The organism is Bradyrhizobium sp. BRP23 (assembly GCF_020194135.1).
GTDB classification, from domain to species: Bacteria; Pseudomonadota; Alphaproteobacteria; order Rhizobiales; family Xanthobacteraceae; genus Bradyrhizobium; species Bradyrhizobium yuanmingense.
The window spans coordinates 1-115,343 of the sequence record NZ_JADYVW010000006.1; the positions used below are offsets into that span (position 1 = coordinate 1).

Annotated in this window: 101 protein-coding genes and 3 pseudogenes (1 of these 104 running past the window's edge); 45 read left to right on the forward strand and 59 right to left on the reverse strand. The window is 61.5% G+C overall.

Annotated elements, in window-relative coordinates:
• The coding region (locus I6F24_RS17580; protein WP_225156454.1) for a hypothetical protein at positions 1-952 on the forward strand (952 nt) is incomplete at its 5' end.
• Positions 953-1,111: 159 nt separating this feature from the next.
• Here I6F24_RS17580 and I6F24_RS17585 read toward each other — a convergent pair.
• From I6F24_RS17585 to I6F24_RS17595, 3 genes are all read right to left on the reverse strand, one after another.
• Positions 1,112-1,600: a VOC family protein gene (locus I6F24_RS17585; RefSeq protein WP_225112442.1), complete on the reverse strand. Its 489-nt coding sequence runs from the start codon at positions 1,598-1,600 to the stop codon at positions 1,112-1,114.
• A 34-nt stretch (positions 1,601-1,634) separates the two neighbouring features.
• Entirely contained in the window at positions 1,635-2,063 is a 429-nt protein-coding gene (locus I6F24_RS17590) for a VOC family protein (RefSeq protein WP_225112441.1), read from the reverse strand.
• A gap of 96 nt (positions 2,064-2,159) precedes the next feature.
• A complete protein-coding gene (locus I6F24_RS17595) occupies positions 2,160-2,678 on the reverse strand; it encodes a cupin domain-containing protein (RefSeq protein ID WP_036024770.1) in 519 nt (172 codons plus the stop codon).
• Between the two features lie 128 nt (positions 2,679-2,806).
• On the opposite strand from I6F24_RS17595, the gene I6F24_RS17600 reads away from it, so the two are divergent.
• Positions 2,807-3,025 carry a CsbD family protein gene (locus tag I6F24_RS17600; RefSeq protein WP_036013900.1) on the forward strand — a complete coding sequence of 73 codons (219 nt, stop codon included), beginning with the start codon at positions 2,807-2,809 and terminating at the stop codon, positions 3,023-3,025.
• A gap of 160 nt (positions 3,026-3,185) precedes the next feature.
• Here the strand turns inward: I6F24_RS17600 and I6F24_RS17605 are convergent, their stop codons facing one another.
• The 5 genes and pseudogenes from I6F24_RS17605 to ggt all read right to left on the reverse strand — a co-directional run bounded on the left by I6F24_RS17605 (position 3,186) and on the right by ggt (position 9,386).
• Positions 3,186-3,650, reverse strand: coding sequence for an FKBP-type peptidyl-prolyl cis-trans isomerase (locus I6F24_RS17605; protein WP_036024769.1), 465 nt, complete (start codon positions 3,648-3,650; stop codon positions 3,186-3,188).
• 62 nt (positions 3,651-3,712) lie between these two features.
• Positions 3,713-5,994: pseudogene (locus I6F24_RS17610) on the reverse strand (xanthine dehydrogenase family protein molybdopterin-binding subunit).
• Between the two features lie 2 nt (positions 5,995-5,996).
• Positions 5,997-7,013, reverse strand: coding sequence for a xanthine dehydrogenase family protein subunit M (locus tag I6F24_RS17615; protein WP_225148844.1), 1,017 nt, complete (start codon positions 7,011-7,013; stop codon positions 5,997-5,999).
• 4 nt (positions 7,014-7,017) lie between these two features.
• Positions 7,018-7,632, reverse strand: a complete 615-nt coding sequence (locus I6F24_RS17620) for a (2Fe-2S)-binding protein (RefSeq protein ID WP_036013925.1) — start codon at positions 7,630-7,632, stop codon at positions 7,018-7,020.
• Between the two features lie 167 nt (positions 7,633-7,799).
• The gene (gene ggt, locus I6F24_RS17625; protein ID WP_225148845.1) at positions 7,800-9,386 is read right to left on the reverse strand and encodes a gamma-glutamyltransferase; all 1,587 of its coding nucleotides are present in this window, start codon (positions 9,384-9,386) and stop codon (positions 7,800-7,802) included.
• Positions 9,387-9,582: 196 nt separating this feature from the next.
• Here ggt and I6F24_RS17630 point away from each other — a divergent pair, with 196 nt between their 5' ends.
• The gene (locus tag I6F24_RS17630; protein ID WP_225138970.1) at positions 9,583-10,350 is read left to right on the forward strand and encodes a rhodanese-related sulfurtransferase; all 768 of its coding nucleotides are present in this window, start codon (positions 9,583-9,585) and stop codon (positions 10,348-10,350) included.
• Complete coding sequence (locus I6F24_RS17635; protein ID WP_036024763.1) at positions 10,340-10,558, forward strand: SlyX family protein; 219 nt, start codon at positions 10,340-10,342, stop codon at positions 10,556-10,558. The genes I6F24_RS17630 and I6F24_RS17635 overlap by 11 nt, the downstream gene beginning before the upstream one ends.
• A gap of 6 nt (positions 10,559-10,564) precedes the next feature.
• Here I6F24_RS17635 and I6F24_RS17640 read toward each other — a convergent pair whose 3' ends face one another.
• Together I6F24_RS17640 and I6F24_RS17645 are read right to left on the reverse strand one after the other, a co-directional pair.
• Positions 10,565-12,466, reverse strand: coding sequence for a diguanylate cyclase (locus I6F24_RS17640; protein ID WP_036013907.1), 1,902 nt, complete (start codon positions 12,464-12,466; stop codon positions 10,565-10,567).
• A gap of 174 nt (positions 12,467-12,640) precedes the next feature.
• Entirely contained in the window at positions 12,641-12,856 is a 216-nt protein-coding gene (locus tag I6F24_RS17645; RefSeq protein ID WP_036013926.1) for a hypothetical protein, read from the reverse strand.
• Between the two features lie 106 nt (positions 12,857-12,962).
• Between I6F24_RS17645 and hemE the strand changes: the two genes are divergently transcribed.
• Positions 12,963-13,997, forward strand: coding sequence for a uroporphyrinogen decarboxylase (gene hemE, locus I6F24_RS17650; protein WP_225136286.1), 1,035 nt, complete (start codon positions 12,963-12,965; stop codon positions 13,995-13,997).
• A gap of 264 nt (positions 13,998-14,261) precedes the next feature.
• On the opposite strand, the gene hemC is transcribed toward hemE, so the two are convergent.
• From hemC to I6F24_RS17665, 3 genes are read right to left on the reverse strand one after another with little or no spacing between them, the layout of a single operon-like run.
• Complete coding sequence (gene hemC / locus I6F24_RS17655; protein WP_225148846.1) at positions 14,262-15,242, reverse strand: hydroxymethylbilane synthase; 981 nt, start codon at positions 15,240-15,242, stop codon at positions 14,262-14,264.
• Positions 15,243-15,267: 25 nt separating this feature from the next.
• On the reverse strand, positions 15,268-16,893 hold the full coding sequence (locus I6F24_RS17660; protein WP_036024751.1) for a choline dehydrogenase: 1,626 nt from the start codon (positions 16,891-16,893) through the stop codon (positions 15,268-15,270).
• Between the two features lie 53 nt (positions 16,894-16,946).
• Positions 16,947-17,537, reverse strand: coding sequence for a TetR/AcrR family transcriptional regulator (locus tag I6F24_RS17665; protein WP_036024750.1), 591 nt, complete (start codon positions 17,535-17,537; stop codon positions 16,947-16,949).
• 101 nt (positions 17,538-17,638) lie between these two features.
• On the opposite strand from I6F24_RS17665, the gene I6F24_RS17670 reads away from it, so the two are divergent.
• Complete coding sequence (locus tag I6F24_RS17670) at positions 17,639-18,004, forward strand: nuclear transport factor 2 family protein (protein ID WP_036024749.1); 366 nt, start codon at positions 17,639-17,641, stop codon at positions 18,002-18,004.
• A gap of 11 nt (positions 18,005-18,015) precedes the next feature.
• Here the strand turns inward: I6F24_RS17670 and I6F24_RS17675 are convergent, their stop codons facing one another.
• Entirely contained in the window at positions 18,016-19,026 is a 1,011-nt protein-coding gene (locus tag I6F24_RS17675) for a hypothetical protein (RefSeq protein WP_225148847.1), read from the reverse strand.
• Between the two features lie 149 nt (positions 19,027-19,175).
• Here I6F24_RS17675 and I6F24_RS17680 point away from each other — a divergent pair, with 149 nt between their 5' ends.
• From I6F24_RS17680 to I6F24_RS17690, 3 genes are all read left to right on the forward strand, one after another.
• Complete coding sequence (locus I6F24_RS17680; RefSeq protein WP_036024748.1) at positions 19,176-19,790, forward strand: TetR/AcrR family transcriptional regulator; 615 nt, start codon at positions 19,176-19,178, stop codon at positions 19,788-19,790.
• A 72-nt stretch (positions 19,791-19,862) separates the two neighbouring features.
• Complete coding sequence (locus I6F24_RS17685) at positions 19,863-20,723, forward strand: EamA family transporter (RefSeq protein ID WP_036024747.1); 861 nt, start codon at positions 19,863-19,865, stop codon at positions 20,721-20,723.
• 171 nt (positions 20,724-20,894) lie between these two features.
• Positions 20,895-22,856, forward strand: coding sequence for an EAL domain-containing protein (locus I6F24_RS17690; RefSeq protein ID WP_036024745.1), 1,962 nt, complete (start codon positions 20,895-20,897; stop codon positions 22,854-22,856).
• Positions 22,857-23,021: 165 nt separating this feature from the next.
• Here I6F24_RS17690 and I6F24_RS17695 read toward each other — a convergent pair whose 3' ends face one another.
• The 4 genes from I6F24_RS17695 to pgm all read right to left on the reverse strand — a co-directional run bounded on the left by I6F24_RS17695 (position 23,022) and on the right by pgm (position 27,661).
• Entirely contained in the window at positions 23,022-24,002 is a 981-nt protein-coding gene (locus I6F24_RS17695) for a PDR/VanB family oxidoreductase (RefSeq protein WP_036024744.1), read from the reverse strand.
• A gap of 11 nt (positions 24,003-24,013) precedes the next feature.
• Positions 24,014-24,766: a GntR family transcriptional regulator gene (locus I6F24_RS17700; RefSeq protein ID WP_036013918.1), complete on the reverse strand. Its 753-nt coding sequence runs from the start codon at positions 24,764-24,766 to the stop codon at positions 24,014-24,016.
• A 3-nt stretch (positions 24,767-24,769) separates the two neighbouring features.
• Complete coding sequence (locus tag I6F24_RS17705) at positions 24,770-25,819, reverse strand: aromatic ring-hydroxylating dioxygenase subunit alpha (protein WP_036013919.1); 1,050 nt, start codon at positions 25,817-25,819, stop codon at positions 24,770-24,772.
• 195 nt (positions 25,820-26,014) lie between these two features.
• Entirely contained in the window at positions 26,015-27,661 is a 1,647-nt protein-coding gene (gene pgm / locus I6F24_RS17710; protein ID WP_036024743.1) for a phosphoglucomutase (alpha-D-glucose-1,6-bisphosphate-dependent), read from the reverse strand.
• A gap of 164 nt (positions 27,662-27,825) precedes the next feature.
• Here pgm and I6F24_RS17715 point away from each other — a divergent pair, with 164 nt between their 5' ends.
• A complete protein-coding gene (locus I6F24_RS17715) occupies positions 27,826-28,962 on the forward strand; it encodes a CocE/NonD family hydrolase (protein WP_199751047.1) in 1,137 nt (378 codons plus the stop codon).
• Positions 28,963-29,014: 52 nt separating this feature from the next.
• The gene (locus I6F24_RS17720) at positions 29,015-29,785 is read left to right on the forward strand and encodes a transglycosylase SLT domain-containing protein (protein WP_074448115.1); all 771 of its coding nucleotides are present in this window, start codon (positions 29,015-29,017) and stop codon (positions 29,783-29,785) included.
• A gap of 68 nt (positions 29,786-29,853) precedes the next feature.
• Here I6F24_RS17720 and I6F24_RS17725 read toward each other — a convergent pair whose 3' ends face one another.
• Positions 29,854-30,657 carry a response regulator transcription factor gene (locus I6F24_RS17725; RefSeq protein WP_036024738.1) on the reverse strand — a complete coding sequence of 268 codons (804 nt, stop codon included), beginning with the start codon at positions 30,655-30,657 and terminating at the stop codon, positions 29,854-29,856.
• 247 nt (positions 30,658-30,904) lie between these two features.
• On the opposite strand from I6F24_RS17725, the gene I6F24_RS17730 reads away from it, so the two are divergent.
• The gene (locus tag I6F24_RS17730; RefSeq protein WP_074448114.1) at positions 30,905-31,753 is read left to right on the forward strand and encodes an MBL fold metallo-hydrolase; all 849 of its coding nucleotides are present in this window, start codon (positions 30,905-30,907) and stop codon (positions 31,751-31,753) included.
• A 23-nt stretch (positions 31,754-31,776) separates the two neighbouring features.
• Here I6F24_RS17730 and I6F24_RS17735 read toward each other — a convergent pair whose 3' ends face one another.
• Entirely contained in the window at positions 31,777-32,664 is an 888-nt protein-coding gene (locus I6F24_RS17735) for an aldose 1-epimerase family protein (RefSeq protein WP_036024730.1), read from the reverse strand.
• Positions 32,665-32,845: 181 nt separating this feature from the next.
• On the opposite strand from I6F24_RS17735, the gene I6F24_RS17740 reads away from it, so the two are divergent.
• The 7 genes from I6F24_RS17740 to I6F24_RS17770 all read left to right on the forward strand — a co-directional run bounded on the left by I6F24_RS17740 (position 32,846) and on the right by I6F24_RS17770 (position 45,192).
• Positions 32,846-33,949, forward strand: coding sequence for a glycosyltransferase family 1 protein (locus I6F24_RS17740; RefSeq protein ID WP_050995922.1), 1,104 nt, complete (start codon positions 32,846-32,848; stop codon positions 33,947-33,949).
• Positions 33,950-34,202: 253 nt separating this feature from the next.
• Positions 34,203-35,342 (forward strand): glycosyltransferase, encoded by a 1,140-nt coding sequence (locus tag I6F24_RS17745; RefSeq protein ID WP_036024727.1) that lies wholly within the window; start codon positions 34,203-34,205, stop codon positions 35,340-35,342.
• Complete coding sequence (locus I6F24_RS17750; RefSeq protein WP_036024725.1) at positions 35,342-36,682, forward strand: hypothetical protein; 1,341 nt, start codon at positions 35,342-35,344, stop codon at positions 36,680-36,682. Before I6F24_RS17745 ends, I6F24_RS17750 begins: the two co-directional genes overlap by 1 nt.
• Before the next feature lie 30 nt (positions 36,683-36,712).
• Positions 36,713-37,981: a glycosyltransferase family 4 protein gene (locus I6F24_RS17755; protein WP_036024724.1), complete on the forward strand. Its 1,269-nt coding sequence runs from the start codon at positions 36,713-36,715 to the stop codon at positions 37,979-37,981.
• Positions 37,978-39,369 (forward strand): hypothetical protein, encoded by a 1,392-nt coding sequence (locus I6F24_RS17760; RefSeq protein ID WP_225148848.1) that lies wholly within the window; start codon positions 37,978-37,980, stop codon positions 39,367-39,369. Before I6F24_RS17755 ends, I6F24_RS17760 begins: the two co-directional genes overlap by 4 nt.
• 539 nt (positions 39,370-39,908) lie before the next feature.
• Entirely contained in the window at positions 39,909-43,817 is a 3,909-nt protein-coding gene (locus I6F24_RS17765) for an RHS repeat protein (RefSeq protein WP_225148849.1), read from the forward strand.
• A gap of 250 nt (positions 43,818-44,067) precedes the next feature.
• Positions 44,068-45,192, forward strand: a complete 1,125-nt coding sequence (locus I6F24_RS17770) for an acyltransferase (protein ID WP_051057155.1) — start codon at positions 44,068-44,070, stop codon at positions 45,190-45,192.
• Positions 45,193-45,217: 25 nt separating this feature from the next.
• Here the strand turns inward: I6F24_RS17770 and I6F24_RS17775 are convergent, their stop codons facing one another.
• Entirely contained in the window at positions 45,218-46,684 is a 1,467-nt protein-coding gene (locus tag I6F24_RS17775) for a lipopolysaccharide biosynthesis protein (RefSeq protein ID WP_225148850.1), read from the reverse strand.
• Positions 46,685-46,808: 124 nt separating this feature from the next.
• Here I6F24_RS17775 and I6F24_RS17780 point away from each other — a divergent pair, with 124 nt between their 5' ends.
• Together I6F24_RS17780 and I6F24_RS17785 are read left to right on the forward strand one after the other, a co-directional pair.
• Positions 46,809-47,642 (forward strand): polysaccharide pyruvyl transferase family protein, encoded by an 834-nt coding sequence (locus tag I6F24_RS17780; protein ID WP_050991696.1) that lies wholly within the window; start codon positions 46,809-46,811, stop codon positions 47,640-47,642.
• Position 47,643: 1 nt separating this feature from the next.
• A complete protein-coding gene (locus I6F24_RS17785) occupies positions 47,644-48,756 on the forward strand; it encodes a glycosyltransferase (protein WP_050995919.1) in 1,113 nt (370 codons plus the stop codon).
• A gap of 17 nt (positions 48,757-48,773) precedes the next feature.
• Here I6F24_RS17785 and I6F24_RS17790 read toward each other — a convergent pair whose 3' ends face one another.
• From I6F24_RS17790 to I6F24_RS17805, 4 genes are read right to left on the reverse strand one after another with little or no spacing between them, the layout of a single operon-like run.
• The gene (locus I6F24_RS17790) at positions 48,774-49,865 is read right to left on the reverse strand and encodes an acyltransferase (RefSeq protein ID WP_036013946.1); all 1,092 of its coding nucleotides are present in this window, start codon (positions 49,863-49,865) and stop codon (positions 48,774-48,776) included.
• Positions 49,862-50,968: an acyltransferase gene (locus tag I6F24_RS17795; RefSeq protein WP_225112414.1), complete on the reverse strand. Its 1,107-nt coding sequence runs from the start codon at positions 50,966-50,968 to the stop codon at positions 49,862-49,864. Before I6F24_RS17795 ends, I6F24_RS17790 begins: the two co-directional genes overlap by 4 nt.
• Before the next feature lie 9 nt (positions 50,969-50,977).
• Positions 50,978-52,315 (reverse strand): hypothetical protein, encoded by a 1,338-nt coding sequence (locus I6F24_RS17800; protein WP_036035382.1) that lies wholly within the window; start codon positions 52,313-52,315, stop codon positions 50,978-50,980.
• A 7-nt stretch (positions 52,316-52,322) separates the two neighbouring features.
• Positions 52,323-53,558 carry an acyltransferase gene (locus tag I6F24_RS17805; RefSeq protein WP_225148851.1) on the reverse strand — a complete coding sequence of 412 codons (1,236 nt, stop codon included), beginning with the start codon at positions 53,556-53,558 and terminating at the stop codon, positions 52,323-52,325.
• 547 nt (positions 53,559-54,105) lie between these two features.
• Between I6F24_RS17805 and I6F24_RS17810 the strand changes: the two genes are divergently transcribed.
• From I6F24_RS17810 to I6F24_RS17820, 3 genes are all read left to right on the forward strand, one after another.
• Positions 54,106-54,696 (forward strand): hypothetical protein, encoded by a 591-nt coding sequence (locus I6F24_RS17810; protein WP_225156457.1) that lies wholly within the window; start codon positions 54,106-54,108, stop codon positions 54,694-54,696.
• Positions 54,697-54,727: 31 nt separating this feature from the next.
• Positions 54,728-56,959 (forward strand): Wzz/FepE/Etk N-terminal domain-containing protein, encoded by a 2,232-nt coding sequence (locus I6F24_RS17815; protein ID WP_057026201.1) that lies wholly within the window; start codon positions 54,728-54,730, stop codon positions 56,957-56,959.
• A 393-nt stretch (positions 56,960-57,352) separates the two neighbouring features.
• Positions 57,353-57,640 carry a hypothetical protein gene (locus tag I6F24_RS17820; protein ID WP_036013954.1) on the forward strand — a complete coding sequence of 96 codons (288 nt, stop codon included), beginning with the start codon at positions 57,353-57,355 and terminating at the stop codon, positions 57,638-57,640.
• Positions 57,641-57,681: 41 nt separating this feature from the next.
• On the opposite strand, the gene I6F24_RS17825 is transcribed toward I6F24_RS17820, so the two are convergent.
• Positions 57,682-59,112 carry an undecaprenyl-phosphate glucose phosphotransferase gene (locus I6F24_RS17825; protein WP_036024717.1) on the reverse strand — a complete coding sequence of 477 codons (1,431 nt, stop codon included), beginning with the start codon at positions 59,110-59,112 and terminating at the stop codon, positions 57,682-57,684.
• A gap of 615 nt (positions 59,113-59,727) precedes the next feature.
• Here I6F24_RS17825 and I6F24_RS17830 point away from each other — a divergent pair.
• Positions 59,728-60,465 carry a metallophosphoesterase gene (locus I6F24_RS17830; protein WP_081492935.1) on the forward strand — a complete coding sequence of 246 codons (738 nt, stop codon included), beginning with the start codon at positions 59,728-59,730 and terminating at the stop codon, positions 60,463-60,465.
• A gap of 66 nt (positions 60,466-60,531) precedes the next feature.
• Here the strand turns inward: I6F24_RS17830 and I6F24_RS17835 are convergent, their stop codons facing one another.
• Positions 60,532-60,810, reverse strand: coding sequence for a hypothetical protein (locus tag I6F24_RS17835; protein WP_036013999.1), 279 nt, complete (start codon positions 60,808-60,810; stop codon positions 60,532-60,534).
• A gap of 636 nt (positions 60,811-61,446) precedes the next feature.
• Here I6F24_RS17835 and I6F24_RS17840 point away from each other — a divergent pair.
• The 4 genes and pseudogenes from I6F24_RS17840 to I6F24_RS17855 all read left to right on the forward strand — a co-directional run bounded on the left by I6F24_RS17840 (position 61,447) and on the right by I6F24_RS17855 (position 63,962).
• Entirely contained in the window at positions 61,447-61,710 is a 264-nt protein-coding gene (locus I6F24_RS17840; RefSeq protein ID WP_109145058.1) for a hypothetical protein, read from the forward strand.
• Between the two features lie 469 nt (positions 61,711-62,179).
• A complete protein-coding gene (locus tag I6F24_RS17845) occupies positions 62,180-62,746 on the forward strand; it encodes a transglutaminase-like cysteine peptidase (protein ID WP_225148853.1) in 567 nt (188 codons plus the stop codon).
• Between the two features lie 26 nt (positions 62,747-62,772).
• Positions 62,773-63,034: pseudogene (locus I6F24_RS17850) on the forward strand (GDP-mannose 4,6-dehydratase); the annotation flags it as partial.
• Positions 63,015-63,962 (forward strand): GDP-L-fucose synthase, encoded by a 948-nt coding sequence (locus I6F24_RS17855; RefSeq protein WP_225148854.1) that lies wholly within the window; start codon positions 63,015-63,017, stop codon positions 63,960-63,962. The pseudogene I6F24_RS17850 and the gene I6F24_RS17855, both read left to right, overlap by 20 nt.
• A 21-nt stretch (positions 63,963-63,983) precedes the next feature.
• Here the strand turns inward: I6F24_RS17855 and I6F24_RS17860 are convergent, their stop codons facing one another.
• The 6 genes from I6F24_RS17860 to I6F24_RS17885 all read right to left on the reverse strand — a co-directional run bounded on the left by I6F24_RS17860 (position 63,984) and on the right by I6F24_RS17885 (position 72,592).
• Positions 63,984-65,387 carry a mannose-1-phosphate guanylyltransferase/mannose-6-phosphate isomerase gene (locus I6F24_RS17860; protein WP_225148855.1) on the reverse strand — a complete coding sequence of 468 codons (1,404 nt, stop codon included), beginning with the start codon at positions 65,385-65,387 and terminating at the stop codon, positions 63,984-63,986.
• Between the two features lie 16 nt (positions 65,388-65,403).
• A complete protein-coding gene (locus I6F24_RS17865; protein WP_225148856.1) occupies positions 65,404-66,390 on the reverse strand; it encodes an NAD-dependent epimerase/dehydratase family protein in 987 nt (328 codons plus the stop codon).
• Between the two features lie 57 nt (positions 66,391-66,447).
• Positions 66,448-67,698, reverse strand: coding sequence for a glycosyltransferase family 4 protein (locus tag I6F24_RS17870; RefSeq protein ID WP_225148857.1), 1,251 nt, complete (start codon positions 67,696-67,698; stop codon positions 66,448-66,450).
• A 1,041-nt stretch (positions 67,699-68,739) separates the two neighbouring features.
• Complete coding sequence (locus I6F24_RS17875) at positions 68,740-70,044, reverse strand: HlyD family type I secretion periplasmic adaptor subunit (protein ID WP_225148858.1); 1,305 nt, start codon at positions 70,042-70,044, stop codon at positions 68,740-68,742.
• Positions 70,041-71,792, reverse strand: coding sequence for a type I secretion system permease/ATPase (locus I6F24_RS17880; protein WP_225148859.1), 1,752 nt, complete (start codon positions 71,790-71,792; stop codon positions 70,041-70,043). The genes I6F24_RS17875 and I6F24_RS17880 overlap by 4 nt, the downstream gene beginning before the upstream one ends.
• A gap of 185 nt (positions 71,793-71,977) precedes the next feature.
• Positions 71,978-72,592, reverse strand: a complete 615-nt coding sequence (locus I6F24_RS17885) for a hypothetical protein (RefSeq protein WP_225148860.1) — start codon at positions 72,590-72,592, stop codon at positions 71,978-71,980.
• Positions 72,593-73,290: 698 nt separating this feature from the next.
• Here I6F24_RS17885 and I6F24_RS17890 point away from each other — a divergent pair.
• Complete coding sequence (locus tag I6F24_RS17890; RefSeq protein WP_225148861.1) at positions 73,291-74,193, forward strand: class I SAM-dependent methyltransferase; 903 nt, start codon at positions 73,291-73,293, stop codon at positions 74,191-74,193.
• Positions 74,194-74,226: 33 nt separating this feature from the next.
• Here I6F24_RS17890 and I6F24_RS17895 read toward each other — a convergent pair whose 3' ends face one another.
• From I6F24_RS17895 to I6F24_RS17935, 9 genes are all read right to left on the reverse strand, one after another.
• Positions 74,227-74,937, reverse strand: a complete 711-nt coding sequence (locus tag I6F24_RS17895; RefSeq protein WP_225148862.1) for a class I SAM-dependent methyltransferase — start codon at positions 74,935-74,937, stop codon at positions 74,227-74,229.
• Positions 74,938-74,957: 20 nt separating this feature from the next.
• Complete coding sequence (locus I6F24_RS37775) at positions 74,958-75,551, reverse strand: putative colanic acid biosynthesis acetyltransferase (protein WP_346656911.1); 594 nt, start codon at positions 75,549-75,551, stop codon at positions 74,958-74,960.
• Positions 75,536-76,705: a glycosyltransferase gene (locus I6F24_RS17905; protein ID WP_225148863.1), complete on the reverse strand. Its 1,170-nt coding sequence runs from the start codon at positions 76,703-76,705 to the stop codon at positions 75,536-75,538. Before I6F24_RS17905 ends, I6F24_RS37775 begins: the two co-directional genes overlap by 16 nt.
• A gap of 101 nt (positions 76,706-76,806) precedes the next feature.
• Entirely contained in the window at positions 76,807-77,982 is a 1,176-nt protein-coding gene (locus I6F24_RS17910) for a glycosyltransferase family 4 protein (protein ID WP_225148864.1), read from the reverse strand.
• Between the two features lie 30 nt (positions 77,983-78,012).
• The gene (locus I6F24_RS17915) at positions 78,013-79,362 is read right to left on the reverse strand and encodes a hypothetical protein (RefSeq protein ID WP_225148865.1); all 1,350 of its coding nucleotides are present in this window, start codon (positions 79,360-79,362) and stop codon (positions 78,013-78,015) included.
• Positions 79,359-80,675: a hypothetical protein gene (locus I6F24_RS17920; protein WP_225148866.1), complete on the reverse strand. Its 1,317-nt coding sequence runs from the start codon at positions 80,673-80,675 to the stop codon at positions 79,359-79,361. Before I6F24_RS17920 ends, I6F24_RS17915 begins: the two co-directional genes overlap by 4 nt.
• Before the next feature lie 111 nt (positions 80,676-80,786).
• Entirely contained in the window at positions 80,787-82,361 is a 1,575-nt protein-coding gene (locus tag I6F24_RS17925) for a hypothetical protein (RefSeq protein WP_225148867.1), read from the reverse strand.
• A 106-nt stretch (positions 82,362-82,467) separates the two neighbouring features.
• Positions 82,468-83,385, reverse strand: a complete 918-nt coding sequence (locus tag I6F24_RS17930; RefSeq protein WP_225148868.1) for a glycosyltransferase family 2 protein — start codon at positions 83,383-83,385, stop codon at positions 82,468-82,470.
• A gap of 1,942 nt (positions 83,386-85,327) precedes the next feature.
• Positions 85,328-86,251, reverse strand: coding sequence for an ABC transporter substrate-binding protein (locus I6F24_RS17935; RefSeq protein WP_225148869.1), 924 nt, complete (start codon positions 86,249-86,251; stop codon positions 85,328-85,330).
• 268 nt (positions 86,252-86,519) lie between these two features.
• On the opposite strand from I6F24_RS17935, the gene I6F24_RS17940 reads away from it, so the two are divergent.
• On the forward strand, positions 86,520-88,049 hold the full coding sequence (locus tag I6F24_RS17940) for an undecaprenyl-phosphate glucose phosphotransferase (protein ID WP_225148870.1): 1,530 nt from the start codon (positions 86,520-86,522) through the stop codon (positions 88,047-88,049).
• Positions 88,050-88,056: 7 nt separating this feature from the next.
• On the opposite strand, the gene I6F24_RS17945 is transcribed toward I6F24_RS17940, so the two are convergent.
• From I6F24_RS17945 to I6F24_RS17970, 6 genes are all read right to left on the reverse strand, one after another.
• On the reverse strand, positions 88,057-88,797 hold the full coding sequence (locus I6F24_RS17945; protein WP_225148871.1) for a hypothetical protein: 741 nt from the start codon (positions 88,795-88,797) through the stop codon (positions 88,057-88,059).
• 21 nt (positions 88,798-88,818) lie between these two features.
• Entirely contained in the window at positions 88,819-91,074 is a 2,256-nt protein-coding gene (locus I6F24_RS17950) for a polysaccharide biosynthesis tyrosine autokinase (protein ID WP_225148872.1), read from the reverse strand.
• 271 nt (positions 91,075-91,345) lie between these two features.
• On the reverse strand, positions 91,346-91,960 hold the full coding sequence (locus I6F24_RS17955; RefSeq protein ID WP_225148873.1) for a hypothetical protein: 615 nt from the start codon (positions 91,958-91,960) through the stop codon (positions 91,346-91,348).
• 135 nt (positions 91,961-92,095) lie between these two features.
• The gene (locus I6F24_RS17960; RefSeq protein WP_225148874.1) at positions 92,096-93,589 is read right to left on the reverse strand and encodes an O-antigen ligase family protein; all 1,494 of its coding nucleotides are present in this window, start codon (positions 93,587-93,589) and stop codon (positions 92,096-92,098) included.
• Positions 93,590-93,617: 28 nt separating this feature from the next.
• A complete protein-coding gene (locus tag I6F24_RS17965; protein ID WP_225148875.1) occupies positions 93,618-94,361 on the reverse strand; it encodes a hypothetical protein in 744 nt (247 codons plus the stop codon).
• A 9-nt stretch (positions 94,362-94,370) separates the two neighbouring features.
• Positions 94,371-95,573 carry a polysaccharide biosynthesis/export family protein gene (locus tag I6F24_RS17970; protein ID WP_225148876.1) on the reverse strand — a complete coding sequence of 401 codons (1,203 nt, stop codon included), beginning with the start codon at positions 95,571-95,573 and terminating at the stop codon, positions 94,371-94,373.
• A gap of 275 nt (positions 95,574-95,848) precedes the next feature.
• On the opposite strand from I6F24_RS17970, the gene I6F24_RS17975 reads away from it, so the two are divergent.
• The 3 genes from I6F24_RS17975 (at position 95,849) to I6F24_RS17985 (ending at position 98,116) form a co-directional block, all read left to right on the forward strand.
• Positions 95,849-96,409: a hypothetical protein gene (locus I6F24_RS17975; RefSeq protein ID WP_225148877.1), complete on the forward strand. Its 561-nt coding sequence runs from the start codon at positions 95,849-95,851 to the stop codon at positions 96,407-96,409.
• Positions 96,410-96,484: 75 nt separating this feature from the next.
• Positions 96,485-96,760 carry a hypothetical protein gene (locus I6F24_RS17980; protein WP_036011249.1) on the forward strand — a complete coding sequence of 92 codons (276 nt, stop codon included), beginning with the start codon at positions 96,485-96,487 and terminating at the stop codon, positions 96,758-96,760.
• An 84-nt stretch (positions 96,761-96,844) separates the two neighbouring features.
• Positions 96,845-98,116, forward strand: coding sequence for a hypothetical protein (locus I6F24_RS17985; protein ID WP_225148878.1), 1,272 nt, complete (start codon positions 96,845-96,847; stop codon positions 98,114-98,116).
• A gap of 11 nt (positions 98,117-98,127) precedes the next feature.
• Here I6F24_RS17985 and I6F24_RS17990 read toward each other — a convergent pair whose 3' ends face one another.
• Positions 98,128-98,754 carry a transglutaminase-like cysteine peptidase gene (locus I6F24_RS17990; RefSeq protein WP_036011255.1) on the reverse strand — a complete coding sequence of 209 codons (627 nt, stop codon included), beginning with the start codon at positions 98,752-98,754 and terminating at the stop codon, positions 98,128-98,130.
• A 192-nt stretch (positions 98,755-98,946) separates the two neighbouring features.
• Between I6F24_RS17990 and I6F24_RS17995 the strand changes: the two genes are divergently transcribed.
• Positions 98,947-99,684: a metallophosphoesterase family protein gene (locus I6F24_RS17995; RefSeq protein ID WP_057026183.1), complete on the forward strand. Its 738-nt coding sequence runs from the start codon at positions 98,947-98,949 to the stop codon at positions 99,682-99,684.
• Between the two features lie 20 nt (positions 99,685-99,704).
• Positions 99,705-100,358, forward strand: coding sequence for a hypothetical protein (locus I6F24_RS18000; RefSeq protein WP_225148879.1), 654 nt, complete (start codon positions 99,705-99,707; stop codon positions 100,356-100,358).
• A 1-nt stretch (position 100,359) separates the two neighbouring features.
• Here I6F24_RS18000 and I6F24_RS18005 read toward each other — a convergent pair whose 3' ends face one another.
• On the reverse strand, positions 100,360-100,737 hold the full coding sequence (locus I6F24_RS18005; protein ID WP_036011263.1) for a hypothetical protein: 378 nt from the start codon (positions 100,735-100,737) through the stop codon (positions 100,360-100,362).
• A 415-nt stretch (positions 100,738-101,152) separates the two neighbouring features.
• On the opposite strand from I6F24_RS18005, the gene I6F24_RS18010 reads away from it, so the two are divergent.
• Positions 101,153-101,530: a hypothetical protein gene (locus I6F24_RS18010; protein ID WP_057026473.1), complete on the forward strand. Its 378-nt coding sequence runs from the start codon at positions 101,153-101,155 to the stop codon at positions 101,528-101,530.
• A gap of 47 nt (positions 101,531-101,577) precedes the next feature.
• On the opposite strand, the gene I6F24_RS18015 is transcribed toward I6F24_RS18010, so the two are convergent.
• Together I6F24_RS18015 and I6F24_RS18020 are read right to left on the reverse strand one after the other, a co-directional pair.
• Positions 101,578-101,820: a hypothetical protein gene (locus I6F24_RS18015; protein WP_128262894.1), complete on the reverse strand. Its 243-nt coding sequence runs from the start codon at positions 101,818-101,820 to the stop codon at positions 101,578-101,580.
• Between the two features lie 97 nt (positions 101,821-101,917).
• A complete protein-coding gene (locus I6F24_RS18020) occupies positions 101,918-102,160 on the reverse strand; it encodes a hypothetical protein (RefSeq protein ID WP_036035522.1) in 243 nt (80 codons plus the stop codon).
• Between the two features lie 182 nt (positions 102,161-102,342).
• On the opposite strand from I6F24_RS18020, the gene I6F24_RS18025 reads away from it, so the two are divergent.
• Positions 102,343-103,554, forward strand: a complete 1,212-nt coding sequence (locus I6F24_RS18025) for a hypothetical protein (protein ID WP_225148880.1) — start codon at positions 102,343-102,345, stop codon at positions 103,552-103,554.
• Between the two features lie 15 nt (positions 103,555-103,569).
• On the opposite strand, the gene I6F24_RS18030 is transcribed toward I6F24_RS18025, so the two are convergent.
• The 3 genes from I6F24_RS18030 to I6F24_RS18040 all read right to left on the reverse strand — a co-directional run bounded on the left by I6F24_RS18030 (position 103,570) and on the right by I6F24_RS18040 (position 104,760).
• Entirely contained in the window at positions 103,570-103,848 is a 279-nt protein-coding gene (locus I6F24_RS18030; protein WP_225112340.1) for a hypothetical protein, read from the reverse strand.
• A gap of 163 nt (positions 103,849-104,011) precedes the next feature.
• Complete coding sequence (locus I6F24_RS18035) at positions 104,012-104,428, reverse strand: hypothetical protein (protein ID WP_036011274.1); 417 nt, start codon at positions 104,426-104,428, stop codon at positions 104,012-104,014.
• A 41-nt stretch (positions 104,429-104,469) separates the two neighbouring features.
• The gene (locus I6F24_RS18040; RefSeq protein WP_036011277.1) at positions 104,470-104,760 is read right to left on the reverse strand and encodes a hypothetical protein; all 291 of its coding nucleotides are present in this window, start codon (positions 104,758-104,760) and stop codon (positions 104,470-104,472) included.
• Between the two features lie 1,028 nt (positions 104,761-105,788).
• On the opposite strand from I6F24_RS18040, the gene I6F24_RS18045 reads away from it, so the two are divergent.
• From I6F24_RS18045 to I6F24_RS18055, 3 genes are all read left to right on the forward strand, one after another.
• On the forward strand, positions 105,789-105,962 hold the full coding sequence (locus I6F24_RS18045; RefSeq protein ID WP_167361675.1) for a hypothetical protein: 174 nt from the start codon (positions 105,789-105,791) through the stop codon (positions 105,960-105,962).
• Between the two features lie 632 nt (positions 105,963-106,594).
• Entirely contained in the window at positions 106,595-108,133 is a 1,539-nt protein-coding gene (locus tag I6F24_RS18050) for an EAL domain-containing protein (protein WP_225142429.1), read from the forward strand.
• Positions 108,134-108,223: 90 nt separating this feature from the next.
• Positions 108,224-108,589, forward strand: a complete 366-nt coding sequence (locus I6F24_RS18055) for an antibiotic resistance protein VanZ (protein WP_036011287.1) — start codon at positions 108,224-108,226, stop codon at positions 108,587-108,589.
• 44 nt (positions 108,590-108,633) lie between these two features.
• Here the strand turns inward: I6F24_RS18055 and I6F24_RS18060 are convergent, their stop codons facing one another.
• The 3 genes from I6F24_RS18060 to I6F24_RS18070 all read right to left on the reverse strand — a co-directional run bounded on the left by I6F24_RS18060 (position 108,634) and on the right by I6F24_RS18070 (position 110,101).
• Positions 108,634-109,080, reverse strand: a complete 447-nt coding sequence (locus I6F24_RS18060; protein ID WP_036026578.1) for a CHRD domain-containing protein — start codon at positions 109,078-109,080, stop codon at positions 108,634-108,636.
• 134 nt (positions 109,081-109,214) lie between these two features.
• Positions 109,215-109,499 (reverse strand): hypothetical protein, encoded by a 285-nt coding sequence (locus tag I6F24_RS18065; RefSeq protein ID WP_036011293.1) that lies wholly within the window; start codon positions 109,497-109,499, stop codon positions 109,215-109,217.
• Positions 109,500-109,657: 158 nt separating this feature from the next.
• Positions 109,658-110,101 carry a hypothetical protein gene (locus I6F24_RS18070; RefSeq protein ID WP_036011297.1) on the reverse strand — a complete coding sequence of 148 codons (444 nt, stop codon included), beginning with the start codon at positions 110,099-110,101 and terminating at the stop codon, positions 109,658-109,660.
• Positions 110,102-110,294: 193 nt separating this feature from the next.
• On the opposite strand from I6F24_RS18070, the pseudogene I6F24_RS18075 reads away from it, so the two are divergent.
• From I6F24_RS18075 to I6F24_RS18085, 3 genes and pseudogenes are all read left to right on the forward strand, one after another.
• Positions 110,295-110,600, forward strand: a pseudogene (locus I6F24_RS18075) (hypothetical protein); the annotation flags it as partial.
• A 126-nt stretch (positions 110,601-110,726) separates the two neighbouring features.
• Positions 110,727-111,395: a hypothetical protein gene (locus tag I6F24_RS18080; RefSeq protein WP_036026585.1), complete on the forward strand. Its 669-nt coding sequence runs from the start codon at positions 110,727-110,729 to the stop codon at positions 111,393-111,395.
• Positions 111,396-111,429: 34 nt separating this feature from the next.
• A complete protein-coding gene (locus I6F24_RS18085; protein ID WP_036026587.1) occupies positions 111,430-113,580 on the forward strand; it encodes an adenylate/guanylate cyclase domain-containing protein in 2,151 nt (716 codons plus the stop codon).
• A gap of 49 nt (positions 113,581-113,629) precedes the next feature.
• Here the strand turns inward: I6F24_RS18085 and pobA are convergent, their stop codons facing one another.
• A complete protein-coding gene (gene pobA, locus I6F24_RS18090; RefSeq protein ID WP_225148881.1) occupies positions 113,630-114,802 on the reverse strand; it encodes a 4-hydroxybenzoate 3-monooxygenase in 1,173 nt (390 codons plus the stop codon).
• A 50-nt stretch (positions 114,803-114,852) separates the two neighbouring features.
• On the opposite strand from pobA, the gene I6F24_RS18095 reads away from it, so the two are divergent.
• Positions 114,853-115,343, forward strand: the 5' portion of a protein-coding gene (locus I6F24_RS18095) for a helix-turn-helix domain-containing protein (protein ID WP_109145101.1). Its footprint extends 415 nt past the window's final position; 491 of the gene's 906 nt are visible here — the first part of the coding sequence; its start codon is at positions 114,853-114,855; its stop codon lies beyond the right edge, outside the window.

Genomic DNA, 115,343 nt, shown 5'->3' on the forward strand with positions numbered 1-115,343 from the left:
GCCCAGCCCCTATCCGTCGCCTTCACCGAGCCCGGCTCCGTCGCCGTCGGGACCGACGGGCGCGGATTCCAGCGGCAATTCGATCGGCGGCCTTGCCAATCAGCGCTTCAATCAGATGGTCACCAACCGGGTGCTCGGCACGGTGCTGCTCGGCGTCAACGAGCAGATCAATTGCGGCGACTGCATCAGCGCGTTCGGCTCGGCCGGCTCGTTCTCGGCCGGCATCCACGGCCGCAAGCAGCTGACCAACAATCTGTCGCTGCTCGCCGGCATTGCCTACACGCATTACAACGAGGGCGGCTACAAGATCACGAGCGCACCGATCGGCGCTTTCGCGCTGCGCTACGACTTCACCGACTGGGGCTCGTCGCGCCCGTTCTTCGACGTCGGCGCGATCCTGACGCCATGGGAGAAGGCGCGCTACACGCGCAGCTACGACACCATCCTCGGGCCGGTGACCGTGACGAGCTCGACCAACGCGTCCAACTACGCCGTTTACGGCCGCGCCGGCTGGATGAGCCGCCTCTCGCCGCGCGACGAGGTCGCGGCCTCGATCGAGGTCTGGCAGCTCTGGCAACGCGTCTCCGGCTATCGCGACAGCGCGGTGGCGTTCAATCCGTTCGACGCCAGCATCGCTGATGGCACCGACCGCACCAGCCTCGTCAAGATCGGCGGCCAGTGGACGCATCTGTTCGGCAGCAACATCGAGACCAACATCAATGGCGGCTGGGTGCAGTCCTTCGCCAGCCACAGCGGCATCGTCGCCACAGTGACCGGCCAGGGCACGGTGGTGCCGACCATGGGTAACCAGGGCTGGTTCGAATATGGCGGCCGCCTCGGTTTCCGCGTGCAGAAGGGCTGGATCGTGGACCTCTTCGCCAACGGCACGCTGGGCCCGCAGCCGGTCGGCAACACGATCCACGGCGGCGTGGGGCTGCGGATCAATTATTAGCCGGCGAGAATCCCGCCTCACATTCCGCTGTCATGCCCCGGCTTGACCGGGGCATCCAGTACGCCGCGGCCATCGGTTTAATCACTGCCGTCTCGGAGTACTGGATCGCCCGGTCAAGCCGGGCGATGACAGTGAGTATGTGGCGAGAGCGACCTGCCCTCACGCCGCCGACTTGCCCTCGAACGCGCGCCGCAACACCTCGACATCCAGCTTGACCATCTTCATCATCGCGTGCATCGCGCGCGCGGCTGCGGCCTTGTCCGGGCTCGACAGGAACTCGAACATCACCTTTGGCACGATCTGCCAGGCCACGCCCCAGCGATCTCTCAGCCAGCCGCACTGCTCCGCCTTGCCGCCATGGGCGAGGAACGCGTTCCAGACACTGTCGACCTCTGCCTGGTCGTCGCAATGAATCATCAGCGAAATGGCGTGGGTGTATTCCATCTTCATGCCGCCATTGAGCGCGACCAGCTTCTGTCCGGCCACGGTGAACTCGACGACGAGCACGGAGCCTTCCTTGCCGGAGGGGCCGTCCGAAACGTTGCGCTGAACGTGTGTGATCGCCGAATTCGGGACCAGCGAGACGTAGAATTTTGCAGCGTCCTCGGCATCGCCGTTGAACCACATGCAGGGCACGAGCTTGGACATGGTGAATGCTCCTCTTGAGGTCTGCTGTTTCGGCTCAGGCGTTCGCCAGGTCGGGCTGCAGAGGGGCGGCTGAAAGGTCCATCCAGTTCACGCCCCACATGTGGCCGTCCGGATCCTCGAAGCTGCGGCCGTACATGAAGCCGTATTCGTCCTTCGGGCTGGGATCGGCAACGCCTCCTGCAGCCTCCGCCCTGCCAACGATGTCATCGACCTCGCTGCGGCTGTCCGCGGACAGGCAGAACAACGCTTGGTTCGAGGTCCTGGCGTCCGCGATCGGCTTCGGCGTGAACTGGCGGAATTTGTCGTGGGTCAGCAGCATGGCGAAGATGGTCTCGGAAAAGACCATGCAGCTCGCGGTCTCGTCGCTGAATTGCGGGTTCTTGACCGCGCCGACCGCCTCATAGAAGGCAGTCGCGCGCTTGAGGTCGGTCACCGGCAGGTTGACGAAGATCATCTTGGGCATCGGAAGCTCCTTGGCGGGGTTCTGGCCAAGGACGGATGGCCAGGCCGCCATCCGACATCACTTCCGACAAATTTTTCGGACCCCGACTGCGGAGCCTTACTTCTTCTCGTTGGGATCCCGGTGCACCGGGTCGATCCACAGCACGGTCTCGGGCTTCTCGACCGGTTCGATGTCGAGGTTGATGGCCACCGCCTCGCCGTCGCTGCGCACCAGCACGCATTCCAGCACCTCGTCGGGGCTGGCGTTGATCTCCTGGTGCGGCACGTAGGGCGGGACGAAAATGAAGTCGCCGGGGCCGGCTTCCGCGGTGAATTGCAGGCTCTCGCCCCAGCGCATGCGCGCCTTGCCCTTCACGACATAGATGACGCTTTCGAGATGGCCGTGGTGATGCGCGCCGGTCTTGGCATCCGGCTTGATGCTGACGGTGCCCGCCCACAATTTCTGGGCGCCGACGCGAGCGAAATTGATCGCGGCCGCACGGTCCATGCCCGCTGTCGACGGCACGTTGGTATCGAGCTGATTGCCGGGAATGACCCGCACGCCGTCATGTTTCCAGCGGTCATCATGATGATGACCATGGTCATGGTGGGAATGCGAATGGTCAGGGCCGGTCATGGGACTTGCTTTCTGTTGGTTCCGTGCGCGGCAAACTAACCCAAAGCCGCAGCCGCAAGCCATACCAAAATCGGAACCCTCATAGCCGCCCAGCGTTGTCATTCCAAGCAAATCGAAAGGAGATTTCCATGGGCAGCACGACCGACAAGATCAAGGGCACCGCCAACGAGGCGATCGGCAAGGCCAAGCAGGGCGTCGGTGAAGCCACCGGATCCGATCGGATGAAAGGCGAAGGCGTGGTGCAGGAAGTGAAGGGCAAGGGCCAGCAGGCCATGGGCGATGCCAAGGACGCCGCGAAGGATGCGATGGATCGCGCCGCCGCTGCGGCTCGCCGCGCGGCGGAGTGACGCGCGTAAGATTGAAAGTGAAAAGACCGGCCCTAAGGCCGGTCTTTTGCTTGTATCGATTTCATCCGTCATGGCCGGGCTTGACCCGGCCATCCACGTCTTGACCGCGCGGCACGAAGATCGTGGATGCCCGGGACGAGCCCGGGCGTGACGACGTCAGTTATTTCACCGCGAGCAATTCCACGTCGAACATCAGCGTCGCATTCGGCGGTATCACGCCGCCGGCACCGCGGGCGCCGTAGCCGAGCTGCGGCGGGATGATCAGCGTGCGCTTGCCGCCGACCTTCATCGAGGCAACGCCCTCGTCCCAGCCGGCGATGACGCGGCCCTTGCCGATCGGAAACTCGAACGGCTCCTTGCGATCGACGGAGCTGTCGAATTTCTTGCCCTTCTGGCCGTTCTCATAGAGCCAGCCGGTGTAGTGCATCACGCAGATCTGGCCGGGCTGCGGCGAGGCGCCGGTGCCGACGGTGGAGTCGATGATCTGCAAGCCTGAAGCTGTGGTCATGGTCTTTCCTGCGGTCTGGGCCGAGGCCGTTGTGGAAACGAAATGCGACACGTTGGCGATCACGGTGATCGCGAGTGCCGACATCAGGGCGAGGAGCGCGCGCTGGAAACGCTGCATAAAACACCTTCCGTTTGAGGCGGGAGGTGTCTAACCCAAGGCGGTCGCCGTTTCCACCCCCTTTAGAGCTCGATATCTTCGAGCCGGACCGGCAGCTTGCGGATACGCTGTCCCGTGGCATGGTAGACCGCATTGCAGATCGCAGCATTGGTGCCGACATTGCCAAGCTCGCCGAGGCCCTTTGCGCCCAACGGGTTGATGTGATCGTCCTGCTCGGACAGCATGATCACCTCGACGCCGGGCACATCGGCATTCACGGGCACGAGGTAATCGGCAAGATTGTCGTTGACGTAGCGCGCATTGCGCTCGTCGATCTCGGTGGCCTCGAGCAGCGCCGAGGACATGCCCCAGATCAGGCCACCCATGAGCTGGCTGCGCGCGGTGCGCGGATTCATGATACGGCCGCCGGCGAAGGCGCCGACGAGGCGCGGACAGCGGATCTCGTGCGTGAAGCGATTGATGCGGACCTCGACGAACTCGGCGCCGAAGGCATAGGCGATCTGGTCCTTCATTTGATGGCCGCCGATCAACCGGACCTGCCCGCTGTGCATGGCGCGGAAGGAATCCAGCGGCGCGCCCTCCGGCTTCCACTCGCCATATTCTTCGACCACGCCGACGCCGAGCGCATCGAATCCCTTCTCGATGTCGAGCGAGCGATCGCCCTTGGCCGCCTGGGTCGAAGGTGCCGGGCTGATGCCGACGGTCTCCTTGGCCTTGTCGGCAAGGCTGTCGCTCGGCATCAGCGCCTTGAACAGGCGCTGCCGAATCTGGTCGCACACCATCATCACGGCCGAGCAGGTGCTGGCGGTGGAATTGGAGCCGCCGGCAACCGGCGCGGGCGGCAGATCGCTGTCGCCCATGAAGACCGCAACCTTCTCCAGTGGGACGCCGAGCCGCTCGGCGGCAGTCTGGGCGATGACGGTGTAGGCGCCGGTCCCGATCTCATGGCCGGCGATCTCGACCCGCGTGCGGCCATCCCGCTGCAGGCGCACGCGCGCGGCGGACGGTCCTACCAGCGTCGGATAGCAGGTGGCGGCGCAGCCGTAGCCAATCAACCAGTCGCCGTCGGACATCGATTTCGGCTGTGGCGAGCGCTGCGACCAGCCGAACGCCTTCGCCGCTTCGTCGAAGCACGCCATGAGCGATCGCGACGTGTAGGGCTTGCCATCAATCGGATCCCTGGTGGCGTCGTTGATACGGCGAAGCTCCACCGGATCCATGTTCAGCTTCACGGCGAGCTCGTCCAGCGCGCTCTCCAGCGCGAACAGATACGGCACCTCCGGGGGCGAGCGCATGAAGCCCGGCGTGTTGCGATCGGCACGCACGATCGAGACCAGGCTGTCCACGTTCGGACAGGCATAGAGCCGCGTCGTGGTCTTGGTGCCGCCGACGCAATAGGCGTCGGGGCGCGAGGAGACTTCGGCCCCCTCATGCCTCAAGGCGACCAGCCTGCCGTCGCGGCTCGCACCTCGTGACGGGTCTCGGCTCGATGAGTGGTAATGGTGAAGCCCTGGTCGCGGGTCGGGACCAGCTTGATCGGACGGTTCAGGCGCCTGGCGATGGCGGCGATGATGGCGGTGCGCGGTGTCATCGAACCTCGCGAGCCGAATCCGCCGCCGACATAGGGATTGACCACGCGCACCTTGTCGGCGTCGATGCCGAGCTGCTCGGCCACGCCGTGCTTCAGGCCATGGACATACTGGCTGCCCTCGTAGATGACGAGATTGTCGCCCATCCAGGTGCAGCTGGTCGTGAACAGCTCCAGCGGATTGTGATGCTGCGTCGGCGTCTCGTAGGAGGCGGTCAGCTTGACCTCGGCCGCGTCGAACGCCTTGGCGAAATCCCCGACCTTCGGGTCTTCCTTGAACTGCGAGTTTTGTCCTTTCGCGGCGGCCGTCGTCGTCCCCGGCGAATCGAAAGTCGCGGTGGGCGCAGCAGCGCTATAGCTGACCTTGACGCGGTTGGCCGCTTCGCGCGCGGCCTCGTAACTCTCCGCCACCACCACGGCGATGATCTGGCCGTCATGGGCGATCTCGGCCGATTTCAACGGCTGGATCGTGGTGCCGGCATAGCCGCCATTGCTGTACAGTTTCGACTCCTTCAGCTTCGGGGCGTTCTCGTGCGTGACGATGTCGATCACGCCGCGGACGCGCTTGGCATCGTCGAGGTCGAAGCGGTCGATGCGGCCCTTGGCGGTGGCGCTGGTGACCAGGAACGCGTAGGCTGGATTGTCCAGCGGCATGTCCGAGGCATAGGTCGCCCGCCCCGTCACCTTTGCGGCCGCATCATAGCGCGGCACGGGCTGCCCCATATTCGTCCTTGGCCCGGGAGCTGCAGCGGTCATGGTCAGATCTCCATCGTTACGGCCTGCTGGAGCGCGCGTGCCACGATACGCTTGCCGAGCGCAATCTTGAAGCTGTTGTGCCGGCGCCCGCGGGCGTCTGCGAAAGCGGCATCGGCGACGCGCTGTGCCAGAGCTTCGTCGAACCTCTGTCCCTTTAACAGCGCCTCGGCCTCACGCGCCCGCCACGGTACGGTGGCGACGCCACCGAGCGCGACGCGCGCGTCGCGGATCGTGCCGTCTTGGACGTTGAGCGCGATCGCGGCTGACGACAGCGCGAATTCGTAGGATTGCCGGTCGCGGGCCTTCAAATACACGGAGCGTGGCCAGCGGCCGGAGATCGAGAACGCCGAGATCAGCTCGCCGGGCTGAAGCGCAGTCTCGATGTCGGGCGTGCTGCCTGGTGCCCTGTGAAGCTGCGCGAACGGCATGCTGCGCGTACCGGCCTTGCCGGTGATCTCGACCATGGCATCGAGCGCGATCAGCGCCTGCGCGAAATCGCCAGGATACGTCGCGATGCACTGATCGGAGGTCCCGAGCACCGCATGCATGCGGTTAACGCCGTCCATTGCGGCACAGCCGGAGCCTGGATTGCGCTTGTTGCAGTTCTCATAGGAGACATCGCGGAAGTAGTTGCAGCGCGTCCGCTGCATCACGTTGCCGCCGAGCGTTGCCATGTTGCGCAGCTGGGCGCTCGCGGCGAGCTTCAGCGAATCCGCGATCACGGGATAGCTGCGCTGGATCTCGGCGTGCGCGGCGACGTCGGACATCTTGGCGAGCGCGCCGAGGCGCAAGCCGTCGCCGCCTGGCGCGATCGCCGACCAGGCGGGGGCCAGCGGATTGATGTCGACGATCGCGGTGGGTCTCATCACGTCGAGCTTCATCAGATCGATCAGGGTGGTGCCGCCGGCAAGCGGCTGCGCCGCCGCCTTCGTCAGCGGATTGTTTGCAGCTGCGGCGACGCCGAGCGCCTGCACGGCCATGTCGGGGTCTGATGCCCTTTGATACGAAAACGGTCGCATGCGCCTAGCCTTTCATGATCTCGGGCGCGGCCTGCTTCACGGCAGCGACGATATTGGGATAGGCGGCACAGCGACAGATGTTGCCGCTCATGTATTCGCGGATGTCGGCCTCGCTGCCGGCATGGCCCTCCTTCACGCACGCGATCGCCGACATGATCTGACCGGGCGTGCAATAGCCGCACTGGAACGCATCGTTGTCGATGAAGGCCTGCTGCATCGGATGCAGGCGGTCGTCGGTGGCGAGGCCCTCGATGGTCGTGATCTCCTGCCCTTCGGCGGCGAGGGCCAGCGTCAGGCACGACACCACGCGGCGATCGTCGATCAGCACCGTGCAGGCGCCGCACTGGCCGTGGTCGCAGCCCTTCTTGCTGCCGGTGAGCTTGAGATGTTCGCGTAAGGCATCGAGCACCGTGGTGCGCGCATCGATGCTCAGGCGCTTGTCCTTGCCGTTGACGCGCAGCGTGACCTCGACGGGAAGCGACGGATCCTGCGCGGCCGGCGCCCGGGCATCCTCCGACGCCGCGCGCGCCGTGATCGGGATCAGCGCGCTGCCCGCCGCGCCGGTCATGAAGGCCCGCCGGTCGAATCCGGATGATCTGGAACCTGGTTTGTCGGGCATGGCAGGCCTCCGCCGCTGATCTGCAAAGCAGCGCACGCCTGCACCGCTCATCGCCCCTTAACCTGGAGCAATGGGCGCAGTTCCGGATGAGAGAAGGGCGGCGCAGCAAATGCCGCGCCGCCCTTCGTCAACTTTTCCTGATCTCGCGTGGGGAACTGCGCCGGCGATCAATAACCCAGCGCGCAGCCGTCCTTGCGCGGATCGGAGCCGCCGGTGAGCGTGCCCTTGTCCCAATCGATCCAGATCGCCTGGGCGCCGCCGAGCGGGCCGACCACGCTGGTGGTCTTGTGGCCGAGCTTCTTCAGGCCCTCGACGACGGCCGCCGGCACGCTGTCCTCGAGCTGATACTGTCCCTCGTAGTGCAGGCCGCGCGGCATGTCGATCGCCTCCTGCACGTCGCAGCCGTAGTCGAGGATGTTGGTCAGGAGATGAGTCTGGCCCGTCGGCTGGTACTGGCCGCCCATGACCGCGAACGACATCGTGGAACGGCCGCCCTTGGTGAGCAGGCCCGGCATGATCGTGTGCAGCGGGCGCTTGCCGCCTTCGATGCAATTGGGATGGCCCGGCTGGATGCGGAAGCCGCCGGCGCGATTCTGGAACAGGACACCGGTCTTGTTCGAGACAATCGCCGAGCCGAAGGAATGCGCAACCGAATTGATGAACGAGCAGACGTTGCGGTCCTTGTCCACGACCGTGATGTAGATGGTCGAGGGATTCATCGGCGGCGCGACGTTCGGCAGGTCGAGCATGCCGTCCAGGCGGATCTTGCTGATGTACTCGTCGGCAAAGCCCTTCTCGAGCATCTCGGCGACGTTGATCTTCATGTGCTCGGAAGAGGCGACATGCATCTCGCGGTTCATGTAGGCGATGCGCGCCGCTTCCGCTTCGAGATGGAAGCGCTCGACGCTCACGGGCGCGTACTTGGTCAGATCGAACCGCGACAGGATGTTGAGCATCAACAGCGCGGTGACGCCCGGGCCGTTCGGCGGGCACTGCCAGACGTCATAGCCCTTGTACATGGTGCCGATCGGCGTGGTCACTTCGGTCGTGTGCGCGGCGAAATCGTCGAGCGTGTGCAGGCCCCCGATGCCCCTGAGGGTCTCGACCATGTCCTCCGCGATCTCGCCCTTGTAGAACGCGTCGCGGCCGTCCCTGGCGATCGCGCGCAGCGTCTTGCCGAGCTCGGCCTGGCGAATGACGTCGCCGGCGACCGGCGGCTGGCCGCCCGGCAACAAATAGCGCACGGTGTTGGTACCGTTCTTCAGCTTCTCGAACTGGTTCTTCCAATCGAAGGCAATGCGGGGCGCGACGACGTAGCCCTCCTCGGCCGCCTTGATCGCGGGCTGGAGCAGCCGGTCGAAGCCGAACTTGCCGTGATCGCGCAGCACGGTCGCGAAGGCATCGATCACGCCAGGGATCGAGACGGCATGCGCCGAGGTGAGCGGCACGGAATTGATCTTGCGTTCGAGATACCAGTCGGCATTCGCCGCCTTTGGCGCGCGGCCGGAGCCGTTATAGGCGACGATCTTGCCCTCGCCCCGCGGCTGGATCAGCGCAAAGCAATCACCGCCGATGCCGGTCGATTGCGGCTCGATCACGCCGAGCAGGGCCGAGCCGGCAACCGCCGCGTCCACCGCGGTGCCGCCCTCGCGCAGCACCTCGATCGCGGCGAGCGAGGCCTGCGGATGCGAGGTCGCCACCATCGCGTTGGTGGCGTGGACCGTGGACCTGCCGGGGAAATGGAAGTTTCTCATCGAATGTCTTGCTCTCTTGGCCGTCGGCGCGGTTGGCGCGCCATCTCGAAAACCGCGTCTACATGGCACATTCCCGCCCCGCGGGGCAATGCTGGCATACCAGGAAAATGGCTGCTATCCGCTGGGCGTATGGACCTTTTGCAGGCTCTTGCGATGCGGGTTTTCCGGGCGCGAGCCGCCTGCTAAACGAGCGGCCATGACGTCCAGCAATACGCCATACAAGGTTTGCGCCTTTTATCAATTCGTCGCCCTCCCGGATTACCGCGAGCTGCGCGAGCCGCTGCGCGCCTGCTGCGCCGGCCTTGGGCTGAAGGGCAGCGTGTTGCTGGCGCAGGAGGGCATCAACGGCACGGTCGCCGGCGCACCGGAGGCGATCGACGCCTTCGCTCATGAGCTCGCACGCGGCGACATGTTCGGCGGCAGGCTCGACAATCTCGAATTGAAATTCTCCGCCGCGGAGGCGATGCCGTTCGGACGGCTGAAGGTGCGGCTGAAGAAGGAGATCGTCACCCTGGGCGATGCGGCCGCCGATCCGACGCGTCAGGTCGGCACCTATGTCGATCCGCACGAATGGAACGCGCTGATCGCAGCACCCGATACGCTCGTGCTCGACACCCGCAACGCCTTCGAGGTCGCGATGGGCACGTTCGAGGGCGCGCTCGATCCCGGCATCAAGAGCTTCGGCCAGTTCAAGGACTTTGCCGCCGAGCGGCTCGATCCGGCACGGCACCGCAGGATCGCGATGTTCTGCACCGGCGGCATCCGCTGCGAGAAGGCGAGCGCGCATCTGCTCGCGCGCGGCTTTGGCGAGGTCTATCACCTCAAGGGCGGCATCCTGAGATATCTGGAAGAGGTGCCGGAGGCGGAGAGCCGCTGGCGCGGCGAATGCTTCGTGTTCGACGAGCGCGTGGCGCTCGGCCACGGCTTGCGCGAGCGAAACAAGGACGTAACGCGTGACGAATGAGATCAAGACGCTGAGCGAGCGCATCGACACGCTGGAGACGCGCCTCGCCTATCAGGACGATACGATCGAGACGTTGAACCAGACCATCACCGCGCAGTGGAAGCAGATCGACAGGCTGACGCGGCAGATCACCGAGCTCAATGCTCGGCTGCAGGACGCCGAGGCAAATGCGCCGGGGCCTGCCAACGAGCCTCCGCCGCATTATTGAACGGTGTTACTGGCCGGACGCCTTGGGCAGCAGATCCATGACCTCGCCGGACATTACCAGGCGGTTGCGGCCTGCGGCCTTGGCGGCATAGAGCGCCCGGTCGGCAGCTTCGACCAGCGCAGCGACCCCCGCGGTTCGTTCGAACGCCGGCCGGCAGGCTGCGCCGCCAAGCGAAGCGGTGACGCATCCAGCCGCCTCATTGCTGCCATGCGCGAGGCCGGCCTCGTGAATGGCGTTGCGGATCCGTTCGCCGATCCGGGCGCAGCCGGCGGCATCGATGTTCGGCAGCAGCATGGCGAATTCCTCACCGCCGTAACGCGCCGCCAGATCGCCGGCGCGCTGCGCTTCGGCCGCGATGATCTTGGCGATCAGGCGCAGGCAGGCATCGCCCGCGGGATGGCCATATTCGTCGTTGTAGGCCTTGAAGTGGTCGACATCGATCATCAGCAAAGCAAGGCTGGAGCGGTCGCGATAGGCACGCGCCCATTCCTCCTTTAGGCGCTCGTCGAAGCGGCGGCGATTGGCAAGGCCGGTGAGGCTGTCCTCGATCGCCAGCGTCTCGAGCCTGGTTTCCAGCCTCTTGTGCTCGGTGATGTCGCGGGAGATCGCGACCACGCCATCGACCTGGCCATTGTCCTTGCGCGTCACCCGCATGGTCGATTCGAGCCAGATCTCGCCGTTCTGCCGATGCGAGTTGCGGTAGGTGAGACGCGCCTCCTCCTTCTCACCGCGCTTCATCGCGTCGACGATCGCCTGGACTTCCGGCAGGTCCTCCGGATTGATACCCGCAAGAGCCGGCGTGCCGATCAGTTGATTGGGACGCCAGCCGACGATGCGGACCGACGAGGGCGAGACATAACGCAGTCGCTCATCGAGGCCGATCCGCGTCACCATGTCGCTGGAGCCTTCGGCGAGCAGGCGGAAATGCGCCTCCGTCTCGGTCAGCGCGACAGCCATGCGCTGGCCGCGCTGCAACTGCCGCACCAGCACGCCGCCGATGACTGCGATCAGCATCACCAGCGCGAACACGTAGAGCATGCGGGAGATCGCCGCCGCGCGCCACGGCGCGAGCAGCTCGTCCTTGTCGACGGTGGCGAGCAGGAGGAGCGGGAACCGACCGCTGCGATTGAAGAAGCTGACGCGTTCGACACCGTCCAGCGACGAGGTGAAATGATGGGCGCCGCTCGGCCGTTGCAGGCTCGGCTCGCGGAACAACGGCTTGTCGGCGACGCTGCGCCCGACGAATGTCTCGTTGCTGGGATTGCGCGCGACGATCAGTCCGTCGCCATGCGCCAGTGACACGGAGCTGTTGCGGCCGATCTCGAACTGCTTGTAGAAGTGCGACAGATAGTTCGAGCTGATGGTCGCGAGCACCACGCCGCCGAAGCTGCCGTCCTGCTTGCTGAAGCGGCGTGACAGGGTGACGACCCATTCGCCGTCCAGCAGGCTCTTCACGGGACGGCCGACATGGGCCTCGCGCTTCGGCGAGAGCTGGTGATGTCGGAAGAAGGCATCGTCGCTGAAGGTCGTGCCGATCGTACCGGGTGAGGTCAGCCAGTTGCCCTGATCGTCGATGATGGCGAGGCTGTGAATGCGCGCGATCGCCTTCTTGCGCACATCCAGCAAGGTACGCAGCTTCGCGATCGTGACCGGTGCGGTGCCGTCCATCTCCAACCGGCTGACCACGCCGACGACACCGGAATCCAGGAGATCGAGGCTGTCTTCGGCATGCTGGGTCAGCGAACGGGCCACGTTCGCCATCTCCATCTCGGCGGCCTTGAGCACCGCATCGCGTGCCGTCCATTCACGCCAACCGCTGACGCCGAGGATCGTCGCGCAGGTCAGCGCCACGAAGGCCGCCGCGCGCAGCGGCAGGCGGCTCCATCCGGCTCGTTGGGTAGCGCTCATGTGGCAGGGTTCTCCGATCGTTCGGAAACCTCTGCCGCTTCTGTTATTTAATTCTGAAATCGCTACCGGACTACGCGGCGGTTTCCGCCCTTTCCAGTAGTCTTACGGACGCGGCGATCGGTGCATCGCTAACAAGATATTAGCGGGCCGATCGGAATCCGGCGCCCGCCGCCGCTAGCTGAAGATGGCCTTGACCTTGGCCCAGAGCGAAGGATGCTCGGCATCGGCGTCGGCCTTCGAGGGCGTCGGCTGCGCCACGCTCACGGGATCGGACGCTGGGAACGTGTCCCTCAGCCCGTCGTCGAGCTTGGACTGCCGATCGGCAGCGAGCGCCTCGCGCAGGTCTTCGGCGTGCTTGTCGTGCGGCGCGGGATTGAATGTCTCAGCCATGATCTCCTCCATTGGCTGGTCAACGCGGCCCGATCATCCAGGTTCCCCTGTTCCGCTGCGGGCCGCGGCGGTGTATCAGGAAGCACAACCTGCTTCAGGACCATTCGTGCCCCAGTCTTCGACGAAACCCTTCATCGACGTCCTCTCCGGCCAGCACCAAGCTGTCCCGCCCATGTGGATGATGCGCCAGGCCGGGCGCTACCTGCCGGAATATCGCGAGGTGCGCGCCAAGGCGGGCGGCTTCCTCGACCTCTGCTTCAACCCGGAGCTTGCCGCCGAGGTGACGCTGCAGCCGATCCGAAGGTTCGGTTTCGATGCGGCGATCATCTTTTCCGACATCCTGGTGATCCCCTATGCGCTCGGACGTTCGGTGCGGTTCGAGGTCGGCGAGGGCCCGCGGCTCGAGCCGCTGGACGATCCGGCCAAGGTGGCGACGCTGGCGCCGCGCGCCGATTTCGGCAAGCTCGAGCCGGTGTTCGACGCGTTGAAGATCGTGCGCGGCGCGCTCGATCCCAGGACCGCGCTGATCGGCTTCTGCGGCGCACCGTGGACGGTGGCGACCTACATGGTCGCAGGCCACGGCACGCCGGACCAGGCGCCGGCCCGGATGATGGCGTACCGGCATCCGGAAGCTTTTTCGCAGATCATCGACGTCCTGGTCGAGAACTCTATTCAGTATCTGCTGGCACAGCTCGACGCCGGGGCCGACGCGTTGCAGATCTTCGACACCTGGGCCGGCGTGCTGCCGCCGACCGAGTTCGCGCGCTGGTCGGTCGAGCCGACGCGGCGCATCGTCGAGGGCGTAAGGGCCAAGGTGCCGGACGCGAAGATCATCGGCTTCCCGCGCGGCGCGGGAGCGCAACTGCCCGGCTATGTCGAAGCGACCGGCGTCAATGCCGTCAGCATCGACTGGACCGCGGAGCCCGCCTTCATCCGCGAGCGGGTGCAGAGCAAGGTCGCGGTGCAGGGCAACCTCGATCCACTGGTGCTGATCACGGGCGGCGCCGCGCTCGATGGCGCGGTCGACAACGTGCTGGCCAATTTTGCTGCCGGGCGGCTGATCTTCAACCTCGGCCACGGCATCCAGCCGGAGACGCCGATCGCCCATGTCGAGCAGATGATCCGGCGCGTGCGGGGGTGAGGGCCGTCTATCCACGTCGTCATGGCCGGGCTTGTCCCGGCCATGCACGCCTTGCCATGCGACGCGAAGAACGTGGATGCCCGGGACAAGCCCGGGGATGACGAGCCGTTGTGATCGGGTCTTGCAAAAAGTGCAAAAAACAACCCCATGCACAGTAGGCAAGTCGTTGAAAATATTAGGCGGGCATGACTCGCCCGTGCGTTTTGACTTGTCGGGCAAAACAGGTGCAAAATGACGTCATCAGAGATCGTGATTTCGGCATGCTTACCGCGGCCGGCTGCGCTCGATGATCTCCGCCGCACCCTTCGTCAGCAGGTCCAATCCCACCGCGCGGCCGAGCTCGCGCGGACGGTTGGCCGGCCCCGTATGCGAGGCTTCGATGATGGTGTTGCCGGAGAGATCGAGCACCGAGGCGGTGAGCGACATCCGATCGCCCGTGATGGTCGAGAAGCCCGCCACCGGTGAATTGCAGTGGCCGTTGAGCACCCACAGCACCTCGCGCTCGGCGTCGGCGGAGGCGTGCGCAGCGGAGTCGTCGATCGACGACAGGATCTGCCGCGTCTGCCAATCCTGCGCGGCGCATTCGACCGCGACGATGCCCTGCCCTGCCGCCGGCAACATCTCCACTGCTGTGAATTCGTACGCGATGCGGTGGGACAGGCCGACGCGATCGAGGCCCGAGCGCGCCATGATCAGCGCATCGGCGGGCCCCACAGCGCCGCCATCCGGCAGGCGCTGTCTCTCGCCATTGTCGAGCTTGCGCACGCGCGTGTCGGCGGCGCCACGGAAGTGGATCACCTCGACATCAGGGAACAGCCGCCGCGCATAGGCTGCACGGCGCACCGCGTTGGTGCCGATCTTGAAACCCTTGCCGCGGGACTGCCGCAGCGCCTCCAGCGTCACATCCTCGCGCAGCACCAGCGCATCACCAGGCGGATCGCGCGACAGCGTGGCACCGATGACGAGACCCGGCGTGTCCTCGTTACCAGGCATGTCCTTTAACGAATGCATCGCCGCCTGGAGCTCACCCGACAGCACGGCGGCGCGGATCTGCGCCACGAAGGCGCCGCCTTTGCCGCCATGCGGCAGCAGCTTGCTGGTCTGGTCGAGATCGCCCGTGGTATCGAATTTGACGATCTCGACGTCGAGACCGGGCACCGCGGCGGTCAGGCGGCGCGCAATCTCTTCCGTCTGTGCCAGCGCCATGGCGCTCTTGCGTGTGCCGATCTTCAGTCGCGTAGCCAAGTCCAAATCCTTTCAAAGCGCGAATTTAACGCGCATCCTCCAATATCATGTCGGAGGCCTTTTCGGCGATCATGATGATCGGCGCATTGGTGTTCCCTGACACCAGATCGGGCATGACCGAGCCGTCGACGACACGCAAGGCTTCGAGTCCCCTCACCTTCAGCCGCTGATCGACCACCGCGAGCGCGTCATTGCCCATACGACAGGTCGAGGTCGGATGATAGATGGTGCTGCCGCGTTCGCGGCAGTAATCCAGGATCTCGGCATCCGAAGATACCTCCGCGCCGGGGTCGTACTCGCTGACCACGAACGGTTTCAGCGCCGGAGCGTTCAGGATCTTGCGCAAGATCTTGATGCCCTCGACGTTGGTGGTGCGATCGGTCTCGGTCGACATGTAGTTGATGCGGATTTCCGGCGGCACGGCCGGGTCGGCACTCTTGATGCGGAGGGAACCGCGACTTTCAGGACGGAGCTGGCAAACCGAAGCGGTGAAGCCGGAGAAATCGTGCAGCTTCTCGCCCATCTTGTCGGTCGAGAACGGCAGGAAATGAACCTGGATGTCGGGCGAGGCGAGGCGCGGACTGGTCTTGAAGAAGGCGCCCGCCGTGCCGGCTGCGATCGTCAGCCATCCCTTGCGAAACAGCGCATAGCGTGCGCCGGCCATGGTGCGGCGAAGCGGATGATTGATGGTGTCGTTGAGCGTGATCTTCTGCGAGCAGCGCATGACGATGCGGACCTGCATGTGATCCTGCAGATCATGCCCCACGCCGGCAGCATCGAGCACCACCTCGATGCCATGCTTGCGCAGGAGATCGCCGGGCCCGACGCCGGAGAGCTGAAGCAGCTGCGGCGAGTTGTAGGCGCCGCTCGACACGACGACTTCCCGCCGCGCGCGGGCGCGGCGCAAGGTGGCGCCTTGCCGGTATTCGACGCCTGCGGCTCGGCGCCCTTCGAACAGGATGCGCTGAGCGTGGGCGGAGGTCTCGATCTTCAGATTGCTGCGCGCCTTCGCGGGACCGAGATAGGCCACCGACGTCGAGGCGCGCCGGCCGTTGCGCGTCGTGGTCTGAAACAGACCGACGCCTTCTTGGGTCGCGCCGTTGAAATCAGGATTGTAGGGCAGACCGCTCTCGACGGCAGCGTCGATGAAGGCCTTCGACAGCGGATCGGTCACGATCATGTTGGACACCGGCAGCGGCCCGCCCGTGCCGTGATACTGGTCGGCGCCGCGCGACTGGTTCTCGGCCTTCTTGAAATAGGGCAGCACGTCGTCATAGCCCCAGCCGGTGTTGCCGAGCTGGCGCCAGCGGTCGTAGTCCTCGTGCTGGCCGCGGACATAGAGCAGGCCGTTGATCGAGCTCGATCCGCCCAGCGTCTTGCCGCGCGGCTGGAACACCTGGCGACCCTTCAGCTCCGGCTCCGGCTCGGTCTGGTACATCCAGTTGACGCTCTTCTCCTTGAACAGCTTGCCGTAGCCGAGCGGGACGTGGATCCAGATGTTGGAATCCTTCGGGCCGGCCTCGAGCAGCAGCACGCTGTACTTGCCGTTCGCCGAGAGCCTGTTGGCGAGCACGCAGCCGGCGGAGCCGGCGCCGACGATGATGTAGTCGAATTCGGGATCGGTGGGTGTGAGGGCGGAATTTGCGTTCATGCGCTACTGTTCTTCTTGTTAGAGCGGGCGTTTCGAGTTTGTGAGTAGCACACTCAGGCCTTGACGCGCAGCGCCTCGACCAGCGACTTGAACGCACGGGCATATTCCGCGCCGGCCTTGGCGATATCGGCGCGGCCGGCGCAGGCGACCGCGGCCTCCGTCACCGCGCCGAGCAGCAGCCGCGCCAGCGGCTCGACCGGCTGCCGCGCGATCAGGCCGGCCTCCATCGCGGCGGAGAGCGCACGCGGCATCTTGCCGCCAAAGTGCTGCGCGTCGATCTCGCGCCAGCGCTCCCAGCCGAGCACGGCCGGCCCGTCACGCAGAATGATCTGGCCGGTCGGCCCCTTCGCGGTCGCGGCAAAGTAATGCTGGGTGCCGGCGACCATGGCGGCGAGCACGTCCTTCTCGGCGCGTGCCGTGCGGTCGATCTCGGCAACGAGGTCGCGCGACACCTGGTCGAACACAGCCTCAAACACCGCCTCCTTGGTCTTGAAGTGATGATAGACCGCGCCTTTGGCCACCGAAGCGCCTTCGGCAATGTCGTCCATAGTGGTCGCGGCAAAGCCTTGCGTCCCGAACAGGCGCCGCGCCGCCGTCAGGATCGCCTCCGATGTCGCCGCCCGCCGCTCCGCCTGTTTGGCCATAAGCTCTCGTCTAGTCGAATTCGCGAGAGCCGGCCAGTTGACTTTTCGACTATCGGTCGGTAATTACCGACTATCAGTCGGTTTTAAATTGTGAGGTCGCCATGCCGAGCCGTGAGATCGTCGAAGCCTTTACGAAGCGACTGGAGGATGGCGACTTCGTCGGCGCGATCCTCGACTACTACACCGCTGATACCGCGACCTATGAGAACCTCGCCGCGCCGGTGGTCGGGCGCGACAAGCTCGCGGATAAGGAGCGCGGCGTGCTGGCGGCGTTCAAGGAGGTCACGGCCGTGCGCCTCGGCCCGAGCCTGATCGATGGCGACGTCGTCGCCAGCCGCTGGAAGTTCTCCTTCACCGACGCCGAGGGCGCGACGCGGACGCTGGAGGAGATCGCATGGCAGACCTGGCGAGGCAATGAGATCATCGAGGAGCGCTTCTTCTACGATCCGAAGCAACTCGGACGCTGAGCGGGATTACCCTATCGGTACAGCATGACCACGGCCAGACCGACGAGAGGCGCAAGAAACTGAACGGCCTGCCACCGAGAGCCATCGATCGACCACCGTCCGTAGAAGACGGTGCCGCCGCGTTGGGATGGCGATGCCGGTTGATCCCGAAATGTCTTCCACCGCGCCTCGGCAGGCTCGAGAAAATCTTCCGCTTTGACCGCCATGTCGGCGCTGCTCAGCACCACCTGGATCGCCTCGCCTTTCGGCTGGAACATGGCCTCGGCCCCGGGTGGCGAGAAGAAGCTGCGCTTCGGGGCGATATGCTGCTCATAGAAGTTTTGACCGACCGTGACGGCCGCAGCGTATGGACTGACATACGGCACCCCCGAGATGCCGGGAACGACCAGATGGCCCACCCCGCGCACCTCCTGCCAGGGAATGAAGAGACCCTTGAGCCATGGCCTGTGAAAGTGGATGCCCGCGGAAGACATGGAGACGACCGCCCGATCCGCGTAGAAGTGCCGGTAAGCTGAAAACGCGATCCATCCGAAACCCAGATAGAGCAACATCCAGCCGAAAACGTTCAGCGATGGGTTCACGAGATGAGTCCAATAGAGACTGGGCATGGTGCCGACATAGCTGGAGCGGCCGCTTGGCCCGCCGACCAACACGCTGATCACACCGATCACGCCGGAGACGATGATCAGGACAAGGACACCGATCAACAACTCAAGCAGCAAGGGCAGGCCGGCCCGCCCGATCAGGCTCGTCAGGGCATAGCCTGCGAATGCCAGCCCCAGCAGAGCCACATAGACGACTGCCAAAACCGCTCCATTCTGGCCACGGCTCTCGGCGTGAACCGCGATCGCAAGGCCGGCGACGCAAGCCCACAGGGCCCAGGGGACCCGGTCCATCCGCCATTTGTCCATCGTGTATTCGACCGTTGCCGACACATCGGCTGAAGGCTCGCTCATGGACAGGCCCTCGGAATTTCGAACGCATCCGGTGCCGACGCGGCGCACGGTGGCCTGCCGGTCCACGAAACGTATCACGCGATCGAGGGGGCGTCTCGATCCGCTGACGAGAAGAAAACATCAGCGCAGATTCCGGTGTTGAGGTCCGGATAGGAGGCTGATGATCCCCGGAGCTTGGGCTTGTCATTTAATGACTGATCGGTCTATATATCGGCATGAGGCAAAATACTGCAACGCCGATGCCCCGTGGCCGGCCGCGAAGTTTCGACGTGGACGCTGCCGTCGAACGCGCGATGGATGTGTTCTGGTCGCGCGGCTATCACGCCACGGCGCTGCCCGATCTCCTGCGCGCGACCAGGCTGTCGCGGGGCAGCCTCTACGCCGCTTTCGGTGACAAGCATTCGCTGTTCTTGCGGGCGCTCGATCGTTACATCGCGGATGCCTTGGCGCGGATGGATGGCGAATTCGACCCCCGAAACGATCCGGTCGACGGCCTGCGGGCCTGCCTGGCCGGCTACGTCGAGCGCACCAGCGGAAGCAACGGCCGGCGCGGATGTCTCCTGGTGGCCACGGCCATGGAATTGGCTGGCGGAGATGCCGACGTCGGTCGACGCGTTGCGGGCTTCTTCAAGGCGATGGAGGCCAAAGTGACCGATGCACTGTCCCGCGCGAAAGCGGCGGGCAGGTTGGCCGATGGTGTTGAGCCCGCAACGGCCGCCCGGGTTCTCGTCTGTTTCGTTGAAGGGCTGCGCGTGGTCGGCAAGACGGCACCGGCACGGACCACATCGCAAGCGGCCGTCGACGCTCTCATCGGTCGTTTCGTCAGGTAAGCAACCCCGTGACGCCTGCGCTGATGGTGCGCCCATATTTGGACTGATCGGTCTTTAAAAAGGACATCCGCCATGTCTGCCATCCAGATCGTCTGCGCGATCGCCGTTCCCCTGATCTGGGGTTATCAGTTCGTGGCCATCAAAGTGGGCGTTGCGGAGTTTCCACCGCTCTTCTTCCTCGCACTGCGCTTTCTGGCCATTGCGCTGCTGCTTGTTCCGTTCGTGGACAGGCCCACGCGTCAACAGCTCGGCCCTGTCGCAGCTATTTCGCTCTTCCTTGGTGGACTGAATTTCGGGCTGTTCTACGTTGGCCTTGGGCTCGGCTCGGGAAGCATGTCGGCCGTCGCATACCAACTCGCCACGCCCTTCACCGTCCTGCTCGCATGGCTGCTGCTCGCGGAGAGACCGTCACTCGCCACCTGCGCCGGAGTGATGCTTGCTTTCGTCGGCGTGACGGTGTTGGCAGCGGAGCCTGACCAGTCCGCCAACCCGCTTCCGCTGCTGCTTGTAGTCGGAGCGGCTTTCGCCTTCGCGGTGTCCAACGTCTTGACGAAGCGTTATGGCCCCTTCGATCCCTTGATGTTGATGGGGTGGTCCTCGCTGCTCACGGTACCGCAGGTCATGTTGATGTCGCTGCTCCTTGAACATGGACAAGCGGCGAGCCTTGTGACGGCGGGCGAACTTGGCTGGCTGGCGCTCGCCTACACGATCTTCGCCGGGGGAATTGTCGGGTTTGGCCTCTGGTTCTGGCTGATCGCCCGTTGCTCGATGGTGCGCGTCGCGCCCTTCGGTCTGCTACTTCCGGTGTTTGCCTTGCTTTCGAGCGTACTGTTTCTCGGCGACCGGCTTACGCCCAAGCTGATCGTCGGCGGACTGCTCGCGATCTCCGGGGTCGCCATCGCCCAGCTGAGACCGCGCCCCCGCCCCCTTTGATGTCCGGCCTGTCGGGCATTTGTATCGATTTGTTATCGATACTGCGTGAAGAGCACGCAGAAGTGGTCGCGGCCGGCGCGGCAAGCGGGGATAATTCATAGTTCGTCAAAGGTTTACGGCGAATTCTCCGGATCGAGCCGAAAAGAACGGCCCGTGCTGCTAGGCTATTGAATGCGGACTCAAACGACCAGCTATGTCGCACGGCTGTTCGCCGGCGATCTGTCGGCCTTTGGCGGTCCCGCAACGGACGAGGCCGTGGCCGGGCATATCCGCGCCGAGCAGATGTCGCTGGTGCTCGGCTATTCGGTCGGCATCATGCTGGCCAATGCCTGCAACGCCATCGTGCTCGCCATCGCGCTGTGGCAGTCGCCGGACAGGATGCCCGCCCTGATCTGGGCGGCGGCTGTCGCCGCCGCCGCGATCGGATTTGGCCTGCAATCCCACGTCGCGCGCCGCATCACCAAGCCGCAATTCGTCTCGCGTCGCGCGATGTACCGGCTGGTGCGCAACGCCTTCATCCTCGGCGCCGCCTGGGGCATCGTCCCGGTCGCCTTCTTCGCCGACGCTTCCAGCGGCGGCCAGCTCGTCATTACCTGCCTGTGCGCGGGCATGCTGGCCGGCGGCGCGCTCGCCTTCGCCACCATTCCGATCGCGGCGATCGCCTTCACGGCGCCGATCTTCCTCGGCATCGCCATCTGCCTCGGCCAGAACGGCGATCTCGCCTTTCTCCTCATCGCCTTTCTCGTCGTGGTCTACGGCAGCGTCCTTTTGCGCGGCGTGTTCGTCAATTCGTTCTCGTTCGCCCGGCGCATGATGCGGCAGATCGAGGCCGAGCGCACGGTGCGGCTCGATCCCCTGACCCACCTGCCCAACCGCGTCGCCTTCAACGAAACGCTCGATGCCGCGCTCAAGCGGCTGGCGCTATCGGGCGAGGAATTCGCGGTGCTCCTGCTCGATCTCGACCGCTTCAAGGAGGTCAACGACCAGTTCGGCCATCCCGCCGGCGACGAATTCCTGGTCCAGGTCGCCAGCCGCCTGCAACGCTGCACGCGCGCCGCCGAGCACGTCGCGCGGATCGGCGGCGACGAGTTCGCGCTGGTGATGGCCAATCTGACACGGCCCGAGGATGCGCTCGAGATCGCCGAACGCTTCGTCGCGGCCTTCAGCGAGCCGTTCCAGATCGAGGGTCGCCAGATCGTCGGCGCGACGAGCGTCGGCATCGTGCTGGCGCCACGCGACGGCAACACACCGCTCGACCTCATGAAGAATGCCGACGCCGCGCTCTACCGCGCCAAGAAGGCGGGGCCGGGCACGGTCTGCTTCTTCGAACAGGCCGACGACAAATCGTCCCGCGAGCGCAAGGCGCTGCAAGCGGACCTCGCAGGCGCGATTGCGCGCAACGAGCTGTTCCTGGTGTTCCAGCCGTTCCTCGATCTCGGCACCAACCGGATCACCGGCTTCGAGGCGCTATTGCGCTGGCAGCATCCTTCGCGCGGGCTGGTGCCGCCGAGTGAATTCATACCAATCGCCGAGGAGACCGGGCTGATCCACGAGATCGGCGAATGGGTCATCCGCCGCGCCTGCGCGACGCTGGCGGATTGGCCCGAAGACATCAGGGTTGCCGTGAATTTCTCGGCCGCGCAATTTCACAACACGGCCATCCTCCAGACCATCGTGCAGGCGCTCGCCGAGGCCAGGATCGCCCCGCATCGGCTCGAGATCGAGATCACGGAATCGATGCTGCTGGCGAAATACGGTTCGGCCGCGACGGTCCTGAACGCGCTGCTGGAGCTCGGCGTCACCCTCGCGCTCGACGATTTCGGCACCGGCTTCTCCTCGCTGACTTACCTGCGCAAGCTGCCGTTCAGCCGCATCAAGATCGACCAGTCCTTCATCCGCGATATGCTGGTGCAGCCGGACTGCGCGGCCATCGTGAAATCGGTGATCTCGCTTGCGCGCGATTTGCGGATCGGCGTCGTGGCGGAGGGGGTCGAGACCGCCGACCAGCTCGAATATCTCAGGCAGATCAGTTGCGACGAGGTGCAGGGCTATCTCATCAGCCGGCCGGTGGCCGCGGACGGGGTGATGGCGCTGCTGGAGACGAAGAAGTACCGGGCGATTTACGCGGCGTAAGCACCAGTTTGGGATGCTCACGCTTCGACAGCGTCATGGCCGGGCATAGCCGTCCGAAGGACGGCGTCGCTTCCGCTCGCCTATGTCCCGGCCATCCACGCCTAACCTCACGCGGAAGAACGTGGATGCCCGGGACAAACCCGGGCACGATGACCTTTCCCAGTGTTAAACCGCATCCGCCCGCAGCAGCGTGTCCACCGTGATGGTGCCCCGCGCGCGGGAGACGCAGGCGCAGATCTTCTGGTTGCTCTGTTTCTGATGGTCGCTGAAGAAGACGTCGCGATGGTCGATCTCGCCGTCGACATCGACCACGTCGATGGCACAGAGGCCGCATTCGCCGCGCTTGCAATCGGATATCACCTCAAAGCCGCTGGCATTGAGCACGTCGAGCATCGAGCGCTCGCGCGGGATCTCGAGCTCGACACCGGAGTCTTTCAGGCGCACCCTGAACGTTTCGGTGGGCAGCGTGCCGCTGGAGCCGAACGTCTCGTAGCGGAGATCGGGGAGCGGATGGCCGGCGCCGATCCAGGCATGGCGTGCGGCGTCGAGCATGCGCATCGGGCCGCAGAACAGCGTCAGCGTGCCTTGCGGCAATGAGGCGAACAGCGCGTCGAGATCGAGCCGGCTGCCTTCCTCGCTGGCATGAACGACGAGGCGATCGCCAAGCATCGCGGCGAGATCGTCGAGATAGGCGGCCTCGCGGCGCGAGCGTACGGCATAATGCAGCGTGACATCCGCCCCGCGCCGCGCCAGCGCCTGCGCGGCGCCGAGGATCGGGGTGATGCCGATGCCGCCGGCAATCAGGCAATAATTCTCGCGAGTCCAATCCACCGCGAGCAGCGAGGCGGGCTGGGTGATGTCGAGCCGCGCGCCCGGCTGCAAGGACCACATGTAGCGGGAGCCGCCACGGGAATCCTTCGCGCGGCGCACAGCAATTCGGAGGCCGTGCGACGAGGCCTCGCCAACCAGCGAATAGGACCGCGTCTCCGGCAGGCCGTCGATGGTGACGCTGACATTGATGTGGCTGCCGACCGGATAGGCCGCGGCCTCGAACTGATCCGGCTTGATCAGGAATTCGCGGACGTTCGGGGTGAGATCGCGGGTGGCGACGAGCGTTGCTGGGGTCCAGGTCTCGATGAAGCGCATGGTGACTGCCCTCAATCGGTTGCGGTCTTGATCAGCGCGAGCGCCGGCAAGAGGTCGAGATGGGTGCGGTTGCGCAGCGCGAGCCGCAGGTTTCGCACCGCCAGCCGGGCATGCTCGCGCATGACGGCCTCGGCGCGCGCGCCTTCGCGGTTCTCGATGGCGTCGATCACGACGCGATGGTGCTCCTGGGCGATGATCAGGATCTGCTGTGCCTCCGGCAACGCCGATTGCGCCATCACGAAGCCGCTCGGCGAGGCAAACGGCAGCGCCGAGGCGCGGTCGATCTGCCGGATCAGCGGGGGGCTGCGCGACAGCTCCGTGAGCTGGGCGTGGAAGCGCGCATTCAGCGCGACGTAGGACGAGAAAGCATCGACCGAGATCGGGACCTGCCGCAGCAGCTCGTCGATCGCAGCGAGGCACTCCTTCAGCGGCTCGAGCTCGCGCGCAGAGACGCCGCGCTCGGCGGCAAAGCGCGCCGCCAGGCCTTCCAGCGTGCCGCGCAGCTCGATGGAATCGGAGATGTCGCGCTCCGAAAACGCCTTCACCATGAAGCCGCCGGAGGGGATCGCCTCCAACAGCCCCTCCTCCTCCAGCCGCACCAGCGCCATGCGCACCGGCGTGCGCGAGGCGCCTGTGGTCTCCACCGCCTGCAGCTCGGAGATGCGCTCGCCGGGGCGCAAGGCGCCCGACAGGATCTGGTCGCGCAGCGCGAGCTGCGCCTTCACGGTCTGCGAGATGGAGCGGTCGACCTCACGCTCGGCCATGTTCTACTCCGCGGCCTGAAGGTGCTTTGGGGCGTTTTCCTTCGCCACCATCCGATCGATCAGCTTGCGCGACCACATCGCGCCGGCGTCGATGTTGAGGTTGTAGAAGATGCGATCGGGGTTTTCGTCCATCGCGCGCTGCTGCGCTTCGAGGATCAGCTCGTCCTCGCGGAAGATGCCGGAGACGCCCTCGCGGATCTCGGTGGTGAGGCGCTGCTCACTGATCCGATAATTGCGGACGAAGGACCAGAAGTAATGACAGGTCTTCTCGGTCTCCGGCGTGATGGTGTTGAGCACGAAGCCGTTGACGCCCTGCGAGCGGTCGCCTTCCGGCGCACCGGTGCCCGTCGGCGCGACGCCGACGTCGATCGCGATGGTGCACGGCGCCTCGAAGCGGATGATCTGCCAGCGGTCGACGAGGCCGGGCTTGCCGAGCTGCTTGGCCCAGAACGGCGGCGGCTCGATGCCCCGCATCCAGCGCGTCACCGTCACCGTCTTCTCGCCATGGGTGACGTCGAACGGCGCCTCGGCGACGGCATCATTGCCGATGGAGGAGCCGTGCACGAAGGTCTCGTGGGTGAGATCCATGAGATTGTCGAGCACGAGGCGGTAGTCGCAATTGACGTGGATGGTCTTGCCGTCGCCGGCCCAGGCCGGGTCGTGATTCCAGTGCATGTCGGGGACGAGCGCGGGATCGGCGAGTGCGGGATCGCCCATCCAGAGCCAGACGTAGCGGTGACGCTCGACCACGGGATAGGCGCGCACGCAGGCCGAGGGGTTGATGGTCTCCTGCGAGGGCATGAAGGTGCAGCGGCCCTGCGCGTTGTATTTCAGGCCATGATAGCCGCAGACGACGGTGTCGCCTTCGAGCCGGCCCTTGGACAGCGGCACCAGGCGATGCCAGCAGGCGTCCTCCAGCGCGGTCACCGTGCCGTCGGCCTTGCGATACATCACGACATGCTTGCCGCAGATGGTCCGCGGCAGCAGCGCAGCCTTGACGTCGGCGTCCCACGCCGCGGCGTACCAGGCGTTCATGGGGAAGGGTTTTGTCATGTCTCACTCCCACGGCTTATGAATACGTTATGTATACAATAGCTGAGGGATAGAATTGTTCAAGATGGAATAAGCTCTACCTTAATACCTTTATCGTCGTGATTGTATACATAACGGGGGAATGACCGCGTCCGGCTCCGGCTCCGCTTACCCTCCCCTGGGGAGGGTAAGACAGCGGCGACCTCTCGGAACAACTTACGCCGCGAACACCTTGGCTAGGCCCGCCTGGGCTTCCTCCTGGATCCGTTTCAGGTGCTCGGGGCTGCGGAAGCTTTCGGCGTAGATCTTGTAGACGTCCTCGGTGCCGGACGGCCGCGCGGCGAACCAGCCGAAATCGGTTTCGACCTTGATGCCGCCGAAGGGCTGGCCGTTGCCGGGCGCCTTGCTCAGCGTCGCACGAACCGGATCGCCAGCGAGGTCCTTGAGGCCGAGCTGCTCTGGCGTGAGGGACTTCAGGATGTTCTTCTGCGGCCCGGTGGCGGCAACGTCGATGCGCGCGTAATGCGGCATGCCGAATTCGGCGGTGAGATCATTGAAGATCTGGCTGGGATCGCGGCCGGTCTTGGCCATGATCTCGGCAGCGAGCAGGCCGAGGATGACGCCGTCCTTGTCGGTGGTCCACACCGCGCCGTCTCGGCGCAGGAACGAGGCCCCTGCACTCTCCTCGCCGCCGAAGCCGAAGCCGCCGGTGACGAGGCCGTCGACGAACCATTTGAAGCCGACCGGCGTCTCCACCAGCTTGCGGCCGAGCTTTTTGGCGACGCGGTCGATGATCGAGCTCGACACCACGGTCTTGCCGATCGCCGCATCCTTGCCCCAGTCCGGACGGTGCGCGAACAGGTAGGAGATCGCGGTCGCCAGGTAATGGTTCGGATTCATCAACCCGCCGGTGCGCGTGACGATGCCGTGGCGGTCGGCGTCGGTGTCGTTGGCAAAGGCGACGTCGAAGCGGTCGCGCATGCCGATCAGGCTCGCCATCGCGTAGGGCGAGGAGCAGTCCATGCGGATCTTGCCGTCCCAGTCCACCGTCATGAAACGGAAGGTCGGGTCGATCGCCTCGTTCACGACATTGGCGTTGAGGCCATAGCGCTCGATGATCGGATGCCAGTAATGCACGGCGGCGCCGCCGAGCGGATCGATGCCGATTTTGACGCCGGCGGATCTGACGAGGTCGAGATCGACGACATTGCCGAGATCGGCGACGTAAGGCGTGACGAAGTCGTAGGCGTGGACATTCGCGGCCTTGCGCGCCTTGGCATAGTCGATGCGCTTCACGTCCTCGAGCTCGCCGGCGAGATAGGCGTTGGCGCACTTCTCGACGGCAGCGGTCACGTCCGTATCGGCCGGGCCGCCATGAGGCGGATTGTATTTGTAGCCGCCGTCCTCGGGGGGATTGTGTGACGGCGTGATGACGACGCCGTCAGCAAGACCAGAGGTGCGGCCCTTGTTATAGGTGAGGATCGCATGCGAGATGACGGGCGTCGGCGTGTAGCCGCCATCCTTGTCGATCATGACCTCGACGCCGTTGGCTGCGAACACCTCGATGGCGCTGACCAACGCCGGCTCGGCCAGCGCATGGGTATCGATGCCGATGAAGAGCGGGCCGGTCAGGCCCTTCTCTTTCCGGTAATCACAAATCGCCTGCGTGGTCGCGAGGATGTGGCCTTCGTTGAAGGTGTTCTTGAACGAGGTGCCGCGATGGCCCGACGTGCCGAACGCCACGCGCTGTGCCGGATCGGACGCATCCGGCTTGCCGGCGAAATAGGCCGTCACCAGCCGCGGAATATTGGTGAGCGCGTCCGGCGAGGCCTGCTTGCCCGCCGCGGGATGAACATCAGCCACTGGAATACCCTCGTCCTGTCGTGAGTGCGGGACACCATAGCATCGGCCAAGCCCCCGCCAAGGGCACAACACGCGCGACGGGGAAGGCGTTCCTTGGAGGCGCTGCAGTCCCCATGAGCGGCCTTCGTGCTATGCTCGGCAGCACCGCCCTTTCGAATCGTCTGATGATCCCATCGCGCAAGCTGCTCGTACTGATCGCCAGCCTCATCCTGGCCGGTGCACCGGCGCGCGCCGCGGAGTTCTACACCGAGGACCTGCGCATCCCGATGGCGGAGGCCGGACCGCAGGGGCTGGAGGCCTTTCTGGTCCGACCGGTCGGGACCAAGCGCTATCCGCTGGCGCTGCTCAGCCATGGCTCGCCGCGCAAGTTCGAGGACCGCGCGACCATGTCGGCGCACAAATATTATGGCATCGCGCTGGAATACGCCCGGCGCGGCTTTGCGGCGCTGGTGGTGATGCGGCGCGGCTACGGCACCTCGCCGGGCGGGCGCGTCGACAGCGTCGGCGGTTGCGCAAAGGCCGCGTACCTGCCGGCGGCCGCCGTCGCGGTTGCCGATCTGCGCGCCGCGATCGATGCGATGGCGCACCGGGGCGACGTGACGACATCGGGCATGATCGCGGCCGGCCATTCCGCAGGCGGCCTTGCAACGGTGGCGCTGAGCGCACAGGCGCCGGCGGGCCTCGTCGCCGCAATCAATTTTGCCGGCGGCCGCGGCTCGCGCAACGACGACGATGTCTGCAATCCGGATGGGCTGGTGCAGGCCTTCGCCACCTTCGGCAAGACCTCGCACGTGCCCATGCTGTGGGTCTATGCCAGCAACGATTCCTATTTCGGTCCCGACCTCGCGCGCCGGCTCCATGACGGATTTCGCGCGGGCGGCGGCAATGCGAGGTTCGTCGCGGCGCCGGCTTACGGCGAAGACGGGCATTATCTCTATTCGGTCGCGGGCCGGCCGCAATGGACACCGTATCTCGACGCCTTCCTGCGCGAGCGCGGGCTCGGCCATGACCTCCTGAGCCTGCCCGATCCGCTGCCGCCGCCACGCCAGCTCAACGAGGCCGCGCGGGCCGAGTTCGCGCGCTATCTCGCCAGCCTGCTGCCGCACAAGGCCTTTGCGGTGTCGCCGAACGGCGGCTACGGCTGGCGCGCCGGACGGGCGACGACTGAGGAGGCCCGGCGCGACTCGCTGGCAGCCTGCATGAAATGGTCGCCCAGCTGCACGCTCTATGCGGTCGATGACCAGCTGGAGGAGCCGTCGCAGGCCAGATCCACCGACCAGAGCGCCCGCGCGCGACCGTGACGCACACACGCCTGAGGCCGGTTTGTTAACTCCGGCGCTCTATGACAAGCCCATGCTGCGGGATTGGGCACGCTTCATTCTCGGCGCGACGTGGAGGCACGTCGCGGTCGTCCTGCTCGTGTCGGCTCCGATCGGCGCACATGCGGCTGACGGCAGCAGCGAGCTCGGCGCCGGGGAAACGCCGTCGTCGCGGACCACGATCCGGAAGATCATCGAGAGGGAAACCAAGAGCACCAATCTGCCGGCCGATATCGCCGAGGCGGTCGTCTTCGTCGAAAGCGGCTACAACCCGGCGGTCATCGGCAGCGCGGGCGAAATCGGCCTGATGCAGGTGCGCCCCGAGACCGCGGCGATGCTGGGCTTCCGCGGCAGCAGCGCGGAGCTGGCCGAACCCGACGTCAACATCCATTACGGGGTGCTCTATCTCAGCCAAGCCTGGCGGCTTTCGGGCGGGGACCTCTGCCGCGCGCTGATGAAATACCGGGCGGGTCATGGCGAAGTGGAGATGAGCGCGCGGTCGCAGGTCTATTGCAACCGGGCCCGCAACCGGCTTGTCGCGATGAGCGCGATGCCGGGAGAGCGCGAAGCTGCGGCTGCTCCGGATCCGGCGTCCACGGTTGCAGCTGCCGTTGCGGTTGCGGCTGCGGCGCCCGTGAAACCGGCGAGCCGCCCGAAGATGCCGGTGCAGCCGAAGGCGGTCTATGCCCGCTATCGTCAAGGCACCGCGGCCGCCAGCCGCGCCTATTGGGCGGCCCATGAGGCCAGGGTCAGCCGGATCAAGGCGCGCATCGAAGCACGTTGGAAGCGCGTCGCATCGCGCTGACGGCGATGTTGCTATTGTCTGAGCATGATCTTGCCGGAAAACCGCTGCACGCTTTTCCGGATCTTGCGCTACAGCCGCTCGCTGAGCGCGAGCTTGTAGCCGACGCCGGTGACGGTCGCGATCACGGGCGTGCCGCTGCCGACGAGCTTGCGGCGCAGCCGCGCCACCAGCGCATCGACGGTGCGGATGTCGACTTCGGCCTGGCGGTTGCTGACCACCTCGATCAGATAGTCGCGGCTGAGCGGCCTGCCGTCGGCGCCGACGAGCGCCGCCAGCAGGTCGAATTCGGCGCGCGTCAGCGCCACCGGCTTGCCGTCGTTGCCGAGCAATTCGCGCCGGGTCAGGTCGATGATCCAGTCGCCGAACGCGATCGAATTGTGGTTGCGCGCCGCCTTGCGGTCAATCGAGCGACGCCGCAGCACGCTGCGCGCACGCGCGAGCAGATCGCGCAGGTTGATCGGCTTGGTGACGTAATGGTCGCCGGCGACCTCGAGGCCGAGGATGCGGTCGACGTCGGTGTCGCGCCGCGTCACGAAGATGATGCCCGCGTTGCTGGTGGCCTGGATCTCCTTGGCGAGCTCGAAGCCGTCCCCGTCAGGCAGTTGCACGTCGAGGAAGACGAGATCGGTGCGCGCGCGCAGCGCCTGACGGCACTCCGTGCAGGTGCCGGCGCCGACCACGTCGAAATTGTTGTCGCTGAAATAGTCGACCAGCATGGTCCGCGTCACCGGATCGTCCTCGACGACGATCAGCCGCTCGCGGCCGGGCGGACGAGCGGAAGCTACCGCCGTCCTGGCGGTCCCATGTGCCTGCGTCCCGACCTGCAGATTCAAGTCGCCGCGCAACGCGCCGTCATGTGAACGGGCATTCACAGCCTGTTCGAGCCCCCGAAATTGCCTGCCGCGATACTAGGCGCGTTGTGATGCGCAAACAATATTGGTCATGCTCTTGGCACATTAAGTATGAATTGGCCCACAATTCTCATTCCGCGCACCGTCGCGCCGGCAGTCTCCCGATTTTCGGAAAAGCAGATCGTACTTCGGGCGGCGCTCTGCGGCTTGCTCCCCTGTGAGCTTCGCATCTACTGTGCCTCCAAAAGCCTGCACTCGGAGGTGGCGCATGGAGGTCATACTGCTCGGCACCGGCGGCCCGCGCCCGGACCCGCGCCGCATGGCGACGACCACGCTGATCAGGCTTGGCGAGGAGAACATCCTGTTCGACGCCGGCCGTGGCGTCATGGTGCAGCTTCACAAGGCCGGCGTGCCGCTCGGCGCCATCAACACGGTCTTCCTCACCCATCACCATTTCGACCACATCGGCGATCTCTACGATGTGATGTTGAATTCGTGGATGCACGGGCGCAAGGACGAGCTCCGCATCTATGGGCCGCCGGACACTGAGCGGCTCGTCAACACGCTCATCACGCAGGTCTACGACAAGGACATCATCTGGCGGGACCAGGGCGAGCCGAGCTTCGGCGGCTGGAAGCCGGTCGCCGCAACGGACATCATTCCAGGCCCCGTGCTCGACACCGGTCGCTGGAAGATCAGTGCCGAACTGGTCTCGCATGGCGACGGCCTCGACATGCCGGCGGCCTTTCTGGCGCGCTGGATCTGTCTCGGCTATCGCTTCGAAGCGGAAGGCAAGGTCATTGCTATTTCCGGCGACACCGTCCGCTGCCACGGGCTCGAGCGGCTGGCCGAGGGAGCCGACCTGCTGGTGCAGTGCTGCTTCCTCGCCACGCCGGAGATCAACAACGAGCATTTGCGCCGGCTTGCGAAATACACGATCGCCTGCGGCGACACCGTCGGGAAGATCGCGGCCAGAGCCGGCGTCAAGAAGCTCGCGCTGACCCATCACCGTCCGCGTACCGACGATGCCATGCTGAACGCATTGCTTGATGACGTCAGGCGGGACTATGCAGGACCGGTCGTGCTCGGCGAGGATCTCACGCGCATCGAGGTCTGATCATCATCGATCAACTCGCCGCCTCAGGACGATCCGACCTCGATGCGGAACGACAATTGCTCTTCCGCGCCGGCTGCGATGTGCATCAGCCCCGGCTTGTCGGTAAACTCGCCTTGAAAGCCGGCGGGACTTGCGTAGCCGCGCCAGGGCTCGATGCAGAGGAACGGCGCGCCTGACGGTTTCGACCAGACGCCGAGCTCGCGAAATCCGCGCCAGGACATTTTCAGCCATGGCCCGGTCGATGCACCTCCCGCCGCGGCATAGCGGACCGAAGTGCTCTCGATGCGGTCGAAGATGATGGCGTCGTCGACGAACAGGGAGTCCGACAAGGGAAGCGAGGTGCCTTTGACCGGGCTCGGCTCCGCTGCCAGCCGCAGCAATCCACCTTCGAGACGGCGGACCGGAGACGGTTCGGCGCTCGCGAAAGTCAGGGCATGGCTCTCCTTCGCCGCGCCGAGCTGCAGCGGCCAATTGAAGGCGGGATGACCGCCGAGCGAGGCCGGCAACGTCTCCTTGCCGGTGTTGGCGATCGTGAGCGTCAGATCGAGGCCGGACTCATCGATCGCATAGGCCGCCGTCAGCCGGAACGGGAACGGATAGAGCGCGCGCGTCGTCTCATTATCATCGAGCACCAGGGTGCAGCGGCTCTCGCCGCGTTCTGCCCACACGAAGCGGCTGTCGCGGGCGAAGCCGTGCTGCGTCATCCGATACGTCCTGCCCTGATGCCGCAATTCGTCGTTGGCAAGGCGCCCGACGATCGGAAACAGCAGCGGCGCGTGACGCGGCCATTCCGGCCCCGCCTGCCAAAGGAATTCGGTGCCGCCGCCCTTCAGCGAGCAGAGCTCGGCGCCGTGCGCCTTGACGGTCGCGGTGAGCGAGCCGCAGCGGAAGGAGTGGGTGTCATCGGTCATGGCCGACCTCTACACCCCGGCCTGGCACGCAGCAAGGCGACGCCGGGCCATGCAGGCGGCGCCTCCGAGCCATGCCCGGCTGCGTCATATTTCTGTACCTAACGATTGCTCACGTGCGGCTCCTCCACCGCGAGCTCCCCGCGAACCCGGCCGGAACTCCATGAACCATCGTGGTCCCCAATTGAAATTCTTCATCAACGGCCGCTTTCTGTCGCAAAAGCTCACGGGCGTGCAGCGTTATGCCGCTGAAATGGTCAAGGCGATCGACGTGCTGCTCGCGTCGGAGCAGATTCCGGCCTCGCTGCGCAACGCAGACTGGCAATTGTTGAAGCCCGCGGATGCAAGCGAGGAACTTGATCTCGACCGGATCAAGATTCGCGCTGTCGGCCGGCTGCATGGGCACGCGTGGGATCAAATCGATCTCGCCCGCGCTGCCGCCGGGAGCCGCTTGATCAGCCTGGCCAATTCCGGACCCGTCCTCCATCGCGACCACATTGTGGTGATTCACGACGCCCAGGTCTTTCGCAGGCCCGACTTCTTCAACTGGCGCTATCTGACCGTCCATCGCACGATGGGGCGGATGCTCGCCCGGCACGCAAGCATCGCAACGGTGTCGGGATTTTCCCGCAAGGAGCTTGCGGACGTGCTGAATCTCTCGGCATCGCGCATTCCCGTCTTCCCCAACAGCGCCGAGCACTTTGCAGCCACGCAGCCCGATCCCGGCATCCTGGCCCGACTCGGCGTTCAGCCGCAGAAGTTCTTCCTCTTCGTGGGCTCGAAAACCAAGAACAAGAACCTGTCCGTCGCGATCCGCGCCATCCAGCTGCTCGACCGGGCCGACGTTCCCCTGGTCATCGTCGGCGGCGACAACAGCAAGGTCTTTCAGGATAATTCGGGCGAAGGGGCTTCCGGCCTGGTGCTGGCCGGCCGTCTGACCGACAGCGAGATTGCCGCGCTCTATGCGCACGCATCGGCCTTCGTGTTTCCCTCGCTCTACGAGGGGTTCGGCGTGCCGCCGCTCGAAGCCATGATCTTCGGCTGCCCAGTCATCGCCTCGAGGGCCGACGCCGTCGTGGAGACGTGCAGCGACGCGGCTGCGTATTTTGACGCCACGGATGCCGAGGCGCTGAAGCAGCTCATGCTCGAAAGATTGGCAATCGGCGCGATCTCGGACCAGGAACGCCGACGGCAACAGGATCGCCTTGCACTCTATTCGTGGAAGAAATCGGCGAAGACGTTGCTCGATCACCTCGCAGTGCCGGCGAACGTCGCCAGCGCTGCGTGAAACACGGCGCGGTTCGCCTATCGCGCGCAACGGTTTTTGCATAAACGGTTTGCAACTCGCGGCTCTTTGCCTGGTTCCATGAAATTTCTTCTTCGTTCTTGCGATGATCGCAAGCACGAGCGCCTTGGCGCAACATCACCACATCGCTGCCCCAATATCGCTACGTATTCGAGGAACTGTGTTTCGCACTAGCGAACACAGAACAGGGATACAGATGTCCGGCTCTCCAACGCGGCCCTACGCAAGGCAAACGATGAAAGTGCTGCACATCGCCGAAACGATCCGTGGCGGGATCGCGAGCTATCTGAACGAGTTGCATCCTCAACAACAGGCCAGCTTCGGTGCCGAGAACGTACATTATGTCGTGCCGTCGGATCATCGGGGCGACCTTGGCGCGATCGATGACAACCAGATTACAACATTCGAACGATCCGGCCGCAGCGTCGCCGGCCTATTCCAGATGCTGCGTGCCAGCATGCAAGCGCTGGATGCCTTCAGACCGGACGTGGTGCACCTGCATTCTTCCTTTGCAGGGCTCGTGCTCCGGCCCGCGCTGGCAGCCCGCTCGGGCGGACCGCGCGTCGTCTATTGTCCGCACGGCTGGGCATTTTCGCGCGAGACCGGCCGCTTCAGTCATAAGCTGACGAAGGCGGCGGAGAACCTGCTTGCGCGCACCTCGGACCGAATCATCTGCATCTCCGGCGACGAGTACAACGAAGCCGTGCGCGCGGGAATTCCTGCCGACCGCCTCACCGTGGTCCACAACGGCATCTCGAAGAGCCGCACGCCGCAGCCCATCTCCGCGGACTGGACCTCTAAGAAGGTCAAGGTGCTGTTCATCGGACGCCTGGACCGGCAGAAGGGGTTCGATCTGCTGATCGAAGCGGCACGCGCGCTCGAGGATGTGCTGGACGTCCGCATGATCGGCGCCTCCGTCGTCAACAAGTACGAAGGTCCGACCGTCCCGTCCAACGTGTCCCTGTTGGGCTGGCTCGACCGCCCGACCATCGAGACCCAGCTCGAGGCCGCCGACCTCGTCGTGATTCCGTCACGATGGGAAGCCTTCGGCCTCGTTGCGCTCGAAGCGATGCGGGCGGCCAAACCCATCCTTGCGTTCCGCAGCGGCGCTTTGCCCGAGATCGTCGTCGATGGCGTCACCGGCGTGCTCTGCGAGCCCGTCGCGGTTCAGCCGCTCGTGAATGGTTTCCGGCGCGCACTCGATCTCGATCTCAAGGTGCTGGGACAGCGCGGCTACGACCGCTTCAAGCAGCTCTATGACGTCGAAAAGACGCATGCGCAATTGCAGCAGGTCTATGTCGAGCTGCTTCAGGACGACCAGACGCCCGTCGAAGCGAAGGCGGGGCTGCAGTCGGATCTCTCCAAGAATTTCTGATGGCTGCACCGCTCCCACGCACCTTGGTTCGCGACAGTCTCCGCCTCGCGAGCCTCTTCGCATCCATTCTCCTTCCGGTGTCGGTCTGCGCACAGCAGGCGCAACCGCTCGATGCCCGATTCCTGCTCGGGGTCGGCACGCATCAGGGGCTGGGCGGCCCGGTGAGCGCGCGCGGATACGTGCCTTCGGAAAACGTCGCCCAGATCAAGCAACTCGGTCTCAATTCCTTTCGCGATGATTTTCCCTGGTCCGAGTTCGAGGTTGGGGGACGCCGGATGGGTTTCACACCCCGACTTGGCAGGCTCGAAGCGCAGGTCAAGTCCGGCGTCGCGCGCCCTCTCCTGATCCTCGCCTTCGGCCATCATCTCGTTCCGAATTCCTCGCCACCGACGACGGACGAGGCGCGGCAGCGGTTCGCCGATTATGCGGCGGCGGCGGCGCAATCGGTGGTGGCGCAGCATCCGCTGTTCGAGCTCTGGAACGAATGGAACCTGGCGGCGAAGAAAGATCCTGCGTTCTCGCCGGAAAACTATCGGGCGCTTGCCGAGGTCACGCGGCCGGTAGTCAAGCGGGTGGCGCCAAATGCGCCGTTTTTGGTCGGCGCGCTCGGCGACGATCTGGGCTGGACATGGACCGAGAAGATGCTGCGGACCGGCATTCTTCAATATGCGGACGGCGCATCGATCCATCTCTACAATTTCTGTATGGGCCCGAGCAAACGCACCTCGGCCGAAATCATCGACAGGCTGACGGCGTTTCACCGCCTGGTCGGCCAGGCGAGCGGAAACCCCGATTTTCCGATCTATGTCACCGAGACGGGGTGGACCACGGCTGCCACCAGTAAATGCGGCGTCAGCGAACAAGCCCAGTCCGACAATACGGCACAGCTCATCTTGTGGGCATCGACCGCGGCGCGCTGGCTCAAAGGAATGTGGTTCTACGAACTCAAGGACAGTGGAAAGGACGCATCGGACCTGGAGCACAATTTCGGACTCTATCGTTTCGATAACTCCCCAAAGCCGGTCGCCTGCGCGGCTCAGGGCGCCTGGGCTTTCATCCGCTCCAGCCTGAGCGCCGAGAAACGCGAGCTCGCCAGCGGCGTCGTGTCGATCAATGCAACGACGACGTCCGGCGCCAGAGTTGCGGTGTGGTCCGAGACTCCCGAGCGGCGTTACGAGGTCAGGATCAAGGGCGATCAGGACGGCGCAACCTTTGCGATGCCGTGCGACTCGGCCGCAAGACCTGCGTCCGGTGCCTGGATTCCGGTTTCGACCACGCCGGTTCTCATTGCAGCGAGCAACGGTGCCATGCCCGCTTTGGAGATAAGGCCGGCGCGGTAAGCGCGATTTTGCAAAACATGAGGTTCAGTGATGAAAGTTCTTTTGACGTCCACGCTTTATCCGACGCCTCAGGCCCCCAAGATCGTCGGCGGTGCAGAGATCTTCGCGCGGCGCTTCGCCGAAGGCCTGGTGCAGCGCGGAGACGAGGTCGAGGTGATCCGGGCCGCATCGTCCCCTGGGCAGGAGCGCGAAAGCTGCAACGGCATCAACGTCCATTCCGCGCCGGTCCAGAACATCTATCGGCCCTTCACGGAGCAGAAGAACGCCGTCTTGCGCAGCATCTGGCATGCGGTCGACGACTGGCAGATGCAGGCGCCGCTGATCGCGGAACGCATCCGGGCCTTCAAGCCGGACGTGCTGCACTCCAACAATCTGTCCGGTCTCACCACCGCGATCTGGCGCGTTGCCGCCCAGCTCGGCGTCCCGGTGCTGCATACGCTTCACGACTATTATCTGACCTGCCCGCGCTGCTCGCGCTTCGACAAGGGACGCTCATGCGAGCACACCTGCACGAGCTGCGGGATCCTGACCTTCCATCGCAAGCGGGCGACGCACTGGCTGAGCGCCGTGGTCGGCGTGAGCGAGCGCGTGCTGTCCATTCATACCGACATGGGCCTGTTCGCGGAGACGCCGATCCGCACCGTGATCCGCAACGCCTCGACCGAACCGCCGCGCGAGCCCTACCCTCGCCCGGTCTGCACCACGGAAGTGACGTTCGGGTTCATCGGCCGGCTCACTGAGGAGAAGGGCATCGACAATTTGATGCATGCCCTTGCCATGCTGCCTCGGGATCGCATCCGGATGCTGATCGCCGGTCGCGTCAGCGACGAGGAACAACGGCGCCTCAGGGCGCTCGCGCCGGATGCGCGTATCGAGTTCATGGGATTCGTGGTGCCGGACGATTTCTACAAGCAGGTCGACGTGGTGATTGCCCCCTCGATCTGGCACGACCCCGGTCCGCTCGTCGTCGCCGACGCCAAGGCGGCCGGCAGGCCGCTGCTCGGAACGCGCTTTGGCGGCATGCCCGAGGTCATCGAGCACGGCGTGACGGGCTGGCTGACCGAAGCCGATCCGCAATCCCTGGCCGACAGCATGCTCGCAGTCGCCTCCGATCCGCACAAGATCGACGAGATCAGCCGGCGCCTGATCGCGGATACCAACAAATGGGTATTTGCCGACGTGCTGTCATCCTACAAGAATCTGTACGAGCAACTGCGCGAGCAACGGATGTCGCGCGTGCGCGCAGCAACGACTGAAGCGCCGCGGGCCGTCGGCAAGGAGCGCCTCATTCCGAGATGACACGCCTCTTCGCGATGGCGGGCTACCTCTATCAGAGCGCCGCGGCGATCATCCTGATCTTCGCGATCAGTCATCTGTTGCCCGCCTCCGACTACACCAATTTCTCGCTGGCACTGGCCTCGAGCCAGTTGCTCTGCGTCCTGATGTTCGAGTGGCTGCAGCTCGCCGGATTGCGCTTCCTGGCAGCAGCCGAGGAGAACGAGGCGGCGCGGCTGAGGTGGTCGCTCTTTGCCGCGGGCCTGTCGAGCGCAGGCGCGCTCGTCGTGGTCGGCGGCTGCGCATCTCTGGCCAGCGTACTCCCGGCCGGGATCATCGCGCTGGGCCTCGGCATATCCGTGCTTCAGGGCCTGACCGACCTCTATTTGCTGTCGGTCCGCCTGTCCGACCGGCTGGGTGTCGCCTCCTCTCTCCTGGCGTTTCGCGCTACCGCCCTTCTGACCGGAGCCGCCGCGGGTGCGGCGATTTGGGGAACGGCGGAAGCGGCGCTGCTCGGCGTCAGTGCGGGCCACGCCCTGGGCCTGCTCGCGGGGCTGGTGGCCTATCGCACCCCCCTGGAGCGCGTTCCGCTGCGGACGATGCTGGCCGACTGGAAGGATTTCTCCCGCTACGGCATGCTGGCGGCGGGTGCGTCCGTCATCCATCTCTCGGTGCCGGTGCTGCTCCGCTTCATCATCATCGGCCGGCTGGGCGCGACGGGCGCCGGCGCCGGATTCTCGATTGCGCTCGACCTGCTGCAACGCCCGTTCTGGGTTCTCAATGCAGCGATCCACACCGTGAGCTATCCCGATGTCGTGAAGGATTTCGAGCACGGAACCGTCATGAAGTCGGTGCAATCGACGCGGCGGATGTTCGAGTTCATGGTCTGCACGACCCTCGTGCTGCTCGGCGGTCTCGTCGGCTTCATTCCGGATGCAGCCCGTATCCTGGTGCCGCGGGAGAGCCTTGATGGCTTCCTGACGACGGCACCTGTTGTGGCCGTCTTCTATTTCCTGCACACGCATCTCCAGGCGACCGTCGCGGTCGTTCCGCACCTGGAGAAGCTCGCAACGAGGCTCGTGATCGTTGCGGCCGGCCAGCTCGCGATCGTCGCTGCCGTCGCGCTGGCCGCGGCATGGGCCGGCCTGTCGCCGCAACAGGCGGTCGGCTGCGCTTGCCTCGCCACGCTGGCAGCGATTCTGTTTGCGCTCGGTCCGACACTGCGGTTCGAGGCATTCCCGCGCTGGTCACTGGTCGCGCAGGCGCTAGTGGCCGCCGTCCTGATCGGATCACTCGGCGCGATGCCGACCGAGCCCGCGACATGGCTTGCCGGCAAGATCGTGATCGCCGCGCTCGCAACGGCGATCGTCGGATGGCGCGGTGACTTTCTGATGCTGGCCCGTCGCGGCTAGCCCAATTCGCCGCATCCGGCACGGATCGGAACACAGCGGGCGAGCAACTGAGCCGTTGGGCCACGGCTCAAATTCAGGTCCTGGACGGAACCATTGCGCCTCCCCGATCAAACCAAGCGGTCATATCCGGGAAAGTACGGATACAACCAGTGCGATAAAATCTTTCAGATTGATCGCCCATGAAAATGGCATCTGCCGACTCCCTGTGCCATCCGATGACGCAGACGAAAGAGTCGCACCCCACCGCCGCGTTCGTATGACACGCTCTCAAGCCGAAGCGTTGGATCGAACTCGCACGGCTTGCGCATATATTTAGCAGCGTGAATCGTGGAAATCTTGAAAGCGCCATTCTCACGCCATCCTGCACGGGCATCGCATCAGCATTCTGCTGCAACACGAGTCGAGCTGTTCCTGCACAAGGAACCGCATTTCACTCGCGATTTGTAGCTTCGATTTTTATCTGAAATTCACACTCGACAGAGAAGCTTCGACGCAAATCCCTGCGAGCAATTTCGTTCGCGCTGAAACCCGAGTTTGCAATGCCTGATCAAACCATCCTGTCCGCCAGCGGCTTCATCAACTCCATCGGCGTCAACACGCACGCCGGTTTCGGATGGACCGGCTACAACAACCTCGCGCTGATGGCCGACAGCCTCGAATATATCGGCGTCACCCATCTCCGCGACGCGATGGGCACGAACCCCGCTGCGCAGCCGGTCGTCGAGGGCCTGGCCGCCGCCGGCTACAAATTCGACTTTCTGGTATCGTCTGCGCTGCCCCAGTCCGGTACGGTCGGGTTGCAGAACTACATCGCCTCGCTCCAAAAATTCGCGACGAGCTATTCGGGCAGCATCACCGCCATCGAGGGGCTCAACGAGGCCAATCACCAGCCCTTCAGCTACAATGGCAGCTCCAGCCTTTCGGCCGCGGCCCAGTTCCAGAGTGCGCTCTATCAGGCCGTCAATGCCAACGCGACGCTCGCCAGCATCCCCGTCTACAATCTGTCACTGGCCTACAACGATCCGCAAGGCTACAGCCAGCTCGGCAACATGTCGGGCTCGGTCGACTATGCCAACGCCCACGCTTATGTCAGCACCGGCCTCAATCCGAGCAGCTCCATTGCGGCGACGCTGAGCGCCGTCATGGCCGCGGCTCCGGGAAAGCCTGTCGTCATCACGGAAACCGGCTACACCACGCAAAGCAATACCCAGTATCTCGGCGCCAACGAGACGGTGCAGGCCAAATCGATCCTGAACACGCTTGTCGTCGCCTACAAGGCCGGCGTGAGTGCAACTTACCTCTACGAGCTGTTCGACCGCGACTCGTCTGCAGCCAACACCAATCCCGAAGCCAATTTTGGCCTGTTCAACTCCGACGGCACGCCCAAGCTCGCCGCGACGGCGATTCACAACCTGACGACCATTCTGGCCGACGACGGCAAGGGCGGCCTGCAGCCGACTGACCCATTGAACTACACGTTGAGCAACATGCCGGCCACCGGCAACAGCATGGTGCTCGGCAAGAGCAATGGCGCCTACGAACTCGTCGTCTGGGCCGAGCCGAAGCTCTGGAACGATGCCACCGATACCGAGCTGTCCAATGCGGCCCAGACGGTGACGGTGAACCTCGGCGCCGTCCATCATACCGTGAAGGTGTACGACACGCTGACCGGCACCACAGCGATCGCCAGCTACACCGACGTCAGCACCATCACCATTCCGGTCAGCGATCACCCGGTGATCATCGAGATCGACGCGCCCCCGACGACGCCGCCCGCCCCGGACACAAGGACCAGCGTCACCGGAACGGCTGCGGAGATCGTGCCGCAACTTTCCGATCTGAGCGACTCGACGGCGCTGCAGACAATCACCCTGACCGACTCCCACGTCCTGCAGGTCGCGTCGAAGGCGACCATGGACTACATGATCGCCCATTACGGCAACGCGCTCTCGAAGATCCAGGGCGGATATTCGTTCTCGGTGACGAACTCGGCGGCGACCTGGACCAGCACGAGGACTTACGATTCGAGCGGCAAGCTGCTCTCGAAATCCGACACCGGCCTCAATTCAAGCGGGCAGCCGACCTCGACCACCATCGTCCACAGCGACGGCTCCAAGGACGTGATCAGCTACACCGGCGGCGTGCAGACTAAATTCGTTCATGTCGGAACCGACGCAACCCGGACAACCGACACCTACAACACGGCCGGCACCCTGCTGAGCGAAGTCGTCCAGAAGCCCGACGGCCATTACTCCACCACGCTCTACACGAACGGCGTGAAGACAGCCGCCTACGTCAAGAACGCGGACGGCTCGCAGGACAACTATACCTACAACATCACGGGCAAGAGCTTCACCACCCAGGTGCAGCATCTCGACGCGTCGGGGAAGGTCACTTCGGTGATCCGCAGCCATGCCGACGGCTCGCTGGACTCGACCCAGGTCTACAATAGTGACGGCAGCAGCGTGATCACGTTGTACAGCGCCACGGGAGTGAAACAGGTCGAGACCGCCTACCATGCCGATCGCAGCAAGGATGTCTGGACGTACAACATTAAGGGCCAGAACTATACGACCCAGCACGACGTCTACGATTCGACCGGATTCCTCACGACCCTGACGCGCCTGCATGCCGACGGCAGCCTGGCCTTCGAGCTGATGCAGACCGCCGACGGCACCAAGACGACCAACTGGTACAATGCCGCCGGCAGCCTCACCAGCGAGGTGGTCCAAAAGGCCGACGGCTTCGCCTCGACAACCCTCTACAGCAACGGCGTCAAGACGAAAGTTTACATCAAGAACGCCGACGGTAGTCTGGACAATTATGCCTATGGCATCACCGGCCAGAGCTACACCACGCTGATCCAGCACATCGATCCGTCCGGCAAGGTCACGTCCGTCACCCGCAAGCACGCGGATGGCACGCTCGACTATACCCAGGTCGTCAACAACGACGGGAGCAGCGTCGTCACCATCTATGACGCGACGGGAGTACGGACGAAACAATCCGAGTACCACGCTGATGGCAGCAAGGATGTCTTCCTCTACAACATCACCGGCCAGAACTACACGACCGAACACAACGTCTACGATGCAACCGGCTTCCTCACGACGCTGATCCGGAAGCACGCGGACGGCAGCATGGCGTTCAAGCTGGTGCAGAGCAAGGACGGAACCAAGACGACGGACTGGTACGATGCAAAGGGGGTCCTCACCAGCGAGGTGATCACGAAGGCCGACGGTTACAGCTCGACAACGGTCTATACCAACGGCCTGAAAACTGCGGCCTACATCACCAATGCCGACCTGAGCCAAGACAATTACACCTACAACATCACCGGTCAGAGCTATGCCACGCAGCACCAGCATCTCGATCCGACCGGCAAAACGACGGAGGTGACCCGCTGGCACGCCGACGGCACGCTCGACTATACCCAGGTCGTCGGCAGCGACGGTGGCAGCGTCGTGACCAATTACGACGCTTCAGGCCTCGAGAAGACACAAACCGACTATCACTCCGACGGCTCGAGGGATGTCTATCTCTTCAACGTCATCGGTCAGAACTACACGAAAGAGCACGATACCTACGATACCACCGGTTTCCTTACGCACATCGTGCGGACCCACGCCGACGACAGCCTGGCATTCACCCTTGTGCAGAGCGCCGACGGCACCAAGACCTCGGGCTGGTATGACGCCAAAGGAATTATCACCAGCGAGGTGACGACCAAGAGCGACGGCTACAGTTCCACCACGGTCTACACCGGCGGTATCAAGACCGCTGCCTATATCAAGAACGCCGACGGCACGTCGGACAACTGGACCTACAACATCACAGGCCAGTCCTACACGACGCAGCACCAGCACCTCGATGCCTCGGGCAAGATCGTCGAGATCACAAGGACCCACGCCGACGGCACTCTGGACTATACCCAGGTCATCAACAATGACGGCAGCAAGCTGACCGACATCTATAACAGCGCCGGCATCAAGACCCAGGAGATCGCCAGCCACGCCGACGGCTCGAGGGACGTCTTCCTGTTCAACTTCAACGGACAGGCCGGCGTCACGCAGCACGAGAGCTACAACACCGCCAAGGCGCTCGAGTTCATCGATCAGACCAAGTCCGATGGCACCCACAACGTCACGGCCGTCGCCAGCGGCGTGACGATCCAGGGCGGGGCCGGCAATGACGTGTTCTCGGCGGCGCCGAACTCGACGACCATCGCGTACGACCACGGCCAGGACCAGATCCTCAACTTCCAGGCCGGCAGCGGGACGACGCACGACACGATCGCGATCTCGAAACTGCTGGCGGAGGACTACAGCCAGCTCCAGATCACGCAGTCCGGCACGAACGCGCTCATCACGTTCTCGGCGACCGACTCGATTCTGCTGAAGAACGTCTACGTCTCCAGCCTGACCAGCCACGACTTCGTGTTCGTCTAAGCACGGCGAAATCTGCCCAAATGGGCGCCAACGTCGCTGGGGGCCGGGACCATGTCCCGGCCCCTGATCGTTCGTTGGTCGGGCGCCTGCCTCATCGATGAGCAAAGGGCTCTCTGCCATCCGCGATTGGATGAGCCCCATGAATTCGGAGGGATCGTCGGGTTGTGCCGCATCGGCCGCCGCGCTTGCGAACTTGCGTCACAATTCGTCTCTAGAAAAGCGACGAACCGTGCAAGGAAACCGAGCCCCGATGGAAGCCAGTGAAGCAAGACGTTTTGTCGTTCTCGACTTCTACCGCTTCGTCGCCGCGCTCGGGGTCTTCATCTTCCACCTGAAGCTGATCGACAAGGGCATCTCACCGGCCTGGAACGGGTCCTATGGCCTGTTCGTGGACATGTTCTTCATCCTGTCCGGGTTCGTGATTTCCTACTCCTATCCTTCAACCTCGACAGGCCCGCGCTCCTATGCGCGCTTCCTCATTAGGCGGATCGCGCGAATCTACCCCTTGCATCTGCTCACATTGTTGATATTCGCGGTCCTTGCTCTCATGGGCATATCCGGTCCGACCTCGCACGCGAGCTTGACGGATTTCATTCAAAACCTCTTCCTCGTGCAGGCGTGGGGTATTACAGATCATCTCAGCTTCAACTCGCCGGCTTGGTCCATCAGCGCCGAGCTGTTCTGTTACCTATTATTCCCATTGTTCATGCTGCTGGCCGGGAGGATCTCGCCGCTGATGCTGGCGATCATCGTCGCGCTCTCTTACGGCATCCTTGCCCATGCTCACCTGCCGATCTGGCAGGAACGCTCTCAGATGTACGGGGCAACTTTCGATTTCGGGATGTTACGGGCGCTTCCGAGCTTCCTGAACGGGATTCTCCTAACCGTCCTGTTCAGGCTCTCGAGCGACTATCGCAAGAAGCCGGTTGCATTCGCCGGAATAGCGCTGTTTGCCGTCTCGGTTCTGGTTCTCAACTTCTTTGCCAAGCCCGACCTTGCAATCATACTGTTCTCTCTCGCGATCCTCGTCACAGCCACGGGAGAAAGCGCCTTCGCGCGGTTTCCCGGCTCCGATTGGCTCGGCCGCCTCGGCAACACGTCATATGCCATCTACATGATGCACGAAGTGCTGTTGATCCTGCTTTTCAAGCCGGCCTGGCACTATTTCGGACTTCAGCCAAGCATGTTTCCGGTGTTTGCATTGGTCTGCTGCATCGTTCTGACAGTCGTTGCCGACGTGACATATCGCTACGTCGAAGATCCCGCTAGAAGATTGATCAACCGGCTTGCGCCTGGCGGGGCAAGATCAGCCCGCGTCCCGAAGCCCGAGCCGCTCGATCTTGCCGAGGCCAGACAGGCGGCCAACGCAAGCTAGCTGGTGCGTGCAGGCCGAATTCTGGCTAGGTCTTAGACGATCGCCGCACACGACCCCAGACTTCCTGGCATATCCGCACCACGGCCGGCCGGGCGACCGCCATGACAACGGCAAGATAGACCGAAGAACCAAGCAGCACGAGCGCGGAGAGACGCAGCCATGGCGACGTGGCCGGCATGGTAATGGAGGCAGCAACCACCGCGCACGCCATCACCGCGGAGCCCGCAAGTGCCGGCATCAGCGCCGCGGCATAGGGCCTGATGCCGAGCGCCAAGATCCGCATCGAGGCTCCGGCGGACAGTGGATACAGCAACAAGGCGCGAACGACGTAGCCGACAGCGATCGCGATAAGGCCAAATGGCGCAGCGACGATGAAGATCGCTATGTTCGAAACCGCGTATATCAGCGTCAGCCAAGTCTGCCAGTGCGGTTTGCCGAATGCCAGGATCACCGAGTGATTGTAGAGGCCGATTGTGGTCAAGAACCCGGTGATCGACATGATCGCGAGTAGAGGGGCGGCCTCGCCCCACTTGGATCCGAAGAAACCGACGATGAGATCCGGTGCCAGAGCCGCTATGCCCGCGAAAAGCGGGGCCGTCAGCAGTGACGTGTACTTGACGAAGTCGACCAGCGTCGAACGCGATGCTTCCCGGTCATGCTGGAGGCCAGCGATGGTCGAAAAGAACACGCGGTTCAACGCATTCCCGATCACGGTACTCACGGCGTTGACCAGGCGCTTGGCAAGGCTGTAGAAGCCCGCGCCGGCGGCGCCGGTATACCAAGTGACGAAAATCAGATCGGAATTGGCATTGGCAAAGTTCGTGATTCCCGTCAGCGCCACGTAGCGCGCATAGCTCAGGAGATCGATAACAGCCTGCCGGCTGACCCGGAGCCGAGGGCGCCAGGGCGTCAGGATCCAAAGGCTGACCAGCGAGATCAACGAAGTCGAGACGAGCTGTCCGACCAGCGCAACGACCCCGTAACCCTGTATCGCCAGCGCGATCCCTACGGCTCCGCCAACCGAGATTGAAGAAAGCGAACGGATGGCGAGGGATCGAAAGAGTTGATTGCGCGTCAGCCAGGCTTCGTGCGTCCGTGACAGGCCTTGCACGGCCACCACGATGCAAAATCCTTTGAGAACGATGGCAAGATCCGAAAGACCGGAGAATCGTTCGATGGCGCCGCTCGAGGCGAACAGTGCGAGTGCTGCAAACAAGGAGAGGCCCGCGATGAGCCAAAACGAGGCAGTGTAATCCTCATCCTTCGGATCGGGACGCGCCTGGACGGCAATCGCGATGCTCTCGATCAGGACTGCCCGGCAGAACTCGAGCGCCAGCGCTCCCGTTGCCACGATGCCGAGAATCTGCGGCGACAGCAGCCGCGCCATGATCATGTAGATTGCGAGCGTGAGCGCCTGCCCGACCGCGGAATCGAGCGCCGACCAAATGACGCCCGAAACGATCGAGCGCGGCTTGATAATCTCGTGGCGCAACTGGAAGCCTGTCACAATTCGGGGTTAGGTCGACATTCGTCGATGAGCCATTGGCTGCTATGGTCCAATAGTCGCCTTGTTTACGAGGACACTACGGCAAGAAAGCAGCTACATCCGAGGCAGCATGAATTTTCGAGGCAATCTACGACGGCTGATCAACGAGGTCGGCTGCGACTTTATTCATCAACTGCCCTATCCGCACGTGGACTTGTTCTTCTGGCGTCCCGACGATGGAACGATCAATTTCGGTGATCATCTTTCGATCGTTGTCGTTGACCATCTCTTGCGGCAATTCGGCTATACGCTCGCCGATGAGGTGCCGCGGCAAGCGCGCTTGTTCGCGATCGGCTCCGTGCTCCACTACGCGCGAAATGGCGATGTGATCTGGGGAAGCGGCGTAAACGGACGCCCCGGCCAAGGCGACCTCAACCATCGCGTGCAGAATTTGGACGTGCGAGCGGTGCGCGGCCCCCGTACCCGGGAAGTTCTGCAGCGCCGGGGCATCGCGGTTCCCGAAGTGTTCGGAGATCCGGCGTTGCTGCTTCCTCAGCTGTTTCCAAATCGTTTTCGCCCTACTGCCAAGAAGCCGTGGGTGTTTGTTCCGAATTTGCACGATTTGAACATCGTCGACCCTGCCGCCGATACGGTGGTCTCACCGCTGGGATCCTGGAACCGCCGAATTGACGCCATACTCGAAGCTGAACTGGTTCTGGCCAGCTCGCTCCACGGCATCATCGTCGCCGAGGCATTCGGGATACCGGCTCGATACGTACGGCTGAGCAGCGGAGAGGCCGAGTTCAAGTATCATGACTATTATGAGGGCACCGGCCGGTTCGCCGTCGAGTTTGCGACGAGTATTGACGAAGGTCGCGAGATGGGGGGAGCTGCGCGCCTCAACTTTGATCATCGTGCCTTGATGAGTGCATTCCCGATCGACCTCTGGAGCGGAAAGAACTAACATGGCCAAGCGCCTTCGCGTGGCCATCTACGCGCCGCATTTTGCGGAATATTCCTACCGGCTCGCATCGGGACTGGCGCATCATTGCGACGTTCGGCTTGTGCTCAACCGCAAAGACGCGAACCAGCAATGGGAGCTTGCCGATATCGCTGTGACGGCGCCGTTCGAGACACGGATTCGCGACCTCAGTCTGCGGCGCGGCGGCGCAATCGGCATCCCTGCCTCGTTCATCGACATAATTTCCTTCCGCCCGGACGTGATCCATTGTCACGAAGTTCCCGAGATCTACACGTCCAAGCTGATTCAGCTCCTGCGTCCGCTCGGCATTCCCCTGGTGCTGACCGTTCACGATGCTATCCCGCACTCGGAGGGCGGCTCCGGCACCTCGCCCCGTGAAGATGCCTGGCGCGGACGCATGCGTGCGGCCGCCTCGATCGTCACGACGCACGGCGAGAGCTGCATTGCAGATTTTCATCGCGCCTCGCCCGACTTCAAGGGCGAGACGGTTTCCAGCATGCACGGCGTGCTGATGGTTCCGCCGGACAAAAGCTCGTTCACCGAGCCCGAATCCGGACGCATCCTGTTTTTTGGACGGATGTGGGCTTACAAGGGCCTCGACGTTTTCATCGACGCGATCGACATGTTGGCCCAGCGCGGCGTCGCGCATGAAGCGATCGTCGCCGGGCGCGGCCCCGAGATGACACGGCTCGGCGCCCGGATGGAGGCAATGCCGACGGTCAAGACCATCAATGCCTACATTTCGCCTGCGGATACCGGACGTCTATTTCAATCTGCTACGGTGGTTGCCTTGCCATACAAGGATGCATCACAAAGCGGGGTGCTCGCATCCGCCTATGGGAATGCGCGTCCCGTCGTCGCCAGCGCCACCGGTGGCATTCCCGACGTCGTGACGGACGGCGTCAATGGTCTCCTGGTCCCTCCCGGCGATGCCACTGCGCTCGCCGATGCACTCGAGCGCGTGCTGACGTCGAATTCACTCGCCACAACGTTGGCTGACGGCGCGCGGCAGACCGCGGCCGGCCCTCTGAACTGGGACCACATTGCCGAACGGTTGCTTGGATCCTATCACAGGCTCGCCGGTCGTACCGTGTGAGCGCGACACGCGCTTTCTCAAGCCGATTGCCCCACTTTCAGCGGTCGAAAGAACGTGCTGCGGAACGCGCCGTCCAGCAAGCGCCTCAGCCGGACCTCGATCAGTTCATAGCTGATCGCACTTGCAGCCAGTGACATCACCAGCCCGAGTCCGATGAAAGCCGCCCATAGCAGCCAGCGGTCGACGCCGGCGGCAACCAGCTTCAGGCCAACCACTTGCAAGGGGAAGAGCACGAAGGGGTGCACGAGATAGAGGCTGTAGCTGATCTTGCCGATATATTGGAGCGCCGGCGTGCTCAGGGCCTTCCCGAGGCCTGATTCCGGGGCGAGCACCATGGCGAACAGCAGAAATCCGGGAATGAGGCCCACGAACGGATGAAACAGCACCAGGCTCGCGTACAGCGCGGCCCCGCAGACGAGCCCTGCGACCAGACCGAGCCGTCCGGGAATGGAAATGCGAAATCCCGTCGCGCTGAACAGCATCCCGATGCAGAAGAACGCGGTGATCGGCCAGCGCATCAGGCAGGCCACGCCCAGCAGGATCAGAGGCGCAGCCAGCAGCCTGCCGCCGGCGCGCCACATCGAGAATGTCAGCGCAAACCAGATGTAGAATGCCCACTCATAGGTCAGCGTCCAGGCATTCTGCTGGGCAATGGGCAACCCGAGCGCGTCCTGCACGAAGAACAGGTTGGCCGCAAAGATCGCGAGATAGCTGGTGAGATCGATCCCGCGGAAGAACTTGTAGGCCACGATCGGCCCGATCGCGAACAGCGCAAGATGCAGCACGACGAACACCGGCATGATGCGCAGGACGCGGTCGAAGAAGAACCGCGACAGCGAACCGTGGCGTATCAGACTGGCCGGGATCAGGAAGCCGCTGATCATGAAGAACAGCTCGACACCGTGCCCGCCGACATTGATCACCGACTGCAGCCAGGGCCAGAGCGGCGGCAGAAAACCGGGATTCGGGATGTCGTACATGCCTGCCTTCGGCATGTCGTAGAAATGATCCATCAGCACGCTCAGCGCCGCGATGGCACGAAGGCCCTGGACCGAAGGAAGGAACGATCCATCATAGGCGGCGCCCGGCTGGTGAGGTGCCTTGATCACTCTGCGGCACCCTGGGTGCTGAGCACTGGCTCGAGGACGACAGGCTTTCTTCGCGCGGAGCGGAATCTTTGCCCGAAGGAAATGCTGGGCTTCTCGATGAACGTGTATGTCATCCAACTGACGAGGATCGACAATGCCAGGATGACGACCAGGAAGATCGACCATCCGAGGGGTCCGTCGCCGAACCATACCAGGCGGTGGACGTAGACGATCGCGAACGGCGACATCAGATAGACCGAATAGCTGATCACGCCGACGAATGCCATCGGGCGCCAGGCCATCCGTTCGCCGAACACGGCAAAGCCGATGAAGACAAGCGCCGCGCAGATATAGGCCGATCCGATCGAATAACTGTAGAAGAAATTCTCGTGATACACGCCGCCGAACCGGCGGTCGGACAGGGTGGCGGCGAAGACCGCATACAGAAGCGTGCAGACGGTCACATGCGTCCACCGCAGCTTGCCGCCAATGACGGTGTCGCGGATGATCTTGCCCAGGAACATCGCCGAGAGGTTCAAGCCGACCTCCATCACCGAGGAGACTGCCCTGCTCTCAACGAAAAGTGCAGCTGTGGTTCCCACCAGCGCGGCGGCAACGACGATGGTCACCGCCGTGAAGCGCCGGTTGAGCAGCCCCATCGCAAAGAGAATGGTGCATCCGACGTAGAACAAGAGTTCGATCGCTAGCGTCCAATAGAACACCCAGAGATTCGGGACGTTCACGAAAGTCTGCAACATCGTCACGTTAGCGGCGATCTGCCCCAGCGGAAAACTCTTCGAATCCAGCAGCTGCACCGACACGAGCCCGACAACGATCGAAGTCCAATAAGCCGGATAGAGCCGGAAGAAGCGGCTGATCGTAAAATCGCGCACAGGCGTGGCGCTGTCCGGGAAGCTGAACGGAATGACGAAGCCGCTCACGAAGAAGAACAACACGACCCCGAACCGGCCAAAGTTCATGTAGTAGCCGAATATGTCGTGGAGGGGCCCGTAATAGACACCCGTCGGGTGCTTTTCCAGGATGACCTCGAATACGTGCTGGACCAGGACGGCCAGCACGGCAATGCCGCGCAGTGTGTCGATGAATGCGAGCCGTTTATGCATTGTTCGTTCTCACCTGCTTCCGCTCGCCGCCGGTACATCCGGGCGGAAGCCTTCTAATGACGGCATCGGTGGCCGTACGATGATTGGCACGGCGTCGCCCGCCCGCGCGGTGGTCGCGCGCCGCGAGAACACCTCGCTGAAGCTCAACGCGATGATCAGCAGGCCGGACGCCGGGCCGTAATTCAGAACGGTGATCGTGAACAAGTTGACGACGAAGATCAGCGTCAGCTTGTAGACGTCGGTCGTGCCGAACGTCGCCCGGAATACCATCACCATGAATGCGACGAACGGGAGTCCGAACATCAGATACGTGCCGATGTAGAAATTGTCGACGGGAACCCAGAAGGCGGCGAGCGGCGAGAACAGCTTCTGCGGATAGTTGAAGCAGCCCACACCGCAGCCGGTCACGAGACCAACGGGCATGAGCTGGCTCAGGTAGACGAACGGCAGTTGCCAGCTGTTGTTGATGCGGTCGACGATGCTGAACAGGGTCGTGTGCGGCACCGCGGCGGTACCCGAAGCGAGCACGATCATGAAGAACGGCACCAGGATCGCGGCAAACGACCACAATGCAATGTTCCGTATCGCGGAGAAGCGCGACTTCTCCGGGAGCATCCGCACGAACACCAGCAGAATCAAGTAGAGCACGAGGACGATCATGGTCGTCTTGCTGGTCGTCAGACGGATGATGTAGACCGCAAGAGAGCCGTACAGAAGGCACCAAATCGTGCTCTTACGGATCGACGTAATTGCGAAGGACACGAGTATGAAGAAGGCCGCCATGGTACTTTCGGCAGCAAAGCCCGTGAGACGCTGATCGTCACCGCCATAGGCCCACCATAAGCGACCCGCCTCACGAACGGCGCCGAAGGACTCATATTTGTATCCGACCCAGGGCATGAAGTAGAATTTCGTCAGTAGCACGCCGATCAGCGAGAGGTAGAACGTCGCGGCGATGACCGACAGCAACTTCTTGTAGGAGCCCAGACTGGTGTCGCAGAAACAAAATCCGACGAACACCGGGAGCATCATCTTAAACGACGACATCGCCGCGTTGACCGTCCCCAGCATGAAGTAGCCGAGCACCAGCGACAGCATGATCTGCACGAGGACAACTGCAGCCATGATACTGCGATTGCGCAAGATGCAATGCACGATGAACTGGACCAGGCACAGAAGCGCAATGCCATCCGGCACGAACCAAAGCGCGTCCAAATGCATGATGCTGGTGTAGTACCGCATCATACCGCCGAAGGCATCCCGGACCAGATAGGCTGCGAGCGCGATCGCCTCGATATTGAGGCTGATCAGCATCATCCTGCGGGGTTGCAGCGCGAAGGTGCTCATGCGCGGCTCAGTTGCTCAGCCGCGCCGATCGGGCGGGGGATGGCGCAAAATCCGGGGGGCTTCCGAATGCATTTCGCAGGAGCCTGCCGCCGGGAATTTCGACATAGAGATAGGTGAGGTGCGAAACCGCGAGCACGGCGGCCAGTGAAACGACGAGATTCAGCGTCGCCGGCAGGCCTGCCCAGATAGAATCCAGGGCGGCGATTCGCCCCGCCCCCACGCCCCGCACGAAGTATTCAGCCAGCAGCACCACGAGCGCGTGCACCATATAGATCGAATACGAACGACGCCCCAACCAGATCAGCGGCTTGGCCACCAGGATCCGCGGCACCAGCAGCGCATCCGGAAAGGCCAGCAGGCTGCCGAGGAAGATCGCGAACATCACTGGCGCGAGGAAGGTCGCGGCAGGATTGGCCTCCGCCAGGCACACCAGGACGATGCTCGCGATCATGGCGACGAATTGCAATGCGCCCTGCACGGCAGGCCCCGGCTTGGCCGGCAGGCGATCGACGATCCTCACCATCAAGACGCCCAGGAAAAAGCCGACGAAGCAGCGTAGCAAGCCGAAATCCGTCTGAAGCTCGATGCTCTTCTTTTCGAGCACGAAGATGATGAAGACGAGACTTCCGACCGCGAGCAGCCCGGAGAGGACATAGAACCACGCCAGCGAGCGCATGCGCAGGGCAATGAGAACGATCAGACCAAACACCAGGTAGGTGTAGAACTCAACGCTGATGCTCCAGCTCGGCGCATTCCAGCTGAGATAGTCGATGAACCCCATCGAGTGGAGAAGCAGGACGTTGAGGCCGAAGGAATAGGCATTGTTCACTTCGAACGCCGCAGGCGCGGCGACGACCACCCCCGCCATGACCAGGCCGATGCGCATCAGGCGAAAGACGAGGTTTGCCAGCAGCATGACGATATGCAGCGGGTAGACTCGCGCCAGGCGCCGTACCATAAATTCGCGCAGCGAGAAGCGCGTGAAGTCGTTCTCGACATAGCTGAGCGCCATGACCATTCCGCTGAGAACGAAGAACAGATCGACCAGCAGCCATGCACTCCTGAAGAAGGAGCAGTTGATCCAGGCGTTGTGCGGGAATGCCGCGAGAAAGGTTGGCATCAGCAGCAGATGGTGGATCACCACGGAAGTCGCGGCAATCCCCCGGATGCTGTCGAGCGGCAGGACGTGCGCCTTCTCACGATGAACCAACTCCGTCACATCAACATTCCGTAGCTGTTGCACCGCAGCAGTGTGTATCAGGTCTCAACGCGTGATCAATCTCTGCAATCACGGAGCCGCATTCGATGCATGACGACCGACAATAATTTCAAAGCTTGCAGATCATTCGGACATGCGAGCGCCAAGTTCATGCCACTTTTCATCCGACGTGCGCCTGCTTCGGCGCGCAAGCCAATCGGCATGGGATGATTGCGAGTATTTGCGCGCAAAGTGTGCGCGAAATTCGGCACTGTTGCGATCGAGGCCCTTGCAGCACATTGATTGCTGCGTGCCAATGTCGCGCGAAAAAATCTTTCGCCAATGGGGAACAATAAACGCGCGTCGTGACTTGTGTGTCGGTTTTGCGACGAGCGGCTGCGCGAGTGCCCGATATGTTTTCAGGTTGCAACATTCATGGGCGTGATTTGCCGATCTCGCAGGCATTGTAGAACTTGTTTTTGCAACCGGCGAACAAGCGGGCTCGCGTTTGTTTTGTCGCCAGCTTTGCACCAGCTTTTGCGTCGCACAAAAAGATGACACAGTTACCTGTCAAGTTTCGCCTGTTCTCTTATTGCAACAGAAGCAAGGAACACGGATGGGCCGCGGACTAACACGTCGTCATGCGCAGCCGCGATGGCTAGCGATTGTCTTGATTGGTTCTGCGCTGATCGTGTCGAGCGCTGCTGCTTGCCGCGCGCAGTGCGTCGAATTCTCGGACCGCGCCTCGCAACTCGAACTCGACACCTTCGTGAAGTCGCCGTCCTCGCTCCTCGAGCGGCTGCGCAATGACAAGGAGAAGTTGCGGTATTGGCTCGCGCGCTATGTCGCGACGAGTCCGTCGGTGCTGCCGTCCGTCCAGACGCTCATCTCGGCGTCGGCTTCGGCCGATCGCTCGTCCATCGGCGCTGCGCTGCGCCTTGCCGAAGCACGTTGCACGTCCACCAAGCCGGACGCCGCGCGCAAGATCAGGGATTTCGTGCAGCGGATCGGCGATCTCAACGTGCAGGCCGGTTATTCCGGCGCCGGAGAGGACGGCTCCGGCGTCCAGGCCCAATCGCAAATCAAGACCTCGCCGCAGCCGGGCCGTGGCGGAGCACTGCTCGAAGGCGAGTGGAGAACCAAGCTGGCCAATCCATTCAAGCCCGTCCCCCTTCCGAATTGATCCATGATCGTCAAAGGCAGCGAATTAGCACATGTACCAGCCTAGGGAACATTTCCAGTCGGGGCACCGATTCGGCATCGAATTCGGCGGGGCGGTCCTCAGCTTCGAGCGGGTGGCCGACGTCCTTCGCCGCCAATGGCCGATCATCGCGGTCTGTACGGGAGCTTCGCTGGCCCTGGTGATCGTCTACCTGGCCATGGCGCAGCCCATGTATACGGCAAATGCCCGTATCATGATGGATACGCGGCAGACGCAAGTTCTGGACAAGGACAGCAACGCCAGCAGCGCCCTGATCGACACGGGCTACGTCGACAGCCAGGTGGAGATCATCAACTCGGACGACCTCATTCTGTCCGTCGTCCGCCGCCTGAAGCTGACAGAAGACCCGGAGTTCAACGGCTCCAAGCCCGGCCTGCTCTCTATCATCATCGGCAAGCTGACTTCGTTATTCGGCTCCGGCGAACCAGCAAGCCAGGAGCGAATCGAACATGCAGTCGTCCAGCAGATTCAGAAGAATCTGCGTACGGAGCGCGTGCTGACGACATATGTGCTGTCGCTGAGCTATAAAGCGCGGAGCCCCGACAAAGCCGCCAAGATCGCCAACGCGATCGCCAATGCCTATCTCGTCGGCGCCCTGGAGGCCAAATATCAGTCCACCAAGCGGGCCACCGAATGGCTGCAGCAGCGCAGCCTCGAGCTGAGCGAGCAGGCATCGGCCAGCGATCGCGCCGTCCAGACCTTCAAGGCCGAGAACAACATCGTCGGAACCAGCCGCGGCCTGATGTCCGAGCAGCAATTGTCGGACCTCAACACGCAGCTAGTTCAGGCGCGGGCTGCGACCGCCGAAGCCAAGGCCCGGCTTGACCGGATCGACACGATCTCCGATCAGGATGTTGCGCAATCAACCGTGACGGACGCCCTCAACAACTCGGTGATCACCCGTCTGCGCGCTCAATATCTCGACCTCCAGGCGCAATATGCCGACTGGTCCAGGCGCTACGGCAAGTCCCACCTTGCGGCGGTCAATCTGGCCAACAAGATGGAGGAGCTGCGCAAGAACATCGCCGACGAACTGCGTCGGATCGCAGACGCCTATCGCAGCGACTACGAGATCGCGAAGAGCCGGGAGGCCTCGCTCGAGAAGAACGTGAAGGAGCTCGTCGCCCAGGCCGGCAACAAGGGCCAGGCCGAGGTCAAGCTGCGCGATCTCGAAAGTGCCGCCGACACCTACCGCAATCTCTACAACAACTTCCTGGAAAAGCTGCAGAGCGCGACGCAGAACCAGAGCTTTCCCCTCAGCGAGGCCCGCCTCATCAGCACCGCCACCAAGCCGGACCGCAAGAGCTCGCCGCGAACGGTCCTCGCCCTCGTGGGCGGCCTGGTCGGCGGCCTCTGCCTCGGCTTCGGCGCGGCATTTGCGCGTGAACTGCTGAGCGACGTGCTGCGGACCCCCGGCGAGGTCGAGGATGAGCTCGGCGTGAAATGCCTCGGCGTGCTGCCGGACATACGTCCGCCGACGACGGCCGGCACGTTGCTCCCGACGTCAGCGAAGACCGGCCCTCCCGATCTGTCCCGCTACGTCGTCGATCATCCGTTCTCACGCTTTGCCGAGACCTTGCGCAACATCAAAGTTTCGATCGACGTCGCGCGTCTGACCCGCGAGATCAAGGTGATCGGCATCGTCTCCTCGCTACCAAAGGAGGGCAAGACGACGGTGGCCGCCAATTTCGCGCAGCTGATCGCCCTCACCGGGCATCGCACGGTTCTGATCGACGGCGATCTGCACACGCGCTCGCTGACGCGGGAGCTCGCGCCCAACGCCAAGACCGGCCTCGTGGAGGCTCTCAACGATCCCGCGAACCTCGGCTACCACGTGCAGCGAAGCAAGGAGACGGGACTGGATTTCCTGCCCTCCGTGGTGGCCTCGCGCATGGTCAATTCGGCCGACGTCATCGGATCCAAGGCAATGGCCGAGCTGCTCAAGGTGCTGAGGGAGCACTACGAGTACATCGTGATCGATCTCGCCCCGGTGATGCCGGTGGCCGATTCCAAGGCCGTTAGCTTCCTGATCGACGCCATGGTCTACGTGATCGAATGGGGCCAGACCACGCGAACCGCTCTGCAGGAGTCGGTTTCGGGTTCGGAAGTCCTCCAGAAGAAGCTGATCGGCGCCGTGCTCAACCGCGCGAACCCGAAGATGCTCAAGCGCATCGAGGCCTACAAGGGCAAGCACCACAACAGCTATTACGTCGAGCACGCCTAGGCGGAGGCGAGGCGCCGCTCCCACTGAACAACTGGAATGAGCTCGGGCCCGTTGCCGATTGGCAGCGGGCCTTATTCGTGCTTGGCGGTCGCTTGAAGGGCATCCCGTGCGCCCTCGCGCACGGACCGAGATGCGGCGAGCGCTCCGGACCTGCTCGCGGGCTCCGTATTCGTCCGGAATCCACAACTTGCAGTTATTGCTCTAGCCAAAAGCAAATATTGACGGATACGGTGGTCGCCAAGAGAGTGCGCTTTTGGGCCATCGTCCATCGATAAGACGAGACAATCCGAGCCTTGAGGCCTGAAAATGCCGAAACTTTAGGCATCTTTCTTTCTCCGTTCCCCGGGGCTAATCTCGGCTCATTACTCGCAGTTATTTTTCCGGTAGGCTCGGATGCTGATCGTCCTGACGATTTTGACTATTTGGGTCCTGCTCAACATCCTGTTCGTGTTGATCGTGGTCCCTCCACGCAAGCCGCTCCGCCACCCCATGGCGACGACGCTCTCACCCGCGCCCATCGACCCGAGCCGGCGCCAGATCGAGCAGGACGAGCCTTTCTCGATCCGCCATGTCATCGTCTCCGTCGCAATGGGAGCCTTCTTCGTGCTCGTGCCGCCGCTGCTCGCGCTGCGCGATGCGATCATGCGGCTCTTCCGCAGGCCGCCGCGAAATGGAACCTGAGCCCCGGGACGGAGGTTTCCGGCGATTGAGAGATCGAGCGGCTAATAGGCCTCCTGGAACATCACGGCGGACGCGGTGCGGGCCATGATCTTCAGGTCGAGCCAGATGCTCCAATTGCTGACGTACCAGACGTCGTACTCGACCCGCTTTTCCATCAGATCGATCGTTGGCGTTTCGCCCCTGAATCCGTTCACCTGAGCCCAGCCCGTCAGGCCCGGCTTCATGTGATGGCGGTAGACATACTTGCTGATCAGCTCGTCGTAGTAATTGTCATGGGCGAGCGCGTGTGGACGCGGTCCCACCAGCGACATGTCCCCACGCAGCACGTTCCAGAGCTGCGGCAGCTCGTCGATGCTGGTCATGCGCAGGAAGCGCCCGATCTTGGTGACCCGGGCATCCCCCTTGGTCGCCTGGGTCACCGTGTCGCCGTTCTCGGCAACCGTCATGGTGCGGAACTTCCAGATCTCGAACGGCTTGCCGTTGAAGCCGCGGCGCGACTGCCGGAATATGACGCTTCCCGGCGAATCCAGCTTGATCAGCACGGCTACCGTCAGCAGCAGCGGCGTCAGCAGCACGAGCGCGAACAGAGCGACGCCGACGTCGAGACAGCGCTTCTGCAGCCGCTCGAGAATGGTGAGCGGCGGCCGCTGGATCTCGACCGCGACGGTTCCGCTGACCGGCAGGAACGGACGGGTCACGAGGTCGGCAACGGAATCGTCCGGCAGCAGGCGAATGGGCTGCGGAACGGCGCGCAAATATGGCCCGAGCTTGCGCAGCATCGGCAATTCGTTCCAGTCGATCGCGAGCAGATATTCGTCGACATCGGCCGCGCGCGACTGACGGATGACGTCGCGAATCTGCCGCTCCCATTGGCCGTCATCTCGGTCCTCTCCGAGCACGAAATGGCGCATGACGTCGAAGCCGTTCCTGCGCAAATCCTTGAAGCGGCTCGAGGTGAAGTCGAGCGGCTTCAGGCTGAGCAGGATCACCTTGCGGTCGACCAGGCGGCTTCTCGCAAAGCTCGTGCCGAACACGGCCTGCCAAACGAAGCGCAGGCTGATCAGGCCGAGCCCGCCGATCACGGCGAAGACGATGACGGTGCCGCGCGACAGATTGTCCGTCGATTTCAGCAGGAAGGCCGCAACGGCGAGGATCGTGAGCGACGTCAACCAGATAAACGCCGCCATTCGAAGCTGCCAAACCAGATTGAGCAAGCGGTGCGTGGAATAGACGTCCCGGAAATAGGCGATCCCGACGAACACCACACCGACAAACAATCCGGCTCCCACCGATGCACCGTCGGGTGGCGATGCGACCACCACGCCATACAGCGAAGCTCCCGCCGCGTAGCTCAGCAGGATCAACAGAAAGTCAGCAGCGATGACGACGACCTGAAAGGGCCTCTGAAGCGCACTGCCGCGCGCAGATGACAGCGCATGAGCGCTTTCAGAACCGTAAGTTGCAACAGCCATTCGAACCTCTGCGTATCGAGAGAGTGCCTGACGCTCATCGTGATGCTGAAGACTCGTCAATTCCCCGCACGGAAAGTGTTGGTCGATCGCAGCGACATTGTGGCGCTGCACGCGAAACTTTTGCGGCGCACGGACGATGTGTCGCGTTGAGATGCGCGGCGAAATTCGGTGCGCTGAAAATGTCGTCACAGTGCTGACATACGAGCGAACGAACTGCCCTATTTTGAATCAAGTTCCGCATCTCATGCGATGCTATCGTTGCACGAGACGCTGTTCGCTCAAGTTTGAGGCGCTGCCTGCTGCCGACGAACGCAAACTCGGATCACTCGCGAGAGCTTCCTCGAATTTCTATCTGGGGGTGTATGCGAGAATTTGCGGCGGGTCATGCAGACTTGCCGCGCACTTCGGGCAGCGATGCAATTCCCGCGGTCCCATCTCGTTCCTGCCGCCATTAAAAAACAATTCGGCAAAAAAAAGCCGTGCCCTTCTTTTGGCGTGATCGGGACCGACAACGAGCTGCGGCCCCACGGAACTCGCGTTGTTCGCGTTGGATGGACGCTCTCCGGTGCCGGTGACTTGGGGATCTTTTTTCCGACCACCCGATCGATGAGCGCCATGAAATCTTTCGCGCGATCCCACCCGTCGCTTCCCAAACCGCAATTGCCGGACGGCGTCCGCATTTACGCGATCTCGGATATCCACGGCTGCGCGCATCTGCTCGAGCCCATGCTGCGGGTGATCGACGCCGACGTTGCGCGCAGCCGGCCGCGCTATGCCGTCGAAGTCTTCATGGGTGACTACATCGATCGCGGCCCGGATACGCGTTCCACCCTCGACATCCTGGTCGAGCGGAGCCGCAGGGGGAATGCGGTCTTCCTCAAGGGCAACCACGAGGCCTTTCTGGTGAGGGTGTTCGAAGACCCTTCATTGTTCGAGGACTGGATCGCCTTCGGCGGGACCCAGACATTGATGTCCTACGGGCTTGCTCCACCCGATCTCAGGCGCGACGAGCCGGCATCGATCCTGCGCGACTTGATTCGCGCCATGCCGACCGAGCATCTGGAATTCCTGGACAATCTGCGGCTGAGCTTCAGTTGCGGAGACTTCTTCTTCGTCCACGCCGGCGTTCGCCCGGGCGTGCCGCTCGCCGAGCAGACCGAGCGCGATCTGCTCTGGATTCGCGAGGAATTCCTGCAGAGCGAGGAGCAGTTCGGCAAATATATCGTCCACGGCCATACGCCGGTCCGCAGCGCCGAACTACTGGCCAACCGCGCCAATATCGACACCGGCGCCTATGCGACCGGTAACCTCACCCTGATGAGCATCCAGGGAAGCCGCATGCTCGCGGTGTGATGAGCTTCAGCCTCCTGCCACCGATGCGCGAGACCGTCTCAGGGAGGGAATAAACGTCCGCAATTTCTAGTTGAGCAACGTCGGCTGCGCCGGCCGCGCACGCGTCTGGGCCATCCAGTCGCTCCAGGCTCGCTCGTGCTTGACGTAGAGCTCCACCCAACGTTCGCCATGCCTGGCCTCTCGGACGCGCGCCGCCTCCCCGAGCAGCTCGGCGCCGGGACGGGTGTCCGGCTTGTCCAGCGCTTCGAACTCGATCGTTTCCGAGATCGTCAGACCGACAAGCACGCGCTGTCCGGCGCCGTCAACGATGTAGCGTCGCGGCGCATCCTTCTTGGGCTCACTCATGTCGTCATGTCCGATCGGGTTCAGTGTGAAGCTGGATACCGTCATCGAATGGGACGATGCCTAGAAGGCTCGCCGGGCGTGGCCGAACGTCGAGGTCGGAGCGGGCCGCGAGGCCCGGCGCGAGGCGCTGCTGGATGAGCTCACGGTTCTTCGTTGGACGCGCCAGGCGCGTAGCGCGTATCCGAGAATGAGACCAGCGCCGAAAATGGAAGCAGAGACAAACGCAGAAGTCATGAGAGTCGTCCTGGGAGTCGTCCTGGATCGTGCGCGTCCTATCAAGAGTGAGCAGTGTGTCGACATCATGGTTCTCGAGGATTCACGAGCGCCGAAAAAATGTTCAAGGTTCGGTCTCCTTTGCATGCATGCCGCGCACGCGGCAACGCTGCAAGCCTCTGCCTGATCTCGTCTCGGCCGGCGGTGATCATCGAACACTCTCTATATATGACGACCACATATCTAAGAGACGTTCTCGCAGCTCAATGCATCAAGTCCCGTCGCGGTCGATCCGACGCGCCTTGGCGAGACCATGCGCCCCTGCAACCGGAAGTTCGGCGTCAGCCGGCCTGCCCGTGCCCTTGCAACCGTCCGGAACCCATCGCATTATCACCCATCGCATTTGATGAGGGATTCAATCCAATGAACTTCCGCGCCGTTGCTTCATCCATTGCCCTGGCCGCTCTCGGCCTCACTTTGGCAGCATCCGCGACATCAGCCGCCGAGCTCGCGCTTGCCCCGTCACAGCGGGCGGCCGCCATCCAGGGCGGGCTTGTGTTCTGGGACAACGTCTACCCACCGGCGGTCTATGGCCCGCAGCTTCGCCCGGCCGAAGAAGTCGCAGCGATGAAGGCGCAGGCACGGCCGGTGTCCCAGCGCTGGTGGGGATATTGGTACGTGCGGTAAGTTCGAGAGCCCGGTCAGCTAAGCCACTGAGAACCACGCACCACCATCAATCGCCGCCGCAACGCTGAACGCGCTGCGGCGGTTTTTTAGTGGACCCCCGAGAACCACCGAGCTGACGACACGGTTCGGGCCACCAGCAGTTCGGGAAGCATGAGCTCACATCATGAGCCCACGACAGGGCACGGTCGCGACACGAACAGGATCAAGAACCTCTGCATGGACTTAACTTCATTCGGTTATCAGCCTCTATAGAGGCAACGGGCTGTGAAGCAGGAGCCGCCGGCTCCCATGTGGTTACGAGATAGATCCTGCAGAAATTCGAGGCCAACGACCACTATAGTCGCCCTCAGCCGACGAGTTCGCGCAAGCTGCACCACGATTGTGCATCGATGCCTCACAATTGTCATAGCCATTCCATTGCACCGCAATATACTTCGTCTAACAATCAAGGATGTCAGGCGAACTTTCGATGATCAGACATGCGGCACGCATGCTGGCCATGATGTATTGCGTTTGCAGCCAGCCCGCCTATTCAAACTACGCATCCCAAGCGGTGACGCCACCGCTGTCATTCTCGCAATTCTGCATCCAATATCCCGAGGACTGCCGGCGCCACGACGATCGCAGGATCCGAGACTTCCGCTCCTCAATTCAACGCTGGCGAGAACTCGCTCAGATCAATTCAACGGTCAATTTCGGCATAGCGCCGAAAGATCCGCCCGCAAGCCGGCGTGACGCGGAGTGGCAGATATTCCCATACGAAGGCAATTGCGGCGACTATGCCGTCACCAAGCGCCATCTGCTGTTACGGTCCGGCTGGCCCAGTTCAGCACTCCTTCTCGCAGAGGTCGTCATCCGAGCAACCGGTGAGCATCACCTCGTGCTGCTCGTGCGGGAGGGAAGAGCGGTTCTCGTGCTCGACAATCTAAGTCCGGTCGTCACGCCGCTGGTCGACGCGTTGGACCGGTTCACTATCGTGCGGGCGGAGTCGGGTACGGAGCCACAGCGGTGGACGCGGGAAGTCAGCGCCTTTTAGCGCTGACGGCATGCTCATGTCAGTTGATTGGATTGAAGGTAGGCGCCGGTTGGCGCGGCGAGGGCGTCGAGGAAATCGGGGTGGATGCGAAGAGCGGCAAGACTGTGGTCAAGGTTGATCCCAGCTATTTTCGGCCGACAGAGGTCGACCTCCTCGTGGGGATGCCAGCAAAGCGCGTGAGAAGACTGGAGGCCAAAGCGGACATTTGCCCATCTTGTCGAAGAAATGGTAGCGGACGATTTGAACGAGGCGAAACGGGATGTAGCACATGGCACGCGTGCCGTTTGAGCTTAAGGGTAAGAGCGTTTACGTCGCAGGCCATCGCGGAATGGTCGGCAGCGCGATCGTGCGCCGCCTGTCCCGTGAGGACGTGACGATCGTCACGGTGGAGCGGAATGAGGTTGATCTCTGCAACCAAACTGCCGTATTCGACTGGTTCTCCAGAACGCGACCGCAGATCGTGTTTCTCGCCGCTGCAAAAGTCGGCGGTATCGTCGCGAACAACACGCTGCGCGCTGAGTTCATCTACGACAACATCGCGATAGCCACCAACGTGATCCATGCTGCGCACCTGAGCGCTGCCGAGAAACTGATGTTTCTAGGCTCCTCCTGCATCTATCCGAAGCTGGCGCCGCAGCCGCTGCGCGAGGATACAGTGTTAGCGGGTCCGCTGGAGCCCACCAGTGAGCCGTACGCGATCGCCAAGATCGCAGGCATCAAGATGGCCGATGCCTATCGCAGCCAGTACGGATCCGACTTTATCTGCGTGATGCCGACCAATCTCTACGGCCCCGGAGACAATTATCATCCCGAGCACAGTCATGTGGTTGCCGCCCTGATCCGCCGTTTCCACGAAGCGAAGATTACAGGCGCAACGAGCGTGGCGGTTTGGGGCACCGGCGCACCACGGCGCGAATTCCTTTATGTCGACGACATGGCGGATGCTTGCGTGCATCTGATGAGGACCTATTCAAGCCCGGAGCTAATCAACATCGGCACCGGTGAGGACATCACTATTGCCGAGTTTGCGCGCGTGGTGGCCAAGGTCGTTGGTTACACAGGTGAGATCAGTTTCGACCCTTCGCGTCCGGACGGAACGCCACGTAAGCTGCTCGACGTAAGCCGCCTTTCTCAGCTCGGGTGGCAGGCGACAATGCCGCTTGAGCATGGACTGAGCTTGGCCTATCGAAGCTATCTGGAATTGCTTGAAGACTGAGGAAACGCGCGCCTCAATCGATTAGGCCCGAAGATAGTCGTCTTCAATCCGGATGATGTCGTCTTCCCCCAGATAGCTTCCAGTCTGGACCTCGATCAGATCCAGCTGGATCTTGCCGGGGTTCTCCATCCGGTGGACGGCGCCCATGGGGATGTAGATCGACTCGTTCTCGTGCACCGTCTTCACGGTCTCGTTGACGGTCACCTGCGCCGTGCCGCGGACCACGATCCAGTGCTCGGCACGATGATGGTGCTTCTGCAGCGACAGCCGCCCGCCCGGCTTCACCACGATGCGCTTGACCTGGTGGCGCTCGCCATTGTCGACGGATTGATAGCTGCCCCAGGGCCGGTGCACCTTGAGATGCTCCTCGGTGACCTTCGGCGCGACCGATTTCAATTTCGTCACCAGGCGCTTCAACCCGTTGGCATCCTTCTGCCGCGAGACCAGCACCGCGTCCGCGGTCGCGACGACGACGAGATCGTCGACGCCTTCGAGCGCGACCAGCGCGGAATCCGTGGTGACGTTGCAATTGCGGGAATCCTCGAACACGGCGGTGCCGTGCGCGGCATTGCCCTGCGCGTCCTTCTCCGACAGCTCCCACACCGCTTGCCAGGAGCCGACGTCGGACCAGCCGCACGACACCGGCACGACGGCGGCGCGCGAGGTCTTCTCCATCACCGCATAGTCGATCGGGATCGCCTTGGCCGCGCCGAACGCCTCGGGCTCCAGCGCGACCAAGCCGAGATCGCGGCCGGCATTGTTGACCGCATTGGTGACGGCCTCGACACTTGCCGCATCGACCTTGCGGTATTCGTCGAGCAGCACGCTCGCCGGGAACATGAAGTTGCCGCTGTTCCAGAGATAGCCCGAATTGACGTAGTCGGAGGCCTTCACCGCATCCGGCTTCTCGACGAAGCGCGCAACCGCCTGCACCTCGCCCGGATTGATGTAGCCATACTCGGTCGCCGGCCGCTCCGGCTTGACGCCGAAGGTGACGATGCGCCCGGCATTCGCAGCCGTGAGGCCCTCGCGACAGGCGGCGACGAAGGCGGCATTATTCTGCACGACGTGATCGGCGGCGAGCGCGAGCACAATGGCCTCGCTGGCGCGGTTCTGCGCGAACACCGCGCCGGCCGCGATCGCAGGGCCGGAATCGCGCCGCATCGGCTCGAGGATGACGTCGGCCTCGATACCAATTTCGGCGAGCTGCTCCAGCACCATGAAGCGATAGGAGGCGTTGGTGATGACGATCGGCCGGTCGAACAAAGAGGGATCGGACACGCGCAGCAGCGTGTCCTGGAACGTCGAGCGGGCGCCGAACAGCGGCAGGAACTGCTTGGGCCGAACCTCGCGCGAAGCGGGCCACAGTCGCGTGCCGGCACCGCCGCACATGATCAGGGGACTGACTCTACTCGGACTTTGCATCACTGAACCAAAAGCGTCAGGCCGTAGCACGTTTATTGCTTCGCACCTGCCGCTCGATCCACTCGTACGTCTTCTCAAGCCCAGATCGCAGCGACGCGGACGGCTTCCAGCCGAGCTTCTGCCCAATCAGACGATTGTCAGAATTTCGGCCGCGAACCCCAAGTGGGCCAGAAATGTGATTCTTGTGAAGCTTCTTACCAGCGATGTCGGAAACGATGTCGACAAGCTGATTGATCGTAACCATTTCTTCTGAGCCAACGTTAACCGGGCCTTCGAAGTCCGAACGAGTCAGGCGAACAGTACCTTCCAGACATTCTTCAATATAGAGAAAGGATCGCGTCTGCGTACCATCGCCCCAGATCTCGATCTCACCGCCATTGCTTGCCTGTGCAACTTTACGACAGACTGCCGCCGGGGCCTTCTCCTTGCCGCCCTGCCACGTACCTTCAGGGCCGAAAATGTTATGGTAGCGAGCCACCCGGTTTCGCATTCCGTAGTTTCGGTTGTATGCGAGATACAAGCGCTCAGAAAACAACTTCTCCCAACCATATTCGCTATCTGGATTAGCGGGATAGGCAGAGTCCTCTGCGCAGTTTGGATTGTCAGCATCCATTTGGTTGTGCTCTGGATACATGCACGCGGATGAGGAGTAGAACATTGTCCGCACGTTACGCTTTTGACACACATCCAACATGTTCAAATTAATGGTTGCCGAATTGTGCATCACATCGGCGTCGTGCTCGCCGGTGAAGATATACCCTGCTCCTCCCATATCCGCAGCCAGCTGGTACACTTCATCAAACTTTCGATCGACGATTTGGCGACAGAAATTTTGATCTCGGAGATCACCAACCACGAAGTCGTCGGCCTCCGTCTCAGCAAAGGGCGGAAACTTCAAATCCACGCCACGCACCCAAAACCCTTCGCGCTTTAGACGCTTGACCAAATGGCCGCCGATAAAACCACCAGCGCCGCACACCAACGCAATTCGAGAACTAACCATCGCTTGCTTCCTTCGGTTTCAACTCGACTCGGTTTCTGCGATCCTTTGAGCGAAGCGCTAACTACGCTGCTCTGAGAGGGCGTCGGATACGTCGTTCGCGCGAACATTTAGCTGAGAGATACCTTTGTGCTGCGCCATGTTAAATATTGCCTCGAAGCGTGTCGCGATGGTAACGATATCAAAAGCACCTTCTGCGAAGCGACGCGCATTCCTCGACATTTGAACGCGCATTTCAATAGAGGACAGAAGTCGCTTCCCGGCGTCGACGAATGACCGGTCATCGCCAGGCTCCACGACAATGCCTGCCCTCTCTCGGACGATCAGCCTCGCAGCGAGGTTCTGAGATGGAATCGCAGCCAATATCGGTTTGCCGGCAGCGAAATAAGAAAGAACTTTCGACGGAACGGAGAACACTCCCGCGTCTGGCTCCATAAGTGCACAAACAAGGTCCGCGGCACCGAGCATCTTTGGCAGGTCCGAGAAAGGCACCCAGGGCTTGACCACCAGATTGGAGATCCCTGCCCTCTGAGCGGATGCCCTTAGGGCATCAACAACCGAACCTTCGGAGAACACAGTGATGGTCGCATCCACTTGCCGAGCAAGATCTAGGAGTACGCTAGGATTGTGCTTGAACCCGAGTGTGCCAGCGTAGACGACGTTCATTCGACCGGCGAAATCGTTTGCTGCAGCCCAATCATTCTCCTTCGGAAAGATCGGCATTTCTTCTAGGGGCGCCCAGTTCTCGATGACCGAAACTCGATCACTAGGCACACCGAGCTTCTCAAGAAAGGGTAGGAAGTCGGCCGTGATCGAAACTATTGCGTCGCTCCGCCGAAGGATTTGGGCCTCCATGCGTCGGTAGTACAAACCTACGACCCATCCGAAGATGGGCATCCTTTTCGAGAGAATTCGTGTTATTGCTTCTCCAATCAAATCCTGAACCCAAAAAACGAAAGTCGCTCCAATTTCCTTTGAGGTGGCAATAATCTGCTTTTGCGCATCAAGAGGCGTATTGGCAGACACCACAATATGGGGACCGAATTTCCGGACCTCGTCGCGCAGCGCCTTCCCGTAAGCAATCTCCTGCGAGCGTCTCTTCAAGAATGAATCTTTCAAGAAGGGCTCGTCGATGCTGACTCCGCGAATTTCAAACCCCGCAGGGTCATCGTTTGACCTAACTAGATTCCCACGTGGAGTCTGAAATCCAGCAAAATACAAATGCAGAACTTCATGCCCTCGGGCAGCTAGAGACCGGCTGAGTTGAGCTTGAAAGGGATGACCGGAATAATCGTGTATCAGAATTCTCATGCTTGATCTGCAATATGAATCGGTGCGTCGTAAGCGACGCCCAGTAAACTGAACAACCTAAACAAGTGCTTCTAAGCGCCCAACTAAGCCCACAAGCTTAACGTGTCGCCTTCCGCCTTTAGCTCCAAGTAACACAGTCTTCCGTTTTCGCTAAATGCGTTTCCGTTCAGATCATATTAATGGTGAACGCAATGCGCGAGCACAAAGCAGCAGCGCGCGTGCACAAAGCAGCAGCAACAAATGAAGTGAAATAGAGCACCTCCCTTGATGCTTCGTCGAAATCATCAAGAGGCGGCGCTCAGCTAGAATCTAGCTGCGACTTTATCAGTACGCCCGGCGCATGACGGGGCCGACTGGCGCGCAAACCCGGTCCATGTACCAACCATAGGGCGTCTCAACCCGTACCAAAGGGCAGCGGCGCGCCGGCACATAGCGATATGGATACGGCTGCGCCCAGAACGTAATAGGCGTCACTGAGCTCTCGCCCGTGAGCAGGGCTCCCGGTGCGGGCATCTGCATCGCAGCGCTCGTTCCGCTCGACGCGCATAAGGTAACAGATGCGGCCAAAAGACCTGCTCGGGTCAACATCTTAAACATCTCGAAGAGCTCCTTGCCCCTGCGGAAATGATCCCGGACCGCGCTCGTCAGAGCCCAGCCACGACGTCGCCGGTCCGTCAAGACACTCCGCGACTAGCCCAAATAGTGCAGTGAACTTTACCAAGGCCACCGGCCGGAAGGCAACTGATGCGGGGGCAACGGAGGTCCTTTGGGGCGATATGGCGCGCAAGTGTGGCTTCTTGGTCCTATTTTTCTCGCTGCGGGCGCTCGGGGCGACATCGGACGATCTGCGCTAGACCTCCCCAACGCACCGGTAGTTGCGCTCCGGGCCCGAGGCCATCTTCTTCGCCCAGCTTAGTGAGCAGAAGGATATCCCGGAGCGTCCGGCAGCGGCGTTCGTCGCAATCGCATCGGCAGCGGGCGCTGCTGCAACTCATATTCCAGCCCTTCAGAGCGCCTGGGGCCGGCTGGTGGCGTCGCGGGTCACCTTTCGCGAAATGCTCGAACGATCTGGTCCCGAAATGGCTTCGTTAAATACGAAATAACTGTCCGCTCAGACGTCCGCACGAAGACATCTAAAGGCATGCCAGGGACGAGCTTGAGCGCTCCTAAACGTTGGAGTTGCTGCTCTGATATGCTCACGCGTGCGAGATAATACGGCGTCCCAGTCTTGGGATCCTGGATCGTGTCCGCTGAAACTCGACTTAATACGCCGTCCAGCTCAGGTGTGGTCCTTTGATCGAATGCAGGGAAGCGGACGGACGCTGGTTGCCCGATCGCAAGCTGATCGATGTGCTGGGGAGGCACTTTCACTTCGGCTCGAAGCTCATCGGCTTGCGGCACGATCAGCATGATCGGTTCGCCTGCACTTATCACTTCGCCAGCAGTATGGACTGCGAGCTGCTGGACGATGCCAGCTTGCGGTGCGCGAATTTCAGTCCTGTTGAGCTGATCCTTAGCCGCAATCTCTTTTTCGGTCAGCTGTTCAATTTGAGCTTGAACGTCGCGCAGCTCTTTTGCAACTTCGGTGCGAAGATCCTCATCGATCTGAATAATCTGCAGTTCCGTCTCATTGATCTTGCCGTACGTCTGCGCAGCGCTCGTAAGCAACTGATTCCGCTCACCATCAAGGCTTACGGCCTGCCTCTCCAGGGACGTAACGCGAGAAATCGGCACCAAATGCTGCTGCCAAAGCTCGCGGACACCAGCAAGCTCTTTGGCAATCAGCTCGATCTCTCGCGCCTTAGATGCGGACTGACCAGTAAATCCCTGCGCCTGCTGCCGAAGCTGGCCGATTTGTTCGCGAAACTGAGCTTTCTTCCCGAGGCGTGCAGTAAGCCGAACTTCGAAAAGCTTGCGCTCGCTCGACATGATACGCTCGACGTCATCATTCGTAGATTTGACGAGCGCAGCAGGGAATTCCAGCGTAGCGTCGCCACGCCGCTCTGCGTCAAGTCGGGCCTGCCGAACCCTAAGCTCGTTCAGACTCTTAGTGACGGCCGCCAAATTTGCGCGCGTCAACGTTTCGTCCAAGCGTAACAGAATTTGGCCGGCGGCGACATGATCTCCATCGCGCACCTTCAACTCGCTTACGGTGCCGCCGACCGGATTCTGGACTTTCTTTACGCTACTTTCGACGACGAGTGAGCCTGAGGCGACAACTGCTCCTGAAATTTCGGTGGTCGCAGCCCACCCCCCAGCTCCACAAATCAGCAGAAGCAACAGCACGCAACCGAAGACGATATGCTGACGGAGACTTGCTTCAGCCTCGTTTTCACTGCGTTTCACGATGCAGCACCTGCGTCAACGACTTTGAGTCCAGAGGGAGCCACCGATGCGGGTTGTCGAGTGATCCTCTTGAGTACAGTCTCTTTGGGACCGAACGCCTGCACAATCCCTTCGGACAAAGCCAGAATATGATCAACGGCGACCAGAGCGGATGGCCGGTGAGCAATGACGATTACAATGCCTTCTCGCTGGCGCACCTGCAGAATGGCTTGTGTAAGAGCCTGCTCACCTTCAGCGTCCAGATTCGAATTTGGTTCATCCAGAACCACAAGCCAAGGACTTCCGAACAGCGCTCGTGCCAGTCCGATGCGCTGTCGCTGCCCGGCGGATAGACCGACACCGCCCTCTCCAATGACTGTGTTATACCCACTTGGCAGCCGGACAATCATTTCGTGCACGCCCGCGGCCTTCGCGGCATCGATCACCATCTTGTCATCGACGCCATCCCGGAATCTTGCAATGTTCTCCGCGATCGTGCCCGCAAGAAGATCGACCGCCTGTGGCACATAGCCGATGTGCCTTCCGAGTTCCTCATTACTCCATTGATCAATCGACGCCTCGTCCAGCCGAACAGAGCCGCGAAAGGCGGGCCATACGCCGACAATCGCTCGAGCAAGCGACGATTTTCCAGATCCGCTGGGCCCGATGATACCCAGCCCTTGACCCGCCCGCAGGGTAAAACTGACGCCCGCGACGACTGCTTTAGGGTCTCCCGGCGGGCGAACTGTTACCCCTTCAAGAGACAGAGTCGCCTTCGGTGGGGGCAGCAGAATCGGGGTCCTGGTGAGAGCTTCATGATGGGCCAGCATGGCTTGCAAGCTTAGCCACCCCTGCCTAGCAGCCAGCAAACCCTTCCAGTGAGCTATCGTCAGCTCGACGGGCGCCAGCGCTCTCGCGGTCAGGATCGAACTCGCAATAATCACACCGGCAGTTGCTTCCTGATGAATCACCAGAAAGGCGCCGAGCCCCAGAATCGCAGACTGCAGCAGCATACGGAATGCGCGGCCAGTAGCGCCAAACCCGGCCAAAATGTCGGCGGCATCCTGATGAGCATTCAGATACGCCAGATTTCGTTCTTGCCACCTTGCGATGACGCGATTGGTCATTCCTAATGCGTGCAGCGTTTCCGCATGGCGTACTCCCATCCCGGCAAAGCCGAAGCGCGCGGTACCAGCGATCACAGTAGCTTTTGTTGGCCGGCTGGTGAGAGCGCCGCTAGCTGCCGTCAGCAGCATCAAAACTATCGCGCCGATCAGCGCGGCAACTCCAATCCAAACGTGAAACGCAAAGCAAAGCCCAAGGTATAGGGGCATCCAAGGCAGATCAAAGAGCGCTGCTGGCCCGGCGCTGGAAAGAAAACTTCTGACCTGGTCCAAATCCCTGAGAGACTGCAATCCGTCGCCATTGATCCGGCTCGCACGAGAAGTTTCGAACAGAGCTCCAACGACCGTCCGGCTGACGTCCAAATCGAATGAGCGGGCAAGCCTCACAAAGATGCGACTGCGAGTCGCCTCTAGAAGCCCCTGGAAAACATAGAGGCCGGTCACAAGTGCACCGAGAGCGATGAGCGTCGACGCACTCCGGCTTGGCAAAACGCGATCGTAGACCTGCAGCATGAAGAACGATCCCGTCAACATGAGCAGGTTAATGAAGCAGCTAAATAGCCCAATCGCGAAAAGCGCGCTTCGACTCCGCCGCAGAAAGAGCTTGGCTGGAGACGCCCTTTTCAACTGCGTAACGCGGGACATCAATATTTCACCGGTGAAAAAAACCGCTCTACAACAAATTGCCCCTGGAAGTCCGGCCTTCTTCAGGGGTGCGTTAATGACGTAAAATGAGCCGTGAACCCACTCTCGACGCTATTACAAACCTCACGTGCCAGTACAACAGTACTGGCACGTGAACTTCTCAATACAGCTGCCGACGCCGCGCCTCAGGTCACGCCATTCAACCAGTCTGCATGACCGATGAGCAGGATAGAACTCTTGCCATCAAGATTAATGGCGAGATCATTTCCGACAGCACGCGCCAGAGTAACGCTGCTGGAATCGTTTAGAAGATCGTGAATGAAGTTCTGGAAGTCGGCCACGGAATGAAGGGTAATATCTTGGCCATTGTAGTCGTTAAGGACGATCTTGTCCTCATCGGCCACAAAGTCTACCAGCTTGTCACCCCCCGTGTGCTTGCCACTAGAGAAATCGTAGTAGAACAAGTCAGCGCCAGCGCCACCGCCGAGGTTGTCGTTGCCATCGCCGCCGGCAATGAAATCATTTCCGGCTCCAGCTCGCACGGTATCATTGCCTGCGCCCAACGAGATGTTGTCGTTTCCCGCGCCGCCGATTGCGGTATTGTTGCCTAGGTTATCGTGGATAATGGCGCCGTCGGCGCCTGCAATAATCGTGTCGTTGCCTGCACCGCCGGTCAAGACAATATTGTGGCCCGATCCTCCAATGATAGTATCGTTACCGTCGCCGCCAGACACATTCTGACCTGCGCCGCCAACAAGCTTGTCATCGCCGCTCGTGCCAACCAATGGGGTCGTCGTCATAGATAGCTCCTCACACAATGTGAACTTGAAGTAACAGTAATACTCTGTTAATGCTTGGAACCTATTGTCAATCGTTTGCAGATTCAATCAAAAAAGAGCATTTTCGAGTTTTTTCTCTAGTTAGATCGTTTACCATGAGATATTGGCCGACGATTGGTCGGCCTCTAGGGAATAGATTTGGAGGGCTGCCATTTCGGGCTTGCGAAGCCCCGCTGGCGCCGCCCCCTTTATTTTCCAGCACCAGTTTGGCGCCAGCCAAATTGGCTTCGCCGCCACTCCCACCTCAGGACGGGCAATATTTTGCTACACATTGCCTGATGGATCGGGAATACGAGCACTTTGCGATAGAGTCTCTGCGACGATGTTGGGCCACCAACCCTGCGAGTTCAGTTCATTTCCACATACCGCATCTTAGCCTCCCAGCCAGGCAGGAGATTGAGCGTACCCGCAACAAACTCGACCCGATCCCAGCGTACGCCACGACCCATTTCGTGCGCGGACTCTCCGATCAACCTTAATCTCGAGAGTCCAATCGACAATACTGAGGGATCGAGCCAAATCCGCTAGCGTGTATTCTTTGATTGGAGTGATCACCTATGGATTGTCCCATATGCACGTCTAGCTCCACCCAAAAAAGAATGCACGTCTCCGCGTCGAGAGCAGCCCAGCATTTCGTCCCAAGAGAAGGAAATCCACAGGTGAACGTCGAATTAACGTCTCACATATCCGATCTGTGGTCTGGCAAGGACTGTGAGATCCGCATCTGTCGGGAATGCGGCTTCGGTTTCGCGTGGCCGTTCGTCTCGGGCGACGCGCGGTTCTATAACTTGGCCTATCCGAGCGTCAGCTACCCTCGCATGAAGTGGGAATTCGCGCGGACGATCGATGCCGTACGCTCACCTGACCTGTCGTCGAAAACGGCGCTCGAGGTAGGGGCAGGCTACGGGTTCTTCCTTGATCAACTTTGTCGGGCCGGTTTTTCGCCTGCGAATATCGTTGCCATTGAGTACAACGACGGCGCAATTGCCGAGCTTCGCAGCAGGGGCTACGCGGCGATCGCGAGCGATCTGAGATCGGAAGATTTCGCGAACAAGAGAGCGGAGTTCGATTTCATCTTCATGTTTCAGGTAGTGGAGCACATGGCTGACCTAGAGGCCCTATTCGAGCGCCTCAGCGTTCTCCTGCGACCAGGCGGACAAGTCTTTATCGCCGTGCCCAACATCAACAGGACTAACTATCAGGAAGCCCACGGATCGCTGCTAGATATGCCACCAAACCACGTTTCGCGGTGGACCGGCGAGGCGTTCGCTAAGATCAGCTCGCGGCATGGGCTACGTCTTGTGGAAATTGAAATCGAACCCTTCAGCTTTTCCGTGTTTCTCCCGATGGACATTCGCTACAGCCATCTCAGGAGGGCTCAGGAACTTCCAGCCAGCTCTTCTGGGCTAGTTAGACGCATGCGACGCGGCAATGCACGAAAACTCCTCGAGATTGCCGTGATGCTTTCGAGCATTCCTGCGCGGCTGCCCCATTGGCTCGCAGCCTATCGTCAGCGCGAAAAAATGGGAGCCTCGCTTTGGGTAAAATTGCAGAAGATCTAGCGCACATCAGCGATGAACTTGCAGAGGTGCAAATCAGCCGGGCAACGCGTCTGCGCGCCAAATGGCCAACACTCTGCCTTGAGCGACCCTGTCGTCGGTCAATTCCTGGAAGGGGCTCGGAAAATTGAAAGGAGCCCGCTCAAGGTTTATTCTCCTGAAATCGCCATTGCGAATATCGGAGTTGAACCAGATCGATTTGTCGGAAGTGAGAATGATGTACTTGAAGCCGGCAGCTTTGATATTGGCAATCAAGCCCTGAGCATCCACAAACGAGAGATGAAACAACACTTCTCGGCAGATGGCAACATCGCCTCGTTCAATTGAGTTTCGCGTTGCATCCATACACACGAAGCGTCGGCGTTCGTCTCCGAACTTCGCTATGTTCGCCTGAATCACGTCAGGCACGATATCAATACCGAGATAGTTGAAATCTCCCTTCACCGTCTGCATCCAATTGAAATCGCCACACCCGATGTCGACGAGCTGACGGCACTCGATTTGTCGCAAGAAGGCTGACAAGCTCTGAACTACCTTCTCGGCTGCGTGCGCAGTAGACCCAACCCCCGACAGGCTGTCCTGGCCATTCGCTTCCACCCAGACATTCTTGGTGTAGATCTGAGAAAAGACCTCCCCCATATCCTTCGACTGCATATAGGCAGTGAACCGGCCGCGACGGTTTCTGACCTTGTCCCAAGCTTCGATCAGACCGCATCGAAACAAGGCATGTCTGACGACTTCCTTCAATGATTGTCTGTGATCGTACATTAACTGTCCCCCTCAACCCGCCTGGAATCTCTAAAGCGATGTCGCACCCTCAATGGCCGGGCAGGATTTCCTGCATAGATTGTCCATGGCCGCAAACTTTTGAGTGTTACAGCCCGCGCTCCCAGGATAGCCCCCTCGCCAACAACGACTCCCGGCCCGACAAATGCTTCGGCCGCTATCCAGGCATTTCGCCCCACACGGATCGCTGCGGCGAACAGCTGGAAGTTTGGATCATCGACATCGTGCGAACCGCAACACAGATGAGCCCCCTGCGACACCAGGGCATAGGGCTCAAGCACGATTCGATCCATAGAATAGCAGTTCACGCCGCGTCCGAGGCAGGAGAATGGTTGAAGTTCGAGATTGCGCGGATGCCAGACTCTCACTCCCGGGTAGATCTTCGCGGTAGGGGCGATTTTGCCGCCAAATGCTCGCACTAAAGCCCTGCGCCACGCGTGAAAGGGAACCGGAGTCCACATTCCGACTCCATTCCAAACGACACTCCAAACTAGTCGCTCAAGTCGGTTCCTCAGCGTGAAAGTCGCGCCACCCTCGCGAGGATTTGTTTCGACTGCTTTCAGGATTTCCGACATGTCGCCACCGCTTCCGAAACAATATCAACCAGCGTTCGACTTACCGAAACGGCATCGAAGTGAGTATCGAAACATCGCCGCGCCGAGCTACGCATGGCATGGACCTCTTGAGACGGCAGATTCAGATACCTCACAAGCAGCCGGGTTATTCCTGCTTCGTTGTCATCGTCGACCAGCCCGGCAGCGCTATCTTGTACCTCACGCCAGATGTTGACCTTGTTTGTTATCAAAACCGGCGTGTCGCACGCTAACGCCTCCGCGACCACGATTCCAAAGTTCTCCTGATGCGACGGCAGGATGAACGCGTCGGCGGCGCGGTACGCTTCCCATTTGGCATCGCCTAGAAGAACTCCCGGCCAATGAATGCGATCGGCTATTCCACGGGCTTCGGCCATCTGCATCAATTCGCGTTGAAGCCCGACTTGATCGGGGCCCGCAATGACCAAATCGACTTCGCGATATTCATCCGATATTGACGCAAAGGCGGACAGCAAGAGATCACAACCTTTCTTCGGATGGATACGACCCAAGAACAAAAGAAAGCGCCGACTGCCGAGTGCAGGGAGTCGTTTGCGAAAGTTGTTTCCGTCCAAACTTTCAATATGGGAAGGACGGGTAGTTCCGTAGCCTACAACGAGCTCACGATATTTCTGGCACAAGAACTCGCCTCGAGCCAGTCGCCGCTCCTCATCGGTCGTGAACAACACCGCGTTTGCATTGGCGAGAAGCGGCCCCTCGCTAAAGAACCATGACAGTTGCTTCACGCGATGTTTCAGGGGATACCGTTTCCGAAACCACGGGTCCATCATTCCATGCGGAAACACAAAGTATGGAACGTGGCGGGCCCTCAAGGCCACGGATGCGGCGAGAGCCGAGTAGTTCCACAGGCCGTTTACGATGACGACATCATAGCTGCTGAGATGCTTTCGAAACCACGGTATGGCCGCCGGCGCGTACTCGTAGAAGGATGTCAAGCGCCCAAGTGCATGAATGGTGACGTCGGCATTGTTCAGCCAGTCGGAGCCCGGGGTATCGAAGCACACTATTTCGGACTCGGCACCAAAACGACTCATGATCCGCGAGGTCTGCAGAACCCCTTCGATGACACCTCCGGTCTTCGGATCTGCGGATGCGATGATATGCAGAATACGCATTCGAGCTCTTTTCAATGTGGCCGCGCTGCCCAAGCGGCTTCAACGACACTACTGCTTACGCCTATAATGACTTTAATGGGCAACCGATCTATCAGAACGCACTAAGAGTTCACGGTCTGGGGCGTGGTCACGTTAAGAACGTTGTCCAACGCGTTCTCAATCAATTGCCGTTGAGTTTCGGGATTATACTTCGTTTCAATCATCATTCGGCATCTGGCCCGCACGTCATCTCGATCGCGCTCGGCGCTCAACCAGGTCTCGATCTTGGCGGCCAGATCTTCCGCGCTTCCCTCCTGAAAAAACAGACCGGTTGAACCCGGCACAACTGCCTCCACTTCAGGCATCTGTGCATCGGCATTACCATGGGTAATGACTGGCGTCCCATACATGAGACTATGAACCGCGGTGAGACCAACCTTTCCAGGTGAGACAGTTATGTCCGCAGCATACAGAAGCTCTCCAAGCCTTTGCTCGTCGTAAAGTGCGCCGACAAATGTCACGTCGAGTTGCAGACGTTCCGCCTGCTCCTGCAGAGCATTGCGTTCAGGACCGTCCCCCACCAGCACAAGGCGCGTCGGTACGCAACGAGTTTTCAGCATCTCCATAGCCTGCAACAGCAAGTCAAAGCGGCAAAGCTTGGTCAGGCGAGCAGTACAGATCAGAACGGAAGGTTCTGTCTCAGCGCGCGTTAGCCGACTAGCAGAGGAAGAATCCCTATGCTTGAGCTCGCTCACCACAGCGCGAGCCTTGGCCCAATCAAGCGAATTATAGATAGGGGCAATCCTCTCAGCCGGGAATCCCGATCGAGAAGCGATCATTCGAGCACGCTCCCCATAAGTGAGCACTCGATGAGCCAAAGCGAAGTAAACGTTTCTCACGAAAGCCTTGAACCGCGGCTCCTTGCGAAGCCATCCGTGCGTCCAGAATAGAACCTTCTTGCCGAGCGCTCGACCGACCAAAGCGATAAGCCAGGTATCCAGCAGGTTCGGATTTCCGAGCACAATCAACGCCTTAGTGTCGCGGCTCAGTACCGGCTTCCAGTACCCGTGGATCCGCCATCCGAAGCGCGTGTTTCGATATATCAGCGGGTTTATCCGAACCAACTCGTCCTGAGGACATGGCTCGATGCCTTCTACCTTCTCGACCGATCCCCAGAATTGAAACTGATATCGAGAGCTCCGCGCCAGAGCGCGCATAACAGGGGCGCGATAGTGAGGAAAAAATGCGTAAATTAGCGCGACACGTCTCGACAATCCGTCTGCATTGATGGTGCTCATTTCAACAATCCATTGCTTCGTGCAACTGGTTCATCGTGCCGACGGCCGTTGATTGATAATGGGGGCGGGGCGCTTCCTGCGGTTCGAGGCCAGGAGCAGGCTGCAGAACTCCGTTCCAATATACAGGACCGCAATTGCAACAATCGAGATGAATGCGAATGTCATATCGAAACGCCACAGCGCAATTGCAATGAAGGTCGCGAAGAAACCGTATGCCGATGAAAATCTGGCGGCGCGTCGGAACAAGACCTCCAAGAACAGCAGCATCACAATAAGTGCGAGCGGCCAAAAATAGTGAAAATTCCCATATGCTTCCCCAAACAGCGTTGAATTGAGGGTCAACTGCTGAGTGGATTCCATATAATACCCAAGATAAGTTCCGAACGTCTTCGGCTTGTCCTCCCAGATCGTGGACGGAATGAAGAACGAGAATGACTTGAGCACGAAGGTCTGCCCCCACAAAGGAGGAAAGTGATCGGGGACATTTTCAACCAGGAATTTAAACACGAGGATGTTGGAGGCTTCGGCGAACGCATTCAAGACCCTCGAAATCCCTCCTTCTGTTCCAGCTTGCGAGGTGAAGCTGGCGGTCTGCAGAGCAATGAGAATGTTCTCCACACTTACACCACGCGAGAGGGCCAGCCCTCTGAAAACGGCCCACACAGAGCTCATAAATGTCACCGTCGGAGCCACTATCACCAACCCCGATCCAAATAGAACTAGTCGATCGCGGAACAGTAACGCAATCATCATTATGAAATAGGCGACCGTAATTCGATTGAAGGTTAAGGCCACATCGAGAATAACGACTAGTCCGCCGATTAATACCGCGCTCCGCCTGGGCATTCCGAGCACGCTAACCTGGTAGATCAGGTAACCAAAAACACTCGTGCGCAAGCAATTCTGGATGCCCAGACTGAAGATTGCGACTGGGCTTTGTGAAAGCGCCGTTGCGGCGTTTTCTGCCCAATGTCCTCCGCTTCCCTTCCCGGACAGGAAGAAATTCGTTACCTCCAAAAGGATCAGTATGAATAGGAATATCCGAAAGGAGTTGCGCTCGATCGGGGGCGGTCGGGCTTGCGCGCGCCTTCGGGGTGCAAGTCGGGCGATGACGTGAAACAGTAGAACAACCAAAAGCCCAAGATACAAATTGAGCGTCGTTGAAAGATCGGCATAGGGATCGTAGCTGGCGATGTGGAGGGTAGGTTCACTCAAATTGTCGGTAAACAGCACAACAAGAAGGGGGATCAGCACATAATAGACGGCTCCAATCAAAATGCCGTCCGAGAAGCCCAAAGCGTCCAACCGAATTGTACGCAACTCGACAATCGTGAGCAAAAAGATCACGAGGAAACCCAGCATTACGAACACATCGTTCATGAGCTTTGCCTCGGAACCAGCCTGATGCTCATGGCCCGCGCGAATTGCCAGGTTACCCTCATGTGTTCGGCAAAGTCGTACTGCCGATGCCCACGAAACCAGTGGTGAATGACGGTGAACGTCATGATGGCATCCAAGGGGAGCAAGGCGATGGCCGCAGCTTCGAGCCCAAAGTTACTTGCAGCCAAATACACCAAGCCGGCGGTTATAACTGACGTAGCTGCATAAATTGCAGCAAACCTTTGTTGCTGATTCATCGCGAGTAGGAAAGAACCGACTGTTCCCCACAAGGTGCTTAGGATCATGTTGCCCGTGAGAACTGCGAATAAAACTATGCTAGCCTGCATTTGCCCGCGCCCCAGCCAGAACAGTAGCTGGTCCCCCGCCACGATCAGCGCAGCCGCAGAAGGTATGGTGACCAAAAGGAGGGCAGTAAGATTGATGTAGACGAGTCTGTCCACGTACGGCTTGTCATTGCGCGCTTCCGACGCGGTAATTTCCGGAAGTGTTGCGCGTGTCAATAGGCCAACGACTTGCAGCGGCACCCTCGCCATCATCCGGATAGTACCGAGGACAGCCGCGGCCGCGGGCGAAATAGCCAACCCAACGAAGAAAATGGATCCTTGAATGCTGAGAGCCGATGATACCGGCAGGCTTAGTGCCGCCATTGCGGAATTTGCCAGCGACCGAACCTCCGACGCTCGAGCTTCGGTCCAACCAAAGTGAATCCATGCAGCTGTTCTTCGTAACATCGCATAGTAAAAAATAAATCCGATGACCCGCACGACCAGCATTGCCGCTGCGCACGCGACATACCCTCCGCCAACGCTTGCAACAGCCAGAACACTTGCTTGCTCGACTGGTGAAACTATGTCCAGGAGAAACGTGCCTCGGGCGTAGTGGCCAATGCTCCTAAAGGCCATATTCACCACATTCATCTGCAGAACGACCAACGAGTATGTAGTCAACAGGAGTGCTGCAGCGGGTAGGCGCTCATCATGCCAGGCGGCCCACGCCGGAAAGTCCTTGGAGACCAACCACAACCCGGAAGAAAGGCCCCAAATCGCAGCTGAGATCAGACTAACGAACAACCAAACACTCTGGAAAGCACGGAGAGCGGCAGGAAGATTTCCCGCGGCCACGCGGCGGATCATACTGACGCCTCCGGCAGTTCCAAAACCGAGATCGCTGAGCGCGACGTAAGTCGGTATGGCCGTCAACATAAGCCAGACACCGTAGCCGGAGGCTCCCCATGAGGAGACGAGAATCGGCACGGAAGCCAGCTGAATGAGCAGGACCCATGCCTTGCCCACGGCATTTGCTGCGACTCCCAGCAAAACTCGACCGGTTGGGCGACCAAGCGAAGTCCTCATGATCACCGTGCCGTCATTTCCGTCAGCAAGAGATAAGATGTCTCGCGGATCTTAGTTCGCGTCCGTTGCTTCACTCGACTGCGAATCGGCCTGTGCCGAATGACCATGCTCGAAGAGCGCAAAGCTCTCGCCATGATCCGTTGAGCGCAAGGTAGTCGGATAGAGGAACGGGGCTTGAGCATAGAAGCATCTCTCAGCTCGGCAACTCTTGCCAGAGCCCTTGAGGCGAAGTGAACTGGCTTCAGCCTCGGTAAGCTCGTTAGGCCAGTACTTGAAGTGGAGATAGAGATTTCCGGATCGGTCGAGCGCAGCTCTTTGTCTCCACGCGGCGTAATAGCTACGCCCGGGCTCCACGATCACGCGGTGCATCAATCCGCCCGGCCAACGCTTGAACGGCTGTTCGAATGGCTTCATCAATTGAACAAGCTGGTAGTGATAAAAGTCCCCTTCAGCTCGAGCAAATACATGCAGGTTCTGCTCAGTATCCATCAGGGCCGAAACATAAGAGTATCTGCCGTACTTCTTGTTTGATTCGATTTCACCGAAGGCCTCAGGATCCGTCCAGCCCGCTTGTATAGTCGCAGGTGAGCTTGACATCGTTAACTTGAACAGTCCCTGATGCGCGCCGAAGATAACGTACAGAATGCCGCGCCTGTCGGCCGTAATGGCCGGGATGTTGTGGGGATCTGGCCCATGGATTAGATTGCGCACCGGACTGATGTCGCCCGACAGGCCAAGGTATTTTGAATCACTAGTGAAACGCCGGCCGACGAGGTCGAACTCTCGAATGTATACCATCGTGCCCGGCTCTCCGGGCGCTTTGGGAGTCGCGCTTGGGTAGACAATGAAGATTTTGCTTCCGAGAGTTATGAGCGAATTTGCCCCTCCTGAATGGTTGATCACAAGCAAGCTGTCGCTCGTCACCAGTTGAGCAGGAAAGTCGGGAACTAGAACTCCGGATGAATCATAGTGGAAATGCTCGAGCCATAGCTGCTTGCCAGCTCTCGTGCCGTAGTTTTCGTGGCTTAGAACTGCCGGAGGTCCGGCGTGAGAATTGAAGCCGTCCGGCACTTCCATGACGGCCGCCCTCCCGCGTAATGGTAGAGCTCTCCAGGTGCGCATACCGTCCAGTGAGTAAAGCAAAACGGCATGATCAAGATTCGAGTATCGCGGCGTGATGATAGTATAAGCGCGATCTCTCGCATCGATTACGATGCGATCGTCGATCATCTGACTGGTGTCCCACTTCCCATCCCAATGGTTGCCATCTGAAAATATGTCGCGGTTAACCGCCTCAACCACTCGGTCTCCAAAGTCCCGGCGAATCGAGTAGGATCCGGATGCTTGCGTGACAATTGCAGACCCGAGCCGAAAGTACGCAACCGACGCTGAATCGAAGGCAGGTGTACCAGCCGAAAATTCAGTTGCGAGAGGTGCTAGCCGCGGATCATCAGTGAACCCGGCAAATGCAATCGGCAATTTTATCGAGGGTTGAGTGGACTGCGCAGCACTCACATTCATCAGGCTCGCCATGACCAGCGCCATCGCGCAGAGGCGAACCAGCGCAACGCTGGCCACGCGTCTGGTGCACGACCCGGGTAGCGTGTAGCGAACTGCTATTGTCATGCGCACCTTCCCAGCGAGATTTTCGGAACGGAGCTCCTATGGCTTGCGGCCCCTCGGCGCCGCTCCGACAGAGACTGCAGCAATCCGGGCCCTGGGCGCATCGAGATCAGCTCCCGCCCCGCAATTGCAGACCAGTGAATGTTTCAAGTCTCACCAGCATTTCATCCCTGCTGGTGACCGGCAGCAATCTTTGTTCCAACTCGAAGACCTTCGAGCCCACTAGCATCCTATACCAGTAGCCTTGCATAAAGTGATAGATCAGACCTTGCGTGCCGTCGAGGAATCCTAGTCGAATGATGTATCGATAGAGAAAATAGAGCGTCGCGCTGATCCAGAAAGGCAGCGCGTTGTAGATGCGGATCTTCAAGAAACGCTTAGCTGCAGCCTGAAGGGAGAGATTCCCGGACGTTATTGCGTTGTCCGAGTGGAAGAGGTTGTAGCGGTCGTTCAATATATCGACGGCTTCTCGGGTCGCGTAGCGGTTGTGCTTCTCGATGAACTCGGAAATGCTGAACAGGTTATAGTCTGAAAACTCGCCATAGAGTGGCTGAGACCTGCCGCTAGTCAGAACGATATGCTCGTCCATCCAGCGATCTTCAATTCGCGCAGATCCCCGCCGCCAAATCCGCAAGAGGATCAGCGGATAGCGGCCACCATAGCGAATCCAGCGCCCCAGGAAGATGTGCCTGCGTCTTAGCGTTAGTCCCGTGACCTCAGCTGGCAGCGATCGAAGCTGCGAACTGATCTCTGCTGCAAGATCGGCTCCTAAGACTTCATCAGCATCAAGCCGCATCACCCAGCTTCCAGTGATCGGCAAATTCTCCAATGCCCACTGGAATTGCTTCGCCTGGTTTATGAACTTATGCTGGTAAACGTGCGCTCCGTTGGCACGAGCGATCTCAAGGGTCCGATCGGAGGAAAACGAGTCAACGACGAAGACCTCATGCGCGATAGGCGCCACAGATTTGAGCGCTCGAGCAAGGTGCCGCTCTTCATTGTAGGTGAGTACAATAATCGAGATCACTATCTCATCTCTTCGACGGCCGCCGCTTCAAATGCGTAATCTGCAGTTCGAAGGCATCGGTGGTTGTTTCGGAAAACTCTGGGAATTTAAGTTCCACACCGCGGACCGAGAAACTTCAGCTTTGAGACGCTTAACGATAGCCCGCGGTTTCGCACATTAGTGCACGGTTCATGCTCTTGAGCTTTCCAAACTCATTAACTTAGTCGGTCTATGAACGATTTGGCTCCGATGCATCTGCAAAGGTCATACCAATTCAGAACAAAACCTTCATGACCTTCGGAATTACGTAGTCTGATTGGAGACGAAAAGACATCTGCAAGGAGAAGTGCTAAACTAGGATCGATATCGCTAACAAGCCCAAAATATCCTCAAGATTAATTCTAGTTCTGAAGCGGGTGGGGTCAGGTCCACTTGGATCCTCACATCAGCGCCATGCTGGCTGGATTGGGGCCAGCATGAATGGCCAAGTCTTATTCTCTAGATCGTCGTAAGCGTGCGTTGCCGCGATCGAGCCCCGATGTCCGCTCATGAGACGGCCAAACGGTTCGGAGTGGCGATCAGCGCGACAATCGGCTCGATGCAGCGTCTTGAGGATGGCGGAAGCATTGCCTTGGCCAGATGGGCGGTCACAAGCCGAAGGCGCCTCGGCGGACCACGCGATTTGGCTGTCCCACCGGATCAAGGACCACGATTTCACCAGATAAAGGTTCGTTGCCGAGCTCGCCAACGGCTTCCAAGGTCGACAACCATTCCGCAAGGGACTTCGTGCATGTCGAGAAGCTCAGATTCAAAAGGCATGGTAGCCGGCGAACGCGATGAACCTCGAGGCGGGCGGCGAGCCCAGAGCCCACAACCTCCAATTCGCATTGAAGGCTAAGCGGCTGGTCTTCATCAACGAAACCTGGACCTGAAGTGACGTGCCTCTTTTGCGGATCTGCGGCCGGGCGGGCAATCACTTCACCCACGTTCCAACGGCCGCTGGAATACCAGATTTTCCCCGGCGATCCGCTCCACCGGATTGACACGCGATAATGCGTCAAAGACTCGATCGATGGTATGGAGCTTTCGTATCTACATCGAAAAGGTTCTTCTGTTCCCCTTCAGCCCGGCACCCTCGTCCTGAACAAGCTCGGCAGCCACGGGAGCAATCAGCTCGCCACCCGAGCCGCTCGGTCTGCGCCCGATTCTCGTTCCTACCCAAATACCGCCCGAACCGAACCGATCGAACAGTTCAAGGTAAAGCACTCGCTCCGCAAAGCTGCCGTGTGATCCGTGATGCACCGGCGCGGCAGTTGGCCAAGCACTCGATGCCTGCACCTCTAAGATACGCATCAACTACCTAAAAAATTCAGGCAATCGAACCATCTTTATGCCTTGGACGCGTTGCCTAGCCGGATCCATCCAACGGCCTTTGGACTACCGTGTATCTAAAGGCTGAGCTACCTCTTACGGTACCAAGGATAGTATCAACACGTTGATAGGCTCCGATACGTATCTGGTTGCATCTGTCCGAATTATAGTAGCAAACCGTCGCCAATATTTTGCGACCACAGCTATTCTTGATGCTAATGATCTGATCGCGCATGGCTGGGTCGACCACATGAGCTCGCGCTGCCGCCTCAATATCAAGACAAGGACGGCCCAACCCGTCGCGAACAATCGGCGAGGACGATTGCTCAGGTCCATTCTGCATTAGTAAGCGCGAAGTGTTCTGGGCAAAACAATAGTCGGCGAGAAATACGCCGACCACAGCACCCAGGAAGAATTTCCAAACGATCGGAAGAGTCTTGTCCAAGATAATGGCCTCGTATCCAAGATGGCCCAGCTAAGCGTTCTGGAAGCCTCTCAGCAGAAAGTTTAGCCTAGAAATGAGATTAGGTTATCAGTACTGCAGCTGTCACGCAACGACGTCTAGCGCCCATCTAAGCGATCGAATCTCTTTCTATTTGATGATCTCCCAAGCCCCCCCTGAGGCGGCACTTGGGGCTCTGCGATACGCATTCCGCAAGGTTTGAAAATCAACTAACTGAGAGAGGGGGACAGTGTCCTCGCCGAGCTTTGCAAATGTGAGGATGTCCCGTAGCGTCCTCCAACGGCTCTCGTCATAATCTGCTATGCGACCGCCGATCGGCAACACCAACGGCCGCAGAATTTGCAATTCGAACTTAACACGCGCTGGATCGAGCTCCCCGGGGTCAAAACCCACGAGAAGCGGCACGCTTCGGTCGTAGTTGGCATATGTGAACTGCCATCCCCTGATTATGCCTTCAAGCACCTTTGCAATGAGCAAAGGTCGGTTCTTTAGAAGATCGCTGCTCGCAAAATATACTAGTCCCGGGACATGGATAGAGTAGTCCTGCGGCTTGATGAGTCTTAGCCGCAAGCCACCCGGATCGCTGGGTAAGGACTGCTCAGTGACCGAGGAAATAATTGCATCGACCTCTCTATTGCGCAACGAGTCGACGCTATTGAGGTCAGGCACTTTTATGATTTGGCTGCGCGACAAGCCGAGCTGCGCCATCATGGCATCGAACACCGCTTCACCCTCACTCCGCGGTTGGTAGCCAAGACGCATACCGATTAGATCGGCAGGGCGCACAATTCCCGAATTCTCTAGCGTAAGGATTACCACTGGAGTATCTAAGAGGCTCGCCGCAAAAGCTGTTACCGGGACGCCGCTCCATGCGGATAACATGAATTTGTGCCCGCTGGTCACACCGATAGCACCCTGCCGGGCTACCGCTTCGACAAAATTCGGATCAGCCGCATTGGATTGAAGGGAAATGTTGTCGGGGAGGTATCCCTCCTTGGCTGCGATCATCTCACCGGCAAACGGCGCCCCAAACCTACCATCGAGCAGCATCATGACGTGGGCGCTTGGGGTATTTAACCGCACCCCCGGTTTCCTGGCTGAAGTTAGGTAAAGAGCCCCACCTGTGATGACGCAAGCCACGATTAGCGCAGTAGGAATAAGTCCGATCTTGGCCCGACCGGGACGGAAGCGAGGTCTTATCAAAGGAGCATCCTATGAAGGGTTGAAAATACCGTACCTTCGAGTTAGAGTTTGCGCTATAATCTAGGCGTTCTTTTTCCGCTTAAATCGAAATTCTTGTGAACACTCATTCGACATTCAAATGTTTAGGGAAGCGATGACTTTAGCATCGAGCCGCCCCGCATCTATTTCCCAAACTGAAACTCCCACCATCATACTTGATCGCGAGCGCGAGCTTGTCCCCAACAATATGATGCCCCGCCGTTCTGCCCGCTGGCTACGTCCCTTTGTCGTAGAAAGGCTGATGGGCGTCGCAGATTCGGGGCTTATCCTACTGAGCGGAATTGGTTGTGCTCTCGCCTACCAAGTCTACGTCCAATCCACTCTTGGCAAGCCTCTCGCCTTTGCCGCCGCAAGCGTCCTCATTGCACTTATTTTCGGCCTTTTGCTCGCGGTGCAAGGGGGCTATCGGCTGAAGAACATTGGCAACGTGCGGCAGCAGTGGAGGATCACGTTCGCGGCCTGGACGGGTGTCTTTGCTCTCGTGCTCGCCCTCGCCTTCGCAATGAAAGTCAGCGAAGAGTTCTCTCGCGGCACTACGATCTCGTTTTATTTCGTCGGACTGACCGCCTTGCTGGCTTGGAAGAGTTTGGCCTCGTACTGGATCTCAACTGCCCTTCAGAACGGCTCGTTTGCAAACAGCCGCGCTATCGTAATTGCCGAGTTTGGACTTGCGTCGACCTCTTTAGCAATGAGGGATCTTAGCCGACACGGCTTTCATCTAGTCCAGGTTATTGAAATTCGGCCGCGCGAATTGGCCTCCCCCCTTCTACTGTCCTCTCTAGCACCGCGGTTTGATCAACTAGTAGCCTTTGCACGCGAAAACCAGATCGAACACGTCTTCCTCCTGATGGATTGGAGCCGGAAACATGCGATCAACAGCATTCTTGATGCTCTAAAGATCCTGCCAGTTCCCGTACACTTAGTTCCCGACCCCAACGTTGCACGATTTCTGCGTTATCCGTTGGTCAGCACAGGAGGCACATGGACGGTTGAGTTGCAGCGAACTCCACTAAGCGGGAAAGAGCGCGCGTCAAAGCGCGTAATTGATATCCTCGGAGCATCGGTGGGACTTGTAATATTCGCTCCTGTTATGCTCCTGACAGCCGCCTTGGTTAAGCTGACCTCACAAGGGCCGGTGCTCTTCTGTCAGACTCGCAATGGCTTCAACGGCCGCGCTTTCCGCATCTTCAAATTTCGGACAATGTGCGTCTCGGAAGATGGTCCCACTATCATCCAAGCTACTCGCAATGATGCGCGCGTGACCTCCATTGGAAGGTGGCTGCGCAAAACCAGCATCGACGAGCTGCCACAGTTGCTGAACGTGCTGCTAGGAGACATGTCTCTGGTCGGACCTCGTCCACACGCGGCTGCTCACAACTCTGAGTATGAGAAGCTTATCGGCAATTACGCCTTTCGACATCACGTTAAGCCTGGAATAACCGGCTGGGCGCAGATAAATGGTTACAGGGGCGAGACAGGCACAATAGACTTAATGGAAAGGCGTGTAGAGCTCGACCTGTGGTACATCAACAATTGGAGTATGGTACTCGATCTGTCGATCCTCTTCCGTACGCTCGTTGTCGCGTTTGGGCGACCCTCAGCGTATTGACCCGCGATCACCAGCGCCGCCAAGGCTTGTAATCGAACTCAACTCCTGGCACGGTCAATTTAAGGCCGGTTTCGGCCAGACTTTTTGCTAGAGCCTCACGCGGAATATTATCAACTTGCCTCAGCGAGATGAGAAGTTCTTCGTGTATGGGCCAGCCCGGCCCAGTTAGGTTATTTACGGCCTCCCCGATGAACCCGCTATCGACCAAAGCCGCAAATTCTGCGAGTACTTTTTCCCGCGTCGAAGCGCTGAGCATCGGGTAAGCAGCAAGAGCAGTCCGATTCCGTCGAAGTGCGATCCAACCTTCGAGCGGCGCGGTCAGATAGGATTGATTCAGAAACTTAAGCAATTCCTGGTCAAATCCGCTGCGATTCATTTGCGCCGAGTAGAGCAGCAACCATAGAAACCCGTTTGAGGGAGCGGACGAGAGGGCGAACTTTAGGTGCGCCTCAGCTAGCACCATATCTTCATCGCCATTGCCTCCAAGCGCAATCACCTTTTCGGCAACCGCCAATCGAACGAGCGCTTGTGCGTTCAAAAAGTCAGGCCCTGGAAATCTTAGTTTGATATTCACCCGCGACAGCGCATGAGACAACGCGCTCGGCCTCAACCTATCCCCGGCTTCAATCGCCCTCGAAATCTCTCGGACGCTCTTGGTCGACCAGAGTGAAGAAAGGGCGTAGGAAAACCAAATGAGGCTCGCCACCCCAAGCAGCGTCAGCGAAATTCGTAATGACGCTTTGTACATTGCCGGGGCGCGATTTCGTTCCTATTCAACATACCCGTAACGAGCATAATACTTTTGATAGTAATTTCGGCCGTGATACGACTGATAGCGCGCAAGAAGCCTAATATCTGCCTTGTTGAGCACGACACCCAACAGCTTCTCCTGAATCTCTGGCAAGCTGCGTAATTTGTGTTGCACCACGTCAACCTTGGTTTGCCCCCATTCGACGACGAACAAATAGGAGTCAACATAAGACGAAGTCACTCTGACATCGACCACAGGCGCCAAGGGCGGCATATCGATCACAACGTAATCGTACTTTGAACGCAGCCGATCAACCAGATCTCCCATTGCCTGCGAGGCTAGAATCTCATTTGTATGAGGTAGATTCGAAGTTAGACCAGCCGGCAAGAACGAAAGACCTGTACTGGCATCGACATTTATAAGATCATCCAGCTCGGCGACTTGAGCCGACGCCTGAACGAGACCGTCGCGATTATCCATCAGCAATGCGCGCGATAGCGAGGGATTGCGCAGATCGAAGTCGATCAAAATCACTCGGGCGCCGCCCTGAGCCATGAGCTGAGCAAGGTTGATTGAAAGCGTGCTCTTACCTTCGTTAGGGAGTGTCGAAGTAATTGCAATAACGCGATTTTGGCGCCCGGCAGAACTCAAATCGAACGCTACCTTCAATGAGCGCACAGCCTCTGCAAATCGCGACAATGGCTTATCCACCACGTATCGCAAGAGGTCAGATTTTGTACCTCCCTCAGTTCTCTTCGAGTGATCACCAAGTAGTGTCGCCGAGTGGGTTCGAGCAATGAGCGGCACGATGGCGAGACAGTTTGCACCGATGATCTGGTCCACTTGCTCAGTCGTCCTGAACACATTGTCCATAGTCTCGCGCGCTAGAGCAACGCCGAAGCTGAGCACTGTTCCGGCGAATAGGGCTATGGCAAGAATGACGAGCGTTTTAGGATAGCTCTTCACCAGCGGAGTCGATGCAGCGCTGATGACCCGAGCCTCGGTTATCGGAAAAGACTGCTGCTGTACCGATTCCATATAGCGCTGGAGGAAGTTGTCGTACATAGCCTGATAGGTCTGCGCATTGCTTTCGAGCTCCCGCAACTGAACCTGGGCTCGGTTCGTAAGTTGCGACTCCGACACAACATTGTTTAGACTGGCCTTGATGCTGTCTTCGCGCGTAACCGCGATGTCATAGTCACTCTTATAAGATTCTTGAATGCGCCTGAGCTCATCCTGGATATTCTTCTTGATCTCCGCCATTTGCCTGCGCAAATTGGCCGCCGCAAGATGGTCAGAGCCGTACTTGGCCGACCAGATTGACTCCTTCGATGCCATGTCGACGTACTGACCGCGCAATTTAACTATCGTATCGTTCTTCAATGCGTCAGCGACCGAAGCGTCAGGAATTTCCTGCTTAATGATATCATTCATCCGATCGAGCCGGGCTTTTGCTTCGGCGGTGGATGCACGAGCGAGAATCAGCTGACTGTTCACCTCGGCGAGCTGCTGCTCGTTCATTAACCGGCCACCGGTATCGACAATGTTGTTAGTCGTCTTAAAGTCGACAACAGCTTTTTGCGCGGCTGAAGCCTGTGTCCGGAGCTCTTTGATGCGATCCTGAAGCCAGACACTCGCACGGCGGCTCGCCTGGTATTTCGCCTCCAATTGATCGACGATATAGGTGTCCGCTATTGCATTAGAGATCCGGGCCGCCTTTCCTGGATCTAACGAGGTGAAGCCGATCTCCATAACATAGGTAAGGCCAATTCGTCTAATCGTACGCTTCTTCTGAAATCGTTCCAGCGCCTTACGCGTCTGTTCGAATTCGGTCGGCGATTGTTCGGTTGAAAATAGGGCCGATAACGCTCCTGCAATCGCGCCGATCAGTCCGCTACCAGATCCGGTAAATTCGGGATCATCAATCAGATGCAGGTCGCGAATAACGGCGAGACTGATGTTCTCCGATTTCAGAATTTCGACTTGGGTTTCAACCATGCCGGAGTCCACCGACGCGTCGCCCATCATGGAGGGCTGCTGAAACAGCTGCACCTTCCGAGTGTCGATTACCATCGATGCCGTAGAAGTAAATTGTGGTACGGCAGTAAAGAGGTACAACAGCGCTACTAGGAGGCATGCGACGACAATGGCAAACATCGAAGGAAATTGCCGCCTAAGTATGTCGATGTAAAAATTGAGCGTGTTCTGAGCAGAACCCTCGCCGTCGCCGAACTGGCGGTTGATTTCGGAGGTCCGCTTGTTCACCTGCAACATCCAACAATTCCTGAAAATGGACTGGTGTGTCGATTAAGGGTTGACGCTCGTCAAAAGTGTGGTTGCGTCCCGGGGCAAACTCGATGCCAAGCCCGCGCTGCTGACAAACACTAGCACGACCGTGCCTGCAATTGAACGCGGTTGATGCAGTGCACAGCACTGCTTGAACTACATTTTGCAGGAAGCTTAACGATGCAAAAGCAAAGCGGCGCCCAATGGCGCCGCTGCCGGTAAGACATCCATGGGCCGGCCCAGAGGGCGCCGGTTCCGGTCAGCGCGGGCTGACGCTGTTGGCGGTGATGCCGACGCCGCCGCCGCCGGTGCCGGGCGGGTTGTTGGGGGTCGCGTTGTTGCCAAACACAACGATGCCACTGCTGGAGCCGCCGGTCGGGAAGCCGCTGCCGGTTGGGCCGCCAGCGCCGCTGCCGCCACCGCCCGCGCCGCCGCCGGCCGCAGCGATTGCCACGTCGCCGGTTGCGGCCTGATAGGCGGCGATCACGTCGGGGTTGCCGGTACCGGCGATCGCCGTTTGAATTTCATTGGCGTAGGCCTGATCCTGCTGCGCGGCCATACGGGCAACCTGCGCAAGGCCGGCGACGATCGCGCTCATCTGGTCCTTGGTGGTCGCGGGATCCTTCAGGAGCGCGATCAGGCCGGGCAGCGTGGTCGGATCGGAGGCGCCGAGGTCGCGCACGCGCGAGATCAGCTGCGGGCCGCCGGTTGGATATTGCTGCAGCAGGCTGTTGGGGGAAGCCTTGAACTCGGAGATTACGGTGGCCGGCAGCTGGCGCTGCGGCGAGTAAATGGCGGCGTTGGCGGCCGATGTGATGGTAGCGGCGAGCGCCGCGGCGGCAGCCATGCGAAGCGCGCTTCTGATAACGCTCATAAAACAACCTCCAAAAATCAGCTGCCCCGATCTGCTTCCTCGGCCCGGGCAAAATGGCTGTGCAGTGCAGGAACCTAGCGAAAGAAAGAAGAGCTGTCCATTTATACTAAAAACTTCGTAAATGCCGCAACTGCTTCAAATGTAGACAGTTTTGTGAAACTCGGGCCGAGCGCGGGAAGCTGGAGGCGCAGTTGTAAGGCGGCCCTCGCCTCGCGGTGCAGTGGCGCCGGCGCCCGCGCTCGCGCGGCACTCCCGACTCGAAAAGGACTGGGCCAGGCCCGCGCCGAAAAGCGCAAAGAACGGAATGCTGTAGCCGGGCACCTGGAGCGTGAAGTCCAGGCACGAATGCACCAGCGACAGCGTCGCGGTCGCCGCCGCCGCCAGCGGGATGATGACGTCACGCCGACGGGTGAACACGCCTCTCGCCAGCACCGTCAGCATGATCGCCCAGCCGAGCGCCACCAGCAGCGCCATCGGGATGCCTACCTCGGAGGCAAGCTCCAGCGGCGTCGAATGCGCCGCATCCCAAACGCCGCGAATCGAGATGTTGGGGCTGCGGTACGGCGGGAAGGCCCATTGGAAGGTGCCCATGCCGGTGCCGAACCAGGGATTGTCGCCGATGATCCGCAGCGTGGATTTCCAGGCCTCGATGCGGCCCTCGTCGACCAGGCCCTGGCTGTCGAAGCGGCTGGAGACGCGGCCGCCGAGCAGCTGCAACAGGCCGAGCGCGACGGCGGCGCCGCAGCCGAGCGAGATCCAGATGCCCGTGCGCGGCGGCAGGTCCTTGCGCAGGAACAGCGTGAAGGCGACGATCATCGCCAGCAGCGACAGGCCGACGCCGGCGCGCGAGGTCGTCATGAACATCGCCATCAGGCAGATCAGCAGGCAGCTAAGCTGCGGCAGGATCTCTCTTGGCGGGATCGCGCGCAGGTCGAGCGACAGGCGCCGCCACTCGATGTGCCGCTCCGGCAGGCGGCGACGGACGTCCTCCAGGATCAGCAGCATCCAGATCACCGCGCAGGAGCCGAAATAGGCCGCCGCCGTGTTGCGGTTGATGAAGGTGCCGGTGACGCTGCCGAGATAGGCCGTCTTGTCCCGCCACAGGATCATGGTCGGCTCGATCAGGAACGAGGCTACGCCATAGAGCGCGTAGGCCGCGCCCGAGATCGCGATCACCCAGAGCAGGCGGCGCGCGCGCATCCGATCGGCGCCGACGGTGATGCCGAGCACGATGGCGAGGATGTTGGCAAGCGGCGCGCCGAGCGCGAAGAACGCCTCGTTCTTGACGATGGAAGCGGACGGGGCGATCGGGACGCCGAGCAGATCCGAGGCCTGCTTCCAGATCGGCTGGAACGGCGCGAGGAAGGGATGATCGGAAAGCTGCTCGTGCAGCACGAAGGCATAGGCGGCAACGATCACGCCGATGCCGGCGAGCAGCCACAGATGCGGCGTGCGCAGATCGCGCGTCGGCGCGAAGATGACCGCGATACCGAGACACAGGCACCAGAACGCGATCGACAGATCATTGGTCGAGCCGAACGGAAACGGCGCGCCGGCGGCCACGAAGAACAGGATGAAGACCGCGGGCAGGCTCCATGACCAGCGAATCTTGGGAAGCCGAAGGCGCATCGTTATGTCTTGCGAGCTTTGCTCGCGCCTAGAGGAAGCAATCGATCGGATAGATCTTCAGATCCACGTTGAGGCGGCTGTTCCGGCTCTGCGCCCGGAACGCATAGAATAATCCAAAGCTGTCACTCCCCTGATCGAGTTTTATTCCGGGGGTTAATTCGTCGGGCGGCACCAGAACGCCGATGTGCCGGTTGATGGCGGAAATCTCGATCCGTCCCTCCCCTTGCGCAAAATGCCCGCCGAGCTGGGTCACGGTGACCTTCGGCAGGCCGCGACGCTGATGGCAGACATCCTCCTCCCACAGCTTGGTCTGCTGCACCAGCGGCTTGCCCGGCCCGTCGGGCACGACGACGTCCGGGAAGGACGGGCGCAGCATCCCGAAGAACTTGCTCTCCTTGGAGTTCGCCGAGAGACGGACGGTGAAGGACAGCTCGCCCCTGGCGCCCTTGAGGCGCGACAGGACGGGAGCATCAGGCTCGGCAGAGATCATCACATCGATGCGATGGCGGACGCCCAGCTCCGCGGCAGCGCCGAGAGCTGTCCCGGCCGGCGCCAGTGCGACGGCGAAAGGGACGAGAGCCAAAGGATGCCAGAATGCTCGAAAGCGCATGAAGCCCCTTGCAAGGCCGCGGGGTGACCGATGACCGGCGCGCCCGTGCCGAGTGGCGCCTAGATCCAGATCCCGGGCTTGTCGGCGCAGCAGAACCGCCTCGATTGCTAAACGAAAATGGCACCGGGACAAAGCCCCGGTGCCATCGATTTGGTCGAACAAGTCGGCGTCTTACGGCGCCAGCTTGATATTGTTGCGGAAGATCAGGGCGTCGTTGGCGAGATTGATGCTATCGCTGCCGGTCGCCATGATCACACGCAGGTAGTTCAGGAACTTGGCAACTTCGACGTTGCGCGAGTTCGAGACGTAGATGATGTCGCCGTTCTTCATCATGACCTTGGTGGCGAGGAAGAAGCCGCCGGGATCGCGGAAGTTCACGTTGAAGATGACCGGGATCGTCTCCGAGGTGTACTTGCTCACGTCGATGCCGAGCTGGGCCGCAACCTCGCGCGGCTCGCGGCGATAGAGATAAACGGCCGCCGGATCGGCCTGGCCATCCAGGAGACCGCCAGCCTTGCCGACCGCTTCGCCGAGATTGATGCGCCAGGCGTCGAAGTTGAACTCGCCGCTCTGGCCGCTGGCGCCGAACGCCAGGAACTTCTGCTGCTCGCGATAGACGTAGATGCTGTCGTCGGGCCGCACATAGACGTTGTTCTCGGGCGCCATCACGAGATTCTCGAACGGTACGGTGGCCCGCCGTCCGCCACGCTCCAGCATGACCCAGGTCTCGAAGCCCTGGCCCTTGATGCCGCCGGCGCGGGTGATCGCATCGAGCACGCGATCCTTCGCGCCCGCCGCGCTCGCGGGATAACGCGCCGGCGAATTGACCTCGCCGAGCACGCTGATCAGCTGGGTGCGCTGCGAGGACATCGCCACGACCGCTTGCGGCTCGATGGCGCGGTTGCCGATCCTCTCGACGATCGCGCGCTGGATTTGGACCGCCGTCAGGCCTGCGGCCTTGATCTGACCGGCATAGGGCACGGTGATGAAGCCGTCATTGTCGACCGACTGATCCGGGATCGTCACATAGTTACCCGGGCGGACACCGGCTTCCGCCGGGATGAACAGACCGCCTGCCGCGGCTTCGAAGATGGTGACGCTAACGACGTCGCCGATGCCGAACACGATGCTGGCGGGCGGGCGGCGGTCGGTGAACACGCCCGCGAGGCCCTTGGGCTCGTGGGTGTGCAGGATCTTCACGGTCGCCGGATTGAGCGGCACCAGCTCGTAGGCCGGCGCGTTTTCCGTCTGGATCTTGTTGTTGACGTCGTCGGTGAGCGGTCCCGACCCGGGATTGGTCGAACACGCCCCGAGCGCCAAAGCAGCCCCGAGCAACGCAGGCATCAACACGTAGGTCTTGGCAATAGATGACATGAATCGCGCCCGAGGGTCCCCAATTGACGTAAATTGGTACGGCCTAGGGGGTGGTGCGACAAGTGTTCCCGGTGGTTAACGGAGCGATCCGCTGGCTACTGTTGCGTACAGGCCACTCTTTGGGGCTTGGTTTAACCCTTTGTGACTATTTGTTGTATTTCGTGTGCCCGATCAGGCAGCAAATCGCCCCGGTTGCGGGCCAAGTGTGTCGACCGCGAGGCTTCTTGGGCGTGCCACCGTTTGCTAAGGCTGGGCCATTAAGAAGAGGAATTTCCGTGTCTGGCCTCCTTCTGATCCCGCTGTTGGCGGGCTCCCTCTTTGGCGCCGCCGATCGCGCCGTCGCCTGCCCTGGCAGCGCCGGGGCGTGGTGTCGCGGCGCGGCCTTTGTTGAGGTGGCCGCCCCTGCGTCCACGTCCGTCTGGAAATTCACCCGGACACAAGGGGCCAAGGACGGCGAAAGCTTCGCGGCCATCATGAAGACCGCCGACACCACCCAATCGGACCCGGACTTCGCCGGCCTGATCGTGCGCTGCGCCCCGAAGGGCAAGGTCGATGTGCTGGTGGCCTTGATCCGGCCCTTCCCGCCCCGGAGCCGCCCCAAGGTGACCATTGCCGCAAGCGGCGGCGGCACCCTGAGCTTCGAGGGCAGCATGGCGGCCGCGGGGGCGGCCGTACTGTTGCCCGACGAGGTCTCGGCCTTTGCTGCCGGAAAGTGGCAGACGACGGCCTCGCTGTCCGTGGTGGTCAGGGAAGGCGACAGCGAGATCAAGGGGATGGTGGCGCTCAACGGGCTGCGGGAGGCCTATCATTCGCTGCTGGCAAATTGCGGCCAATAGGCTAAATTTAGCCATACAACTTAAGGGTCTTTTTAGGCGGGGAATCTAGGGTCCGGAGCACGGAGAGTGTTTCGGATGACCGCCTTTTTGATTTTCAGCTTTCTCACAGGTGCCGTGCTGGGCCAACGCTTTCGCGTGTTCGTGCTCCTGCCGGTCACATTTGCGCTGGTGCTCACCATGCTGCCGGTCAGCATGATGACCAGCCTGGGCTTCCTTGACGGCATGAAGGCTGCGGCGTTCGCCGCCATCGCGCTCCAAGGCGGTTACCTCTTCGGCTCGGGGGCGCGCTTTGCCCTTGCCGCCGCACGCGCCACCCGCGTCTTCGGTCGGCCGGTCAAGGCCACGCGCTGATCGCAACGCAAGCCTCTGTTTGAAAACGCACCGCTCGCTTGTATGGTGACCTGACCGTTTCAGGATTCGCTTCGAGCGCGCCGTTTGTCCCTCGCTTATTTTGCCCTCATCGTCTCCATCGTTTCCGCTTCCGCTCTCGAAATCGCCGGCGCCGCATTGGGCGCGCAGCTGGGGTCGATCGCCGCAGCGCTAGGCCTGCTGGCCGCGGCCTCGAGCTCGCGCAAGGCCGACTACGAGCACTATCTTCGTGCGACCTCCTGGGGCCGCTGGATACTGCTCGCCATTCCGCTGTGCATCGCGGCCCAGCTCGCTCCGCTTCCGCTGCGCGTTGCGCATCCGATCTGGGCCAGCGCTCACGAGGTAATCGGTGGCCTGTCGCTCGGGCCGATCACGGCCGATATCGGCTTGACGGTGAATGCGCTGCTGCTGGCGCTGGCCGCGATCTCATTGCTTGGCGTCGCGATCCTGGTGGTCCGCAACCGCGGCCGCGCCGAGCTGGTTCTGTTCGTGCTGAGCGGCGTAACCGCGATCTCCGCCTTGATGTTGGACCTGCATCGGCTCTCGCCGGCGCTTGCCGGATCCGTCCCCCATGACCTCACGACGAGCCTGGCCGGGCTCGGCCTCATGCTCAATCTGGCGGTGATGCAGCTCGCCGCTGAACGGGCGGAGACGCATCATTCGATCGTTCGCTCGGTCGCGATCGGACTTTGCGGTCTGGTCGGAGCCTTGGTCAGTGCCGCCGCGATCTTTGGGCTGTCCGGGACCAACAGCGCCATGGCGGCGACCTTTGGCGTCGTGCTGATCCTGCTGATCCTCGTGATCCGCAGACTGGATCTGTCGCCATTGGCCGCGAGCGCGTTGTCGGTGGCAGCCCTGATCGGCGCGGCGATCGTGCTGACCTTCCTCTTCGAAAAGAATTCCGGACCGATCCTCCTACGGCTCGTTCCGGAGATGGGGACCGAGACCAAGGCCGCCCTCGAGCGCATGCTGGCCGATACACGCTGGTTCGGCGCCGGTGCCGGGACTTTTCCTGCGGTGGGCAGGATCTATCAGAGCGATGCCGGCGCCGTCCTGACGGCGCCCTCGGCGGCCACGTCGGTGTTCGCGGGGATGGGTTGGGTCGGCTTGGTCGCCATGATCGCGGTGAGCCTGCTCGCTTTGGTCCGCCTGTTCGTCGGCGCCCTGCAGCGCGGACGCGACTCGTTCTTTCCGGCGGCGGCCGCGGCCTGCGTCCTGTTTGCGCTGGTTCAGAGCTTTGCCGGTCCCGGATTGCTGCACCCGGCAGCAATCCTTTGCCTTTCGGTGATCTTGGGACTGGGGCTATCGCAGAGCGTCAGCCAATCCGGATCACGATAGCGCGCGGGTGATCAGACCGCGCGGTCGCCGAGCGAGGCCCAGTAGTTCGGATTCTTGGGCGACTGAATGCGGACCCAGCGATAGGGCTTCTTCGACCACGGCATGATGTGGCCGGAGAGATTGTCCAGCACGAGATCGCCGGAGAAGGTGCGCACCACGACCACGAGATGATGCTCGCCCCAGCTGGTCACGACCTCGCTCAGCAGCACCGAGCGCGCCGGAAAGCCCTTGGCGATCAGATCGTGGCGTTTTGTCACGGCATAGTCGTTGCAGTCGCCGCTTGCCGGATGCAGCAGCCATTTCTCGCCGCGCAGCCCTTCCAGATTGGCCTCGGGACGGATCGCGGTGTTGACCCGCTGGTTGACCTCTTGCATTTGCGCCATGCGCTCGGCCGTCAGCTTCAGGCGGCCGCCCCGGAAGACGATCCGCTGCGGCCGCGGCTTGCACTCGTCCTTGTACTTCAGGCAGAAGAGCGTGAACGCCATCGGCGGCAGCGTCGGCTGGTCGAACTTGATGTAGTGGATGGCACCACGCAGCCCCAGGGGCGCCCCGACGAAGGCGGCTTCCGCTTTCTGCTGCACCCCCGCAGCAACGACGATGGCGGCGACGGCCGCCAGGAACTTCACAACTTTGCGCATGTCGCGCTCCCCGTTCTTGTTGGGGAGACGCTACGCGAGACCTCTTGAAATACGGCTCAAAGGCCACGCGAGGCTTTAATCAAAATGCGGGCTCATCGGTCGGAAACAATTAAGAATACCGATGTGTGACTTGTTCTGCTAAGAGCGGTCACGACTTCCGCTCGTGACGCTGGATGCGATTCGACCGACCCGATGGGCCTTTCCTCCCGCTTTCGCAAGAAGACCAAGCCGCGGCTTCCCGATGGCGTCCGCGTCTATGCGATCGGCGACGTGCATGGCCGCGCCGACTTGCTTCAATCGCTGTTAACCGTGATCGACGCCGACTTGGCCCGCTCGGCGCCGCAACGCGCCATTCAGGTCTTTCTCGGTGACTATGTCGACCGCGGCCCGGACTCACGCGCCGTTCTTGATCTCCTGATCGAACGCTCGAAGTCGCACGAGACGGTCTGTCTGAAGGGCAATCACGAGGTCTTCCTGCTCGAGGTGCTCAAGGACCCGACCCGCCTGCAGGAGTGGCGCCACTATGGCGGCCTGCTGACGCTGGTCTCCTATGGCGTCACGCCGACGATGAACCCTTCCGCGGAGCAGCAGGTCGAACTGATCGAGGGACTGAGACGTGCGCTCCCGCCGGAGCATCTCGCCTTCCTCCAGCAATTGCCCTCGTCCTTTACCTGCGGCGACTTCTTCTTCGTCCATGCCGGCGTCAAACCGGGCGTCCCGCTCGATCGCCAGAAGGATGAGGACCTGCTCTGGATCCGCGAGGAATTCCTGGCGTCCGAGGAGCGCTTCGGCAAATATGTCGTGCACGGCCATACGCCGGTCAGCGCGCCCGATATCCGGTCGAATCGCATCAACATCGACACCGGCGCTTATGCGACCGGCAACTTGACCCTGTTGACGATCCAAGGCGATAGTCTTCTCGCAATTTGAAAGCTCAGGCCGCAACTTCGGTGATCACGCTTCGCGCCATTGGCATCTTGACCGCGATCGCGCTGGCGCTCCACGCCGGCATGACGTTCTATGGCGATCTCGTACGGCCGAACTTTCGCGCCAGCGACTTGTTCTCCGGCGAGATTCCGCCGGACAAGGCCAAGCTCGCGGCGGCAGGCAGCCTGGCATCCTTTTCGTGGGATGGCGACCTCCTGGCAAATCATGCGGCGGCAATGGCCGCCGACGTTCTGCATCGTCCGTCGGCCGAGGCAGGCGGAAGGGCCAGCGAGAACAAGACGGCCCAAGCCGCTGTCGTGGCAGCCTTGAAAGTTTCGCCGATCAGGCCGGCGCTCTGGCTCACGCTCGGCACGCTACAGGCCCAGGCCGGCGAGGCGGTCACGCCTGCGGTGAAGATGTCGTACCTGACCGGGTCGGTGCCGATCGACGTTGCCTTCTCACGCATCCGCACCGTGACCTCGAGCGCCGCGGCAACCGACGAGGAGATCAAGCTGCTGGCGCAATCCGACATCCGGTCGGCGCTGGCCAACCGCTCGCGTTACGAGCCGCTGCTGATCGCGGCCTATGTGCAGGCAACGCCGCAAGGCAAGTCGCTGCTGCTGGAGACGACGAAGGTGACCGATCCCAGATTCAACGAGATCTTGCGGCGGTACTAAATCAGCGGACCGATTTCGGGTTGACCGGCACGAAGTCCTGATCGCGGCGCGGCTGATCGGATCGCCCCTGGTAGACGAACATGCCCTTCTTGGTGGCGACGATGTCGCCTCGCTGCAGGCTGTCGTCGCGAAGCAGACGTTCGGTCGCGACGAGGTCCGGATCTTCCGGAGCCGGCTTGTAGAGTTCCGGATGCTCGCGCCGCTCGCGCGCAACCCCCTTGGCACGGCGCCGCGCATCCTCGATGCGCTGCCGCCATTCGTCGCGCGAGACTTCCGGCTCGCTCGGCGGAAGATAGTCGTTGATGGACGGCTCCGGCTCGGTCTGAGCACGGCACGAGAGCGGGCAGGCGTAGAGAGCCAATCCGACAGCGGCCGCCACGGCCGCCTGAACTGGCGCACGCGCCGGTCTCCGGCGGTCTGACAGGGACTTGCAGCGGACGGGTCGCACTCCGATGACTCCGATGGCGGGCCGAGCAGCAGCCGCAACTTCAGCTGATACGGCTGCCAATTGCAACATTTTCGGAAAGCAGCGGCCGTCCCTTCAAAAAGCGAAAAACAACCCCATGCACAGTAGCCGGCACCAACCGAATCAATGGGTTACGAATTTCCCGAAATCCGGCTTGATCCGTCGGGCAAAACAGGGCTAGTATGGCATGATCCGGAGAGAGGCCGAGCGATGATCGAGCTATCTGCGATCAACGTCGGATGAGCGCCGCAAGGACAATAGCGTCGTTCTAAGGCCTCGTTAGACCATCGCTGCTAGACTTCGGCATCTGTCGATGGAGTTGCCGAGAATGCGTGCAAGCCTGGTATCGTTGTTGCGTGTTGCCGTTGCGGCGTATGCCATGTCCGCCCTCACGGCTCACGCCAGCCCCGTCTGCATCAAGGAGCGGACACCGTTCGCTTTGTCGCAAGACACGGTGAAATGGACGATGTCGATCGCGCCTGGCGCCGACTGCATTCAGGGACTGCGTTGGTCTTACATGCAGATCTTCAACGTGTCCGTCGTGAGCGGGCCATCACGGGGACAATTGGCGGTGGTCGGGTCTGGCTTTCGCTATTCGGCAGAAAGGGAAGCGCGAGGCGCCGACAAGTTCACGCTGCTGATTTCGGGCAAGAACCGTCATGATCCCGGGACGTCGACTCTGGAGGTCGAAGTCAACCCGCAATAGGCAGGCCTACGACGCGCGAAGGGGTATCTACTTCGCCCGAAAACGCTTTAGTATCGGCGGCTCGACCCGCTGCCCCGGGTTGTATTCCCGTGATAGGGCCGGGCCCGTCCGTAAGTCGTCACGGGAGGCTCGATCCGGCTCGGGATATTCGGCGTCGCGTTGGGACGCGCGGGCTGCGACGGGTTGACGATGATCACATTGCGGTTGGGCGTCGACGGATCGCTGACGCCCTGGGCCCAGGCGCCCGCAGGCACCACAAGGGCGAGTGTGATCAAGACTATTCGTTTCATGCGATATCTCCCGAGCAAGAACGTCAGGGAGGCGAAGACCGTTCCTTCACGACGGCATCACGGTTCGTTGCGCGACCTCACCGCGGTACGGGTGACCTCAGCGAGGCACCGCGATCAGCTTGCCATTCCTCCAGACACCTTGGGCCGCCTGTCCGGTAGAACCGCTACCCACGTTCCGGACAGCCGTAGGCCGCGAGGCAGCCTGGGTGGTCTGCTTCTTTTTGTCGGTCGTCGTCACGATGCTGGAGCTAGTCGTGTTGGCCTGATCCTTGGTCCCTTGTGCAGAAGCAGACTGAACCAGAAAGGCCAAAAACATGATTGCTGTCAAAATGCCGCGCATGGTCACACACCGGAGGAAGGAGCCGGTCGAAATGTCACAGGTTTCCGCCCAAAAGCAAGCGCTACGAAACGACCGCGCAGGACCTTTGCGGCCGGAGCATCAGCGTGTTTCACCGCAACCGACGCGATCCGGGTGAAAAAGCCTAGCGAAACAGCACTATCCGGGCTAGTTGATCGCTCTTGATGACCGAGACCGGCGACACCGCAGCCAACGCCTCGCAGGCGCAAGAGATCAAGGCCGGGCTCGTCCGCCTGTTGTCAGAGCGGATCCGCGAAGTCTCCGGCGACCCCAGGCAGATGCGGGATGTCGTCTACGAGCTGGCTCGCGTCAAGCTTCTGGAACAATTCACCCACGCCGATGCGCGGGAAGCGCGAGAGCTCCAGCAAGTCCTCGAACGCGCCATTCGGGAGGTCGAACGCGCCTTTGAGCGAAGCGAGCAGTCTTCACCGACCAGGGATGCCTCGGTCCCGGTGGCGAATTCTCCACCGGCGAACGTTCCCGTCCCCCCGCCCATTCCGACGCTCGCTGCCTCGGCGTCATCAGCCATTCCGATGGCTGCCGAGACGCCGCGGCGTCCTGCCGCACCGCCAGGATCGCCCGACCAACCCAAACGGAGCGGCGCTTTCAAGTCTCTCGTTCGATTGACCGCGATCCTCCTGCTCATTGCTGGCGCCGGCACCGCGGTCGTGTATTGGCCGCGGCTGAAGGCACAACTGACGGCATCGTCGCAGATGGCGCAGCCCGAACGTTCGGCCAAGGGCCCGGAGCCTCAGCTGACCGCGATTCCGACTCCCTCGGCCAGCGAGACCGCTGAACGAATCCCGGAGAGCGCAAAGGAGCCGGCGCCGGCGGCGCACCCCTCGATGCCTTTGCCAACGACGTTCGGCGTCTACGCCTTGAGCGAGGGCCAGCTCCACGAGCTGAAGCCGGTTCCCGGAAAAATTCCGGACCGGCGGGTCGCGATCTCGGCCGCCATCAACACGCCGAGCGCGACCACGTTGATGGACGGCGACGTCAAATTCATCGTGTTCAGGCCCGACGGGGGTATCGACGCCAGCGGGACCGAAGTTCGGGTGATCGCAAAAGTCTCGCGAGCGATGGGCGTCGATGCCAGCGGGAAAGCCACCATGGTCAGCGCCGGCGATTCCTGGGTCATCCGCAGCATGTCCTACCCCTACAAGGTAGGTCCGATCGACGACCAGGCGAGAATGCTGTTGCTGCAACCGGAGCAAGACGGCTTCACGCTCGCGCCCGGCCGCTACATCGTGGTGGTCAGGGGCATGGGCTATGACTTCACCATCGCTGGGACGATCACCGATCCCAACCAATGCGTCGAGCGCATCAATGCGGCGAACGGCGCGTTCTACTCGCCCTGCCCGCCGCCGCGGCGATAACGCAGCCTTTGTTTCCTATTTGGCCGGCTTGCTGTCCTTTGGCGCATCCGCCGGCATGTCGTCGACCTTGCCGTTGTTGGCGACGCATTTCTGGAAGTACTCGCGCTGGTCTTTGCCCGTTCCCTTGGCACTCCCCGCTGCGGGGTTGCCGATCTGCCTGGGCGGAAAGGCCTTGGCCACCGCGGCGTCACATGCCCGCGCCACTTCGGCAGTGATGGCCGACGCCGTCGCCGGCACGGCCAATGTCAAAGCGAATGCCAGCCCAACCAATGTCCGCAAATTCTTGACCGGCACGTCGTTGCTCCTTCACTCGGTGAATGCTTGCCGGACCATACCAAAAAGGAACGAGGCGCCAAACGGCAAAGCGCGCTGAATTGTGACTGCGCACTTGTTCGGACCATGCTCCAGAGCCGCGTCTCGAAGCACGGCCGCAGAGCGCGCAGAAATATCACCGCTCCTAGCTGTTCAGCTGCGGCGGCTTGAAATCCGGAAAGCGCGTGAGCATTGCCGTCTTGACGAACTTCAAGTGGGCGATGCTGCTCGCCAATTCCTTGAGCCGGCGCTGGCCGTTCGAGATGTCGGCCGCGAAGAGATCCTGATGATGATTGTCGAGCGGCTCCCGCTCGAGATATTCGTCGGTGCCGTTTCCGAAGGTGACGGAGGCACGGGCAAGCGCATCGTCGACACGCCGGTTGAGCCCGGCCTGCTCCCTCTCCGCCTCCTGCAAGGCGGTTTCGATCGCGGCCAAAACGGCACCGATCCGCCCGCGGTCGGTCTCCGCGTCACGCTCGGCCGAGCGGGCCTTGAAGGTTTTGTCCTCGCGGCGGGAGCCGAGAAGATTGTGTGCGCGCGCTCTCAGGAACAGCTGAAACATCCGGGCCATCCCACATACGAGATCCAGGCGGGTACCATCGGTCAGACGTAGTTAACAAATCCTGAATCCGGCGCCCGTGCGGTCTGGCTTTGTGCAATCCATGCCCGCCAAGCTCCCGCGTGCTTGGAATACAGCTCGTGCCAGCGGATCTCGCCGTCGGCAGCGGCTCCTTTTCGCACGCGGACCTCGGATGTAAATTGCCCTGTCTCGTTCGATGCAAGATCCAGAGCTTCGAACTCCGCCGTCTCTTCCGGAGACAGGCCGATCAGAACGCGATGCCCTTGGGCATCGACGAAGTATCTGCGCGGCGCGTTGTGCCTTTGATCAGTCATTCGCAGGGCCCTCGTTCATGATCCAAGGCCCCGGACGATCCTTCAGCCGCCGCTCAAAGCCACGAACAAACGCGATCAAAACGAGGACGCAAGTCGCGCCCAGCAAAGCAATCAAATACGCCATTCACGCCCACCTATGCGAGCCGCGACAATACAGGCGGCTAAACTCTCACCATGAATTGCTACGTTCTAGGTTGCCTTTCCAAAGCTCTCAAGCGCCGCACCACGTTAACCTAACTGCGCATGGTTATCCGACCCGGCCGCACGGCAGGATCAGTGTGCGCTCACATGGCGGTGCGCCTACGACGGATGCTCACTCTGCTTGGCGCCCATCGCCGCCGGCGTGTAGGGCGCATAGAGACGATATCGTGCCGATCGCCTGCGCGAGCGCCATGCCCGCACGCCGTAGCCGCAGCAAAAGCCAGCTGCAAAAATCGAAATCAGAACCAGAATTGCAAACATTTGGAATGTTCCCAATGATCGGAACGCTCCTCCCGGTACATTTCAACGTGATGTTCTGACGACTTCAAGATCATCGGCGCTGAAAGTTTTGTCAGAGGAAGATGAAGTTTGTGCAACGTGGTGCTTGAATTTTGGCCGTCGCGAGAACCACGAGCCCGGAGGACGACGAAATCTCGCATCGTTCGGGGGCGATATCCAGCCGGCGATGTTAACCCGTGTTCACGGCGGCAGCAGCCTCGAACGAAGCGGCTGGATGCGCTGTCATCGGGCACAGTTGCGATCTGCACGATAGGTCTTGCGAAACGTTCTCGAACGTATCGAGCGGCCTCTCGGACGAGACCGCTGAAGAAGCATCCGTGCTTCTACGGAGCGCCATGCACCAACTTCATCGCGGTAAGGTTGAGAGGTTAGCTTAACCCGCGTTGTTTGTTGCGAACTTTCGGCGATTGCTTATCCATCTCGCACCGGGCTCCCCCAAGCCCGGCCCCACCCAAGCAAAGCCGTCGAGCGAACATGGGTCCGCTTGGCGGCTTTGTCGTTGTGTCGACGAGAGGATCATTTCGGTTATGGCGCGCAGGCCCTGGTCGTTCAAGGAAGATCGCCGGCTCATCGAGCTGGCCAAGTCTTCAACCTCGCTGGAGCAGGCAGCGAAAGCTCTCGGGCGCTCGCCCGATGCGATCAAGCGCATGGCGTTGCGGCTTGGTCTTTCCTTGAAGTCGAAGCCGGCAAAGAAGAGCTGATCTTAGAAGTGCCGGCGCTCGCCTCCGCTTCATGTACGGCCGCTGCAGTCGAACGGGCCCCGCATCGATAGGCTAGCCGCCCCTTATCCCGGGGTCGTTCCGGTCCGCCATCGTCTTGGACGGTGAGGTGGATTGAGCGGGTTGCCGGCGGTGCCCCGCCAGCCGCCACACTTAATTCTGCGTCCTCTTCTGGGACCCCATCCCTGGGCTGGTTCCGTAGCTGGGCGTCCCCGTTCCCTTGAAGGCGCCGCCCATCGTGTCGGATCCGGAATTCGTGCCCGTGCCACTGCGCGTCGCGGAGGTGGATTGCGTGCCCGATGGCGTGTCTTTGGTCCCCTGCGCCGAGGCCAGAGAGCTCCCGATTGTCAACGCCATCACGAGACTTAACGTCCTGATCATACTGCTCAACTTTCCATGCTTGTTTCTGACCCCGAGCCGCCAGACCATTGGCCGGGCACTGCTCAGGCGGGGCCCTTCGGGCCAGTCTTTCCGTTAAACCCTATCTTAGCCCCCGCTGGCTAGGATCAATCTCCACGCCTTGCTTGAATTTCCGCCCCGCCTGTTTTCGCCTGAGCCGGATGAGAGTGCTGCGACCAGACCTCCCGTTTGTGGCACTCGTGCTTGCGAGCACGATGGCGTTCGCCTTGGCGGGTCATTTCGCCGCTGGCGCCGTTATTCGCCAGCACCAGGCGCATCAGCTCAATGAGCTCACCGAGGTGGTTCTGCGCCGATCGGAGCTTGCGGTCGATTTCGCTGCGGGCAGCCTGGACGAGCTCGCGCGGCGCAATTTCGCCAGCTGCGAGCCGGCGGCGCTGCAAGCCATCCGCCTGCACGTCTACCAGCGCTCGGCGATCAAGGACGTCCGCCTCGTCAAGCCGGACGGCTCGGTGATCTGCTCGGCCTATTCCGAGACGCTCGAATTCGACAAGGGATGGGTGGATCGCCGCGACATGCTGCCTTCGCGCGACAAGACGCTTTCCCTGTTCCGCGTGGAGCAGTTCGGCGGCGACGCCCTGGGCGTGCTCAGGGACGTCAATGGCAACTCCGCCCTGGTCGCCATTGTCGGTGTCAATGCCAGCCTGTTCGACATCATGCCGGCCGAGCTGCGCGCGCACAGCCAGGTGATCCTCGCCTTGAGCAATGGCGAGAAGCTCGGCGAATTCCAGACCGAGGCCGGCAAGTCTCTGCCGGCGCCGATCGGCTTCGAGCGAGCGTCCGCTCGGCTCCCGCTTCATGCCACGATCCGGCTCGAGCACGCGGTGCTGTCGAGCTGGAACAACGAGGCCTATTGGCCAACGCTTGCAGTGGCGCTCGGACTTGGCGCGATCTTCGGCATCCTGCTGGCACGCAACCGCCGCATGGAAGGGCCAGTGGCCGATCTCGACCGGGCGCTGACAGCCGGCGAATTCAAGCCATATTACCAACCGATCTTCGACCTCCGGACAGGTCGGATCAAGGGCTGCGAGATTCTGGCTCGCTGGCTGCGCCGCGATGGCTCGGTGGTCCCGCCGATGAATTTCATTCCGCTCGCCGAATCCAGCGGACGCATCCAGGCGATGACCTGGCAGATCCTGGGATCGGCGCTCACCGAGCTCAGGCCATTGCTCAGGGCCGACAAGAATTTCAAGCTGTCGCTGAACGTCGTGCCCAAGCACCTCCTGAGCGCCGGCTTCGTCGAGACACTGCGGCGCACGGTTCTGACGGCACGCGTCTCCGCGCGCCAGATCGTGGTCGAGATCACCGAGCGCGATGAATTGGATGATCTCGCGCGCGCCGCTTCGGTCGTGGCCGAGCTGCGGGACCGCGGCTTCCGCGTCGCCATCGACGATGTCGGCGTCGGCCATAGCGGACTGTCGCGGCTGAAGGGCCTCGGCGCCGATACGATCAAGATCGACAAGTTCTTCGTGGACACGATCACGGTGGACGCATCGACGACCACGATCGTGGAGATGCTGGTGGCGCTCGCGAAAGACCTCAATATGAGCGTGGTCGCCGAAGGCATCGAGACGGAGGAGCAGCTCCGCGCGTTGCTCGCCTCCGGCGTCGAGGAAGGTCAAGGCTATCTGGTTGCGCCGCCCCTGCCCGCCGCCAAATTCAATGAGCTCATCAAATCGCGTCGGGCTGCGCAGCCGGATGCGGCGACATCCGGTGCTAAGGCTTTGGTGGCCTGACGGGCCGGCACCCAGAGGCTTTAACGATACTTTCTAACGATGTTTTCGGCTTTCGAACCGGAGCGGCGACCAACCTTGTATGTTGGCGCCATGCGCAGGAACCACCTCATAGCAGCCGCAAGCATCTGTCTGGCGCTGATCGCCTATGCCACGCTGGCGAAGCTGTCGGGCCGGCCTGCGCTCATGGGTCACCACGAGGCCTATTGGATCGTCGTGATCGAGCGCTTCAGCGCCTATGGCCTGCTCGGCTTCCTGCTGTCGTTCCTGCTGCCGGGACGGTTTAGCCTGGCTTGCTCGCTCGTCATCGCAGTCGCCATGGGGTTGGAGCTGATGCAAGCGTTGATACCCGATCGCGATCCAGGCTTTCTCGACGTGCTGCAGAAGGCGGCGGGCGGCACCGTGGGCGTCATGCTCGCCCAGATGATCCTGGCGTTCCTGCCCAGACCACCTGCCTGAAACGGCGAGCATGGCCTCGGCGGAGCGACCGGGCGACCCGGTCCTTACTTCATCATCTGGCCGCGCAACTCACCGCCTGGGTTGGCGGCCGTGTGAATGTTCGCGTACCATTTTCCGCCCAACAGATCCGCCGCCTGCGCCTCGGTGAGGGTTGCACTGCCTTCGATCGGGCTTTGCGCCGTCTTGAACGGCAGGGCGATGCCGGCATTCTTCCCGGCCTCGCCGGGGCCGTGAAAATGCGCCCCTATCGCCGGTCCCGTCAACCCGGTAAAGGTGACGAGGTAGGTCAGGACCTTCGTTTCGGTGTTGTAGCTCGCCTCCGCCTTGCCCGACCCGGTCGAGCTATTCGGCGGCACTTCATTGCTTCCCTTGAGCTCCGCTCGCAGCTTCACGACCTCCGCACCTGCCGTTCCGCTCGTCGCGCTGACGCCTCCGACCAGCGCCAATGCCCCCAACAGTGCCACGGACCGTCGACACACGGCTTTGCTCATGCACTTCCTCCTGCGGATTTCGTTGGTCCCGCGATGAAAACACCGAGGACTGCCGGACATTCCACCGCAGAGCTTATGCTGATTCGGGACAACGCTCGCGGGAATTAGCCATCGCAAGCGCATCACGCGCCGGCTCAGGCCGCCCCGCGCCTCGTGTGACGCTCGGAGGGAACCAGGAGCTCGGCCATCTTCCGGTGGGTGTCGTGCAGCGCTTCGATGGCGCAGTCGAGATCGAAATCCGCCTCGCGGACGGATGCAAAGAACTTGGCCGTCAGCGCCAGATCGAGCTTGACGCGCGTGGCACCGTCGCGACTCCTGCGACGATCGAGCGACAAATGGATCGCGCGGTCCCTCGCCTCCACAGCATCGCAGCCGCAAAGCGCGCCGAGCTCGTCATATGTCATCCAGATTTGAGGCATGTTCTTCCACCACGCTTGATCTATCGCAGACTAGATAGCTCTCGCTTCTGAAGGCGGAGTTTCTGCAGCGCGAATTCGAGCCAACAACGTCAACGCAATCCTAAGCGCGGCGCAGACGTGAGCCGGGTGGACTGGCGCAGCTTGTTGCCGATCCACTGTCACTTGGGCGCGCCCGTCGTGAACGGATGCCGCGGCCGTGAGCGGCTGTCGAGCCTCTTGGGCAGCTTGTCGGCCTTGAGCTTCACGACCGCGCCCCGGGGGTCAGGAGCCGGCGCCTCTTCCTGGCTGTAGATCAGCGTCGCTTCGAATCTCACGTCGGGCGCTTGGCGGGCCGTTCCCGAACAGGTCGCCATCGCCCCGCTATAAACGCCGGAGAGCTCGACCTCGACCTCGTCCAGCCCGAACACGGTCGGCGGCCCGTCGGCATGTCGCCGTGTGGTCAGGACGGCCGTGAAATGCCGGTCGTTGTCGAACTGATAGGAGCCGCCATAATTGAAGAAGCTGTCGCTGCCCGAGATCCGTCCCTGGGCCAGATGCACGATGCCGGTGCCTTGCGCGTGCGCTGTTCTGAACCACGCCGCGTATTTGCCCTCTTTCAGCATGGAAACATCCACCCGTAATTTCCACGTGTATTTGCAACGAAGCTTGAGGCGCGACAATGACCGACACGACGAGCATTCCGCCACGGTTAACGCCCTGCAAAATCAATCCGTTAAATTTCTGCGGCCGCACGCGGCGGCGGCGACGTCAAAACAATTCGATGCCGTCGTCAGCCGTTTCCACGACTTCGACGCGACGCGACGGCCGTACAAGGAGCCAATGCCGCTCGAGGCCGCGCGCGGCTACCTGGTCGAGAACGCCGGGCGACAGTTCGATCCTGGCTGCGTCGAGGCTTTCCTGTTGCGCTGGGACGAGGTGGTCGAGATCGCCGGCGGTCAGCGGACAAGTCCCTTGCCGGTCGCCGCGGCCCCTCCCGCTCCCGATATAGAGCGTGCAGCAGCGAGCTCGTCAGACGCGCGCCATCCCGCGTCCCGACCGCCTGACCCGATCGATCCGCCAACATCTTGCCGCGGCACCATTTTTCTCCGGTCGCCGGTTTGAACCTGTTCCTGCTAAAGTGGCACCAAGACCTGAGAGTGATTCTGGTCACACTTGCCCCGGCGCCCTGCTGCTAGGCATCGAACCAGGACGGGCACCAGAGCATCGTCGAATTGGATGAGAATTCCCATGAAAAGCCTGATCGGCGCCTGTGTCGGCGCATTCTGCCTTGCGGCCCCCGCTTGGGCGGAGACTCCCGCTGCGATCGTCGAGGACGTCCAGGGCAAGGTCGACGGCATCGCGTTCATGGACTACGTGGCGCCAGGCAAGATCATCAAGCTCGGGCCAAAGGCGAGCATCACGCTCAGCTACCTGAAATCCTGCCAGCGCGAGACCATCAGCGAAGGTGTCGTCCTGGTCGGCGCCGAGCAGAGCACCGTTCAGCTGGGCGAGGTCAAGCGGGAAAAGGTGCCCTGCGATACCAATGCGGCAAAACTGTCCGAGCGCGAGGCGAACCAGAGCGCCGCAACGACCTTCCGCACCATGCGCTCGGACGCCAAGGGCGGGCCCGCCAAGCTGCCGACGCTCTACGGCGTCTCGCCACTGGTGCAGGCCAAAGTCGGCAGCACGCTGGTGATCGAACGCACCGACGGCAAGGAGCCCACGATCAGCGTCCCGCTCAAGCGCGATGCTATGGTCGGCGGCAAGTTCTATGATTTTGCCAAGGCCGGAAAGACATTGACCCCGGGCGGCAGCTACCTCGCCATTCTCGGTGCCAAACGCTACACCTTCCAGATCGACGCCAGCGCCACCTCCTCGCCGACCCCGATCATCGGCCGCCTGCTGCGGCTCGAATAGACGGACTCGAATAAGCGGAGTTGGCGACGGGGCGATGCGGCGGATCGGGGGACGGGACATCGTTGCGGCAATCCTGATCGCGCTCCTTGCGGGCGCGATCTTCACGTCCCCGCCGCTGCAGACACTGCAAGGCCTCTCGCTCGACATCCTCACCGCGCTGCGTGGGAAAGTTGTCGGCGAGCGCCGCGATCCCGCGACGTCGCCGGTCGTCGTCGTGGCGATCGACGGCGAAACCTACGAGACCCCGCCCTTCAAGGGATCGCCGACGCAGACCTGGACGCGCGAGATCGGCCGGGTGCTCGGCAGTATCAGCGACGGCGGCGCCAAGGTGATCGGCTTCGACGTCATCTTCAAGAACTCGATCGAGCAATCCGAGATTCCCTTTGGCGACGCGCCGCTCGGCGCCCGGATGCGCGGATTTGACCGGGACTATCTGATCGCGCTGCGGCAGATCTCCGACAACGGCAAGCTCGTGCTCGGCGAGATCCTGAGCAACGACCATCCGGAAATGCCCTACCGTGCGCAGCGGCTGGCGGTGCGAAACAACGTCCGCGCGCTCAATGTCCACACCGACGCCGACGATGTCATCCGGCGGATGCCGCTCAGCTTCTCGATCGAGGGCAAGCCGGTGCCCACAATGGCGGCCGAGCTCGCCGCCCGCGCGCTCGGCGCGAAGGTCGAGATGGCGCCATCCGGCGCGGCTGGGCTGTCCGGCTACGCAATCCCGAGCACTGTACCGAACACGCTGACGCTCAACTTCCGCGACCTCAGCCGCGACGTTCCGACCTTCTCCTTTGCCGATCTGCGCGCCTGCGTCGAAAAAGACGACCGCGATTTCTTCCGGCGCGCCTTCGAGGGCAAGGTCGTGCTGCTCGGGACCGTCCTCAACTTCGAGGACCGCAAGCTCACCTCGATGCGCCTGTCCGGCGGCTATGACGGAACGCCGTCGGCGCGATGTGCCCTGCCCGCGGCTGCCGGCACCGCGCAAAAGGCCCGCAGCGATGTCGCCGGTGTGTTCGTGCACGCCGCTGCGGTCCGAAACCTGATCGAGCGCGATGCCGTGACCGAGCTCGGCTTTCCCTCGCGCACCCTTCTCACGATCGCGTTCGCGGCCGTCATCGCCTGCGCGGCCGGCGTGTTTGCGCCAAGTGGCGCGCTGATCGCCTGGCTCGGCCTCACCGCCGTCTGGGTGGTCGTTGCCGTCTGGGCATTCGTCCATGCCTTGGCGCTGCCGCTGACCGAGCCGGCGCTCGCCAGCCTTGCCGCGCTCGCGATCATGATCGGCTATCGCTTCGTGCTGGCCGACCGCGACGAGCGCTTCCTGCGCAAGAGCTTTGCCTTTTACCTCGCGCCCGAGGTGATCGAGACCATGGTCGCCTCCGGCAAGATGCCGGCGCTCGGCGGCGAGATGCGCAACGTCACCATGTTCTTCTCCGACCTCAGCGGATTCTCGTCGATCGCCGAGACGATGACGCCGGTCGAGCTGGTGACGCTGATGAACGAATATCTGTCCGCCATGACCGACATCATCGAAGGCCATGGCGGTTACGTCGACAAATATATCGGCGATTCCATCGTCGCCATGTTCGGCGCCCCGGCCGACGATCCCGCCCACGCGCGCAATGCGGTGCGTGCTGCGCTGAAGTGCCACGAGACGCTGGCCGAGCTCAATGAAGGCCATCCCGCCTTCGCCGGTCACGGCCTGTCGCACCGTATCGGGCTCAACAGCGGCGAAGCCGTGGTCGGCAATATCGGCTCGCGCCGCCGCTTCAACTACACCGTGATGAGCGACACCGTGAACGTCGCCTCGCGGCTCGAAGGCGCCAACAAATATTACGGCACCGCGATCATGGCCTCGGAAACCACGATGGCGCAGACCGGCGATAGCTTCGCCTGGCGCGAGCTCGATGCGATCAGGGTGCAGGGACGCGGCGAGGCGATCAGGGTGTTCGAGCCGCTGGCGGAAACCGGCGCGGAAAGCGCCGAGCAGGCGAAGGTCGCCGCAGCCTATGCGGAAGGGCTGGCGTGCTGGCGGGCACGGGAGTTTGCCAAGGCGGCCGACGCGTTCGGGGGCGTCGCGAAGATCGATCCTGCGTCAGCCCGGTTCGCCAAACGTGCGAACGTACTGACGCAGACTCCGCCGCCGCCGGACTGGACACCGGTCAATACGCTGGAAGGAAAGTAGTGGCTTCTTACCCTCCCCTGGAGGGCCCTCCAGGGGAGGGTTAGATCGCCTAAAACGGCAGCCCCGTATAATTCTCCGCAAGCAGACGCTGCGCCGTCTCGGACGAGAGCAGGTAGTCGAGCTCCGTCTGCTGCAGACGATCCTCATATTCGATCCGGTCGGGGAAGCGGTGCAGCATCATCGTCATCCACCAGGAGAAGCGTTGTGCCTTCCAGATTCGCGCGAGCGCCTTGGCGGAATAGCCCTTGAGACCGGCATCGTCGCCGCTCTGATAATGCGCGAGCAGCGCGTGATAGAGATAGTAGATGTCGGACGCCGCGCTGTTCAATCCGCGCGCGCCGGTCGGCGGCACGATGTGCGCGGCATCGCCGGCGAGGAAAAGGCGACCATAGCTCATCGGCTCGGCGACGAAGCTGCGCAAGGGCGCGATGCTCTTCTCGATCGACGGGCCGGTGATCAGGCGGCCGGCGACCTCGTCCGGCAGGCGGCGCTTCAGCTCGGCCCAGAACGCATCGTCGCTCCAGTCCTCCACCTTGTCGGTCAAAGGCACCTGGATGTAGTAGCGGCTCAGCACCTGCGAGCGCAGCGAGCACAGTGCAAAGCCGCGCTCGTGCTTCACGTAGATCAGCTCGGGCGATACCGGTTTCGTGCGCGACAGCACGCCGAGCCAGCCGAACGGATAGACCTTCTCATATTCGCGCAGCACGTCCTTCGGGATCGACTTGCGGCTGACGCCATGGAAGCCGTCGGCGCCGACGATGTAGTCGCAATCGACGCGGAGCGTCTGCCCGTTCGAGCGATACGTCACATAGGGCCGATCCGACGTCAGATCGTGCGGCGTGACGTCCTCGGCATTGTGCACGACCTTGCCGCCGATCCGGTCGCGTGCCTCGTAGAGGTCGCGCGTCAGCTCGGTCTGGCCGTAGACCAGGACCGAATTGCCGCCGGAATGCCTGTGCAGGTCGATGTGGGAGAGCACGCCGTCATGGGCGATCTCGAAGCCGTTGTGGATCTCGCCCTCGCGGTCCATCCGCTCGCCGCATTGCGCCTCGCGCATCAGCTTCGCAAAGCCGTGCTCGAGCACGCCGGCGCGGATCCGGGCCAGCACGTGGTCGCGGCTGTATTTCTCCAGCACGATGGTGTCGATGCCCTTGAGGTGCAGGAGCTGGGACAGCAACAGCCCGGACGGCCCGCCGCCGATGATACAGACCTGAACTTTCATTTTTGCGTCCTCCCGTCGGCATTTTTTTGCATACGTTAAGGCGCAAGCCGATGGAGGGTTTCGCCTTTGTCTTGTACTATTCGAACATGAGAAGCGCGGCCCCCGCCCCGGCCATCCGGGTCTACAATCTGTTCGGCGAGTCCGGCGATCTGCCCGATGTCGTGCATTGCGAGACGATCGCCTCGCGTTCGGTGCTGCACGACTGGACGCTGGCCGTGCACCGCCATGCCCGGCTGCACCAGGTGCTGCTGATCGAGCGCGGGGGCGGCGAGGCGACGCTCGACGGGCGCGTGGTGCCGCTGAGGCCGATGCAGATCGTCAACGTGCCGGTCGGCCACGTCCACGGCTTCCGCTTCGAGCCCGACACGCAAGGCTGGGTGTTGACCATCGCCGCGGAGATCCTCGACGAAGCGCTGCTCGCCGCCGAGGGCCTGCGCGGTGCGCTGTCGCGGTCGGCGGTGGTGCGCGGCACGCCGCAGATCCGCGCCACGATGAAGCAGATTTTCGCCGAGCACGCCGCGCGCGACTTCGGCCGTGCGCA

Bases quoted from the DNA above. Each gene is read 5' to 3' on its own strand.
- I6F24_RS17585 (WP_225112442.1), bottom strand. From the start codon at position 1,600: ATGTCCAAGCTCGTGCCCTGCATGTGGTTCAACGGCGATGCCGAGGAC.
- I6F24_RS17590 (WP_225112441.1), bottom strand. From the start codon at position 2,063: ATGCCCAAGATGATCTTCGTCAACCTGCCGGTGACCGACCTCAAGCGC.
- I6F24_RS17595 (WP_036024770.1), bottom strand. From the start codon at position 2,678: ATGACCGGCCCTGACCATTCGCATTCCCACCATGACCATGGTCATCAT.
- I6F24_RS17600 (WP_036013900.1), top strand. From the start codon at position 2,807: ATGGGCAGCACGACCGACAAGATCAAGGGCACCGCCAACGAGGCGATC.
- I6F24_RS17605 (WP_036024769.1), bottom strand. From the start codon at position 3,650: ATGCAGCGTTTCCAGCGCGCGCTCCTCGCCCTGATGTCGGCACTCGCG.
- I6F24_RS17615 (WP_225148844.1), bottom strand. From the start codon at position 7,013: ATGCGACCGTTTTCGTATCAAAGGGCATCAGACCCCGACATGGCCGTG.
- I6F24_RS17620 (WP_036013925.1), bottom strand. From the start codon at position 7,632: ATGCCCGACAAACCAGGTTCCAGATCATCCGGATTCGACCGGCGGGCC.
- ggt (WP_225148845.1), bottom strand. From the start codon at position 9,386: ATGAGAAACTTCCATTTCCCCGGCAGGTCCACGGTCCACGCCACCAAC.
- I6F24_RS17630 (WP_225138970.1), top strand. From the start codon at position 9,583: ATGACGTCCAGCAATACGCCATACAAGGTTTGCGCCTTTTATCAATTC.
- I6F24_RS17640 (WP_036013907.1), bottom strand. From the start codon at position 12,466: ATGAGCGCTACCCAACGAGCCGGATGGAGCCGCCTGCCGCTGCGCGCG.
- I6F24_RS17645 (WP_036013926.1), bottom strand. From the start codon at position 12,856: ATGGCTGAGACATTCAATCCCGCGCCGCACGACAAGCACGCCGAAGAC.
- I6F24_RS17660 (WP_036024751.1), bottom strand. From the start codon at position 16,893: ATGAACGCAAATTCCGCCCTCACACCCACCGATCCCGAATTCGACTAC.
- I6F24_RS17665 (WP_036024750.1), bottom strand. From the start codon at position 17,537: ATGGCCAAACAGGCGGAGCGGCGGGCGGCGACATCGGAGGCGATCCTG.
- I6F24_RS17670 (WP_036024749.1), top strand. From the start codon at position 17,639: ATGCCGAGCCGTGAGATCGTCGAAGCCTTTACGAAGCGACTGGAGGAT.
- I6F24_RS17680 (WP_036024748.1), top strand. From the start codon at position 19,176: ATGAGGCAAAATACTGCAACGCCGATGCCCCGTGGCCGGCCGCGAAGT.
- I6F24_RS17685 (WP_036024747.1), top strand. From the start codon at position 19,863: ATGTCTGCCATCCAGATCGTCTGCGCGATCGCCGTTCCCCTGATCTGG.
- I6F24_RS17690 (WP_036024745.1), top strand. From the start codon at position 20,895: ATGCGGACTCAAACGACCAGCTATGTCGCACGGCTGTTCGCCGGCGAT.
- I6F24_RS17695 (WP_036024744.1), bottom strand. From the start codon at position 24,002: ATGCGCTTCATCGAGACCTGGACCCCAGCAACGCTCGTCGCCACCCGC.
- I6F24_RS17700 (WP_036013918.1), bottom strand. From the start codon at position 24,766: ATGGCCGAGCGTGAGGTCGACCGCTCCATCTCGCAGACCGTGAAGGCG.
- I6F24_RS17705 (WP_036013919.1), bottom strand. From the start codon at position 25,819: ATGACAAAACCCTTCCCCATGAACGCCTGGTACGCCGCGGCGTGGGAC.
- I6F24_RS17715 (WP_199751047.1), top strand. From the start codon at position 27,826: ATGATCCCATCGCGCAAGCTGCTCGTACTGATCGCCAGCCTCATCCTG.
- I6F24_RS17720 (WP_074448115.1), top strand. From the start codon at position 29,015: ATGCTGCGGGATTGGGCACGCTTCATTCTCGGCGCGACGTGGAGGCAC.
- I6F24_RS17730 (WP_074448114.1), top strand. From the start codon at position 30,905: ATGGAGGTCATACTGCTCGGCACCGGCGGCCCGCGCCCGGACCCGCGC.
- I6F24_RS17735 (WP_036024730.1), bottom strand. From the start codon at position 32,664: ATGACCGATGACACCCACTCCTTCCGCTGCGGCTCGCTCACCGCGACC.
- I6F24_RS17745 (WP_036024727.1), top strand. From the start codon at position 34,203: ATGAAAGTGCTGCACATCGCCGAAACGATCCGTGGCGGGATCGCGAGC.
- I6F24_RS17750 (WP_036024725.1), top strand. From the start codon at position 35,342: ATGGCTGCACCGCTCCCACGCACCTTGGTTCGCGACAGTCTCCGCCTC.
- I6F24_RS17755 (WP_036024724.1), top strand. From the start codon at position 36,713: ATGAAAGTTCTTTTGACGTCCACGCTTTATCCGACGCCTCAGGCCCCC.
- I6F24_RS17760 (WP_225148848.1), top strand. From the start codon at position 37,978: ATGACACGCCTCTTCGCGATGGCGGGCTACCTCTATCAGAGCGCCGCG.
- I6F24_RS17765 (WP_225148849.1), top strand. From the start codon at position 39,909: ATGCCTGATCAAACCATCCTGTCCGCCAGCGGCTTCATCAACTCCATC.
- I6F24_RS17770 (WP_051057155.1), top strand. From the start codon at position 44,068: ATGGAAGCCAGTGAAGCAAGACGTTTTGTCGTTCTCGACTTCTACCGC.
- I6F24_RS17780 (WP_050991696.1), top strand. From the start codon at position 46,809: ATGAATTTTCGAGGCAATCTACGACGGCTGATCAACGAGGTCGGCTGC.
- I6F24_RS17785 (WP_050995919.1), top strand. From the start codon at position 47,644: ATGGCCAAGCGCCTTCGCGTGGCCATCTACGCGCCGCATTTTGCGGAA.
- I6F24_RS17795 (WP_225112414.1), bottom strand. From the start codon at position 50,968: ATGCATAAACGGCTCGCATTCATCGACACACTGCGCGGCATTGCCGTG.
- I6F24_RS17800 (WP_036035382.1), bottom strand. From the start codon at position 52,315: ATGAGCACCTTCGCGCTGCAACCCCGCAGGATGATGCTGATCAGCCTC.
- I6F24_RS17815 (WP_057026201.1), top strand. From the start codon at position 54,728: ATGTACCAGCCTAGGGAACATTTCCAGTCGGGGCACCGATTCGGCATC.
- I6F24_RS17820 (WP_036013954.1), top strand. From the start codon at position 57,353: ATGCTGATCGTCCTGACGATTTTGACTATTTGGGTCCTGCTCAACATC.
- I6F24_RS17825 (WP_036024717.1), bottom strand. From the start codon at position 59,112: ATGGCTGTTGCAACTTACGGTTCTGAAAGCGCTCATGCGCTGTCATCT.
- I6F24_RS17830 (WP_081492935.1), top strand. From the start codon at position 59,728: ATGAAATCTTTCGCGCGATCCCACCCGTCGCTTCCCAAACCGCAATTG.
- I6F24_RS17835 (WP_036013999.1), bottom strand. From the start codon at position 60,810: ATGAGTGAGCCCAAGAAGGATGCGCCGCGACGCTACATCGTTGACGGC.
- I6F24_RS17840 (WP_109145058.1), top strand. From the start codon at position 61,447: ATGAACTTCCGCGCCGTTGCTTCATCCATTGCCCTGGCCGCTCTCGGC.
- I6F24_RS17845 (WP_225148853.1), top strand. From the start codon at position 62,180: ATGATCAGACATGCGGCACGCATGCTGGCCATGATGTATTGCGTTTGC.
- I6F24_RS17855 (WP_225148854.1), top strand. From the start codon at position 63,015: ATGGCACGCGTGCCGTTTGAGCTTAAGGGTAAGAGCGTTTACGTCGCA.
- I6F24_RS17860 (WP_225148855.1), bottom strand. From the start codon at position 65,387: ATGCAAAGTCCGAGTAGAGTCAGTCCCCTGATCATGTGCGGCGGTGCC.
- I6F24_RS17865 (WP_225148856.1), bottom strand. From the start codon at position 66,390: ATGGTTAGTTCTCGAATTGCGTTGGTGTGCGGCGCTGGTGGTTTTATC.
- I6F24_RS17870 (WP_225148857.1), bottom strand. From the start codon at position 67,698: ATGAGAATTCTGATACACGATTATTCCGGTCATCCCTTTCAAGCTCAA.
- I6F24_RS17880 (WP_225148859.1), bottom strand. From the start codon at position 71,792: ATGTCCCGCGTTACGCAGTTGAAAAGGGCGTCTCCAGCCAAGCTCTTT.
- I6F24_RS17885 (WP_225148860.1), bottom strand. From the start codon at position 72,592: ATGACGACGACCCCATTGGTTGGCACGAGCGGCGATGACAAGCTTGTT.
- I6F24_RS37775 (WP_346656911.1), bottom strand. From the start codon at position 75,551: ATGTCGGAAATCCTGAAAGCAGTCGAAACAAATCCTCGCGAGGGTGGC.
- I6F24_RS17905 (WP_225148863.1), bottom strand. From the start codon at position 76,705: ATGCGTATTCTGCATATCATCGCATCCGCAGATCCGAAGACCGGAGGT.
- I6F24_RS17910 (WP_225148864.1), bottom strand. From the start codon at position 77,982: ATGAGCACCATCAATGCAGACGGATTGTCGAGACGTGTCGCGCTAATT.
- I6F24_RS17915 (WP_225148865.1), bottom strand. From the start codon at position 79,362: ATGAACGATGTGTTCGTAATGCTGGGTTTCCTCGTGATCTTTTTGCTC.
- I6F24_RS17925 (WP_225148867.1), bottom strand. From the start codon at position 82,361: ATGACAATAGCAGTTCGCTACACGCTACCCGGGTCGTGCACCAGACGC.
- I6F24_RS17935 (WP_225148869.1), bottom strand. From the start codon at position 86,251: ATGATGCTGCTCGATGGTAGGTTTGGGGCGCCGTTTGCCGGTGAGATG.
- I6F24_RS17940 (WP_225148870.1), top strand. From the start codon at position 86,520: ATGTTTAGGGAAGCGATGACTTTAGCATCGAGCCGCCCCGCATCTATT.
- I6F24_RS17945 (WP_225148871.1), bottom strand. From the start codon at position 88,797: ATGTACAAAGCGTCATTACGAATTTCGCTGACGCTGCTTGGGGTGGCG.
- I6F24_RS17950 (WP_225148872.1), bottom strand. From the start codon at position 91,074: ATGTTGCAGGTGAACAAGCGGACCTCCGAAATCAACCGCCAGTTCGGC.
- I6F24_RS17955 (WP_225148873.1), bottom strand. From the start codon at position 91,960: ATGAGCGTTATCAGAAGCGCGCTTCGCATGGCTGCCGCCGCGGCGCTC.
- I6F24_RS17960 (WP_225148874.1), bottom strand. From the start codon at position 93,589: ATGCGCCTTCGGCTTCCCAAGATTCGCTGGTCATGGAGCCTGCCCGCG.
- I6F24_RS17970 (WP_225148876.1), bottom strand. From the start codon at position 95,573: ATGTCATCTATTGCCAAGACCTACGTGTTGATGCCTGCGTTGCTCGGG.
- I6F24_RS17980 (WP_036011249.1), top strand. From the start codon at position 96,485: ATGACCGCCTTTTTGATTTTCAGCTTTCTCACAGGTGCCGTGCTGGGC.
- I6F24_RS17990 (WP_036011255.1), bottom strand. From the start codon at position 98,754: ATGCGCAAAGTTGTGAAGTTCCTGGCGGCCGTCGCCGCCATCGTCGTT.
- I6F24_RS17995 (WP_057026183.1), top strand. From the start codon at position 98,947: ATGGGCCTTTCCTCCCGCTTTCGCAAGAAGACCAAGCCGCGGCTTCCC.
- I6F24_RS18010 (WP_057026473.1), top strand. From the start codon at position 101,153: ATGCGTGCAAGCCTGGTATCGTTGTTGCGTGTTGCCGTTGCGGCGTAT.
- I6F24_RS18015 (WP_128262894.1), bottom strand. From the start codon at position 101,820: ATGAAACGAATAGTCTTGATCACACTCGCCCTTGTGGTGCCTGCGGGC.
- I6F24_RS18020 (WP_036035522.1), bottom strand. From the start codon at position 102,160: ATGCGCGGCATTTTGACAGCAATCATGTTTTTGGCCTTTCTGGTTCAG.
- I6F24_RS18025 (WP_225148880.1), top strand. From the start codon at position 102,343: ATGACCGAGACCGGCGACACCGCAGCCAACGCCTCGCAGGCGCAAGAG.
- I6F24_RS18035 (WP_036011274.1), bottom strand. From the start codon at position 104,428: ATGTTTCAGCTGTTCCTGAGAGCGCGCGCACACAATCTTCTCGGCTCC.
- I6F24_RS18040 (WP_036011277.1), bottom strand. From the start codon at position 104,760: ATGACTGATCAAAGGCACAACGCGCCGCGCAGATACTTCGTCGATGCC.
- I6F24_RS18045 (WP_167361675.1), top strand. From the start codon at position 105,789: ATGGCGCGCAGGCCCTGGTCGTTCAAGGAAGATCGCCGGCTCATCGAG.
- I6F24_RS18050 (WP_225142429.1), top strand. From the start codon at position 106,595: ATGGCGTTCGCCTTGGCGGGTCATTTCGCCGCTGGCGCCGTTATTCGC.
- I6F24_RS18055 (WP_036011287.1), top strand. From the start codon at position 108,224: ATGCGCAGGAACCACCTCATAGCAGCCGCAAGCATCTGTCTGGCGCTG.
- I6F24_RS18060 (WP_036026578.1), bottom strand. From the start codon at position 109,080: ATGAGCAAAGCCGTGTGTCGACGGTCCGTGGCACTGTTGGGGGCATTG.
- I6F24_RS18065 (WP_036011293.1), bottom strand. From the start codon at position 109,499: ATGCCTCAAATCTGGATGACATATGACGAGCTCGGCGCGCTTTGCGGC.
- I6F24_RS18070 (WP_036011297.1), bottom strand. From the start codon at position 110,101: ATGCTGAAAGAGGGCAAATACGCGGCGTGGTTCAGAACAGCGCACGCG.
- I6F24_RS18080 (WP_036026585.1), top strand. From the start codon at position 110,727: ATGAAAAGCCTGATCGGCGCCTGTGTCGGCGCATTCTGCCTTGCGGCC.
- I6F24_RS18085 (WP_036026587.1), top strand. From the start codon at position 111,430: ATGCGGCGGATCGGGGGACGGGACATCGTTGCGGCAATCCTGATCGCG.
- pobA (WP_225148881.1), bottom strand. From the start codon at position 114,802: ATGAAAGTTCAGGTCTGTATCATCGGCGGCGGGCCGTCCGGGCTGTTG.